Here is a 115,343-nt window from a genome sequence, read left to right as displayed (position 1 = left end):
GTTTTTCCATTTTTCAATGTCCTCTGCTTTTGGTTCTAATCGCCAACGATGTATGTACGTGTTACGGTCTACTTTCTGTTGGTCATCGCCATATTCTAAATAAGAACTAGCAAAATAGCCTACACGAGTATCGTAATAGCGTTTGCGCATTGGTTCTTTAGGCAATAAAACAAATGAGTTGTTTATTTCAAGCGTAACAACCCCAGCTAAAATGGCCGCAGGTAATTCTTTTCTTCTTTTTTTAATTACAGATTTCGCTTTGTATGTTTTTACCGTACGTATTTCTGTGTTCATTGGAAATGTGCTAATCTCTTTTATATAAGATTTATCACTTTCCAAAGAAGATAGTTTATAAGAATCTTTTTGGGCACTGCTTAAAGCTAATAATGGATTTTCACTATTGATGAATTTTGTAACATCAATAACAAAAGATTTTTTCTTTTCATTGTCCGCTTTAATTTCGAACGATTCTAAAATTGGTGTAATATTCGAATTGTTAACAGCTTTAGAAATAGCATCGTCTTCGTCTGCAGAACTGACCAATGTAGAAATACGAAGGAAGATATTGTTGTTAGGGCCCTTTTCAAAAACAATAGTATTTTCACCTATTTTCTCACCACCATAACTTGCTGCGCCTGAAGGTGTTTTTATAAAACGTGTTACGACTAAAATTTCACGATTTAATAAATCTTCTGGGATTTCAAAATAGTACTTCTGCTTTATCTTATGAACATCAAAAAGCCCATCGGTAGAAATTGCGTCACTAGGTATAAGTTGATCATAAGCCTTGGCTTTTGATACCACCTTTATTTTGCCTGTTTCTTTCTTAGCTTCCTTGTTAAATAAATTAACTGATTGGCAAGAAGTTACCAGACAAAAAATTCCAACTATTCCTAACAAAAATCTCATAAATAGCGAACGCTTCAAACTTGGGTTTAGTATTGTAAACAACCTGTGATTATATACGGAGTATATAATTTTACAGATGTTCTACAATTCTACATAAATATAAGGGATCTATGTTTGTAGTTAAAAATCTGAAATGTTAAGCATTTTAGAAATTTTATTTTAATGAGTTTCCTGTGTTAGCACAAATTCACCTTTTAGCATTTGAATAACATTAATAAGCGACCTTATATTATGGTAATTTACTTTCCAAATTTGAGCTTTTGCTTTTTTGTTTGCCTCCGGATTGGTGTCTAAACCTTCATCGTACCAACCTTTGTGTTCATGGTCAATCATGTTTTTCTTAATGTATTGCCATTGTTTTAGAAACAACTTGTAATATTCTGGACTCTTTGGATACAATTTAGACATCAAAAATAGCGAATTGAGTCCTTCGGCTTCGGTCCACCAAACTTTATCTCTTTTTACCACTGTACATGTATCAGCGTCATAATAATAACCGCCGTCATAAAAGCCACCTTCTTCTTTATCCCAGCCTTTTGTAATGCCATGGTCTACCATTTGTTTTGCCTTGACCTCAGTTAGTGTGTCATTTTTTCTACCTAGAATATGAGATGCTTCCAGCATAAGAAATGCCGTTTCTACATCATGGCCAAAAGAAACGTGGTCTAAACTGAAATTTTCTTTTTTATAAGTTTCCGAGGAGTCTTTAAAAGTAACAGGGGTCCAATCACGATGCAGATGTAATGTTAAGTACCCCTTTTCAGTTGTTATTGTATCACGAATTAAAACTAATAGCTCTTCCAAACGTTCTTTTACCAATTTATTTGGCCACACTTCGTAAAGCGCTGTAAGGCATTCTAAAAGGTGAATTGATGAGTTTTGGTCTTTCCAATCTTTTCTATTAAAATTGTCATAATCCTTATTTTCTGAAATGTCTAGCATCCATGAGCCATCTTGCTGCAAAACATCAAAATATCCTTTGTAAATTGAATCATGGGCATGTTCTTCTATCCATGCAAATGTTTTTTTTGCTAATTCGAGGGCTTCTGTATCGTTAGACACTTTGTAATAAGTAGCCAAGCCATAAATGGCAAATGCATTGCCGTAAGTGCTTTTGTTTTTAGAAAGTATTTTTAACGCATCATTTTCAAAACCTACCAATGTGTGAAAACCACCATTAACTGAGTCCCACATTTTGTCCCGTAAAAAATGGTATCCATGTTTTGCAATTTCCTCATAATTGTTGTCTTTATAGAATTGAGCTAGGACTGAAGTGGTCCAGACATGACGTGCCTGACTAACAATCATCTTGTTTTGAGCTCCTTCTTTATCCCATTTGTAATTGTAATCAGACCAAAAACCACCATTTATTGTGTCAATAGTTTTTGGATACCAGACATTAGTTAAATTTTTTAACTCGTTTTCTATTTCAGATAAGATGGAATCTTCATCGGCAGGTAGATTATTTTCTTTTTGTTTGCATGATACAATTACAAGTAAGCCTACAATAATGGATGTTAAATAAACGATTTTGATTTTCATAATAGCTAATGTTGGCATTCTATTAGCTTAAATCTAGTCATTATTTTTGGATGCACATTATCTAAAAAATATTAATAAGGCACCTATGGCAGTTAGAATAAGAATCATTTTTCGGTAAAAGTTTTCTTTGATGATTTTAACCAATTGTATGCCAATAAATAGTCCAATAAAAATTGCTGGGATAAGTTTTAAATCGAGTAAAAAACTTTCCTTAGTAATTGTACCCCAGGCCCAAATATGAAAGGGTAGTTTGAAAATATTGATGATAAAGAATAACCAAGCAGCGGTACCTATAAATTCGTTTTTAGGCAAACGCATGGCTAGGAAAAAGATATTTGCAAAGGCACCAGCTAAATTTCCAATCATAGTTGTTATGCCAGCCATAATTCCCATAAAACCTGCAAATGCCCAGTGAGTTGGTACTTTCTTAGATTTTTTTGTATCCCACCAGTACATCATAATCACACTGCCTAAAATAATAATAGCCATGCCAATTTTAAAGGTGGTTTCGTCTAAATCTTTACCGATAAAGACACCAATAAGTACACCAAGCATCATCCATGGAAGAAATCGAATAATATATTTCCACTGGGTATGTCTGTTGTAATAAATGACTGCGAATATATCACCGACGATAAGCAGCGGTACAATAATGCCTGTTGACTCCTTTGCACCAAAGGCTAAAGCCATTAAAGTGACTGTTATTATTGCAATTCCTTTGATTCCTGATTTAGATATTCCTACTACCATGGCGGCAGTAAAGGCTAGTACCCAAGCTGTTGTGGAAACTTCACTTGTTATTAATGAATACACTAGTTGTGGTTTGGTTAACAAGCTTCAAAAATATGCTAAAAAGTAATATCTTTAGCGAATAGCCAAAACCCGCTTTTATGGAATTAAGTACGCTCGATTACAGTTTTATTATAGTATTCTTTTCTCTTGTCCTAGGAATAGGAATTTATGTTTCGAAAAAATCAGGTAAAGATTCAAATGAATTTTTTCTATCAGGAAGAACAATGCCATGGTGGTTATTAGGTTTGTCTATGGTGGCAACCACTTTTTCAACTGATACCCCGAATTTAGTAACAGACTTTGTTCGAGATAAGGGTGTTTCGGGAAACTGGGGTTGGTGGTGTTTTTTATTAACGGGAATGCTTACTGTTTTTGTTTACGCAAAACTTTGGCGTAAATCTAATGTGAAAACTGATCTGGAGTTTTATGAACTACGTTATGGTGGAAAGCCAGCTAGTTTTTTAAGAAAATTTAGAGCAATTTATTTAGGCGTTGTTTTTAACGTCATCACTATGTCTGCCGTGACACTTGCCGCTATAAAAATTGGTGGTATAATGTTGGGTCTTGAAGATTGGCAAACTGTTATTGGTGCAGGTCTAATCACCGTAGTGTTTAGTGCTTTAGGAGGCTTTAAAGGTGTAGTGTATACAGATTTTTTGTTGTTTTTTGTTGCAATGGCTGGCGCAATTGGCGCAGCATATTATTTAGTGAATATTCCAGAAGTTGGAGGTGTTCAAGCAATGTTAGCAAATGATTTAGTTGCCTCTAAAATGAATATTCTGCCTGATTTTAGTGACACTAAGATGGTAATTACCCTATTGATAATTCCGTTGGCGGTACAATGGTGGAGTTCTTGGTACCCCGGTGGCGAGCCTGGTGGCGGCGGCTATATTGCTCAGCGAATGTTAGCGGCCAAAAATGAAAATCATGCTATAGGTGCTACATTCTTTTTCAACATCATGCATTATGCTTTACGTCCTTGGCCATGGATTTTGGTGGCACTAGCTTCACTGGTAGTTTATCCTGATATTGCTAGTATATCGGAAGCATTTCCAAATGTACCTGCAGATAAATTAGGCCATGATTTGGCTTATTCTGCGATGTTAACTAAGTTGCCAAGTGGGTTATTAGGTTTGGTTTTAGCTTCACTTGTTGCTGCTTACATGAGTACGATTTCTACACAATTGAACTGGGGGTCATCATATATCGTTTTTGATTTCTATAAACAACAAGTAAATCCTGATGCAACAGAAAAACAATTAGTTGCAGTAGGAAGAATTTCTACAGTTGTTTTAATGGTGTTGAGTGCTTTTTTAGCATTAGCTATGCAAAATGCGCAACAAATTTTTGAATTATTATTGCTTTTTGGAGCGGGTACTGGATTAATATTTATTCTACGTTGGTTTTGGTGGCGGATTAACGCATGGACTGAAATTTCTGCGATGTTTGCTTCGGGTATTTTATCCATATTATTAAAAGCTACATCATTTGGGGCTTTTTTGTTTGCTACAGATACTGGTATTTTTCCAGATTGGGGCGAGATTCCTTTTGTTATGATAGTTACCACCACAGTTTGGTTAATTGCTACTTATACAACTAAACCAGAATCAGATGAAGTACTTCGTTCATTTTATAAAAAAATACAACCAGGTGGTCCAGGATGGCAAAAAGTGGTTGATGATGCCAAAGTAGATAATGTGGAAATTGATGAAGGTGAAAAATGGAGTGTGCCATCAGGGATAACAGCAATGTTGTTAGGTGTTGTGCTGGTTTATTCTATGATGTTTGCTACAGGGTATTGGATTTACGGGCGAACTACTGATGCACTAATTTTAACTGCAGTTGCCCTAGTTTCTGGAGCGTTATTGGTATTTACTTGGAATAAAATGAAAGAGCATATTCTATAATTATGGCAAGTTTGAGTAATAGAATACAATCGGTTGACATCTTTCGGGGGATGACCATAGTATTAATGATTTTAGTTAATACTCCTGGTACTTGGACTGCTGTATATCCACCATTTAGGCATGCTGAATGGCATGGGATTACACCGACTGATTTAGTTTTTCCATTTTTTTTATTTATAGTAGGTACATCGATAGCTTTTGCCTATAAGAACAGAGAAATTAATGCTGGCACCTATAAGAAAATTACAATTCGTTCCTTAAAGTTGATTGGTTTAGGACTTTTTCTTGGAGCTTTTTTAATAAGCTTTCCTTTTATTAAAGATTTTGGAAATATTCGTTTTCCTGGAGTGTTACAGCGCATTGGGGTAGTATTCTTTTTTGCTTCAATTTTGTTTATCAATTTTAATTGGAAAACATTAATAGGGATTTGTCTAACACTCTTAATAGGGTATTGGTTAATAATGGTATTTATTCCTGTTAATGGCATAGAATCTACGCTAGAGCGAGCTCCGAATAATTTTGCTAATTGGTTAGATGTTCAAATTTTTGGCTCACATAATTATAAAGCAGATTATGACCCAGAAGGCTTTTTAAGTACAATACCATCTATTTGTAGTTCACTGTTGGGTATTTTTACTGGACTCTTATTAACGTCAAAACAAGAAAAAAAAGCTACGTTATTAATGGGCATTGGAGGGTCTTTTTTAATTATTGGGCACCTTTGGGATATAGTTTTTCCAATAAATAAAGCACTATGGACAAGTAGTTTTGTACTAGTTACAGCAGGTTGGGCTAATTTAATTCTCGCATTAATTTATTATTTAACTGATGTAAAAGGCTATAAGTTTGGTAGTATTTTTAGATATGCTGGTGCTAATGCCATAACACTCTATTTTCTGTCTAGTTTTATTAGTAAAATTTTAGGTCAGATTAAAGTTACAGAAGACACTTCGCTCCATGGTTGGCTTTTTGATACCATTTATGTGCATGACTTTATTTCATTGGAATTATCTTCACTATTATACGGATTAACCGTTGTGTCCTTTTACTGCTTATTAGCATATGTACTTTATCAGAAGAAAATATTTATTAAAGTTTAGCATGTAGAATTTTTGTTATTGACTGAAATGGTATAGATACATCTAGTTATGTTCTAGATAACATCAATTTTGATACGTATTTGCCAATAACATCAAATTCTAAATTAACAACTGTTCCAATTTCATATGCACTGAAACAGGTGTGTTCGAAAGTGTAGGGAATAATTGCTACACTAAAGGTTTTAATACCTGAATCAACTACAGTAAGGCTCACCCCATCTATGGTAATCGAACCTTTTTCAATTGTCACATTATTAAGGGCAGCATTGTATTCCAAAGTAAACTCCCAACTGCCATCTTTTTCTTCTATATTCGTGATAGTTCCTGTTTGATCTACATGCCCTTGAACAATATGACCATCTAATCGTGAACCTAAAACCATAGCACGTTCTAAATTTACTTTTTTGCCAATTTTTAGATGATTTAAATTAGTTTTCTCTAATGTTTCTTCGATAGCGGTTACAGTATAACTGCTATCATCTAAAGAGACCACGGTTAAACAAACACCATTGTGAGCAACACTTTGGTCAATTTTTAAATCTTGAGCAAGAACCGATCCAACAGTAATATGTAGATTTCCACCTTCATTTTTAAGTTCTTTTACTTCCCCTAAAGTTTCAATAATTCCAGTAAACACGTGTCGTTTAAATTAAGTAGTTTTGTGGGGTAAATTTAGTTATTATAATGCACGAAGGCAAAAACATAAAGTTAGGTATTAGCGTAGGTGACCTAAATGGAATAGGTTGTGAAGTTATTTTAAAAACTTTTGAAGATTCGCGAATGCTCGATTTTTGTACGCCTGTAATTTTTGCCTCAAATAAAACTGTTTCTTTTCAAAAGAATAAGCTTGGCATTGAAATCAATTTTAACGGCATACATGAAGCTTCAAAAGCGCTAGATGGAAAAGTTAATGTCGTAAATGTTTGGAAAGAAGTACCCAAAATTGAATTTGGAAAATCGACAGAGAACGCTGGTAAATACGCAATATTATCACTAAAAGCTGCTGTTGCTGCACTTAAAGATGATGAAATTGATGTGCTTGTTACTGCACCAATTAATAAGAATAATATACAAACTGAAGAGTTTAATTTCCCTGGTCACACTGATTATTTAGCACAAGAATTAGAAGGTGATAGTTTAATGTTTATGGTTACCGATGAGTTAAAAATTGGTCTTTTAACAGATCATGTAGCTGTAAAAGATGCTCCTGCAGCAATTAATCCGATTTTAATTCGCACAAAAGTTAGAACTATTGAAAAGTCTTTACAGATGGACTTTGGTATTCGTAGACCAAAAATTGCATTGTTAGGGATTAATCCACATAATGGTGATAATGGTGTAATTGGTAAAGAAGATGATGAGGTTCTTATTCCAGTAATTAAAGAAATGTCAGATGCTGGGCATTTAGTTTATGGTCCATTTGCAGCCGATAGTTTTTTTGGAACTGATAATTATACTAAATACGATGCAATTCTTGCTGCTTATCATGATCAAGGATTAATTCCATTTAAAACGCTTTCTTTTGGTCAAGGTGTTAACTTTACTGCAGGTTTATCCAAAGTAAGAACATCGCCAGACCACGGTACAGCCTACGAAATTGCAGGTAAAGGTGAAGCAGATTTTAGTTCTTTTAAAGAGGCTGTTTTTACCGCGATTAGCATATTTAAAAACAGAAAAGAGTATCAGGAGCTTACCGAGAATCAATTGCAAAAACAAAAAATAAGGCGATAACCTTAGTTTTCTATTTATTTAGCAGTCCTTTGGTTGGCAATTTGTAAAAATATAGTATCTTTGCACCCGCCTGAATGGAAGCATATTATCTTTCGTAAGGTGAATTTTAAATTTTGTGTGGTCATGATGAAGCAAAAGGAGTTTAATGTTCCTTTCTCGGGATTGAAGCAAGGAAAGCACGATTTTGAATTTGAAATTGATAATACGTTCTTTGAATCTTTTGGATACGATGAGTTCAATGCTGCTGATATTAAGTTGCATCTACTGTTAAACAAAACCTCTACAATGTTAGAGCTAGAGTTTGATGGTCATGGCTCGGTAAACGTTAATTGTGATATTACAAGTGAACCTTATAATCAAGAAATAGATTCTCAAATGAATCTTGTGGTTAAATTTGGTGAAACTTTTAATGATGACGACGACGAGATATTAATTATTCCTCATGGCTCCCATCAGGTAAATATTGCGCAATACGTTTATGAAATGTTAGTTTTGGCTGTGCCTCAGAAAAGAGTACATCCCGGTATTGCGGATGGCACTTTAAAATCTGAAGTGTTAGACAAGCTAGAAGAATTACAACCAAAAGAATCAAGAGAGAATAAAGAAGTAAATGATCCCAGATGGGATAAATTAAAGAATTTATTAACTGACAAATAGTCGACAATGGCACATCCTAAGAGAAAAATATCGAAAACCCGTAGGGATAAAAGAAGAACACATTATAAGGCTGTAGCACCTACACTAGCCAAAGATTCTACTACTGGTGAGATACATTTGTTTCATAGAGCTCATTGGCATGAAGGTAAATTATACTATAAAGGCCAAGTTTTAATAGACAAGACAGAAGTAGCAGAGGCTTAATCTTATTATGTTTTATTTTTCGAAATAAAATAAGAAAATAGTGAACCCTATTCATTTATAAATGAGTAGGGTTCTTGTTTTTTATATTTTAAGCATTTGCCTTAGCTATCTATTTTTTTAAAAACTGTTGATTTTAATCTAAAAATGACAAAAATTGAGTATTTTTCACCAATTTCTAGTCGTTTTTGATACAAAAGCATTTATAGTATGAACAAACTCACAGCAGCGATTACCGCTGTAGGATCTTATGTTCCCAAATTTATCATGACCAATAAAATGTTGGAGGACATTGTTGAGACTAATGATGAATGGATAACTAGTAGAACAGGAATTAAAGAAAGAAGAATTTTGAAGCCCGAAGAAGGTGAAGGAACTTCATTTTTAGCTATTAAAGCTGCTCAAAATTTACTGGATAAAAAGAATTTAGATCCAAAAGAGATTGATCTTATAATTGTAGCCACTGCAACACCAGATAGTATGGTAGCTTCAACAGCTGCTTTTGTTGCCTCGGAGATAGGAGCATCAAATGCTTTTGCCTACGATTTGTTGGCAGCTTGTTCTAGTTTTTTGTTCGGAATGTCTAATGCCTCGGGATATATAGCTTCTGGTAAATACAAAAAAGTTTTACTAATTGGGGCTGATAAAATGTCTTCAATTATAGACTATACGGATCGTACCACTTGTATCATATTTGGCGATGGAGCCGGAGCAGTGCTTTTTGAACCTAATACAGAAGGATTAGGACTTCAAGATGAATATTTAAGAGCAGATGGTAGTGGTAGAGCTTATCTAGGAATGGAAGGCGGTGGGTCTATTATGCCTGCAACTATTGAATCTGTTAAGGCTAGAAAACATTTTATTTTTCAGGAGGGCAAAACCGTTTTCAAATTTGCGGTTTCAAATATGGCGGATGTTGCGGAAAAAATAATGGTACGCAATAACTTAAATCACGAAGACGTATCTTGGCTGGTACCACACCAAGCCAATAAGCGAATTATAGATGCGACTGCAAAAAGAATGGGGCTAGACGATAGCAAGGTATTGATGAATATACAGCGCTATGGAAATACGACATCAGCTACTTTACCTTTATTATTGGCTGATTTTGAAAAGAAGTTTAAAAAAGGAGACAATCTAGTTTTTGCTGCTTTTGGCGGCGGGTTCACATGGGGGTCTATATTTTTAAAATGGGCCTACAACTAAATTTTAATAAAACTCAAATTCATGGATATTAAAGAAATTCAAAGCCTAATTAAATTTGTCGCCAAATCTGGTGCCAGTGAAGTGAAGCTAGAAACAGAAGACATTAAGATAACCATTAGAACTGGTGAAGGAATGTCTAGAGGTGAAACAACTGTAGTTCAACAAATACCAATGCCGGCACAACATGTGGTTGGTGCACCTGTACAAGTTGAAACTCAGCAGAGTGCTGCTCCAGTAGCAGAAGCAGTTGCAGAAGATTCTAAATATGTAACAATTAAGTCCCCTATTATAGGTACGTTCTATAGAAAACCTGCTCCAGACAAACCAACTTTTGTTGAAGTAGGTGATACTATCGGACAGGGTGACGTGCTTTGTGTTATAGAAGCTATGAAATTGTTCAATGATATTGAATCTGAAATTTCAGGAAAAATAGTGAAGATTTTAGTTGAAGATTCTTCACCAGTGGAATTTGATCAGCCTTTGTTTTTGGTTGACCCATCTTAAATAAATTTTAAGTGTTGAATGTTAAATGCTATCTATTGTTAGAGGCATTAGCACTTTGTTGAAGGCTTATTACTTAAAATTTAAAACTTTTGAAGATGTTCAAAAAAATATTAATAGCAAATAGAGGAGAGATTGCACTGCGTGTTATAAGAACCTGTAAGGAAATGGGGATTAAAACCGTAGCTGTATATTCTAAAGCAGATGAAGAGAGTTTGCATGTTCGTTTTGCAGATGAAGCTGTATGTATTGGGCCAGCTGCCAGTAGTGAATCGTATTTAAAGATTCCAAATATCATAGCTGCTGCAGAGATTACGAATGCAGATGCAATTCACCCTGGATATGGATTTTTATCTGAAAATTCTAAATTCTCTAAAATTTGTGCTGAGCACGAAATAAAATTTATTGGTGCATCTGGTGAGCATATCGACCGAATGGGAGATAAAGCTTCAGCAAAAGAAACCATGAAAAAAGCCGGTGTACCTTGTGTACCAGGTTCTGATGGTCTTTTAAAAGATGTTAAGGATGCTATGAAAATAGCTAAGAAAATGGGTTACCCTGTAATGATAAAAGCTACCGCCGGTGGCGGTGGTAAGGGTATGCGTGCCGTTTGGAAAGAAGAGGAAATGGAAGACCTTTTCGATAGTGCCGTACAAGAAGCTACAGCTGCTTTTGGTAATGGTGGTATGTACATGGAGAAATTAATTGAAGAACCTCGTCATATCGAGATTCAAGTAGTAGGTGATCAATACGGTAAGGCCTGCCACTTGTCAGAACGTGATTGTTCAGTACAACGTAGACACCAGAAACTGACTGAAGAAACTCCTTCACCTTTTATGACGGATAAGTTGCGTGATGCAATGGGTAAAGCTGCAGTTAAAGCTGCAGAATTTATAAAGTATGAGGGCGCAGGTACGGTTGAGTTTTTGGTTGATAAACACCGCAATTTCTATTTTATGGAAATGAATACACGTATTCAGGTGGAGCACCCAATTACTGAGCAGGTAATTGATTATGATTTAATTAGAGAACAAATACTTGTTGCAGGTGGCGTTCCAATTTCAGGAAAAAATTATATTCCAAAGCTACATTCGATTGAATGTAGAATTAATGCGGAAGACCCTTATAATAATTTTAGACCATCGCCGGGAAGAATTACTACTTTACATATTCCAGGAGGACATGGTGTTCGTATGGACACGCATGTATATAGTGGCTATATTATTCCACCGTATTATGATTCAATGATTGCTAAACTTATAACTACTGCTCAAACTCGTGAAGAAGCAATAAATAAAATGAAAAGAGCTTTAGATGAATTTGTTATTGAAGGAGTAAAAACTACGATTCCTTTTCATCGACAATTAATGGATCACCCTGATTATTTAGCAGGAAATTACACTACTGCCTTCATGGAAAGTTTTGTAATGGATCCAGAACCAGAAGAATAGTCAAAAACTCCGATTTACTTTAATCGGAGTTTTTTTTGCTCATAATTTATAGTAATCGGTTTTTGAAGTACTTTAATTACTGCCTTATAATTGTATTTTAGTACTATGAACTTAAGTTACTGGGAATACAAATCTTGGTTGTCTAATATTGATTATACAATAGTGGGCTGTGGTATTGTGGGTTTAAATTGTGCTCTATTCCTTAAGAAGCGATTTCCCAAAGCAAAAATATTAGTGCTAGAAAAGGGTATTCTGCCACAAGGAGCTAGTACCAAAAATGCTGGTTTTGCATGTTTTGGAAGCCTCTCTGAAGTTTTATCAGATATTAAGAATACATCAGCGGAAGAAGTTTTTCAATTGGTTTTAAAACGTTGGAAGGGGATTCAATTATTACGAGAAAATTTAGGAGATGAAACTATTGACTTTAAGAATTTAGGCGGGCATGAATTGTTTTTGGACAATCAAAAAGAATTATATGCTGAATGTAGTAGTAATTTGAACTTTGTTAATCAACTTTTAAAACCAGTTTTTAAAATAGATGCCTTCGAATTGCAACCGAACAAATTCAAGTTTAAAGGAATATATAACCAGTATATAACGAATGTATTTGAATCTCAAATAGATACTGGTAAAATGATGATGGGATTACTACGTAAAGTACAGCAAAGTGGGGTGTTAATATTAAATAGTATTTCGGTTTTAGATTTTATAGATAATGGCAACCATGTTCGATTAATAACAGACAAATTTGAATTTATTACTAGAAAACTTTTTATCGCAACAAATGGATTTGCATCGCAATTAATTAAGGAAGAGGTAGAACCGGCACGAGCCCAAGTGTTAATAACCAAGCCCATTGATGATTTAAAGATAAGAGGCACTTTTCATTTAGACGAAGGATATTATTATTTCAGAAACATTGACAATAGAATTCTTTTAGGTGGCGGTAGAAAGCTAGATTTTGACAGGGAAAAGACAACTAGTTTTGGTGAAACTGAAATTATTCAACAAAAATTGGAGGACTTACTCTGTGAAGTTATTTTACCAGATACAAAATTTGATATAGACCGCAGATGGAGCGGTATTATGGGAGTTGGAGCAACCAAAAAACCGATAGTGAAATCGATTTCAGATAATGTGCACTGCGGAGTGAAAATGGGTGGTATGGGTATAGCTATTGGAAGTTTAATCGGGAAGGAATTATCTGACATGATTTAGAAATGTTATGGCTTTCGTCGAAAAAAACATTTTTTTTTTCGATAAACGTCGATTCTTCTTATATTGTAGGTCCCCACAAAAAAGGCTCTTTAGAGCCCCTTTTTTCAAATCTTTATTTGAACAGTATTATAAATGCGTTGGTGTTTATATTCTTTGCTAATTTTCTAGTCAAGAAAATAGACTTATACTATTTTATGTACCTGAGAAGTGTTTTAGAACCACACTTCGATGAAAACATTATATGAAAATAAATAAAGTGATAAAGGCTGTTAAACAGTCGATTTTGCTGTTGTTAACAGTGATTTTGGGTAGTTGTGCCGCGACGAAACCTTCCTCAGAAGGAGTTTATGCTGAGGCGTGGCAAAAAGTGCTAAAATCTCAAGCTTGGAAAGATGCACTTGTTAGTGAAGATTCGAATGATAATACTTCGGATCAAGATTTTTATGCAAGTAATGAAGATGATGACGTAATCATCGAAGTTTATACGGCTATAAAGGCAAAGCCAAACTTTGAAGTTAGATACGACGAGTTGGTTAGAACTGCTTATGTTAGAATAATTGCCCAAGCTGAAAAGGCTGATGAAAGATTAGAAAAAGAATATATTCTACGTAATGCAGTGGCGCTTAAAAATGACAAAAAGAAAAGTAAAGAGTTTAATGAAAAGCTTGAAAAAGTAAATCAGCGTTACCATGCACATAGCGAGATGCTTAAAGGCCTAAAATCTTGGAATATTTTCAGTACCTATGGAACCGATGATTTAGAATTCTTTAAAGATGAAAATCAAGGAGTAGTTCAAAATATGTTTCAGCAAGGAAAAGGTGAAGCTGCTGTAATCAACTTTTTGATATATCAATTAGCAGATTTGTATCATTTTTAAGACTCAATGTTTTGTTATAAATCAAATGATTCAGAAAGAAAACTACTATAATTTCTGTCAAACTTTTGTAGAGGAAAGGCTTAGTCGAATTCACATAAACATCGTTTCAATTCAAGATGCATTAACCTCAGAAACCAAAAGTAGTGCAGGCGATAAGCATGAGACTGGTAGGGCTATGCTACAATTAGAACGCGAAAAGTTAGGGCAGCAATTAGCCGAAGCGGAAAAAATGAAGCAAACGCTAGCGAAAGTTACTATTGTTAAATCTACTACGACAGTGCAATTAGGTAGTTGGGTAAAGACTTCAATGGCAAATTATTTTTTAGCGATTTCCGCAGGCGAGTATAAAGACGATGCTACATCTGTGTATTGTATTTCTATTTTAACCCCTATAGCGCAGCTTTTATTAGGAAAGGTAAAAGGTGAGCGTATTCATTTTAATGGAAATGAGATTACAATCGTTGAAGTTGTATAATTTATTGAATAATAGACAAAGGCAATCGAGTCGAATTAATAACCTCTTTCATCACAAAATAGCTCTCCATTTGACTGATGTTTTTTATGGTTGCTAATTTTTTAAAATTGAATTCGTGATAGCTGTCTATATCTTTCGTAATCACTTTTAATTGAAAATCAAAGGCCCCTGTTACATGTAAACATTCTATTACTTCTGGAAATTTCTTTATCTCGTTCATAAACGAAAGGGCACCTACTTCTGAATGTTTTTCAATTTTTATCGAAACTAATACCATAACATTCAATCCTAACTTTTTTCGATTTAATAGAAAGACTTTTTTCTTGAGTAATGAAAGCGCTGTTAGTTTTTTGATTCGTTCATAAACAGGGGTCAATGTTAAATTGGTAGCAAGTGCTATTTGCTTGTTATTAATATTCGCATCCTCTTGTAATAAATCTAAAATTTTAAGGTCTTTGCCGTCCAGTTTCATGAGTAGTATATTTAGCCTAAATAACATTCTTCGTGATGATGTTTTTAGAAGTATATTCCTGTATTTTGTAATTATATGTACATAATTAACTAAAAAAATGAAAAACTAGGTTTTATATTCTAAAAAATTTTAATTTCAGGTATTATTCAACTGTCACGATGTTTGTGATATTGATAAACCAACCGAAATGAGCCAAACCGACCAACCCAAATTAAAAAAAGTACTGAGTCCTTTAATGTTGTGGGGGTTAGGTGTTGGATATGTAATATCGGGAATGTATTTTGGATGGAATTTGGGTCTCGCTGAAGGCGGTACATATGGTCTTGCAATTGCTACCTTTTTCATCATTATAATGTACGTTACGTTTACCTTTAGCTATACCGAAATGGCTTGTGCTATTCCTAAAGCTGGTGGCGCATTTGAATATGCAAATAGGGGTCTCGGTAAACACTTAGGCTTTCTTGCGGGAATTACTCAAAATATAGAATTCGTTTTTGCGCCGCCAGCCATAGCTGCAGCAATTGGCGCTTATTTGAACCTACTCTATCCCTCTGTAGATTTAATGGTTTTCGCCATAGGAGCGTACGTAATTTTTACCTTAATTAATATACTTGGTGTAAAACTCGCGGCTACTTTCGAATTGGTAATTACAGTGTTGGCTATTATCGAACTTTTAGTATTCGCTGGGGTTACTTTGCCCGAATTTGAATGGGCAAATGTTCAATCTAATCCATTGCCAAATGGTTACGCTGGTATTTTTGCTGCCATTCCTTTCGCTATTTGGTTTTTCTTGGCAATAGAGGGAGTTGCAAATGTTGCTGAAGAAGCTATAAATCCACAACGAAGTATATTAATTGGTTTTGGTTCGGCGATTCTAACCTTGGTTATATTATGTATTCTCACTTTTGCCTCAGCAGTTGGGGTGGCAGGTTGGGAGGCTGTGGTATATCCCGCGGGTAGTGACATTGCCTCAGATTCACCATTACCATTAGCTATCTCCTATGTTGTGTCGAGCGACCATATTTTATACAAGCTTTTAGTGGGTATCGGACTTTTAGGTTTGGTAGCTTCTTTTCATGGAATTATCCTCGCTGGTGGCAGATCAACTTTCGAATTTGGTAGAGTTGGTTATGCTCCTAAATTATTGGGCTCAATTCATAAAAAGTTTAGAACTCCTGCGAATTCCCTTATTGTAAATATGCTCGTAGGTATAATCGCCTTATTTACTGGTAAGACAGGTGAGATTATTACCATTGCCTGTTTTGGAGCATTGGGACTTTATATTGTATCAATGTTTTCGTTTTTTGCGCTTCGTAAAAAAGAACCAGAGCTTAAACGCCCGTTTAAAGTGCCTTTATTTCCACTGTTTCCTATTACTGCACTGATAATAGCTATAATTGCTTTTATTTCAATGACGTATTACAATTTTAATATTGCATTAATTTTCATTGGTATAATTGGTGTTTCATATCTGTATTTCTTACTTTTTCTCAATCATAAAATGAAATAAAAGGAGACCATGGATAAAAATGAAATTATTTTAAGAATACAAGAAAGCGGTCATGATAAAATAAAACTGGCCATTGCGGATATCGATGGTGTTTTACGTGGTAAATACATGCACAAAGACAAGTTTATTGCCGCTTTAAAAGATGGATTCGGATTCTGTTCTGTGGTTTTTGGATGGGATATGGATGACCTTTCCTATGAAAGTGCTAAAGTTACTGGTTGGCATACCGGATATGGAGATGAAAACGCTTATATCGATTTGAATACTTTTCGAACAATTCCTTGGGAAAGAAATACACCGTTATTTTTAGCTGATTTTTCGAATGAAAAAAAGAGTCTTTCCGTATGCCCTCGAAGTTTACTAAAAAAGGTAATTGCAGAAAGTGAAGATTTAGGTTTTACTGCAATGTTTTCTCAAGAATTTGAATGGTTTAATTATAAAGAAACATCAACTTCTATAAACGAAAAGAATTTCAAAAATCTACAACCCCTTACTTCTGGAATGTTTGGGTATTCTATGTTGAAATTATCAGAGAACTCTGAATTCTTTCAAGACCTTTTCGATTTGTTAGGAGAATTTAATGTTCCATTAGAAGGATTACATACTGAAACGGGCCCGGGAGTAACAGAAGCAGCAATTCAATATAGTGGTATTCTAGAGGCTGCTGATCGCGCAGTTCTGTTTAAAACTGCAGCTAAGGAGATTGGACATAAACATGGTATAGTACCTAGTTTTATGGCAAAACCTAGCAGTGATTTACCTGGTTGTAGTGGTCATGTACATCAAAGTCTATGGGATTTGAATAAGAAAACCAATTTGTTTTATGATGGGAATGCAAAGGATGGAATGAGCGCCGTAATGCGAAGCTTTCTTGCAGGCCAATTACTTTGTCTTCCAGAAATATTACCCATGTTTGCGCCAACTATAAATAGTTATAAACGTTTAGTTGAAGGAGCTTGGGCACCAACAACCATTACTTGGGGCCACGATAATCGAACCACAGCATTAAGACCTTTAGTAGGCTCCGCGAAATCTACAAGAATAGAACATAGAGTAGTGGGTTCTGATACTAATCCTTATTTGGCAATGGCAGCTTGTTTAGCAAGTGGATTATATGGAATAAAGCATAAGCTAGAACTTACTATTGAGCCGACCGTTGGTAATGGATATCTAGACTCTAAAAATGGAAAGTTGCCTTCAAATTTATTGGAAGCTGCTATAAAAATGAAAAACTCAGTAATTGCAAAAGAGATTTTTGGTGAAGAGTTTGTAGATCACTATACATATACCCGTGAATGGGAATGGAAGCAATTTGCTGCTTCTGTTACCGATTGGGAAACCAAACGATATTTTGAAATTATTTAAATGACGATTGTTAATAAATTTAAATAGATAAAAATTGAATAAAACATATACTTATAATTTTCCAACTCCAATTCGTTTCGGGAGCGGTGTTATTAATGAACTGGCAGATTATTTAAAAAGCCATAATCTTAAAAAGCCTCTTTTTGTAACAGATGGTACAGTAGCTGAATTGTCCTTTTTTAAAAAAATAAAGAATGATGTAGAAAAAGCTGGTTTGAGTGTTGAAGTATTTACTGAAATGCACAAAAACCCACTTAAATCTGACGTTCTTAAAGGTGGTGATGCGTATCATGATGCTAAGTGTGATTGTATTGTTGGTATTGGTGGTGGTGTTGCATTAGATGTTGCTAGAGCCATTGTACTTCGAGTTAATCATAAACGTGACCTTTTTGATTATGACGATTTAATAGGTGGTGACAAATATGTTACTGAAGATGTACCTCATTTTATAACAGTACCAACAACTTCAGGTACAGGTAGTGAAGTCGGTAGAAGTGCAATTATTTCTGAAGATGAAAGCAAAAAGAAAAGAATTTTGTTTAGTCCAAAGTTAATGGCAAAAATTGTATTTGCTGATCCTATGTTGACTATGGAACTTCCTGGTTTTATAACAGCAGCTACAGGTATGGATGCCTTAACACATAATATGGAAGCGTATGTTGCAAAAGGCTTTCACCCAATGTGTGATGGAATTGCCCTTGAAGGAATTGCTTTGATTGCACAATCATTAGAAACTGCTACAAAAAATCCAGATATAGAATCGCGTTCAAAAATGCTCCTAGCATCACTAATGGGTGCTGTTGCGTTTCAAAAAGGTTTAGGAGTAGTGCATAGTTTAGCACACCCATTATCTAGTGTGTTTGATACCCATCACGGTTTAGCAAATGCAATCAATTTGCCGTACGGAATGGATTTCAATTATGAGGGTTTTGAAGATCGTTTTGATAAAATAGCGGTTGCTTTAGGTCTTGGATCTAATGACGGCAGTAATGTAGTGTCTCACTTATTTGAGCTAAATGAAAAATTAGGACTTCCTACTAAGCTTTCCGCTATAGGTGTTAAAGAAAAAGATATCGATGAACTTTCAGTATTAGCTGTTGCAGATTTTTGTCATCCAAATAACCCCAAACCGGTGGCATTAGGAGATTTTAAGACGTTATATAAAACGGCACTTTAATAAAATAGAAATGATAAAAATTGGTATTTCTTCTTGTTTTATGTACCCGGATAAAGAGCGAACGGTGTTTGGGATGAAATCTTTGAGCTATATAGAAAATGATATGGCTCGGTATGTTACACAAGAAGGTATTCTTCCGGTTTTAATACCAGATGTGGATGACTCTTATTTGGAAGCAATTTTATCTGAAGTTAGCGGTATTGTTTTACAAGGTGGTAGTGATTTGGCGCCAGAAACGTATGGTGAAAAGCCAATTGGTAGATGGAAAGGTGATGCGCATCGAGACCAATATGAATTAAAAATCTTGGATTTTGCAATTAAAAATTCTTTACCGGTTTTAGGAATTTGTCGTGGATTTCAATTGATGAATGCCTATTTCGGCGGTACACTTTATCAAGATCTCGGCACGCAATTGCCTACCGTAAATGACCACAGGTCTGCTGAATTGTACGATACTATTAAGCACCCAATTCAGATAGTCAACGCTTCTTTTTTTGAAACGCTTTATACTGATGCTAAAAATCCATATGTAAATACGGTGCATCATCAAGCAGTGAAAGATTTAGGCAACGACCTTACAATTTATGCACATAGTGATGATGGATTAATTGAAGCTTTCGGTTACAATAAAGAACCCGATGGTAAGGTAATGGGAGTGCAATGGCATCCGGAATTTTCGAATACTTTAAAAGGAGAACTCATTGACCATAATATTTTATACAAGGCCTTTTTAAAACACGTAAAATAAATTCAAATTTGAAATGAAAATTAAGAACCCGGCAACAAATCAAATTATAGCCGAACTGCAAGAGAACAATCCACAAGAAGTGAATAATCTATTGGAAGTTCTACGAAGCGGACAAAAAGAATGGTCTCAGCGCTCTGTTGGTGCACGTTTAGAGTGTATTGTTAAGTTTGGTGAACTTATACAAAAAAACAAAAAAGATTTAGCCGCTATACTTACAAATGAAACCGGGAAACCATTGCAGCAATCGTTGAATGAAATTGTTGGCGCACAGAATAGAATAGACCATCTAATTGGCAATGCTGAAAAATGGTTAGCCGATGAGGTTTTAGTCAATTCTGGCGCAACTCATGAGAAAATAGTTTATGAGCCATTAGGAGTTGTTGCTAATATTTCAGCTTGGAATTTCCCTTACAATGTAGGCTATAATGTTTTCCTGTATGCTTTGGTCGCAGGTAATGCTGTGTTATATAAACCTTCAGAATTTGCCAGTCTAACAGGTAAACAATTCGAAAAGTATTTATATGAGGCAGGTGTTCCTGCAAGTGTTTTTAAATGTGCAATTGGTGATGGAAAATTAGGACAAGAAATACTTGAATCAGATTTTGATGGATACTTTTTTACAGGATCTCATGCTACCGGTCAAAAAATAGCAAAAACTGTAGCGCCAAAATTAGTACCCTTACAATTAGAATTAGGTGGTAAAGATCCGCTCTTTGTTGCGGAAGATGTACCCGATATAAAAGTTGCAGCGGTAAATGCGGCAGAAGGTGCTTTTTATAATAATGGGCAAAGTTGTTGTGCGGTAGAACGTATTTATGTTTCTGAAGTAATTTATGATGAATTTGTTGAATGTTTCGTTGAAGAAGTTGCATCGTATGTCATTGGTGACCCCAAGGACTCCAGCACATTTATTGGGCCATTAACTAGGGAGCCACAGCTAGTTGTTTTGCAAAATCAGGTAAGTGATGCCCTTGAAAAAGGTGCTGTCTTAAAAACTGGCGGGAAAGCTATTGATAGTGAAGGTTATTATTTTCAACCAACTGTTTTGGTCGATTGTAATCATGAGATGAAGGTGATGAAAGATGAATCATTTGGACCAATAATCGGCATACAGAAAGTTAAAAATGATGCTGAGGCAATCACTTTAATGAAGGACACAGAATATGGTTTAACATCCTCAATTTTCACTTCGAATGAAAACCGAGCCATGCAAGTTCTACAGGAGATGAATACAGGTACTGTTTATTGGAATTGTTGTGATCGTGTTAGTCCAAATGTACCGTGGTCTGGAAGAAAAAATTCCGGTCTTGGAGCTACATTATCATCACAAGGTATCCGTGCTTTTGTACAACCAAAATCGTATCATTTGAGGGCGTTATAAATTTTTTGAATAAAAATAACATGAGTAATTATAAACGTAAATATTTTCTTTTTAAGAGTATTCTAAAAAGTAAATATTATCATTTGCCAGGTAGTACTTAACTTTTTCATTTTTCAAATGATATAAATTCATGATATGAACTGACTCAACGCTGTATCTATCGAAATTATCTCATTTTCAATTTTTGTTAAACTTCCCTCTTATAGAACCTAGACAGTTTTAGTTACATGAGCATTTCTCAAATGCTTAAAACTGCTGATGACTTAAATCAACTTTACAACCTGTTTCTTTAATAGTTTATTGGTGTTTTAATAACACTAACAAAACCTTTAAGGGTGTATTTCTAGGCATTTTTGTCTGATAAATAATAAACCAAAATCCAGTATTAATGAAAATGAAAAAAATATTGTTAACTCAGATTCTTATACTTTTTATAGGAATCGTTGCGCATGCCCAAACAACATTTTCGGGCCAAATTTTAGACGAGAACAACAACCCATTGCCTGGGGCTTCTGTTGTAATTAAAGGAAGTACAACTGGCGTAGCCGCCGATTTTGACGGTAATTTTCAAATAGAGTTGTCGGACACCGATGAGGTACTTGTTGTAACCTATATCGGATATCTTTCTAAAGAGATTAATGTGGTAGGAAAATCTACTATGACTGTAGCCTTGCTACCAGACTCTCAAGAATTAGAAGAAGTAGTAGTTACTGCACTTGGTATAACACGAGCAGAAAAAAAATTGGGTTATGCCACACAACAAATGGATGTTGAAACCATAGAAGAGATTAAAGCTCCTAATGTAGGTAGTTTATTTACCGGACAAGTAGCAGGTTTATCTGTTACGAATCCAACAGGTCTTTTTCAATCGCCTTCGTTTTCTTTACGTGGTAAAACACCTTTAATAGTTGTTGATGGAATTCCTGTAGATACAAATTTTTTCGATTTGTCTTCTAATGATATCGGTAACGTTAACGTGCTTAAAGGAACAACTGCATCCGCTTTATATGGATCTAGAGGTAGAAATGGAGCAATTTTAATAACCACAAAAAATGCGAAGAAAGATGGACTTGAAGTGTCTGTCTCTCATAATATGATGGTTACGACAGGTTTTACTGTTTTTCCAGAAACACAAACGGAATACGGTAATGGTTCAAATGGAAAATATGAATTCTGGGATGGCCAAGATGGGGGTGTTTCAGATGGAGATATGATTTGGGGGCCTAAATTCGGTACAGGCCAAATGATAGCACAATGGAATAGTCCAATCCTTGATAACGTAACTGGTGAAACCACGCCATGGTGGGGTGATGTTGCTGGAACACAATACGATGATAAATCTCGTTATTCAAGAGTTCCGATTCCATGGGAGTATCACAATAACTTAGATGATTTTATGGAAACAGGAAGTATTTCAAATACTAATTTTTCTATTACCCAACGTGGTGAAAAAGGTTCTTATAGAATTTCAGGAACTTATGCTACTCAAAAAGACAGGGTGCCTAATGCAAGTTTGAAAACTGGTGCTTTAAACTTTAAAGCTACTACGTTACTTACCGATAAGTTGACACTAGATACTAAGTTGGCCTACAATAAGGTGTACTCACCCAACTATCCTAGACATGGTTATGGTCCGAAAAATCATATGTATACTATTTTAATTTGGATGGGAGACGATGTAAACGGACAGGAGCTTAAAGAACATTTATATGTGCCAGGACAAGAAGGATATAGGCAAGCAAACTGGAACTATGCATGGTACAACAGTCCCTATTTTGCAGCGGAAGAATTAAATCAAAAGTATGATGCAAATGTCATTAACGCTCAATTAAAGTTAAACTACAAATTAACAGAAGACTTTAATTTACAAGCTAGAGGGTCTGCAGTGGTAAAGGATATTTTTGAAGATCGCGAAAGTCCAAAAACATATTTAAATTATGGAGACCCAAGAGCGGGTGATTATAAAACATGGAATACTGGTACGCTTACTGTTGATTATGATTTATTAGCAACGTATAAAAAGGAATTTAGCGACAACTTTGGTTTTGATATTAATGCAGGTGCATCTTCGCACTACACTAATTATCAAAATGAATATAATGCAACAGACGGCTTAATTGCTCCATTTGTTTACAGTTTAAATAATACTAGTGGTAATATAAAAGGAACTACATACTATAACGAAAAAGCAATCAATAGTATTTATGCAACCTTAGGAGTTGATTTTTATAATGCGCTGTTTTTAAACTTTTCTGCACGTAACGACTGGTCTTCAACTTTACCAGAAGAAAACCGTTCTTATTTTTACCCATCAGTTTCCGCTAGTTTGGTAGTATCTAATATTGTAGATATGCCGGAAGGTATAGATTATCTAAAAGTTTTTGGTTCATGGGCAGAGGTGTCTAGTGATCTTTCTCCATATCAACTGTCATCTTATTATAGTAATGGAGGGTTTTTTGGATCAAGTCCGAGACTATATTATTCTAATGGCTTAGTTAACCCTCTTATAGAACCTCAAAAATCGGCATCATTCGAATTAGGAACTAGCGCTTCATTTTTGAAAGGAAAGTTTAAACTAGACTTCACTTATTATAATACCATAGATACAAATCAGATTATTGATTTACCAGTGTCTATTGCGTCAGGATTTAGTGAGCGTAAAGTAAATGGTAATGAGTATACCACCAATGGTTTTGAAGTAGCATTAAACTTTTCGCCAATTAGAAATAATAATTTTAATTGGAATGTAAACCTTAATTGGTCAAAATATGTAAAGAAAATTACAGCTATTTACGATAATCAAGATGCGTATGGGAATTTGAAGCTTAATGAACGAGCTGATAGTTACTACGGAACTGTTTGGCAAAAAGCTCCTGATGGACAATTGATTATTAATGATAATGGATTACCAATACGTGATAATTTTCAACAGAATTTAGGTCATTTCAATCCAGATTGGCAATTAGGTTTTTTAAACAATTTCAAGTATAAAAATTGGGGATTAGATGTTGGAATTGATGGCGTTTGGGGAGGTATTTTTAACTCAACCACAGTAGAAAAAATGTGGTGGGGTGGTAAGCATCCAAATTCTACAACTTATAGAGATGAAGAATATGCTGCAGGTGTGCCGGTTTATACACCGGTTGGCGTAAATGTAGTTAGTGGAGAACTTGTTCAAGATATTAATGGTAACACGGTTTCAGATTCACGTGTTTTTCAGCCGAATACAACTAAAGTGAGTTGGCAAACATGGGGGCAAAATTACCCTTATAGAGCACGAGTAACTGAAGATGAAAATGAAGAATTTGCAAATGTCTTTGAACGTACATTTTTTAAGTTGCGAAGTGTTTCTTTGAAATATGATTTTACAGAAGTGCTAAATATAAAAGGAATTTCACATTTAGATGTTTCACTAAATGGATACAATCTTTTTATTTGGAAAAAGGCACCAATAGTTGATCCAGATTTTGGAACTGGTAGATCAGAAGGAGATCCGACTCCGGATGCACAGTATGGAAACGAAAATAATTTGCAAGATCCATCATCCAGGTTTTTAGGCATGGGTGTTAATATGAAATTTTAATTCCAAAAAAATGAAAAATATAAAGATAACATCCGTATTAGTATCACTAATATTATTGACTTTAGGCGCTTGTACTAAAGATTTAAGCGAGATAAATGAGAATCCAAATAACGTAAGTGAAACCCATCCACAGTTATTACTAACCGAAATTGCCTATGATGCTTTTAAAGTAGAAGGAACAGGAGCTATGTATGCCAGCAGAATGTTAGTACAAACTGATGGAGAGAATAACGGCCAGTATTACAATTGGGACCGAGGCAGTTTTGGTGAGTTTGATAATTTACGTGACATCACCAAAATGTACGAAGAAGCTGAACGAATAGAAAGTGACACCTATATAGCAATAGCTAAATTTTTTAGAGCGTATTATTTTTATAGGTTAACGATTACTTTTGGCGATGTGCCTTATAGTGAAGCCTTACAAGGTGAAACAGCAAATATTTATGAGCCGGTTTACGATACGCAGAAACAGGTTTTTCAAGGAGTTTTGAAAGAGCTTGAAGAGGCAAATGCACTGTTGTCTGGTGATACAGAATTAGTAGATGGCGATATAATTTTTAATGGTGATGCGACCAAATGGCAAAAACTAATTAATTCTTTTCGTTTGAAAGTTTTAATTACACTATCTAAAAAAGAATCTGATTCAGATTTAAACATTCCAGCAACATTTGCTTCAATTTACAATAGTCAACCAATTATGACTTCACTTGAAGATAATGCGCAATTGATTTTTGTTGATCAAGATGGTAGCCGTTATACACAATTTAATAGTAGTAGTTATGGCTCAGGTATGTATATGGATTCCACTTTTATACAACGTTTGCAAGACCATAAAGACCCACGATTGTTCTTGTATTGTAGTACAACTAAAAATGCTAAAGAAGCTGGTTTATTAGATAATGATTTTGCTGCTTATGAAGGAGGAAATCCTATAGCACCATATGCAGAAGTAAACGATAAAGCAGCTGCTGGCGATGCATCCAAAGTTAATTCTAGATATACCGATGATCCAGTTGCAGAACCACACAATGTATTAGGATTTTGGGAACTAGAATTTATTATTGCAGAGGCAGCTAATAGAGGCTGGATAACTGCAAATGCCAAGGAACATTATGAGAATGGTATTAAAGCAAATTTTGCTTTTTATCAAGCTTATGCTAAAGATGCAGCAGGAGCAAATGATTACGCATCATTCGTAAATGAAAGCGCTGCTGAGGCATATCTTTTAGAAGATTTGGTTAACTGGGATAATGTTACCTCACCTGAAGAACAATTAGAGTTAATAATTACTCAAAAATATTTCACTTCTTTTCATCAAACAGGTTGGCGTATGTATTTTGATCAGTTACGAACAGGTTATCCTGAATTCTTGATACCAGCTGCCGGTACACCTCCGACGCGTTGGATTTATCCTCAAGATGAATACATTCAGAATACTGCCAATGTTTCAAGTGCAATTGAAAGCCAATTTGGAGCAGATAATGACGGTATCCGACAAGTGCCTTGGTGGTTACAATAAATCTAAATTGGGCAAAAATATATTGGAATTAGGTCAATTTCAATAAATAAGGTTGACCAGAGAATGGTAAATTGTGTAATGAATTAATTATATGATTAGTCATTTTTTTTTCTGGTCAACTTTTATATATCCAGTATTAAATATCCTTATAATTAAAATTTAAATATGAATTGTCGTGTAGTTTTGTTTTTAGTGTTTTTAAGCGTTTGCTTTCAGTCAATAGCCCAAGAAATTCAAATTAAACCCTATATCCAAGATGTAGAACCTAATTCTGCAATTGTGATGTGGCAAACATCGAAAGGAAAAGAGAGTATCGTGGAATGGGGTACTAGTCCTAAATTGGGTAAAAAAGCTATTGGTACTTCTGAAGCAATTAATTTTGACGAAGTACAAGTGCATACCGTTAAGATAGAAGGTTTAGAACGCTTTACAGAATATTATTATCGCGTGCGAACAGGAAAAATTCGTTCCGATATATTTCAGTTTAAAACATCACCTTTTTCAGATGATGGTGAAGATTTTAAGTTGGTGGCAATGAGCGATATGCAATATGATAGTAATCAACCAGACAAATTTAGTGAAGTTGTAAATGAAGGTGTTCTTGGTTATTTGGAAAAAGAATTTGGAGGTGCCCTGCCCGATAATCTTGCTATGGTGTTGATTCCTGGAGATTTAGTGGAACGTGGTTCGAAATTTTTTCAATGGAAAGAACATTTTTTTAATCCTGCTGAAAAATTATTTTCTGAAGTGCCGGTATATCCTGTTCCAGGAAATCATGAACGTAATTCAGTTTATTATTTTAAATATTTTAGTCTACCTGAGAATGGTACACCTGCTTATGCAGAACATTGGTGGTATAAAGATTATGGAAACACAAGAGTTATTGGTTTAGATTCTAATGATGGTTATCGTAGTTTATATGAACAATTAGATTGGCTAAAGAAATTACTTTCTGATACAGAGAAAGATGAAAATATTGATTTTGTTTTTGCACAATTACATCATCCATTTAAATCAGAATTATGGATTCCTGGTGAGGAAGATTTTACTGGAAAAATTGTAAAGGAACTCGAACAGTTTTCAACTAAAACGGGCAAGCCAAGCATTCACTTTTTTGGACATACACATGGGTATTCTCGAGGTCAATCAAAAGATCATAAACATCTTTGGATTAATGTTGCTTCTGCAGGGGGAGCAATAGATAATTGGGGAGAATTTGAGGGAAAAGATTACGATGAGTTTACAGTTACCCAAGATGAATACGGATTTGTAATGGTTTCCATTGATGGTAACCGAAATGATCCAAAATTTACCATAAAACGAATTAGCCGTGGGAATACAAATGTTTATCGCGAAAATGAATTAACCGATAGTATTACGGTTTGGCGAAAAGAACGTAAGCCTAGTTCACCAAATGCTATATCGCCTGTAGGGGTGACTGTTGATGTGACAAATGTGATTTTTAAAGCTGACGAATTTAAGAGTTCTCATTCAGGTACATTTCATGCAGCATCACATTGGCAAATATCAGAATCTGAATCTTTTGAAAAACCTGCTTTTGACAGATGGAAACAATATGAGAATTGGTATTACAAAGAAAATCGTCAAAAAAATGACGACTTATCAGATGAAAAAATTAAACGCCTAAAAGCAAATACAAATTATTTTTGGCGTGTACGTTATCGAGATCAAAATTTAAATTGGAGTGATTGGTCGGAAGTTAAAAACTTTAAAACAAGATAATAATGAAAATTCGCTTAGCATTTTTTGCTCTAATAATGACATCTTCTTTTGTGGTTAAAGCTCAAGAATCTAATAATACAAAGGTTGTATTAATTACTTTGGATGGATTTCGCTGGCAAGAACTTTTTAGTGGAGCTGACCCGCTATTAGTAGCTAACAAAAAATATGTGCACGATACTACCAATTTGAAATCTAATTTTTGGAGAAAAACTGCCGAAGAAAGACGTAAAATACTTTTGCCTTTTATATGGTCGAAAGTAGCGGAAATCGGTCAAATTCATGGCAATCGTAATTTGGGTAGTAAAGTTAATTTGTTGAATAAAATGATGTTCTCTTATCCTGGGTATAATGAGATTCTTACAGGTAAACCAGATGATGAAAGAATTGATAGCAATGATAAATTTAATAATCCGAATAAAACATTTTTAGAAATTGCAAATAATAAAACGAGGTATCGTGGTAAAGTAGCTGCCTTCGGAAGCTGGGATGTTTTTCCTTATATCGTAAATGAAAATCGCTCCGGGGTACCCGTAAATGCGGGATTTGAAATCGCAAGAGGCCCAAATTTAACGGATAGAGAGAAGTTTTTGAACATATTACAACCGAAAATTCCAAGCCCATGGGGTACAGTTCGTTTGGATGCTTTAACCCATTATTATGCGTTGGAAACAATGAAAAAGGATCATCCAGAATTAGTATATATTGCCTATGGTGAAACAGATGATTTTGCACATGACGGAGAATATGATGCCTATTTAAAATCTGCTAATTCCACTGATACCATGATTCAGGAACTTTGGAATTTTACACAACAAGATTCTTTCTATAAAAACAATACTTTGTTTATTATTTCTACTGATCACGGTAGAGGTACAAATCCTTTAGATACATGGCGAAGTCATGGGGACGATATAAAAGGAGCAGAAGGTGTATGGCTTATCTTGTTTGGTAAAGGAGTTTCTAAAAAAGGTGAAGTGGTAACTAAAGAGCAATTAAATAGTAGCATGATTGCACCAACTATAATTAATGCCCTTGGATTAGAAATTGATACCAAATTAATGAAAGAGCACCCGATTAAATTCTAATTATAATAGTTTCATTACATATAGTTAACAGTGAAAATAGTATAAAGCACGAATTTTACAAAAATTATTTGAGTTAAGTAAGTTTGAGTTAGTTTGTAAAACCGGTGTCTGCCTTGATATCGGTTTTATGTTTTATAAAAAATAACCAATGAGAAAATTAGTATTACTAGTATTGTTTATATCGTACTTTTCCTATGGGCAAAAAGTAAATGATTTTAGAGTTCATTCACATAACGATTATTTACAGAAGATTCCTTTTTGGAAGGCAGTATCCGCTGGAGCTACCTCTGTTGAAGTAGACGTGTTTTTAGTAAAAGGAGAACTGCTCGTTGCACATACGTTAAGTGAAATAGATACTAATAGAAATCTTGAAGATTTATATTTAAAACCCTTAGAGAATAGTTTAAAGGTAAGTGACCTAGGTAATAAACCCTTTCAGTTATTGATTGATGTAAAGTCTGAAGCAATTAAAAGTTTGGACGCTATTGTAAAGGTTCTTCATTTGTATCCTACTATAGTAAAGAATAAAAATTTATCAATAGTAATATCTGGTAATAGACCTAAGGTTAACGACTATATAAATTATCCTGAATTTATACATTTTGATTATCAAAGTTTAGATGCAATTAAAGATGCATCAATCTTAAATAAAATTGCACTGGTGAGTTTGAATTTTAAAAATTACTCATTGTGGAATGGAAAAGGAAGATTAACTGCCGAAGATTATAATAAAGTGACAACAGCAATTAAAAAAGCCCATGCTTTGGGAAAGCCTTTTCGTTTTTGGGCTACGCCAGATTCTAAAAGTTCTTGGAAAGCACTAGTAAATTTAGGAGTTGATTTTATTAATACGGACTTGCCTTTTAATTGTGTGGAGTATCTTAAAAAATTAGATAAAAATGTAGTTCAAAATAATGTTTTCTCAGAAGTATATCGGCCTAGTTTTGTGTCGGATCAAAAAGATGTGAAAGTTGAGAATGTAATCTTACTAATTGGTGATGGTAACGGAATTACACAAATATCTGCGACCACTTTGGCGAATAAGGGAAAGGAATTGTCTTTAACTCAATTAAAAAGTATTGGTTTTTTAAAAACACAATCTTCAGATGATTTTACTACAGATTCTGCTGCTGCGGGTACTGCTCTAGCAACCGGTGAAAAAGTAGCTAATCGTGCAATTGGGGTTGATGTAAATGGCAGGAGGGTAGAGAATTTAACGGAAGTACTTTCAGAAAGTAATTTTGCTTCAGGCCTCGTTACAACTGATCAAATTGTTGGTGCTACACCATCATCGTTTTTTGCCCATCAAAAAGACCGAGATATGTCAGAGGAAATTGGAGCAGACCTTTTAAAGAGTAAAATTTCACTTTTTATTAGTAAAGGTTTATGGGCTTCAAAAAAATATGTAGACACTTTTGAAATGATGCCCTCATTAGATAAATTAGGTGTTAGTAAGAAAAAGAAGGTGAGCTATGTAATGTCAGATGGGGCGCAACTTGCTTTAGCTTCAAAAAGTGCATTGCAATATTTGAGTTCAAATAGAAATCCTTTCTTTTTAATGATAGAGGGTGCAAATATTGATTCATACGGACACCGAAATAATATAAATGGTGTAATCAATGAAAGTATTCAATTTGATAAAGCAATAACCGAAGCATTAAAATTTGCTGACTCCAATAAAAACACTTTGGTAATTATTACAGCAGATCACGAAACAGGCGGATTAACAATACCGCAAGGTAATTTGGCCAAACATGAAATTGAAAGTGAATTTAGCACGAATGATCATACTGGTGTTATGGTGCCAATCTTTGCCTATGGCCCTAAATCAAATGAATTTCAAGGTGTTTACGAAAATAATGAGGTTTTTTCTAAAATATTGAAGGTGTTAGATGTAGAAAATAACCAGTAAATTTTAGATAACCATTTGATAACAATTATAAAAAAATAAGTAGTTTTATTAATCTAAGCATAATTTTTAGATAACAATTCTTTTTTCTCTTTCCCCCTACTTTTGCATTTCAAAAAAATGCATTTTTCATTAAAATATCGCTTGCCACTTTTTTGGGTTTAAACGATGATTTTATATCAATTGAGTATTTGTATTAGCGAATATCAACCAACTAAATTTTATTATATGAAAAAACAAAGATTACTAATGTTTCTCAGTTTTATGTGCGTTGTAACCAATATTTGGGCACAAACAACTGTGAATGGAAATGTAAACGATGAATTTGGCTCTCCACTGCCGGGGGCAAGCGTTGTTGAAAAAGGAACTACAAATGGAACAACGACAGATTTTGATGGCAATTTTGTAATCGAAGTAACTAATGATGTTTCAATTTTAGAAATTTCTTATATAGGTTACACTCTAAAAGAAGTTTCTTTAAATGGTCAGAGTAAAGTTACCGTACAACTTTCTGAAGATGCTACACAGTTAGAGGATGTAGTAGTTATAGGTTATGGTACTCAGAAAAGGTCAGATGTTACAGGATCTATTGCATCGGTAAAGAGCGAAGATTTTAATCAAGGAGTAGTTACCAACCCAGGGCAATTGCTACAAGGAAAAGTATCTGGGGTAAATATTACCAATGTCAGCGGTGAGCCAGGTGCATCACAAAACGTTATTATTCGTGGAGTCGGAAGTCTTCGGTCAGGAACATCACCGCTATATGTGATAGATGGTTTTGTTATCAGTAGTAATGATATTGGTATGGGATCAAGTCCCCTAAACTTTATCAATCCTCAGGATATTGCATCAATGGACGTGTTAAAAGATGCCTCAGCAACAGCGATCTATGGTGCTCGGGCGGCAAACGGGGTAATCATGATTACTACTAAAAAAGGAAAGGCTGGTAAGGCCGAAATGGAACTCTCTGTTTCAACTGCTATGTCGTCTATCGCAAAAAAGATGGATGTATTTAGTGCCGATGAGTTTAGGCAACAGGTACCAGCAGCAGGAGGAACCTTGGATGATCAAGGCGGTAACACTGATTGGCAAGATACGCTTACCCGTACTGGAATTACTAAGAACGTTAATCTATCCATGAGTGGTGGGGTGAGTGAAAAGTTTTCTTATTTTCTTTCAGGAGGTGTTTCGGACCAACAAGGTATTTTCTATAATAGTGACCTTAAAAGATATTCTGGTCGTGTTAAGTTGAACCAAAAAGCCTTTGATGGGAAGTTGAATGTTGACTTTAATTTGACTGCTTCAAAAACTATAAATGAAAGACCCGATATTGGATCAACAATTGTGAGTATGCTCCAATTGAATCCTACTTCTTCGGCGTATGATAGCAATGGTAATATTGCTGTATTAGAGGGAGCCAGTGGATTAATCCTAAACCCGTTACAACGAAATGAGATTTATTTAGACGAAGCTAGTAGCAATCGTATTTTAGCAAATATTACTCCTTCCTTAGAAATTGTAAAAGGGTTAACCTATAAGGTGAATCTGGGAGTGGATTATTCAATGACTAATCGAGATATTCAAAATATGCCCTATACCTTAGGCGAAGGGCTCTTCATGGGAACCTTGAATACCATTTCTACTGAGAATAGTAACTACTTAATTGAAAATACCCTAAACTATAAATTGGATTACGAAAAGCATAGTGTAACTCTTTTAGCTGGGCATTCTTACCAAGAAACAAAATTTGAAAGAAAGGATATTGATTTTCAAGGAGGATTTGCAAATAACGGAATAGAACCTCGTTACCAAGACCAATCCAGTACGGATGTTACGGCTACAACAATAGCATCTACGGCCACTACAGATGAACTACAGTCTTATTTTGGAAGGTTAAACTATTCTTATGCGGACAAATATTTAGTAACAGGAACCTTACGTGCCGATGGTTCTTCTAGATTTGGTGCCAATAATAAATACGGTTACTTTCCATCAGTTGCTTTGGGATGGAATATTTACAAAGAAGATTTTTTGGCTGATAGTGACTTAATTAGCAACCTTAAATTACGTGCCTCTTGGGGGCAAACTGGAAACCAGAACGGGATTGCTAGTAAAGCTAGTTATGCCAGTTACAATGATTCTAAGAGTGATAACGACACCTATCCATTGGACGGTACAGAATCTTCTTTAGATGATTACCCTTATGGTACTATTGCTGTTCGAACCGCTAATCCGGACCTAAAGTGGGAAGTGGTAACCCAGGCCAATATAGGACTAGATTTTGCCTTTTTTAATGGCAGTCTAACAGGAACACTAGATTATTTCAACAAAGTTACTAACGATGTTATTCTATTCGCTACCACTCCAGATCCCATTAATCCCACGGAAAAATACTGGACAAATTTTCCGGATATGGAGGTGAAGAATAAGGGGTATGAAGTTGCATTGGATTACAGAGGCAATATTAGTGAAGATTTCACTTATAATCTAGGTGGTAATGTTTCTTTTATAGATAACGTAGTAGAAGGATCTATATATTCAGTAATTACCTCGGGGGCTGCTCAAGGTGCCGGACAAACAGGTGCCACTATCAATGGTTACATCAACAATGAGCCTATTGGTGCCTTTTACATGAAAGATTTTATTGGAATTGGGGAAGATGGTTTGAACCAATTTAATGATGTTGTAGCAGACGGGGTCTCCTTAGACAATGATCGTATTGTGCCCGGTAGTGCACTTCCTAATATGCTTTATGCTTTCTATATGAATTTCAGCTATAATAAATTTGATTTAGGATTAAATTTTAATGGAGTATCAGGCAACAAAATATTTAACCATACAGCTATGTCTCAATTTAACAAAGGACAATTGGTTAATAACTTAAATACTACAGATTTTGCTGTTGCATATCCTAACGAAAGCACTACCAACTCTAATGATGTGTCCACCCGTTATTTAGAAGATGGTAGTTTTCTAAGACTTAACAATGCGAGTTTGGGTTATTCCCTTGACCCGTCTATAATTGGTCTCGATGAATGGATTAACAATATACGTTTTAATATTACAGGACAGAATCTTTTCACTATTACCGATTATTCAGGCTACGATCCTGAAGTAAATACGGGAAGTCAAATAGACCAAATACAAACCTTTGGAATTGATAGGTACAGGTATCCCACTGCCAGAACATTCATGTTTGGCCTAAATGTATCATTCTAACTTATAATTGTTTAAAAGATGAAAAATAGAATTAAAATAGGAGTTTATATGGTACTGTTCGGGCTGTTGGGTCTAAGCTGTACCGATTTAATAGAAGAGCGAATTGATGAAACTGAATTTGGTGCAGAAGCGGATGCCATAAATGGGGCTATTGCTCCTGCCTACGGTTATCTATCATGGACTTGGAGGCATACCAATTACTTTGGTCTTCAAGAGGTTTCCTCGGATGAGGCCATACTTCCTTATAGAGGAGGAACGGACTGGTTTGATGGAGGCAAGTTTATAGCTGCACATCAACACAATTTTACCCCTAGTAACGATTTGATAGGCTCAGGATGGAACCAAGTTGCTATTAATATTTCCAGAACCCTTTCAGCTATTGAAGTACTAACTCCGATTTCTGAAGAAGGTAATGTGGAAGCTACAGGTGCATTATATGAGATGAAGGCACTTAGGGCTTATTTAAACATGTTAATGCTAGATAGTTGGGGCGTGGTCTTTAAGAAGGAATCTTCCGATGCGCTTTCGGAAGTACTCAGAACAGATGAGGCAATTGCATATATTGAAAGTGAATTGTTATCTGTCGTAGATCTAATAAATAATGACAAAGGACCTGGACGTATTACCCAAGATGCCGTAAGAGGATTTTTGGCAAGGTTATATCTTAATGCCGCAATATACAGAGACCCATATGGCACCCCCAATTTTATGGATGAGGATATGGATAAGGTTATAGCTTATACAGATCAAATAATAAATTCGGGCAGTTATGAACTATCTCCGGAATATTTTGAACTTTTTAACGATGAGAATAACACAAATGCTGAGCTTATTTTTGCCTTAGACCAAAGAGGGGTTCTTAATAGAGAACATAGTCGTTGGGCGTATTGGTCCATTGCAGGAGCTATGATTGCTAGACCAGAATTTTATCCAGATAACACCGCAGATGGTACCGATGGACCCGCAGTATCTCCCGACTTTTATCAAACTTGGGTAGATGCTTATAACGATGTAGACCCTGCAGTAGCTGATGCGCGTTTCTATCAAAGAAATACTCTGGTTCCGGAAGTTCAAATTACTGACTTGGAAAATCGGGAACCTTTGTTGGAGACGGAAACCGAAAATAGTTACTATTGTGTGGTAGCAGAAGAATTTGAAATGGATAGGGGTATTCTACGCGGTATTCAATGGGGACCACGTAGAGGGGATGGTGATCTTGAAAAATGTGAAGATGGCTCAGTACGCATCTACCCCTTACAACAGACTAAAGGCAACGGACCTGACAGGGATACCGGATACGTGGATCACACCTTTCAAGTAGATTTTACTAATGTAGGATCTTTGCACCATGCTGGATATCGCTTTTCCAAATACCAGTACAGTCGCACTTCACCCAATGGTAATGGTTATAGTAGTGTTGACTTGGTAATGATGCGTTTGGCCGAAATTTATCTCATGCGTGCAGAAGCCAAACTAAGAAAAGGTGACAATGCTAGTGCCTTAGCTGATGTTAACATGGTTAGAACATCGAGAACGGCCAGACCTGATCAAACACCTGAGGCACTTTCAACATTAGATTTGGATAACTTGTTTAGAGAAAGAGGTTTTGAATTGTATTGGGAAGGGTTTAGAAGAACCGATCAAATCCGTTTTGGAAAGTATGAAGATAGTTGGACGGAGAAAACGGATACTGATGTAAACCATAGATTGTTCCCAATTCCTCAAAGTGCAGTTGATGGGGCGTCTGGTATTGATGGATTCTTAACACAGAATCAAGGATATTAAAAGTTTTAAAATTTGATTTAATAGGAAAAAAACCGGTGTCAGTTTTGATGCCGGTTTTTTTTACTCCAATCCTGGCTTTCCTCTATTTATTTTCTTTAAAGAAGAAATTCGTTTCGATTTTAAACGCTTCTCAATTGATGCTTTAGTAGGTCTACTCTTTTTTCTTTTTTTAGGAACTCTAAGGGCTTCTTTTATTAATTCCAGAAATTTTTTGATTACAAGCTCTTTATTCTTGTGCTGACTGCGTGTTTTATCTTCTTGAATTAGTAGCAAACCGTCCTTCGTTAATTTGGAAGCAATCTTCTTTGAGATTCTTTCTTTTTCTATATCAGAAAGTGCTTGAGAATTTAACATGTCAAAAGTAAGTTCAACCTTGGTGGAGACTTTATTTACATGTTGTCCACCAGCTCCACTACTTCGAAAGGCCTTAAATTGTAATTCTTGAACAATAAGTGAACTGTCCATTATTATTTTTCAAGTCGTTGGTTGATAGTGTCAATTGAAATATTCAAGAAAATTTCTTTGTCAATTTCCATAGGTATATGATGATTGAAATATAATTTTTGACCTTCATATATCCCTTCAATTAAATAATATCCGCCTTTAAAATATGAATTGGTAACCTTTACCTCTAATCCGGACTTTTCGGATACTTTAAATTCATGAGAATATACAATTATTCTCCGTTTCGTATCAGCATAGGTTTTTACAATATTAACTGGAATTTTATTGGCTTCACCAAATAACGAGGCAATATATAGGTCTTTAGGATGCCGGTATAAATTTAGAGGAGAATCTTTAGCTATTATTTTTTGATCCTTCAAGACCACCACGCGATCTGCAAAAGGCAGCATATCATTATGATCATGTGTAGCTGTAATTACTGTGATTTTTTGCTTTTTTAAATATGCAAAAAGATTGCGACGAAGACTGTTTTTTCGAAAATTATCAATATGACTAAATGGCTCGTCCAATAATAATACGAGCGGTTCTTGTGCTAATACTTTTGCTAAGGCCACGCGCTGTTGTTGTCCGCCACTAAGATATTTAACTTTGGTTTTAGCAAAGTCTGTCATCTCAATCATTTCCAGTAATTCAATTGTTTTCTTAGCCATCTCTTCAGGCTCAAAAACCGAAAGATATTCACTTACGTTTTCTTCAACAGTCGTATAGGGCATTAAATCGAAGTCTTGAGATAAGTACTTCATGTACGGCTCACCAGGTACTAAGTTATATAATGGACCTAATACAGGAGTATCTTCCCAGTATACTTCGCCTTGTTCAATATGTAATAAACCATAAATTATTTTCAGCAAAGTACTTTTGCCACAACCACTTTGTCCAATGATTGAAATATGTTCACCTTTGGCAATCTTAAGGTTTATGTCTTTCAATACTGAAAGCTCATCATAAGCAAATGAAACGTGATCTACCTGTAGCATTTATACGAGTACAATTATTAAAATTATTTTCTTCTAGTTTGAAAATATGGTTTTATTCAAATGTAAGCGCTTGGGGAAGCGAGAACCCATTCAATATAAGAACGATTGATTAATTATATTATTCTTTTAGCACTTTTGATATTGATTTATACGGAAGTTCATTAAATCCCATATTGTAGAAAGTGAAAGCAAATATGTCAGCATATTGTTCTATTGTTTTGCTTATTGGAGTTCCTGCACCATGGCCTGCATTGGTTTCAATACGAATTAAGGTTGGTTTGCTTCCTGATTGTTTGTCTTGTAATTCTGCAGCAAACTTAAAACTATGAGCGGGAACTACGCGATCATCATGATCTCCTGTAGTTATTAATGTAGCAGGGTAAGAAATTCCTGTTTTTACATTATGTAATGGGGAATAGTTTTTTAAATATTTAAACATTTCTTCGCTATCCTCCGCTGTTCCATAATCATAGGCCCAGCCAGCACCTGCGGTAAAGGTATGATATCGCAACATATCTAATACGCCAACTGCGGGTAAGGCTACTTGTATTAATTCAGGTCGCTGCGTTAATGTAGCACCAACAAGAAGTCCACCATTGCTTCCACCTCTAATGGCTAAAAACTTGGATGAGGTATAATTTTTACTAATTAAATATTCTGCGGCAGCAATAAAATCGTCAAATACATTTTGTTTTTTTGTCTTAATGCCGGCTTTATGCCATTTTTGACCGTATTCACCCCCACCCCTTAGGTTAGGTACTGCATAAATGCCACCTTGTTCCATCCAAACAACATTAGTAATACTAAAAGACGGCGTCAAACTTATATTAAATCCACCATAACCGTACAAGATAGTTGGGTTTTTACCATTAAGTTCAATTCCTTTTTTATGGGTGATCATCATTGGTATTTTAGTACCGTCTTTCGATTTATAAAAAACTTGATGTGATTCAAAATCTTCAGTATTAAAATCAATTTCAGGTTTCCAATATAGCTCGTAAGTTCCAGTTTCTACATTGTATTTATAAGATGATGCTGGTGTATTGTAATTTGTAAACGAAAAGTAAAATTCTTTGTCTTCCTTTTTTCCGCCAAAACCACTCGCACTTCCAATCCCTGGTAATTTAACTTCTCTAATTAACTTTCCATTAAAATCATATTGTATAATTTTTGAGATTGCGTCAACCATATATTCTGCAAAAATATATCCACCACCTGTATTTGGCGATAGTACATTTTCGGTTTCTGGTATAAAATCAATCCAATTTTCTGGTTTTGGATTTGTAGCATCAACTGTTATAATTTTTTTATTTGGAGCATTTTTATTGGTTACAATATATAGTGTAGTGTCTATGTTATTTAGGACGTAGCTATCTGTTTCAGTATTATTTACTATAGCTTTTAAATTGTCATTTGGATTAGATAAATCCTTAATAAAGAGTTTGTTGCCTGTTGTTGAAATAGCTGCTGAAATAAGTAAATATCGTTCATCATCAGTTAAATACGCGCCTACATAGCGATGTTTTTCTGCTTCAATACCGCCAAAGATTAATAGATCATCTTTTTGTAGGGTTCCTAATTTGTGATAATATACTTTGTGTTGATCAGTTTTTGCAGAAAGTTCACTTCCTTGAGGTTTGTCATAACTAGAATAGTAAAACCCTTCATTTCCTTTCCATGAAATACCACTAAACTTAATGTCGACTAATGTATCTTCAACAATTTCTTTTGTTTCTGTCTTCAATACAACCGCTTTTCGCCAATCGCTTCCACTTTCAGATATTAAGTAGGTTGCTAAAGTTCCGTCTTTTGTAAAACTTAAACCTGCTAAGGAAGTAGTACCATCTTTCGAGAAAGTGTTTGGATCAAGAAATACTTCGGGATTACTATTATCTTTTTGACGATATACAACATGCTGATTTTGAAGTCCATTATTTTTATAGAAATAAGTGTATTCACCTTCTTTAAATGGCGACCCCAATTTCTCGTAATTCCATAGCTTTTCGAGACGTTTTTTTAATGAATTTCGAAAGGGAATTTTTTCTAAATATTCAAACGTCACTTTGTTTTCTTCTTTTACCCAAGACTCAGTTTCTGTGCTAGTGTCATCTTCAAGCCAGCGATAAGGATCATTAACTTCTGTTCCGAAATAGATTTCTTTAAAGTCAGTTTTCTTGGTAACGGGGTATTGCACAATTTTTGTTTTTATTTGAGTGAAAGCATTAGACGGGTAAATTAGAAATGTTAATGTAAAAAACAATAGGGATTTATACATTATGTATTTTGTGAGAATGTGGCAAAGTACCATAAAAAAACCTTCAAAATGAGACCATTTTGAAGGTTTTAACAAAATCATTACTTTTTTAAACTAGCTCATTCGCTACTAAATATTCAGCTATTTGAACAGCGTTTGTTGCTGCTCCTTTTCTTAAATTATCAGCTACAATCCACATATTCAAAGTGTTCTGTTGAGTTTCATCACGTCTAATTCTACCTACAAATACTTCATCTTTATCATGTGCATATATAGGCATCGGATAAGTATTTGTATCTGGGTTATCTTGTACGGTAACACCAGTAGTTCCATTTAAAATTTGACGAACTTCATTTAACTCAAAATCATTGTAAAACTCAACATTTACAGATTCTGAGTGTCCGCCTGCAGTTGGAATTCGTACTGCAGTAGCACTAATTGAAAAAGTACGATCATTCAATATTTTTTGCGGCTCACGTGCTAATTTCATTTCCTCTTTGGTATACCCATTTTCAAGAAAAACATCGCAATGTGGTAATGCGTTTCTTCCAATAGGATAAGGGTATGCCATTTCTCCATCAATACCAGCTATTTCATTTTCTAATTGGCGTACGGCTTTAATACCGGTACCAGAAACTGATTGGTATGTAGAGATAACTACACGTTTCATTTTATATTTATCATGTAAAGGTGCTAAAGCCATTACTAATTGAATAGTTGAGCAATTTGGATTCGCGATAATTTTGTCATCAACTGTAAGTTCATCTGCATTAATCTCAGGAACTACCAATTTTTTAGCTGGATCCATTCGCCAAGCGGAAGAATTATCAATTACCGTTGTACCAGCTTCGGCAAACTTTGGAGCCCATTCTAGTGATGTATCTCCACCAGCAGAAAAAATTGCGATGTCTGGTTTAGCGGTGACTGCATCAGCTAAACCAATTATAGAAAATTCTTCGCCTTTATAGGTTAGTTTTTTACCTACCGAACGTTCGGAGGCTACTAAAAGTAATTCCGTTATAGGAAAATTACGTTCAGCTAAAACTTTTAACATTACTTCGCCAACCATTCCGGTGGCACCAACAACTGCTATTTTCATTCTAATTTAATTTGAAGGGCAAATGTAGTTCAACAGAACAAGGCTGACAAGATTAAATATCGAAATATATATTTATATAACAAAATGTTTTAAATACAACAATACAAATTTTAAATAATCAAAGTGCATAAAAAAACCGCCAATCATAATTAAATGAATGACGGTTGGTTGGTTAATTTGATATAAAAATATTCGCCTTGTTTAAAACAAGATAGTATTTTATTTTTTCAATGAATCTCTTATCTCAGCTAAAAGCTCTTCAGCCGTAGGACCTGCTGGAGCAGCCTCTTCCGGTGGAGTTTTAGTTTTGTTATATGCTTTTACGATTAAGAACATGATGAATCCAACGACAATTAAATTGATTATTGTGTTTATCCATGAACCCCACATAATAGCATTCTCAGGAGATGTTACTACGCCAGCTGCATCTACAACAGCTTCATCAAGTACAATTTTCTTGTCAGCGAAATCTACACCGCCTGCAAAATGGCCTACAAATGGCATAACAATATTGTTAACGAACCCCGTAATTACAGCACCCAATGCGGTTGCCATGATTACTGCAACGGCAAAGTCAATAACGTTGCCGGTCATAATAAAATCTTTAAATTCTTTTAACATTTTTTAGTGTTTAAATGTGTTAATAATTAGTGTATTGCAAGTTAGTGAAAAATAACTCTCATAACAAAATGTTAATTTAATTATTTATTTTACGATAACACGTTTTACTCGTTGCGAAATTCCCGTAATTAATTCATAGGAAATAGTACTGGCCGTAGATGAAAATTCTTCTGCAGATAAGGATTTTCCAAAAATTATTACTTGGTCACCTTCTTTGCATTCAATATCACTAATATCTATCATAATCATGTCCATACAAACATTACCAACTATAATAGCTTTTTTTCCATTTACTAAAACATACGTGTTGCCATTACCATATTGGCGACCAATTCCATCGGCATGCCCTATGGGCAGCGTTGCAATTTTTTGTCTTTTATTAGAAACGTGTTTGCGATTATAACCAACACTTTCATTTGGTTCTATACTATGAATTTGTGAAATAGCTGATTTCAAAGTAACTACAGGTTGAAGTTGACGATCGATTTCAGCAGTATTTCCATAGCCGTATATTCCAATTCCACTTCTAACCATACCTAATTGTGCCTGTGGATAATTAATAATACCCGATGTGTTTAGAATATGTTTAAATGGCTTAAAATCAATTTTTTGGTTAAATTCTTCACTTATTTTTTCAAAAGATTCAATTTGATTTAAGGTGAAATATTTTTCATTCAAATCTTCTGATGCGGCTAAATGAGAAAATATGGAAACTATTTCTAGCTCATCTCTATTTTCTAAAGTCGTTGCAATTAAATCAATATCCTGTTTATTAAAACCAAGCCTGTTTAGTCCCGTATTAAATTTTAGATGAACCGGATAATTCTTAATACTTTTTTCTGATACCGTTTTTAAGAATATTTCGAGAATTCTTTGAGAATATAGATTAGGTTCTAAATTTTTTTGTATTAAAATTTCAAAATTTGATAGTTGGGGGTGTAATACTAAAATAGGAGTTTTTATTCCAGCATCACGCAATTGAACTCCTTCATTAACATAGGCTACAGCAAAATAATCAACGTTTAAGGTCTCTAGCTTTTTAGCAATATGAATAGCATCACTTCCATAAGCATATGCTTTTGCAACAGCTAAAAATTTTGTTGATGGTAGTATTTTAGATTTTAAAAAATTGAAATTGTGTTCAAGCGCTGATAAATCAATTTCTAGAATTGTTTCAGAATTATTTGCCATTGGCAGCCCCTTTTTTAGCATTTACTTCTTCAGTTTCTACTTGTATAGTTTTTACTTTTTCTTTCAACATAGCTTTATAATATGCTCCTCTGCTTAATGGTTCATATTCCCCCGTTTCACCTAAAAGTACAAGATTATCATCTTTAGATGTTCTATAACTATAATTCGCTAAATTGCCTGTACGCGTGCATATAGCATGAACTTTGGTTACATATTCGGCTGTTGCCATAAGCGCAGGCATTGGTCCAAAAGGATTTCCTTTAAAATCCATATCTAGCCCAGCAACTATAACACGCACACCTCTATTGGCTAAATCGTTGCAAACCGAAATAATTTCATCATCAAAAAACTGAGCTTCATCAATGGCGACTACATCGCAGCCATCTGCTAGTATCCTAATATTTGCAGCTGCTGGAACAGGAGTCGACCGAATTTCATTTGCATCATGTGAGACTACCATTTCTTCATGATACCTTGTATCGACCATAGGTTTAAATATCTCAACTTTTTGTTTTGCAAATTGTGCTCTTTTAAGTCTTCTGATGAGTTCTTCAGTCTTGCCCGAGAACATTGAACCACAGATGACCTCTATCCATCCAAATTGTTCTTTATGGTTAACTGTATTTTCGAGAAACATTTTGTAATTTTAGACGAAAATAAGGTGTTTTCCGTTGTAGTTTTAATTGAATCTAAAATTAGTAAAAAAGGTACACCTTTTGCAGTGATATAAAATAAAAGCTATGAAGAAAAAATTGAAGGAAGAGCTAAGAAAATTATCTACTGAAATTATCACATCGAGAGATATGACAGACATAGCTCCGATGTATGATGCAGCAAAAGAGCTCTACGAGAAATTGGCGGTATTAAAATTCATTGATGAGAAGCTTAGCGATATACAAGTTGATGTTTCTAAAAATGTTATTGCTGCTAAATTTGAAGAAATGGCAAATGCTGTTTTAAGAGAAAATACTTCTGTGCCCGAAAGTAATCCACATGAAGATGATATAATCAATCATAAAGGAATGGATACCATTAAGAACATGGTTTCTGAGATGCCTAGCGATGAATCTGTAGATGAAGTTCTGGCTGACTTTTTAGGAAAACCTCAATTAATGAAGAATGATAAAGAAATCTTTGAGCCAGAAGCTAAAAACTTAGAAACTAAAACCAAAACACTTTCATTAAACGACAAATTACAAAAGGATATTAAAGTTGGTTTAAATGATCGACTCGCTTTTGTGAAGCATTTGTTTGATGGAAATACGGAGGATTATCAACGTGTTATGTCCCAATTGGCAACTATTGAAACAGAAGAACGTTCTATTTCTTTTCTAAAAAATATGGTTAAACCTGAATATAATAATTGGTTGGGTAAAGAGGAATACGAAGAGCGATTAATGGCATTAATTGAGCATAAATTTGCTTAAAACGCTTTTTTTGAACTAAATGTAACCGAAAGTTGATGTGTCAGCTTTCGGTTTTTTATTTTTGTTTTATGGGCAAACTATATTTGGTGCCAACACCAATTGGTAATTTAGAAGATATGACCTTAAGGGCGATACGCGTCTTGAAAGAGGTAGATCTAATTTTGGCGGAAGATACCCGAACAAGTGGTAGACTATTGCAACATTTTGAAATTGCAACGCAGATGCAGAGCCATCATATGCATAATGAGCATAAAATGGTTGACCGATTAATTAAAAAACTACTAGCAGGCGAAACCATTGCCTTAATTTCTGATGCTGGTACTCCAGCTATTTCCGATCCAGGTTTTTTGTTAACTAGAGCTTGTGTTGAAAATGATATTGAAGTAGACTGCCTTCCTGGTGCTACTGCCTTTGTTCCGGCTTTAGTTAATAGTGGTTTACCAAACGATAAGTTCGTTTTTGAAGGTTTTTTGCCTGTAAAAAAGGGTAGGCAAACAAGATTAAAATTTCTTACCGAAGAAACTAGAACAATGATTTTCTATGAGTCACCACATAAATTATTAAAAACACTTACAAATTTTGCAGAGTATTTAGGAGAAGATAGAAAGGTTTCTGTATCACGAGAGTTAACTAAATTATACGAAGAAACCATTCGAGGGACTGCTATTGAAGTTTTAAAGCACTATACAGACAACCCTCCTAAAGGGGAAATTGTAATAGTCGTAGCTGGAAAAAAATAAAGGTATGAGCATAACATCTTTCAAAATAAAATTAAAAGAGTCACCAGAGAATGTCGAGTTTTCTGAGACCATTGAGGTAATTGAGAATAATTATATTTTTACGCCAACAGCATTTGTAAATGGTGCTGTAAATAATGAAAGTGGGCAGAATTCAGGGTCCTGTAAATTGTTTGCTTTTGCAAAATTAGAGGGTTTGTCAAAGTCTGAGACATTAGCTTGTTTTGGCCAATATTATCGTGATGTTTTAAGTTCTCCAGAAGGTGATGACCATCAAAACATCCGAAATTTTATGGTTTCAGGTTTTAATGGATTGATTTTTTCGGGAATAGCGCTTCAGAAGAAGTAACTTATAAGAATGGAAAAGCTGCTTTCGGAAATTAAAAAATGTGAAGTGTGTTCTGCACATTTGCCTTTAGGTCCAAGGCCTATTGTTGCTGCGCATAAAGAGGCAAAAATTATAATTATTGGTCAAGCACCCGGGACTAAAGTGCATGCAACGGGAATACCATGGGATGACCCTAGTGGTAAGCAATTGCGAAAATGGATGGGTGTTTCTGACGAAGATTTTTATAATGAAAAAAAAGTAGCGCTCGTTCCTATGGGTTTTTGTTATCCGGGAAAAGGTAAAGGGGGTGATTTACCACCACGAAAAGAATGCGCTCCTTTATGGCATCAACAGCTTTGGGATAGTATGCCAAATATAGAACTCATTATACTTATAGGTTCCTATGCTCAAAAGTATTATTTGAAAAAGGAAATGGAAAAAAACCTAACAGAAACAGTGAAGGCTTATCATAGGTATTTGCCAATATACTTTCCATTACCACATCCTTCTCCTAGAAATCGCTTTTGGTTGAAGAAAAACCCATGGTTTGAGGAAATTGTGGTGCCAGAATTGCAAAAAATGGTGAATTCACTTTTGTAAATTACACACTGCTTTAAATCATAAGCCAAACCTAATATTGAAGCTTGCCAGAATAGTTTATATTACTTTTGTACATTAAACTAAAATTGAAAATTATGGGAGCAACAAATCATATAACTACCAAATGGTTAGGAGAAATGGCTTTTGAAAGCACTAATACTTCTGGCAACACATTAATGATTGATAATGCAGAAGGTAGTGTTGGTTTACGACCAAAATCTTTAATGTTATCTGCTTTGGCAGGTTGCTCTGGTTTGGATGTTGCGTCGTTAATAAAAAAAATGAAGTTAGAGGTTGATGAATTCCAAATAGATACAATCGCTAATCTTACAGATGAAGATCCTAAGCATTATGACGAGGTAATAGTGGAATACCATTTTCACGGAGCAAATCTGAATGAAAAAAAACTACAAAGAGCGGTTGATTTATCAGTAGAAAAATATTGTGGAGTGATGGAGATGTTTCGAAAATTTGCAAAACTAGATATAAAGACTGTTTTTCATCATAAGTAAACATAATCTCTTAGTACTTGAACTTTTATAAACTATGCGTTGGAGTATACAGCCTAAACCAGAACAAGAACAAATTGATTCTTTGGCGAATTCGCTAAATGTTGATGGTTTAGTAGCGCAATTACTATTGCAAAGAGGAATAACAACTTACGAAGAAGCAAAAAACTTTTTTAGACCGCAATTATCAGATTTGCATGACCCTTTTTTAATGAAAGACATGGACATTGCTGTGGAACGCATAGAAAAGGCAATCGCAAATGATGAGAATATACTTGTTTTTGGTGATTATGATGTTGATGGCACTACTGCGGTTGCGCTAGTTTCATCTTATTTATTAAGCTTTTACCCGAATGTAGCCACCTATATTCCAGACCGATATGCTGAAGGATATGGCGTTTCTTTTCAGGGAATTGATTTTGCTGAAGACAACGATTTTTCATTAATAATCGCCTTAGATTGTGGAGTAAAAGCTATCGATAAAGTAGCTTACGCTAAAGAAAAAAATATTGATTTTATAATTTGTGATCACCATAGACCTGGCAATCAATTACCGGATGCAATTGCAGTTTTAGATCCAAAAAGGGAAGATTGCAATTACCCGTACGATGAACTGTGTGGTTGTGGTGTAGGATTTAAGTTGATACAGGCTTTAGGTTCTAAAGACGGAGAAACAATTCATGATTTAATTCCGTATTTAGATTTAGTAGCTACTGCCATTGGAGCTGATATTGTGCCTATGACTGGAGAGAATCGCGTTTTAGCATATCATGGTCTTCAAGTTATAAATTCCAATCCAAGAATTGGTTTTAAGGCAATCATTAATCAAACAAAAAAAACAACGCTCACTATTACAGATGTAGTTTTCATAATTGCACCTCGAATTAATGCAGCTGGGCGAATGAAACATGGGCAACATGCCGTGAATTTATTAAGTGAAACTAATTTGGAACTAGCGACCAAGTTTGCTGCTGAAATAGAGAAGTATAATCATGATCGTAGAGAATTAGATCAAGAAATAACTAAAGAGGCATTATCACAAATTGAAGTCAATGATGAAAAGGAGGGTTTCACCACTGTCGTTTATAATGAGGCTTGGCATAAAGGAGTAATTGGTATTGTGGCATCTCGACTAACTGAAACCTTTTACAGACCAACATTAGTTTTTACCAAAAGTGGTGAAAAACTTGCTGCTTCGGCGAGATCTGTTAAAGGATTCGATGTTTATAACGCATTAATGGGCTGTGCTGATTATATTGAGCAATTTGGAGGTCATAAATATGCAGCTGGTTTAACACTAATGGAATCGGAATATGAGAATTTTAAAAAACAATTTGAAAAAGTGGTTTCTGAAACAATCGATCCCAGTTTGTTGATACCTGAAATTTGGGTGGCTACTAAAATTGAGTTAAAACAGATTACCCCTAAATTGATGCGAATACTCAAACAATTTGCACCATTTGGACCTGGTAATATGACCCCGGTTTTCATGGCTGAAAATTTAAGAGATACCGGTTATGCAAAAGGTGTGGGTCAAGAAGAGAAACATTTAAAACTATCCGCTACTCAAAATGGTAGTATACCAATAGGTGCTATCGGTTTTAATTTAGGTGAGAAGCTTGCAATAGTAAAAAATAAGAATACGTTTGATGCTGTTTTTTCTTTGGATGAAAATGAATGGCAAGGCAATGTGAGTTTGCAATTGAAACTTAGAGATATTCGTTGATGGATCCATACGCGGCATTACGATTTAAAGAGTTTAATATCTTTTTGTTTGCTCGTTTTGCTATGGTATTTGCTTGGTCCATGCAGTTTATAGTTATTGAATGGCAAGTGTATACGATGACTAAAGACCCCTTGTCTTTAGGAATAATTGGCCTTATGGAAGTTATCCCCGCTGTTTCTATGGCCTTATTCGCAGGACATTTTGTAGATCAAAATGAAAAACGAAATCTACTTATTAAATGTGTTATCGGTTTTTCGGTGGTTAGTTTTGGCTTATTTGTTTTGAGTGCACCAAGTATTTTAAAAGAATTTACCACCACGACCCTTTTATATAGTATTTACTTTTTAGTGTTTTTAGGGGGACTTGTTCGTGCTTATGTCGGCCCTACTATATTTTCTTTAACTGCCTTAATTGTTCCTAAAAATATATACCCAAATGCAGTAACATGGAGTAGTACTACTCGGCAAATGGCTGCCGTTTTAGGTCCAGCATTAGCAGGTTTTTCAATTAGTTGGATGGGTGTACATTGGTCTATGTGTGTCATTTTCGGATTTTCTATAGTGGCCTTACTTTGTATTTTAAGAATATCAAAAAAGCCAATCTTAAATCCGAAAATTGGAGAGCCTATATTTCAAAGTTTACGTGAAGGCTTACAATTTGTATTTAGTAACAAAGCAATTTTAGGTGCCTTAACTTTAGATATGGTTGCCGTACTTTTTGGTGGTGCGGTGGCCTTGTTGCCAATTTTTGCGCAAGATATATTGCATGTAGGATCGCAAGGCTTTGGAGTATTGCGGGCTGCACCAGCAGTAGGGGCAGCGATAACAATGATTGGATCTACCCGTTTTCCGATTCATAAGTTCGCTGGAAAAAAATTATTAATATCAATATTTGCCTTCGGAATTTGTATGATAGTCTTTGGACTAAGTACTTTATTTTGGATATCCGTAGCAGCTTTATTTTTAAGCGGTGCTGTTGATGGTATTTCAATGGTTATTCGCCAAACAATTCTTCAATTAAAAACACCAGATCATATGCGTGGGCGAGTCGCCTCGGTAAATTCGATGTTTGTTGGGTCTTCTAATGAGTTAGGGGCTTTTGAAAGTGGATTAACCGCAAAATTAATGGGAACGGTGACAGCGGTTGTTTTTGGTGGTACAATGACATTATTTACTGTTGGCTTAACAGCTATTGTATCACCAACATTTAGAAAGCTCGATTTAACTAAAGATGTGGAAGAGCACGAACAAAACAGCTAGGGTAGTTTTCTTTCTTAAAAATGGAATTAGAATGTCTTTGTTAGGCTTTTGAATGCTAAATAAGGAGTGAAATTAAACATTAGCTTTTTGGACTATCTGCAAGGTCTTTATTTTATACAAACTGAATAGTCAGTTTAATTTTTTTGACTGTTGAAATTCAGCAAGTTGTCGAATTCGTTTTGGATATAACAGACCATTGAGTTGGTAAGTTAAGAATGGTGTTTATTCTTCAAATATTTTCAGAGAGAGTTCTGCACCATCAAAAACTGCGTAAGTGCAGTACGAAATCCAGTCGCCTAGATTGGTATATTTCGATTTTCCATTTAAATCAATTTCCAAAGGAAGGTGGCGATGACCAAAAACAAAGTGGTCGTAATGTTGCGATTCTAATTTACGCTTTGCATAACTCACTAACCATTCTTTGTCTTCCCCAAGAAAATGAACATCTTCATCACCAGAGATTAATTTATTTTTTACAGATAAGTATTGTGCCAAACGAACACCCCAATCTGGATGTAACCACCTGTAAAACCATTTTGATAAGGGATGCGTAAATACTTTCTTCATGCGTTTGTAGCCTTTGTCACCAGGCCCTAATCCATCACCATGGCCAATGAAGAATGAAGTATCATTTAAAAGATATTCTTGTGGCTTATGAAAAACGGGAATATTGAGTTCTTCTTCAAAATAGCCATTCATCCATAAATCATGATTACCAACAAAATAAATAATAGGTATTCCTGAATCTGAAATTTCAGCTAGTTTACCTAGAGTTCGCGTAAAACCTTTAGGTACAACTGTTTTATATTCCATCCAGAAATCGAAAAGATCACCCAAAAGAAATATGGCAGCTGCGTCGTGTTTGATTTCATCGAGCCAAGTAACGAATTTTTTCTCACGAGGGCGACTTTGCTCCATAGTAGGAGCTCCTAAGTGATTATCACTAGCAAAATAGACTTTTTTGCCTGTCGGAACTGAAATTTTTTTCATCTAGGCTATAAAGATAACAAAACCGATGACCTTAATTGTCTTCTGCATACCATTCGGCAAAGGCAGTGCCAGTTTCACGTAATTTTAAAGAGTGGAGTTGAATAGGACTTGCAAGTCTAGCTTTAATTTTTTTTGCAAAATCAATAACCATATTTTCGCTTGTTGGTTGATAATCAGCTAAGATGACATTGTGTCCTCGGTCACTTAATTCCTTAGCTAATTCAATATGCGGTGTGTTTTTATTGAATACAGTGGCATGATCAAATGGGTCAACGATTTCTTCTTTGACGATTTTTTTTAAATCGCCAAAATCAATGACCATACCCAGTTTAACATGTGAAGTGTCTGTTATGGGCTCACCTATTACGGTTACAGAAAGTTGGTAACTATGACCGTGTACATTTTTACATTTGCCATCGTATCCATAGAGAGCATGGCCCGTTTCAAATGTAAATTCTTTTGTTATTCTAATTTTTGACATACTATGACTTGAAAAAAGCAAAGGTAGCAATTCTTCAAGTGCAAATTGCTAGAAGCTTAACGCTTATAGCGTCTACGTGCACGAGTTTTGTTTACAAAAAAGATAACCACTACAAATAGGGCTAAAAGCGGAAAAATTAGGTCGCCGTTGAGAAAATTCAAAATATCCATAAAATCGTTTTAAAACCTTAGAACGAAAAAATAATAGGCTTATTATTTCTAGCACAATTTCATATCTTTTGAAATCAAATTAAGGATTAGTATCACTAATTCGATTTTAGATATTACTTCGACCAATGTATTTAAAATATATTTGAGAATAAAGTATTTAATTATATAGATTATTAACTTATACATATGGGTCAAAATAAAAAATCTTATCGGTATTCATTGGCTATTATTGGATTGTTGTTTTTTGTTTTTGGCTTCCTTACTTGGATAAATGGTATTCTTATTCCGTATTTTAAAATTTGCATGGAACTCAGTAATTTTGAGGCCACTTTGGTAGCTTTCTGCGCTTATTTTGCTTATTTCGTTATGGCACTTCCATCTGCGTATGTGCTGAAACACACGGGTTATAAAAGGGGAATGGTATGGGGAATGTGTGTTATGGCACTAGGAACTTTATTATTTATCCCTGCAGCTTATTCTAGAATATATCCTCTTTTCTTAGCAGGTCTTTTTGTTACTGCTACTGGTTTAGCATTGGTGCAAACTGCGGCAAATCCTTATATCGCAATCATGGGGCCAATAGAAGGGGCTGCCCAGCGTATCGGTTACATGGGTATTGCAAATAAAGTAGCGGGTATATTTTGCTTATTCGTTTTAGGAAGCGTCTTTCTAGCGGATGCAGATAGTCTATCTTCTAGTTTAGAAGGCTTGAACGAACTACAAAAATCTGCAGCCCTAGATGCATATGCATTAAAAATTGTAAATCCATATATCATTATTTCAATTGTACTCTTTGCCGTGGCCGGTTTGGTTTATTTCTCTAAACTACCTGAGGTAGATGAAATGGCGAGTGCAACAGGTGAAGATGGAAAAGTTATAGAAGATAGAAAAAGTGTTTTCGAGTATCCATATTTGGTTATGGGCGTAATAGCACTTTTTGTTGCTGGAGCTTGTGAGACAGTTCCAATTGATGGTATTATTATTTATTGTCAAGCTTTAGACATTCCCATGAGTTCAGCTAGACATTTTAGTACATATACCCTGTTTATTATGCTTTTTGGTTATCTATTAGTTTCGATATTGGTACCTAAATATGTTTCGCAACAAAATGTGCTTTTATTTGCATCGATATGGGGTCTTGTTCTAACGGTTGGCACCTATATCACTACAGGAATATATAGTGCTTATTGCATGCTTTTTTTAGGCTTTAGTGCTTCTATGCTTTGGGGAGCAATTTGGGGACTAGCACTTCGTGGTCTGGGAGGACATACAAAAAAAGCTTCAGCCTTTATGATAATGTCTTTAATTGGTGGTGGTATTGTTACTGTAGTTTTTGGTGATTTATTAGATACATATAGTGCTAATCCACAGATTTCGGTTTTAATCCTAATACCTTGTTATCTCTTTATTCTTTATTATTCCATTAAAGGGTATCGAACCGATTATTGGAAAACTGCAAAGATTGGTTGATTCTTTTAAAAGTAGAAATATGAAAAATACAGTTGTAAATTCATCTATATTTTATGCCGGAGCAGCGAAAACAAACATCACTCCAGTGAAAGGAACAATAATTGGAGTAGATTTTTTCTCTCACTATGCGCGATTTATTCATGACCAATTGTATTCTAAATCTCTAGTTTTTAAAAAAGGACAAATGCTATATGCGCTTGTTATGGTGGATATCTGTATTATGCCAACTGATTTTCTAGATTTAGTTAAAAATCGAATTAAAATTAAAACGGGAATAGAAAAACAAAATATAACTTTGGCTTGCACACATACCCATGGTGCTGGCAATGTGGCCGGATTATTAGGAGGAGCTGTCGATATAAATTACAGGAATTTACTTCCAAATTTAATCGTAAAATCTGTTGTAGATGCCATAAAAAAATTGAAGCCAGCAAAAGTTGCTTCTGGTAAAACTAGTTTGGGTGAATATCAAGTATGTAGAAGATATTTAATGAAGGATGGATTTAATGCGAAGAATCCGGTTACAAAAGATTTAGATAAGATTAAGACTAATCCTTTTGGCGCTGAAGATCAAATTATTTCTTCTGCTGCTCCAGTAGATGCTGAAGTGGGTTTTCTAGCTGTTAAAAGTCTTAATGATGAATGGATTTCTATTTTAGGGAACTATAATTCGCATTATGCTGGTGATTGGGATGTAGATACTATTACCGCGGACTTTTATGGCACTTTTGCAAAACATCTTGAGAAACAAATTGAGGCCGGGGATGACTTTGTACCAATTATGAGTTATGGTACTGGTGCTGATGTAAATACTTGGGATTTTCAACATCCAAACAGGTTCCCAAAAGAAGAGTTCGCAAAGACCGAAATGATTGGAAAAGATCTTGCATCTGTAATTTATGATCAAATTGAATCTTTGGTATGGGATGAATCTCCTGAATTGAAAGTTGAGTACAATGAATTAGAATTATCTATTAGAAAGCCAAATAATGAGCAATTACAATTAGCAGAAAATATATTGGCAAAAAATAAATTTGATGCTCTTGAAATAGATGAACATGGGATAGCTATGGTGTATGCAAGAGAACAAATCCTTTTAAATGATTATCCAAATAAGCATATAGCTGCTTTACAAGCTGTAAAAATTGGAGAACAAATTATTGGTGCTTTAGGTGGAGAAATATTTACTGAAACGGGATTGTGGCTTAAAAAAGAGCTTCAGGGTAAGGATTATTTTACTATTTGTCTGGCAAACACCTATGATGGTTACGTTCCTCCTGCTCACGAAATAGATAAAGGGGGTTATGAAACGTGGAGAGCTAGAAGTAGTTTTTTAGAAGTGAATGCAGAAAGCAAAATTAAGAATGGTCTATTAAAAATAGTTGAAAATATGCTGTAACATAAATATAATTTTCAATTAATAACTATTTTAAGTTTAGTGGCATATAACCAGTAAACCCGACAATTTTCCAAGTACCTTCTATTTTTTGGCAACGGTATAATGTACGCCAATCTGTAGGTATCTCCTCACCGTCATTCTTAATAAAAGAGCCGCTAAATTTTTTATGGAGTAAGGCAACACCTTCTTTTATTTCAATATCGAGCATATCGGTAACTCTATGAAAAGCTTCTTCTTTATCTTCTGTTAGTTCTATTTTCGAAAAGTCATTAGCTTGCGATAACCATTCGTTTTTGTAGGCCTCTAGATTAGGATATTTAAGCTCCCACTTATCTACATTGTAGTTTTTCCCTGCATCAATACCCATAAACCCTTCAGTTACAAAATCATTTTCAACCATTTTCCAATCTTGAAGAACAAAAGCTTTTATATCTCTATTTACAAGCATTTCCCAAAGGTAATTTCTATCGGCGTCGTTTTCGAATGGATTTTTTTTCATGATATTATTTATCTTGGATAAAACTATTTGCATGCAATAAGTTGGTTAAACCAGCATCCACAATTATTGTTTGTCCTGTAATTGAGTTGGCTAAATCTGAAAGTAAGAATACTGCAGTATTTCCACAATCACGTGCATTTATAGCATGTTTAAGGCTTTGATAATCATTTTGTTGTTCTTCGAAAAAACCTTTTGGGTCATCTGTCCAAGATGCAGCTGCATCCCAATTCTGTAGTGAATCAACATAACCTGGTGCTATTGCATTGCAGCGTATTCCAAACTCGCCTAATTCTATCGACATGCCTTTGGTAAGACCTTCAACCGCTGATTTGGCACTAGCATAGATGGCATATTTAGTTAAAGTTTCATGTGCATGAACCGAAGATATATTAACAATATGACCTTTTATATTATTACGTTTTAATTGATTGACGAATGCTTTTGACATCATCCATACACCTTTAACATCGATATTGTAAAGATGGTCGAAATCAGATTTTTCAGCAAGGTGTGCTTCTTTGCGAAGACCAACCCCAGCATTATTAATTAACCCATGAATTGGACCGTATTCTTTTTCTATTAAGGTGAAGATTCCTTCAACTTCTTTTTGATTACTAACATCGCCTGGAATAGGGATAGCATTAGGGTATTTTTCTGCGGCAGTTTTGGCTTTCTCAAAATTTATGTCATTGAGTAATATTTGTCCTCCACAAGCAGCGATGGCTTCACATACTCCAGATCCCACTCCTGTTCCTGCACCACCGGTAACTAAGTATCGTTTATTACTAAAATCTATTTGTAGCATGGTCTAATATAATTCTTAAAATTAAAAATAATAAAACTTAAAATGTGGCACGACCTCCGGAGATGTCAAAAATAAACCCTGTATTAAATGTAGCTTCTTTAGATACTATCCAACAGACCAATGAAGCAACTTCTTCTACGGTACCTAATCGACCCATCGGAATCTTAGAAGTCATATATTTTAACATTTCTGGGTCGGTATCTTTGTTCATTGGTGTGGCAATTACCGCAGGAGCTAAACCATTAACAGTTATCCCCGTATCTGCATATTCTTTACCTACACCTTTTACTAGTCCCATTAAACCGGCCTTACTTGCCGTATAACCTACCATTCCAGGATTTCCTTCTTTACCTCCAATAGAAGCAATATGTAATATTCTTCCATAATTTTGTTGGACCATTTGTGGTAAAACTGCCTTGGTAATATTAAATGCGCCATTAAGATTAATATTCACAATTTTTTGAAAATCATCTGAACTATAATTTTCAATTTTCGTAGCAGTAGGACCTACAATTCCAGCGCTGTTTATTAGTATGTCTAACCTGCCATATGAGTCTACTATGGTTTGTACAGTTTTTTTTAAATGCTCCTCATCTGTAATATCAACTGCATAAACATTTTGAACTACTTTCTGTTCTATTAACATATCTAATTCACTTTGTAAAACGTCTAAAACGCATACAAGGCCACCTTCGCTTATAATACGCTCGGCAATAGCGCGACCAATACCTCGTGCTCCTCCAATAATAACCGCAACTTGGTTTTCAAATCTTTTCAATATTTCATCATTTTAGATGTTCAATAAGTATCTTTTTAAAAATAAATCTTGACTCGATTGTAATTTTTTAAGTCAATTATTTTGATACAAGTTAAAGATATTTTTTTCTATTAAATTCATGTGTTTCTATCGCTCTGAAACTTTATAAATATAATAATAAGGACTCGTTTTTATCAGTAATTGATGGCTTTTTGTAAGATTTGTTTAGAACTTTGTTTTTGATGAAATATAAATTTAATTTGACAGGATATTTAATAGCATCAATGAAAAATTTTAAAGTTTATTTTAGCACAATTATTGTTTTAACCTTAGTGTCACTCCAAAAAATAAATGCACAAGAAGACATTCCAGTGATAAAAAACTGGATTACTTATAAAGATGCTCCAAATGCCCAATATTTTCATATTGCAGAACAAGCTTATGATCAGCTTGCAAAACGGGAAGCGAACATAGCTGGCTTAAGCACATTATCTGAATGGAAGGAAAGACAGAAGTTTGTCAAAAAAACATTAATGGATATTGTAGGACCTTTCCCTAAAAAAACAGCATTGAATGCAAAAATTACAAGAAAGGTGCATAAAACTGATTTCAGTGTAGAGCATATTATTTACGAATCGCAACCTAAATTTTATGTTTCATCTTCATTATTTATTCCAAAAGGACTTAAAAAGGGTGCCAAAGCACCAACAATAATATATACTAGCGGACACACGATAGATGGGTATCATGCCGCTTACCAACAAATTATTCTGAATCTAGTTAAAAAAGGGTTCATAGTATTTGCTTTTGATCCAATCGGCCAGGGAGAACGCCTTGAATATTTTGATCAACCAGAGTCAAAGTCGTATAGTACTACAAAGAGTCATTCTTATTCTGGAGCGCAGACTTTTATTACTGGTAGTTCGCAAGCTAGTTATATGATTTGGGATGGAATTAGAGCAGTAGATTACTTGCTTAGTCGTACGGAAGTAGACCCTGATAGAATTGGAATTACGGGTCGCTCGGGTGGTGGTACACAAGCATCACAAATTGCAGCTTTTGACGAACGTATTTTAGCTGTTGCACCCGAAAATTATATCACAAATTACACACGATTATTTCAATCTATTGGTCCTCAAGATGGTGAACAAAACCTCTTTAATGGTATTGCTCGTGGACTAGATCATGCTGACCTTTTATCTGTAAGGGCTCCAAAACCAGCACTTATTTTGGCTACGACGGGTGATTTTTTTAGTGTACAAGGGTTTCAAGAGACAGCAGAAGAAGTATCCAAAATTTATAATGCTTACGGAGAACCGGACAGTTTTAATTCTACTGTAGATGTTTATCCAGCCCATAAAAGCACAAAAAGTAATAGGGAAACCATGTATGCTTTTTTTCAAAAACATTTGAAAAATCCGGGAAGCCCTGTTGATTTAGAGGTAGAATTTCTGAGTCCTGAAGAAATGAGAGTGACTCCAACTGGTCAGGTATCAACTTCGTTGATGGGGGAGACAGTTTTTAGCCTAAATAGTAGGAATGTTGAGCGATTAATTGATACACTTAATTTAAAACGAAGTAATCTATCGGCTCATCTTCCAGCGGTATTAAATTCAGCAAAAAAACTTTCTGGGTACGTAGCGCCTACCGAAATTGATAAACCTGTGCTAACAGGTCGTATAAACCGGGAAGGCTATACAATTGATATGAATTTTATAAAAGGAGAAGGGGATTATGTAATTCCTTATCTTTTATTTAAACCAGAAGTGTCGAATGGCAAATCTTTATTGTATCTGAACCCTTCGGGAAAGTCTACGGAAGCAAGTGAGGGCAATGAAATTGAATGGTTCGCTAAGCAAGGATTTACCGTTTTGGCTCCCGACTTACTTGGAGTAGGGGAGGTAGGACCAGTTAATTTTAGAATGGATTCCGAACTTGAAGGAATCAATTATAATGTGTGGTTTGGTTCTGTACTTATAGAAAGAAGTATTGTTGGTATTCAAGCAGGTGATGTAAATAGACTTATAATGTTGTTGGAGCGCAACGACCCTACTACTAAGATTTTTGGATTAGCGAAGGAAATATTGTGCCCGACACTACTATACGCAGCTGCATTTAACACTTCTATAGAACGTATCGCACTTATACAACCTTATAATTCATATACTACTATAGCTTCTACACGAATGTACAATCCAAAGTTCGTAAATAGCCTAGTTCCAGGGGCATTATCGGCTTATGATTTGCCTGATTTAAGGGCAACTTTAGCACCGAGAAAACTGTTGATGGTCGGAGTAACTGATGGCACCGGTGAACAAATTCTAACTAAGAAATTAAGCAGAGATATTACACTTTTAAAGAAGGCTTATAAATTGAAAAATGCCAAGGACCAATTTGATGTTAAACCATTATTACCAATTGCAAAATATGATGAGTTATACTCAGAATGGATTAAATAAAGGAATTTATTTTTTTTAATTTGTTAATACTTTTCGTTCCAGTTTCTTTCTGTAGGCTGTTGGTGTACAGTGGTTTATTGACTTGAAGTGTCTATTGAAGTTAGAAAGGTTTTCAAATCCTGATTCGTAAGCAACTTGGGAAACATTGCGCATTGGGTCGGCTAATAGTCTACAAGCATAACCAATACGTAACTTAAGTAAATAACTTTTAAAGGGCATTCGATACGTTTTTTTAAAGGCTAAAAAAAACTGGGTGTTAGACATGTTAGCAATTTCCAGCACATCTTTTAATTTAATGTCTTCTTTGAAATTCTTTAATATAAATTCAACGACGTCATGCAAAGGGTGACTTTTAGATGATTTATCGGTAATGTAAAAAGCAGGACTGCAAATAAACTCGTATTCTTCTGTTGTAGCTAAAATTTCTAATATAGATAATAAAGCATACAGTCGCTCAGTCGGTTTCATACCATGCATTGATACTATAATCCTTACAAGTTTTTTCTTTGTCTCTCCAAAAAACCTACAACCCCTAAAGGTTTTAGAAAAAAAAGTAGAAAGTCCTTGATTTTCTGCCAACTGTAAAAACGGTTTTCCTAAGAATTCCTCCAGAAATTGAATTACGTAGCCCTTGCCTGAAAACGAACCATCGGGATTGTTATACGAATCATCACAGCGCCACACATGCGGTAAATATGGACCTAAAAATACGAGGTCGTTCTTTTCAAATTCGTTAATATTGTCTCCGACTATACGAACTCCTTTCCCATTTTTTATGTAAACTAATTCATATTCTGGATGGTGGTGATAAATACCGAAATCTTTTTCCTCTACATGATATATAAAGGATTGATTGGATTCTTTGAATAAACGGATTTCCGTTGTTTCCATAAGGATAGTCTAACAATATTGATACTCTTCTTCGTATTAGTGGTTAGATATGTCATTAAAATGAATCTAAATATAATTATTTGTATTAGAATATCAGTTTTTGGTATTACTAAAATTGGTTGATTTAAAATAAATTTGAGCTGGAAGTCATTCTTTTATTGAATTATTTAAGAATTAGAACTTCATTGATTTACTCATAAAAGAATTAAACCCTAATGGAAAAAATAAAAATTACTCATCCACAACGTGATTCAGATTTTGTTACTGGAGCTTATTCAGATGGTGTTGCTTATAACGGAATGTTATTTTTAAGTGGACAGGCCTCCGTAGATTTTGCTTCTAGCAAATTTGTACTAGGCAGTGTTGAAGAAGAAACTAAGCGTACATTAGATAATATTAAGCAAATTGTTGAAACTGCTGGTGGCACAATGGATGATGCTCTTAAAAGTACGGTACATTTAAAAGATATCGCTGATTTTGATAAGTTTAATGCTGTATACGCTACTTATTTTAATGGAATAAAGCCGGCTCGAACAACTGTTCAATCGGTATTAGGTGAAAATATAAAAGTAGAAATAGATATCATTTTTAAATTACCGAAAAATTAATGATAACTAATACAGCACCATATTTAATTGAAGATGTTTCTACAATCGATTCACCTGCCCTTTTGGTTTTTGAAGAAGTAGTAGAAAAGAATATTGATAATGCCATTAACATGGTTTCTAACTCTCGATCTACATATCTTAGACCTCATATAAAAACTGTAAAGTGTATCGAAGTTGCTGGTTTGGCTATTTCTAAGGGTGTAAGCCGATTTAAGTGTAGTACCATCGCGGAAGCAGAACTTTTAGGAATGGCAGGTGCAGTAGATGTATTATTAAGCTATCAATTATCAAAAACGAAGGCGAGCCGTTTTTTAGAATTAAGACAAAAATTCCCGGAAACTCAATTTTCTGCTCTTGTAGATAATAATGAATCGGCAAAAATGCTTTCAGATTTTTTTATAGCGGAACCTCTTGCTGTTTTTATTGATATTAATGTGGGTATGGATCGTACCGGAATTAAGACTATTGACGCTTTTGAATTGATTTCTGATATTAATAAATTAAATGGGCTAATTATTAAAGGTCTTCACGCGTATGATGGACACGTTCATGCTTCTGATGAAGCAATTAGAAAACAACAAACGGACACTATTTTTAATGAGGTAAACGAATTAAGGATAAGTGTAGAAGAATTTTTAGATAGAAAAATTACAGTGGTTCTTGGTGGTTCTCCTTCTTTTCCCTTTTATGCAAAACAAAAGGAGTTGGAATGTAGCCCTGGCACTATTTTTTTCTGGGATGCAGGTTATGGGTCTTCATTCTCTGAGATGCCTTTTACTCCAGCGGCAACTATTCTTACACGAGTAATCTCAATTATAGATAAGACTACAATGTGCTTTGATTTGGGTACAAAAGCTACTGCATCAGATCCACCACAACCACGGGTGGATATTTTGGATTTAGAAGATGGAATTATTGTAAATCAATTTGAAGAGCACTTGGTAGTAAATGTTCCAGATACTTCTAAGTATAGTATTGGTGAACCATTTTTAGCTATTCCTTATCATATATGCCCTACTGTTAATTTATACGAAGAACTAACAATTATAAAAGATGGAATTGTTTCTGATTGTTGGCAGGTATTAGCAAGAAACCGAAAAATAACAATTTAACAATGCGGAATGTAAAAATGCAACTAGACCACAGTAAATCAGCCGCTTTATTAGAGCGCTCTAAAAAAGTTTTGGCAGGTGGTGTTTCTTCTGAATTTCGAAAATTTAATCATCCACACGCATTATTCTATGATTATGCAGAAGGGGTGTATACTTATGATGTGGATGGTAATAAATATCTTGATTTTACCTTGAGTCAAGGGCCAATGATTGTTGGTCATTCACATCCACATGTATTAAAACGTGTACAAGAGTATTCTGAAAAAGGGCAATTATTTGCTGGACAACATATTTTAGAAATAGAGTTAGCTGAAAAATTAAATAAACACATTCCTTCAGCTGAATTGATGCGTTTTTGCTTAGATGGGTCAACTGCAATACAGACCGCATTACGTGTAGCTAGGGCCAAAACTGGGCGAAATAAGTTTATTCGTTTCGAAGGTCATTATCACGGTTGGTTAGACAATGTTTCATGGGGATTGACCTTAGACGAAGAAAAAATGGGGAGTAGAGAGTATCCAAATTCGCTACCCTGGACCGCTGGAATTGCTAATGATGTTGAACAAGAATTTATCATACTTCCATGGAACGATATCGAGCTCGTTAAAAAAACCATGAAAGAAAATCATAATGAAATAGCCGCTATAATTACTGAACCTATAATGTGTAATAGCGGATGTATTTTACCAGAAGAAGGTTTTCTGCAGGGCTTAAGAGATATCTGTACAGTATATAATTCCGCTTTAATTTTTGATGAAGTAATTACAGGTTTTAGAACTGGATTAGGAGGTGCGCAAAAGTATTTCAATATAACTCCTGATCTTTCCATTTTCGCTAAAGCATTGGCAAGTGGTTACCCTATTTCGGCTATCGTAGGAAAAATAGAATGGATGCAATTGATAACAGAAGGGAAAGTAATTCATGCAGGAACAATGAATTCTGCTTGTGCTCTAATTGCGGCTGCCTTAGGAACTATAGAAGTACTAGAAGAGGCAGGCACTCATGAACGTATATTTGCTCTTGGTGATCGATTAATGAAAGGCTTACGACAAGTAGCTGAAGAAACCGGACAAAACTTATTAGTTCAGGGTTTAGGACCAATGTTTCACACTGGTTTTGCGAGTGTAAAAAGCATAAAAGATTTTAGAGGACTGACTGCATATGAACAGCCTAAATCTAAAATGTTTATTCACGGAATGCAACAAAGAGGAGTTCGAATTATCGGAAGAGGCCTCTGGTATATAAGCGCCGTACATGAAGAAAAACATATAGATCATGCTATAAAAATGGCAAAGGAAACGCTATTAGAATTGAAATAGAAAACCTATGAAACTAAAAAATAACGCAACTCTTGGAATAGTTGGTCTTGGCTTGATGGGAAGTAGTATTGCAGCGGCATTATTAATAAATGGACAAAAAGTAGTTGCAGTTGCTCCAATAGTCTCCGATATAGATAAATCGGCCCCAGAAAGAATTAGGCGTTCTTTAGTAGAGTGTTACAATGAGGGCATTACCACCAAAAAGCCCGATGAGTTGTTACAGAACATTACTTACACATCTGATTACAAAAGTCTAAAAAATTGTTGGTTAGTAATGGAATGTGTTTTTGAAAACCTTGCAATCAAGCAAGAAGTATTTAAAAAAATTGAGGATAGTGTTTCCGATGAAGTAATTATTACGTCGAACACTTCAGCAATGCCTATAAGTATGTTGCAGAATCATTTTAGAGTACCAGAACGGTTTTTTGGAATGCATTGGGCTGAACCTTCATATACTTCCCCTTTTTTAGAAATCGTTTGTGGAGAAAAAAGTCCAATTGACATTGGAGAACAGTTGCATGCTATCGCTAAAGAATGGGGAAAAGAACCCACTTTGGTTCGAAAAGATATAAGGGGTTTTATTACTAATAGAATTATGTATGCCATGTATAGAGAAGCTTTTCATCTTGTTGAAAATGGTTACGCTTCGGTTGAAGATGTAGACCGTGCTTGTAAAAACGACGGAGGACACTGGATGGCGTTCTGTGGGCTTTTTAGGTATATGGATTTAACGGGGCTTAAAGCATACCATGCTGTTATGAAAGATTTGTTTCCAGAATTAAGTAATCAAAAAACCGTACCTAAGCTTATTGATGATATTGCAAAAGCAGATGGGAATGGAGTTTTTAATGGGAAAGGTTTTTATGATTACACCCCTGAAGAAGCTAAAAAATGGGAAGAAACATTTGAAAAATTCTCATTTGATATTCATCGATTAACCTCAAGTTATAATGCTACTGTAGCTAACATTTCTTCAACAAAAATTACAGAATGAAAGAATCATCTAAAGTGCCATTTATTATCGACGCCCATTTAGATTTGGCTACTAATGCCATGACTATGAACCGTGATTTGACAAAAACGGTACAAGAAATAAGAGATAAGGAAAGTGAATTAGGATGGAAAGATTATCAAGACCGTGGTAATGGAACAGTTTCACTTCCTGAACTACGTGAAGGAAATTTAGGATTAGTTCTAGCTACTATGATTTCCAGATATTCAGAAAATGGCAGCCCCTTGCATACAATGGCTCTTCCGGGGTGGCATTCGCCTCAGCAAGCCTTTGCTCACGCACAATGTCAATTGGCATGGTATCGTGAAATGGAAGCTTTGGGTGAAATGGTCCAAATAACAACGAAAGAAGGTTTGGCATCGCATTTTAAAATGTGGACAGAAAATACTGCTAGTCAGAAAAAAAAGCCTGTAGGATATATTTTAGCATTGGAAGGAGCCGATTCAATAGTTAATCTAGACTACTTACACACCTTTCATGAACAAGGATTGCGATCCATTGGAATTTCTCATTTCGGTCCTGGTAGATATGCAGCTGGGACACATTCTGACGGTAGTGGTTTGACTGTTATTGGTAAAGAATTATTGAAAGAAATGAATCAGTTGCCCATGCAGTTAGATTTAACGCATCTTACTGATAAAGGTTTTTTCGAAGCACTAGATATTTTTCAGGGTACCGTTATAGCGAGTCATCAAAATTGTAGAAGCATTGTTCCTGGTGAACGTCAATTTTCTGATGATCAAATAAAATCTATTATAGAAAGAGATGGAATGCTAGGTGGTGCATTGGACACTTGGATGTTGTACCCGGACTTTAAATTAGGGAAAGATAACCCTAAAGAATGCAATATTAATATGGAACTTTTGGTTGATCATTTCGATCATATTTGTCAGATGGCTGGGAATAGTAATCATATTGGTTTTGGGAGTGATTTAGATGGACTTTTTGGGCTAGAGCAAACTCCGTATGATATTAATACTATAGCTGATTTACAAAAATTCGATACTATTCTCGAAAATAGAGGATATTCTCATCAAGACAGAGATAATATCTTCTATGGAAATTGGTTACGAACATTAAATCGCATTTTATCATGATAATGAATAATTCAAATAAGCATATATGGTATAGCGGGTCGGTACTTGTATTTTTGGTATTTGCTTTTATAATCCAATCTTGTCAGAGAAATAATACAATGATTAATCAATCCAAAACAGGACTCAAAATAGGTTATGCAAAAGTGAATTATACACCGAGAATAGGTCTTGATTTAGTCGGAAACTATAGAGGTGATGATTATGCATCGCGCGGTATTCATGATTCTTTATACGGTAAAGCAATGGTAGCCGAAGGAAGTAATGGAAAAAAAACAGCCATACTTTCTGTTGATATTTGTAATATTCCAGTAGAATCTATTGACATGATGCGGGAATATGTTCAATCAGCTACTGATATTAATGCTGAAGATATATTGATACATGCCACACATACCCACAGTGGACCAAAATCGAATATAGAAGCGCCTGAAGCTAAAGGTTATTTGCAAAAGGCAGCAGATGCAATTATTGCGGCAAATAAAAGTCTTCAACCAGCAGAACTAATGGTGGGGCGCACTACCGAAGATAGAGTTTCGCATAACCGAAGATTAAAAGCAATAGATGGCACTACACATATGGTTTGGGAGAAATTTGAACCTGGTTTTATAGAAAAACCGTTGGGTGGAAAGGACTCTGAATTAATTACAGTAAGTATAGAACAAAACGGAAAAACTACTGGTACTATAGTGAATTTTGGATGTCATCCAACTACCCTTACTGGGAATAATTGGTTGTATACTGCCGATTACCCTGGATACTTAACGGAATCTGTACAAAAAGCTAAAGGTGAAGAATTCGGAGTTCTTTTTTTAAATGCACCTTCTGGGAATGTAACACAGGTAGATCATAAAGTTGGCTTTTTAGACACGTATCAAGAATGTCAACGTGTCGGATATCTATTAGGGGTTGCAACTTTAGAAGCATTGAATAAGTCGAAACCAGCAACAGGTATAGGAAATGTAAAAATTTCTAGAGAAGAAGTTTCTATCAAAAAAATGACGATAACTGATGAACAGTATCAATGGGCAAATACTGTGTTAAAAAGGGTTGAAAAAGAAGGCATGCCTGCGCTACAACCCGATGGGATACCAGAAGAATTGTACGCGAAATGGTGGGTAGATATGCATAAAGTACAAAATGAAGTTGATTTGTTAGAAGTAATGGTAATTCAGATTGGTGATGTAGCTATAGTAGGTTTACCTGGAGAGATTTTTAATGAATTTGGAAAGTACATTAAAGAAAATTCACCTTTTAAAAACACATTGGTATTAGGCCTAGCTAATGGTGATTATGATTATTTTCCGACCGAAATATCTTTTACTCAAGGTCCAAAAGGTTTTAAGCCGATGATTACCGGTTATGAAACAACACCAGGTACAACTAAATATGATATTGGGGCAGGTGAGAAATTAGCTCAATCGGCCGTTAATCAACTGAATTCATTATTTAAAAAATAGTGCTATATAGAAATTAGCCAAGTAAATATTAATGTTGAATTATACGAAAGCTTATTCGGCATTAGTTACTGGTTGCGTCCATGCCATTTCATATAAAATATCTTCAATAGGATTATCTTGCAATTTTGTGGAAGTTATTTTACATCTAACAAATAAGATATCATCAGTTAATTCGAAACTTGCTTGAGAGCCTTCAAAAGTTTTAAATTCTACCGGATTCGTATTTTCTTTTTTGCTTCCTAAGAAAGTTATTTTGTACGAAACTCCTGGTTCTTCTATTATGGTAACTGAATATTTACCTCCTTTTATTGTAATATTTTCGAGTTCTACGCCAGTTGTAGAATAAAAATTTCCAGACTCTAAGGAGTTTATCAAGGCGTTGGTAGCTAAAGTATCGGCTTGTACCATAACCCAACCTCGGCCAGCATTGCTCCATGTTGCTCCTTTTTGGTGGTAACTGTGTGAATCATCAGTGGCGAGACCATACATCATAGGTTTGTTGTTCTCTAGGTAAGATATGTTGATTAAATCCCACATTTCTTCTGTAGATACATTTACTGAATCACCCATGTTGTGTACCATTGGATGGCCATTGTAAACTTCAAAAAAACGTTCACCATTTAATTGAATCATATCATTTAGACTTACTCCATAGAAAAAATTTGGATGATTAACATGCGGCATAATTGGGACTCCAGTTTTCTTTCTTTGCTCAAGAACTTGATTAATATTATGTTGTAAAACATTAACAACACTTGTGCCACCCATAGGTTCAATTTTGTCTTGAATGTTGGTTGCGTTCATATGAATGTCCTTGTCTTCGAATTTATCTGTAATTTCTTCCGAATGAATTACTAAAAACTTACCATATTCCTCCGTTAGATTGCGATACTCTTCATAGGTTTTTAATTTCACTTTGGTTTTACCAGAATCAATCTTATAATTTACCCAGTCTTCACCATATTTTTCTAAATAACTTTTAAAAGCATTTTGATATATCGAATCGCTTTTTATAGTAATCCATTTTTCTCCATCCGCAATTGTATTGTGGTCGGAAAGGGCCATAAAACTATACTCCCTTTCTTTATACCAATTTAAGATTACCTCTGGAAACTCATCTCCATCACTCCAATACGAATGTGTATGCAGGTTTCCTTTATACCATTTTTTTGAAGGTATTTCTACTGCAGTTTTTTCTTCTTCTTCTTTACATCCAATACCTAATAATAATACTGATAGCAATATGATTTTTAATGTTTTCACAATACTGTTTTTAGTTGGTTTGGCTTTTACTTCTTACAAAATAGGCAACTACGGCAGAAGTAACCACTCCCATTGCTAATGCTCCAAAGGCACTTTGTAACATATAGCTTTTGAGATTGAAATACCCTTGTGCATTTTCTCGGGTCATTTTACCATTTTCAACAACAAAATCGATAACATTGTTGAAATAGTCAGGCGTTATGTAAGTGTTGATAATATATTGATTTATCGGACTTAATAAAGCAACGACAGTACTTAATACGATGCCAGAAATAAAACCTTGTTTCCAGTTCATTATGTTATTAAAGAAGTTTTGTTTTTTGTCTTTTAAAGCAAACGCATAAATAATTATGGCAATAATTCCGAATAAATTGGTGTAGATGGCATGTTTAGCAATATGAACATCATGAAGGCCAATTGCTTTTTCAAAAAACATCCATATTAATAAAATAAAAGAGAATCTAACAGCCCACTTAATTTCAATTTTAAAATTCTTCATTTTTTATTTTTTGAATTTTGACAAAGCAGTTCTAGTGAACTCTGACAGCACTAATTTGCCTGTAATTGCTGCTCTTTCGGTAAGTAAAGTGTCCCAGTGTTTTGTATTTTTCCATAAAATTTTACGCCATTCTATTAGAGCTTCTGGGTTGTAATTAGCTAATTTTTGAGTGAAAAAATACAGTGCATTATCCAATTCTTTAGCAGTATCAAAAACCTTCGAATAAAGTCCTTTTTCTTGCGCCCAATACGCATTTTTCCATTCTGTTGGTGCTAAGGATAGTTCTGAAATTGCGGCAATTCCTATTTTCCGTTCAACAGCAGGTTCAATTACTAGGGGAGCAATACCAATAGTTAATTCGGATAAACGAATGGGAGCTTCTACAGTAGCAAATACATAGTCACAAGCAGCTGCTAAACCAACGCCACCACCTACAGCTTTACCATGAACTCTTCCAACAATTACTTTGTTACAACTTCGCATTGCATTAATAACATTTGCAAAACCTGAGAAAAAAACTTGTCCTTCTTCTAATGTTGATACTGCCATTAATTCATCAAAAGAAGCACCTCCACAAAAAGCTCGGTCTCCCTCAGATTTTAAGATGATTAGCGTAATAGATATATCGGTAGCAAGTTTATTAAATTCACCAGTTAAACGGTCAAGCATTTCTGCAACAAAAGAATTACTAGCAGGGTGGCCAAATTCTATTGTGGCTATGTTCTTTTCAATTTTAGTATAAATACTTCCGTTAGTTCGATTAGTTGCCATAAAACTATGTTTTTCTCAAAATTAAGTGTTTTGTAGTAAGGGTAGAAATTTCCGCCGAAACTTAAATACCAATGCTCCTCCTCTTATTATCATCCATACGGTGAAAGCTATCCATATACCATAAAACCCCCAATTCAATACTTTGCCAAGAAATAGTGTAGGAACAAAACCTAAAAAAGTTGCTGCTAGTAAAGTGTTTCGCAAGTATTTCATTTCTCCAAGACCTTTAAATAGTCCATCTAAAACAAAAGCTAATGTATTCATTGGAAGCCCTAGAATAACAATAAAGAATATGGAGTAAAAAGTTTCCAAAACAATGCTTTCATTGGAGAATAGACGACCTAATGGGTGATAAAATAAAAACCCTAAACAGACTAATACGAGACTGACAAGTAATCCGTATAGAACTATTTTTTTAGCTAATAGCCATAAAGAATTATAGTTTTTAGCTCCAAATAATCGTCCACCAAGTATGTTGCCAGCTGCTCCATAACCATCAATAAAAAAAGCAGCAAATAACCAAATGTTTATTGCAATAGTGTGAGCGCCAATATACTTATCACCGAGAGCTGTTGCCTCTCTTACGGCTAATATTAATGCAGTATTCAAAGCAATTGCACGAACAAACAGATTCAGACTCATTATAACCAATCTTCCTAGTTCTTGGTGTAAAGGAAATTTTAACCTTAGACTAATATCAGTTTTCGAAATTAGAAGAATGAATGCCATAATAGCCATTATTCCTTGAGCAACTAGGCTTGCCCAAGCTGCACCTTCTAAATACATTGGAGATATAAAACCATCGATGCCATAAACAAATGCGAAGTCTAAAATTACGTTTAAAATCGCTCCAACTATTGCTATCATCATTGGCCAATATGTGTTTTGAAGCCCTCGAAATATTCCCATTACAGCAAAAACAAAAAGTGTTAATGGAAACCCCCAAACCCGTATGGAATAGTATGAAACGCAATAACTTAAAATTCTCCCAGATGCATTTAATAGTTCAAAAATTTCTTCTATAATAAAAACTGTAGATAGAAGTATAAGTATGCTAAGCCCTATATTTAAATATATAGCTTGGGCGGGTAGTGTTTTTACTTCTTCAATTTTTCCTGCTCCTAAATATTGAGAAATTATTGCTGATATGGCACTTCTAGTTTGACCTAAAACCCAAATTAGCATCGATAAAAACGAACCTACAATACCTGCTGCCGCTAATGATTCTAGTCCATCAACAGGAATGTTTCCAACTATTGCAGTGTCGGTTATTGACAGTAATGGTTCAGCGATTCCGGCAACTGTAGCAGGGATTGCTAACTTATTTATGGTTTTGAAATTGATAGTTGGGCTTTCTATTTTCATAATTAATGCACAAGTTCATAACAATAAAAAGGATGTTTGCTTTGGTTGGGTAAAAAGATATCACCTAATTTTTGATAACCTCTTGTTTCGTAGAACTTTTGATTACGATTATTTCGACTAAAGGTATCTAGTCTAATAGAAATAACATTGTTGTTTTTCGCATAATTTTCAGCAAATGACATCAGTTTTTGTGCATGGCCTTTACCTTGATATTTTGGGTGTATACAAAGCCTATGAATATATATATTGTTGTTGTTTTTGGTGAGCCATTTTACCGTTTCATATTCTTTATCAATGAGGTTTGAAATTGCTATTGCACCGATAATTGTGTTATCCAATAATAGAATATAGAGTTCTTCTCGTTTAATATCGTTTTCAAAGTGTATACGTGAAGGGTAGTCTATATTCCATTGATAGATGCCATTTTGTATCATATGGCTAGCACAAGCCTGAGTAATGTTAAGAATGTCGGGAATATCCGATATCTTTGCACGTCTAATCATTCTTTAATGACCAATTTAATTGTAAATTTAAATTATTAATCTTTATCATACTTCCAATGAAAAATATTCTTGTACCAATTGGCACTAGTTCCAATTCAGGAAACACTTTACAATATGCAGTAGATTTTGCAAGAGCATTTTCATCAAATGTTTTTGTTATGGATGTTTTTTCTGTTACCGCGAAGACAGGAAGCTTGGCTAACATTACTGAAAAAGTAGCGCAAAGTAGTAAAGAGCGATTGAAAGAAGTTATTGAAAAAGTTGATGCAAATGGGGTGTCAATAAAAATTGCAACTTATAATGGAGAAATTACAGATGGGTTAAAAGAAATTGACCGTGAATTAGGAATTGATTTAATTATTCTTGCTCCAAGAAGTAATGATATTAAAGAGGAGGTTTACTTAGGTAAAACTACTGGAAGTATCATAAAAAAGACAAATATTCCTGCGCTTATTGTTCCTAAAGGTTCGGAATTCAAACCTTACAGCACTGCTCTAACGGCGTTTAAATCAGGAATCTTAAAGAAAAAACGCATTTTAGATCCGTTGGTTACTATTCAACAAAAATTTAATACAACTATTAATTTGTTAATGGTGAAAACTCCTGGATATACGGAAGACGACTTAAAAGTGAATACAGCTTTAATGGATCTTTGTTCAAATCTAACAATAACAGAAAACCCAACTACATATTTGGGGGTACTTGAACATTTTCAATCTCATCAACCAGACCTATTGGTAGTTTTTAGAAGAAAAAGAGGTTTCTTTAAAAAGTTATGGGAGAAAAGTACCATATTGAAATCGGAATTTTTTGCACCTGTACCTGTTTTGGTATTACGTGTTAAGAAAGATTAAAGTGCTGTATTAACTTTAACTACTATTTTGTTAGGTTACTGAAAAGCATTTTCTTTGCTTCCGTTAAAAGGGGGATTAGCTCAGCTGGCTAGAGCGCTTGCCTGGCAGGCAAGAGGTCACCGGTTCGACTCCGGTATTCTCCACTAAAAAAGTAAAGCCTTTACATTTGTGAAGGCTTTTTGTTTTTTTATAATTTAAAGTTGGTTCGTATTGTTCAAAAGAATCAAAAATTGTCCTAGATAAAATTGACTTCACTTCTCAAAATCAAAAAGAGAATTAATGATTGATTCAATCATTAATTTGAAGAAATAAAGAAAAAAGCTAAATCATTCCACCGAAAAATACATGACAAGCAATAAAGGCTATAACTGACAGTATGATTCCAATGAGGAAAACATCAAAAGATTTGCGCAAAAGCCTGTGTTTCTTACTAATGGATTTTCCGAGATAAAAAGTATCCGTGGCTATTGATTTGTATAGATCATCCCCTTTGTAAATTAAATCAGTCAATTGGTTCGTATATTCCTTTTCCTCCATATCTTGAAAATTTCCAAAATACAATAAATTGTCACTTTCGATATTACCATGTTTGACTTCAGGTCGTGTTGCTAATACTGCAAATGTTATGGCGATTAAGTTGGTAAAAAGCATCATAACTGCTGGAAAAATTAAATGGGGCTCTTTGTCTAATTGGCTTAATACAGTACCAAGAATTATAGAAAGAATTAAGGCGTTAATCGATATTAAAATATTTGATTTTCTATCGATCATTACATTTAGAGTATAGTGATTTTTCGAAACTAAACGGAAGAGCGTTTCGGTTCCACGTTCTGAACGCGGTTCTATTTTTGCTAACTTTTTCTTTAAGGATTTTAATTTTTCTTTATCAATATTCAATTCGCTTAACAGGTATTCATCAATACGTTTTTCTGCTTTTTTATCACTCATTACGTTAAATTAAATGAATTTCAATTGTTATATTACAAAGCGCTATATTTTTCAATACTTTCATTAAAAAAGCTTTTGGCCTTTGCTTCGTCTGCATTCTTCATATGTAGAACAGCACCTTTAAATCCGTCATTCAGCCATTTGCCATCAGAAAGGGTTTCGAATTCGGAAGTATCGATACCATCGTGACCTATATACCCTGAGGTGTACAAATAATAATCAGCTATAATGGTATCTGGAATGGCCAGACCAAAACCTACAGCAATATTCTTGTTGGAATCTAGGACTTCGTAACCTCCCGAATCAAAATGATGTGGCCAGATGCGAATAGCTGTATCAAATTTCATCTTGTCCACAACATTTTCCAAGGCATGATGTGCGATTCTTCGATAACTCAACATTTTGTTCAGCTCCTCTTCAGAGGGTTTTGTAAAAACAAAATCATTGGTCATTTCGCCATATGGGAGCTTATAATGTAGTTTGTATGAGTAGGTTTTAATTCTGCCCGGGGCTGTCGTGACTTCATCCATCCATTTAACGATTTCCGCATGGGTTTTTCCATCCAGAGTTAAGGTCATTCGCGTGGTATTATTGGTTATCCAATGTAAAGAAAACTGCTTGTAATCCAGCGCTATTTTGCATCCACTATCATTCAATTGCCAGGTCTCTAAAAATCCCTTTTGGTAATCGAATCCTAAATTGGTATGACTGTCGTCATCTTTTTTATCCAAAAAACTTTTACCTGCGGTAGCCAAATATTGAGCAGCTAAGTGAATCATTTTAGTCATTATGTAATTTTATTTTGAGTTAATTCCTGCATAGTTAATTCCAGTAAGTCTATACATATCATGGTCAAAGGTTGACAGGTCGTCAAAATTAAACTTAGATATATTGTCATGACCACAAGCTCTTGCAATTACTTTGATAAGGTTGTTAGTTGCGTCAAAAAAGTTATGTAGTTGTTTAGCGGAAGAATCAATTATCAATCTACTTCGAAGTGATTCTTTTTGAGTTGCTATCCCAACAGGACAATTGTTACTTCCACAAGCGCGCATACCAAGACAACCAATAGCCTGTAATGCGGAATTTGAAACCGCGATTGCATCAGCACCCATCATCAAGGCCTTGCTAAAATCTTCAGCAATTCGTAGTCCACCTGTAATAATCAGGGTTACATCTTTTGCATTAACTTGATCTAAATATTTTCTGGCACGGGCCAATGCTGGAATGGTAGGTACATTAATGTTATCTCTTAAAATAGTTGGTGCCGAACCTGTGCCTCCACCACGACCATCCAATATAATATAGTCTACCCCAACGTCGAGTGCGAACTGAATATCTTTCTCAATATGGCTGGCAGCAATTTTAAAACCTATAGGAATTCCTCCGGTACGCTCTCTCACTTTTGCAGCAAAATCTTTAAAGTCATTTACCCCATGAAAATCGGGAAAAGTAGCTGGAGAAATTGCGGTTTCACCTTGCTTTAAGCCTCTAACATCAGCAATTTCCTTACTTACTTTGTTTCCTGGCAAATGACCCCCTGTGCCTGTTTTTGCACCCTGACCTCCCTTAAAATGAAAGGCTTGTACATTATCTAATTTGTCCCATGAAAAACCGAATTGGGCTGAAGCAAGTTCATAAAAATAGCGACTATTGTTTTCTTGTTCTTGAGGTAACATGCCACCCTCGCCAGAACAGATTCCTGTTCCCGCTAGTTCTGCTCCTTTAGAGAGTGCAATTTTCGCCTCTCGCGATAAAGCACCGAAACTCATATCACTCACAAAAAGAGGAATATCTAAGGATAACGGTTTTTTTGCTTTAGGCCCAATAACGACATTAGTGGCTACATCTTCGTTGTCTAATAATGGTCGACTTGCCAATTGAGCAGGTAAAAATTGTATGTCGCTCCATTTCGGAAGTGTATTTCTATCTACCCCCATTGATGCAGAAAATCCATGATGTCCTAAATTCTTAAGTCCATTTTTGGAAAGTTCTTTAATATAACCAGTATAGGGTTCTGTTTCTTCTGGATGTGTATCAGCATAAGCTCCCAGATATTCGTCTCGATTAAAAGGTTGTGCGTTTTTTTCTAAAGATGCTTCAATTTCAAACTCATCTACATAAAGTTTTTCGTTTTCAATTTTAGCTGTAAATTTTTGAAGCACTTCAGCATTGTTGTATTCTGAAACTCCTGTATCGTATCTATAATCCCAACCATGTACTCCACAGATAAGATTGTGCCCGTCTATGTGTCCGTCAGACATTAATGCACCACGATGCAAACATCTACCATACAATACGGAGATATCATCATCAAATTTGACAATGACCAAATCAAGACCATTGACCAGTGCATGTATTGGTTTTTTATTTTCTAGCGATGCAATTTCTGCTATTACTATTGGTTTTTTCATGTAAACTTATTTGGTTGATATTGAGTTATTAGAGTATCTTTTTAAGATAAGAAAATTCTTTATTTTAACATAGGCTATTTAAAAACGAGGACTTGAAATATCATAATTGTTTGTTTTATACAACTCAAATTCTCTTGGTCAATACAAGCGCACGATATCAGAATATCTAAAAATATTATCTGGATTTAATCCGAGGCTTTTTTCTCGATACAGTTCAGTTGGTACGCTTATATCACCCACATATAATTCTCCGACTATGTTTTTGACATTCTTAACAAAAAGTCCCTTTTTTGGCATCGCCAAAGTTAGAGTTGCATTTGCTTTTATTATTGTACTATAGCGCGTTCCACTTGTTAAATCTAATCCCGATGGAGTGTCTAGAGCTATTATTGGAGCTTTTTGTGCGTTTGCCCATCGAATCATGTCAGCGGCAATACCTCTAGGGCCTCCCTTTAAACTGTATCCGATAATCCCGTCCAGTATAGCATCCGGAGGATTCAGTGTTATAATTTTATCGGCCACCTGAACGGATACACCCATCCGTTTTAGAATTTTATATTGATGAAATGGAATAGGAGTGAAATTTTTGTCTTCGGCTGTAACAAACACGGTTACTATTGCCCCCCAATTGTGTAATCTTCTTGCTGCCACTAAGGCCCCACCACCGTTACCTCCAGTACCGGCCAATACTACGATGCTTTTTCCTTCAACATCTCCATTGAAAAATCGCTCCTTTGCTAGGATTGCCAAACAGCGACCTGCATTTTCCATCATTTGAATTAATTCAATGTTGTACTCTTCTATCATCAACCGGTCCACTTCAATCATTTGAGAGGTGCTTATATTTAAATAATCACTGTGGCTATTTTTGATATAGGTGCTCATTGTAAATGGTTTATGGTGGTGTTATTTAAATAACACGAGTTTAGTCGTAAAAAAAGAGATTCCTTAATTAGAAACGAATTCTAATTAAGTGATTCTGGTAGTAAGTTCTAAATTTCGAAGAGTAAAAGAGAGTAACTACCCATTGTAATTTAGATAATTAGATAAAACTAAAATTCCATAAATAAAGGGAACTAAGAATGGTAGTTTCCTAACTAAAAAGTAGCATCGTATTTAGAACTTTAATTAGATTAGCCAAAATATTTTTTTAACTATATGAAAGCATTTATATTCAGCGCCAAATTTTTAATATTAGTCTTTACTGTTCTTCCTCTCTCACTTTGCTCAAAAGATGATGACACAGAATTGGAATCACCTTTGAATATCGAAGAAACTGCTCAATTGGTGGAGTTAAATACAATACGCTCGATGTCGCCTCATAACTCTTGTAAGGGTTTTCAATGGAATGATGAAGCATATCCCAATGTTAATCTTGCCCTTGGAATATCTGGTGACTCGCAATTATTTGGAGAACTAGGAGCGAGCGATGCTGACGCTGAAATGAATATTCTGAGGATGGAAATTGCACGAAAAAAATCGATAGATGAAAATTTGAAAAAATATTCTTCTATTAATTATAAAAAGGGCTGGCAATATGATGTCTTGGATGCCGTATTGGTAAATACTGATTACAATATCACTAAAAAAGGAGGAGGAACTTTATTTATATCCCAAGATGGAAAATATAAAATAGAGAGTTATCCATTCGGCAATAGGTATATTTCAGGTTTTGCTTTTTCATCGGCAGGATTATTCAGAACTGGCGATAACGGACTGGATTTGAATTCATCTTTAACAGGTAATATTTACTATACAGAAGATGATGTATTCTCATATGATGAAGAAACTAATATACCTATGTACAAGTTTGTTGATTATCGAATGCTCTTACATTTAAGGTACTTAATCCGAAATGGAGCAAGAAATGTTAGTTTAAATGGAATAAAAGAAGATGGTAGTAAGGTGTCTTTTACTATTGATGTTGACTCTGACTTATTAGCACTTTCTGAGGAGTTTGAATCAAAAGAAATAGAAACCATATTTTTCAATGCTGATACAGATATTAGAATAGATTATTTTAATGGGATAATTTATTCTAGTGAAGTAGAAGATGGTATTCATAGAATTAAATATAAATTTGGAGAGTCAATTCCCGAATAGGTTATTTTTTTGGAGAATATTCCAATTTTTTATTCCTTATCCTTTTATAATAAACTAAATAAACTGCTATTTGTAGTTACAGAACATTTGGTAATTAATTTATGTTTATTAAATTGTTGCTATGAAGAAAACCACTTTTGTATTAGCAGCAATTTTAAGTTTAGTTGCCTTTGTGAATTCTTGCAAAGAAAATAAGAATCAGCAGAAAGAGGCGGTTACTGAAGGAAATAACCATACTAAGCCTAATATCATTTACATTCTAGCTGATGACCTTGGTTATGGTGATTTGGGTGTATATGGGCAGCAAAAGTTTAGTACTCCTAACATAGATAAATTAGCCAATAATGGTATGTTGTTTACGCAACATTATTCAGGTAGCACTGTTTGTGCTCCGTCTAGATCTGCACTTTTAACTGGCATGCATACTGGGCATACTGTAGTTAGAGGTAATAAAGAGATTAAACCAGAAGGGCAGTACCCAATTCCAGATAACACGTATACTATAGCAGAGGCTATGAAAAAATCAGGTTATACGACAGGTGCGTTTGGTAAATGGGGTTTGGGATTTCCTGGGTCAGAAGGCGACCCCATGAAGCAAGGTTTTGATACTTTTTACGGTTATAATTGCCAACGACTAGGTCATAATTACTACCCTTACCATTTATGGTCTAACAACGATTCAATTGTTCTTTCCGAGAACGCCGGTAAAAACGATGGCCAATATGCTCCAGAACTTATTCATAAGGAAGTGTTGAAATTTATAGATGTAAACAAAGACAAGCCTTTCTTTTTATATGTACCATCGATTATTCCACATGCAGAATTAGCAGCACCTGAAAAATATATGAATAAGTACCGAGCTAAATTTTCACCTGATAAAAGTTATGAAGGGGAGGATGAAGGACCTGAATTTAATTTAGGACCCTATCGTTCCCAAAAAGAAACGCATGCCGCATTTGCCGCAATGATTGATTTGTTAGATGAGCAAGTAGGAGATATTATAGCTAAAGTTGAAGAATTAGGTTTAGCAGAGAATACAATAATCATTTTTACCTCAGATAACGGTCCACATGAAGAAGGTGGGGCAGACCCTCAATTCTTTAATAGTAATGGACCCTTAAAAGGAGTGAAAAGAGATTTATATGAAGGTGGTATTCGAGTACCTATGATTGTAAGTTGGCCAGGAAAAATAAAACCTAATTCGCAAACGGAACATCCTTCAGCTTTTTGGGATGTTTTTCCAACACTTTCAGAAATAGCCGGATTCCAGGTACCTGATGATTTAGATGGAATTTCCTTTTTACCTTCTTTGTTGGGCCAAAATGAAAATCAGATAACTCATGAATACTTGTATTGGGAATTTCATGAAAGAGGAGGTAGGCAAGCCGTTAGAAAAGATAATTGGAAAGCTGTAAAGTATAATGTCTTTAATAAGGATAAGTCTGAATTAGAACTTTATAATCTCACAAATGATATTGGCGAGACAAATAATATAGCTAGTGAACATCCTAAATTGGTTTCAGAAATGGAAGCTATACTTGAGCAAGCAAGAACACCATCGGATGTGTTTACTTTTGATCAAGGCACGTATTTAGCAAAGTAAATTAACTTAATGAGAACATTTAGCTTACAAATTGTATTCTTTCTATTATCGGTCACTACTTTTTTTGCTCAAGAATTAAAACTTGGGTCCCCTTTTCAAGAACACATGGTTCTGCAAAGGGATATGCCTTTGAATATTTGGGGTGAAGCTAAACCTGATGTAACGATTTCTGTTTTTATAGATGGTGTTTCAGTAAAAAATGAATCTAATTCTAATGGAGAATGGCAAGTTGTATTTCCGTCACAAAAGGCGGGTGGACCTTATTCTTTTAAAGTCGAATCCGAAACTGAATCTATAGTTTTTGATGATGTGATGGTTGGCGAAGTTTGGATATGTTCTGGACAATCTAATATGCAAATGGGATATAATAATATTCCAGATATCAAAGCATTGGAAGGAGTGATTAAGAATATTCGAACTTTAGAAATACAAAGAACGGTATCATTCGAAGAACAGAAATATGTAAAAGGGGAGTGGAAAATTGAAAACCCCTCTAGTGCAGTTGCCTTTTCGTTTGCTCATTTTTTACAGAAGTCTACTGATGTTCCTGTCGGTATTATTTTAACCTCTTGGGGTAGTTCGTCTATTGAAGGTTGGATGCCAAGGGCAATGACAAAACAATTGCCGCACTTCAATTCAATAATGAACGATTTTGATGCAGACACTGCAAAGCAAAAAAGAATTGTAGAAATATTAGCTAAAGGAAAAGAAAGGACAACTAAAGAAGATATTTTTTTACGTACGCAACCTAATATTATTTTTAATAGTATGCTAAACCCTTTAATTCCTATTTCTTGTCGCGGTTTAGTTTGGTACCAGGGTGAAGCTAATACTAAATCGATTGAAGCAATGTTGCAATATGGAGAATCACTTCCACTTTGGGTTAAGCATCTTCGAAAATTATGGAACAATAAAGAATTACAAATTATGGGAATTACATTGCCTGGATTTGTAGGGAATAAGAAGAATAAAAATAACCCAAGTGCTGAGAGACCGGATGACCTTTCTTGGGCCTGGTTTCGAGAATCACAGTATAAAGTTCTGGAGTTGCCGAATGCTGAAATGATAACTACTATAGATTTGGGTGAAGTTCATGATATTCATCCTAAAGATAAATTGCCTATCGGAAAACGATTAGCACTTTTGGCTGAAAAGAACGTTAGTACTAAAAATATTGTTGCTGAGGGACCAATATTTAGCAGCATAGATATTGCTAGGAAGTTTATTACTATCACCTATGAAAATAGTACAGGTTTAAAAACTAAAGATGGTAATGCACCTTTAGCTTTTTGGTTGGCTAACGATTCGGAAGAGTGGTATTTAGCGGATGCTAAAATTAAAGGAGAAAAGGTGATTTTAACTTCTACTAAAGTAAAACAACCACTATATGTGAGATATGCCTTTTCTGCGAAGCCTGAAGTTAATTTGGTGAATGATGCAGGCTTACCGGCTCGACCTTTTAGAACGGATAGTTTTAAGCCAATACCTTAGGGTTTATAAACTAATGTAGAACAATGAATTTTATGCTTTTATATTTGAAAAGCAGTTAACGATATCTAAATGAAACAAAATTTTATTTACCACATTACTTTTGGACTAATGTTGTTGGCCAATATTGCATTTGTGTATAGTCAAGAACAGGAGAAAACTAGATTATTTGTTTTAACTGATATTGAAAATGAACCTGATGACGCTCAATCTTTGGTTCGATTATTATTGTATGCTAATCATTTTGAAATTGAAGGACTAGTTGCAACTACTTCAAATTGGATGCGAAATGAAGTTGCAGATTGGCGTATTCATGAAATAGTTGATGCATATGGTAAAGTAAGAGATAACTTAGAAATTCATGAAAAAGGATACCCTACCGCTAATGCACTCAAAAGCATTATCAAAAAAGGGCGATCTGAATTCGGTATGGATGGAGTTGGTAAAAATAAGGATACCGAAGGTTCCGATTGGCTAATAGCGGCTATAGAAAAAGTAGATACAAGACCTTTGTGGATTACTGCTTGGGGTGGAACTAATGTTTTGGCACAAGCGCTGTATAAATTGGAGCGTACTAAATCACCAGAAGAATTAGAAAAATTAATTTCAAAAATTCGAGTGTATGCAATATCCGATCAGGATAATACGGGCCCATGGATACGTAATAATTTTAAAAATGTATTTTATATCGTAAGTCCGGGTTATGAAGAAAACGGAGGTGGTCAATACCATTATGCTACTTGGCCAGGAATTTCGGGTGATAAGTTTCATGGTAGATTTGATGGCCCGGATTTTACTTTAGTTGATAATCCTTGGTTAGATGAAAATATTAGAAAAAATCATGGTCCTTTAGGAGCGGAACATCCGCATACCGAGTATTTAATGGAAGGTGATACGCCATCCTTTTTAGGATTAGTCCACAATGGTCTTAATGATTTTGAACATCCCGATTATGGAAGTTGGGGTGGTAGATATGAATTATACATTCCGCAATATAAAAAGTACATGTATGAACCTGAACTTAGACCAATTTGGACGAATGCAGAAGATGAAGTTTATAGTGGCATAACAAAACGACACCATACGAGTCAGCATGCAACTATTTGGCGCTGGCGATCAGCTTACCAAAATGATTTTGCTGCGAGAATTGATTGGAGTAATACAGAAGATTATAAAAAAGCAAATCACCCTCCAAAAGTGAAACTTACACATGATAATGTTTTAGGGGTAAAATCTGGTGACCAAGTGATTTTAAATGGCTCTGCCACTATAGATCCTGATGGCGATAAGCTTCAATTTAATTGGATTGCTTACGGTGAACCCGGCACTTTAAAAGGTCATCTTATAGAATTAGAAGTTGCTAAAAATGGAAAATCGGTTTCTTTTATAGCACCAAAAGTTGAAAAAAGTAAATCCACCCATTTCATTCTTGAAGTTACGGATAATGGTGTGCCTGCCTTAACTAGATATCAAAGAGTTATTGTAAATATAGTTGCTGAATAAATAATTATTGTCTCTCAAAATTATGAATTAGTAAAATTTCACCTGCTTTTTGCACCTAAAATCATTCAAATTCTCACCTGATGCAAAAATAGTATCACATTTGGTTTATTAATAGGTGGCTTTCATCTTTTCGATAATATAGATTTGTTTGATGTAGCATTGATGTGATTTATAAATCATTAGCAGTTTAAATAAATACTTGTTTGGTACCTCTAAATTTAAACTTAGTATTCGCCTCCAATTGCCGAAATGGTGAAGGTGAAAAGTGGTAAGGAAACTGCACATAGAAATTGTTGAATCAATACACCATATATTGAAAATGAGAATGTTAAAAAAGATACTCGTATTTACATTTATAATGCTTGTTGGTTTTCTAAAGGCGCAAGATGATGAGCCTAAAGGCATGGATGAAATGTGGGGAAATCAAAAAAAGCAAGGAATAAAGGCTCCTGAATCTCGGACAGCACTATTTGATAATGGTAATTATGCCATGTTTATTCATTGGGGTCTGTATTCTAATATTGGAAATAAGTGGAAGGATTCTACTTATTATGGTATTAGTGAATGGATAATGAACCCCAGAAGAGCTGGAATTCCAGTTGAAGAATATAAGGCAGAAGCTAAAAATTTTAATCCTGTAAATTTTGACGCTCAAGCAATTGCACAATTAGCGAAGGATGCAGGTATGAAATATATTGTAATTACAAGTAAACATCATGACGGTTTTGCTATGTACAACTCAAAAAGCAATGATTTTAATATTGTAAAAGCAACCCCATTTGCAAGAGACCCGATGAAAGAATTGGCAAAAGCGTGTAAGAGTCTGGGATTGGGATTTGGGTTCTATTATTCTCATAATCAAGATTGGACATACCCCGGAGGTAATGGAGGGCCTAAATTAAATGAAAAAGGAAAAGAAGTAGGGTTTGATTATTACTTCAAAAAGAAATGTCTACCTCAGGTGAAAGAAATTGTTACGGAATACGGAGATATTGCCATGGTATGGTTTGATACGCCCGGAGACATGGAAAAAAAGTATGTCGAAGAATTGGTACAGGTGGTTCGTAAACATCAACCAAATGCTATGATTTCTGGTCGTGCAGGTCATGGTTTGGGTGATTATCAGTCATTAGGCGATATGAATATTCCTCTTAAAAATATTGATGGATTATGGGAAACCGTAGATGTTACTAACGACTCTTGGGGTTATGCTTGGTATGATCAAAATTGGAAAAGCCCAAAACGGATATTGAAAAGTGTAATTTCTACAGTAGCTCGTGGCGGTACATATATGTTAAATGTAGGTCCTGCACCAGATGGTACTATACCTAATGAAGCAGTAAAATCTCTTAAAGCTTCTGGAGAATGGATTAGTAGATATCCTCAGGTAATTTATAATGCTAACGCTTCACCTTGGAGGCATGCCTTGCCTTGGGGTGATGTAACAATATCTAAAGACGGCAAATTAAATTTATGTGTTTATAAATGGCCATTGGATGGTAAGTTATGGCTGCCAGGATTAAAAAATAATATCAATACCGCTAAATTATTGGTTAATGGGGAGAAGTTGAGTCTGGAGCTAGAAAAAAGCGGTAATTGGGTGAGTATTAATTTGCCAGTTAGAAGACCAGAGCAATCGGTTTCTGTAATTGAGGTTGCTGTTGATGGTGCATTGGCAGTTATACCTGCAAATTATATAGATCCAGTATTTTCTACCGCATTACCAGTAGATTTTGCAAGTGCAAAAGAATGCACCATTGCAGAAAAAAAATGGATGGAAAAATTTGGAGAATGGAAACATATAGAGCAAGCTGAAAATTGGACAAACAAAAGCGAAGTCACTTGGGATATAGAAATTAAAGATTCAGGTAGTTATCAAATAGATTTAAATTATACTGGTGAAGGTCGACTAGTATGGAAAATTAAATCAGATGAAGGTGAAGTAGTGCAAAATGAACAAAATTCATCAAGTGTTTACCAATATTACGAAATGGGCCTACTTAAATTTAAGAAACCAGGAAATCACTCTTTAACGATAACTCTTGTAAATGGAAATAGTAATAGTGCAAGTCTTAAGGAAATAAGACTTACCCCTGCAATTAGTATGGAGTAGGTTCAATTTCATTATAGTTTATTAATACCATTATGAAAATTAGTAATTTAAAAAAGAGATTCTTAAATCCATTAGCGATTCTTTTGCTGTTAGTTTCTTGCGGTGAAAAACAAGCGAAGATAGCACCGAAAAATGATGAGGTAGTTGAAAAAGTTTTACCTAATATCATATTTATTTTCGCTGATGATTGGGGTTATACAGATTTGGGAATACATGGGAGCACCTTTTGCAAAACTCCTAGCCTTGATCAAATGGCCGCTGAGGGCATAGATTTTCAAAATTTTTCTGTAGTTAATCCAGTATGTTCTCCCAGTAGGGTAGCAGTTATGACGGGTCAGTTTCCTGCGCGCCATAGTGTGCATGGTCATTTTGCTTCTGTTGAGTCGCATGTAAAAAGAAATATGCCAGACTGGTTAAACCCGAGAGCTCCTATGCTGCCAAGAATGTTGAAAGAAGCAGGTTATACTACAGCACATTATGGTAAATGGCATTTATCAAATACGCATGTCGAAGACGGACCTTCTCCTATAGCATATGGATATGACGATTATGGAGCATTTAATCTGCCAAGTAGTTTACACCAAATGCAAGCCGATTCTACCTTGTATAAAACTATTGAGTTTGTAAAGAAAAATAAAGAAAAACCATTTTTTGTAAATGCATGGATTCATGCCACTCACACACCACATTATCCTAAAGAAAAATATTTAAAGCAATTTGCGTATTTAAGTGAGCAACAACAAGTTTATGCCGCGGTTATAGCGGAATACGACGCACGTATTGGTGAACTGTTTAAAACTTTAAAAGATTTGGGTATTGATGAAAATACCTTAGTTATTTTTTCATCTGATAATGGGCCAGAAATAACAGGAGAAAGTAAAACAATAGATGATAATTCTACAGGCCCTGGCATGGGAACGTACTATTCTGTTGGTGAAGCAAATGGGTTAAAAGGTCGTAAACGTTCACTCTTTGCAGGAGGTGTGCGCATCCCTTTTTTAGTGAGATGGCCAGGTAAAACGCCAGCGGGGGTAGTAAATAAAACTACGGCGCTTGCTACTGTAGATTTACTGCCTACATTTTTAGAACTAGCTCAGACTAATTTACCAAAAGACTATGTGTCGGATGGAATTAGTATTGTACCAGCCATTTTTGGTGATGAACTCAATAGAAATAAACCTATTTTTTGGGACTGGCGTTTTTCTAGTAGCCGACCAAATTTTTGGCCTAGCGCCTCGATTCAAGAAAACAATTGGAAACTTCTAACCAATAGTGAAATGGGTAGAACAGAATTATATAATCTCACTATCGATTGGGCTGAAGAAGAAGATGTAGCAGGGGGGAATCCAGAAAAAGTAAAAGAACTTTTAGGTAAAATAAAAGGATTTCAAAAAACATTACCTGACAACCCGCTAGAGAATAGTTTTTCAAGAACTAGACAAAATCTTTAGTTAAAATAGCGTCCAGTACTGGAAAGATTTAATCAAACCAAAAGGAAAATAGAACATTATGAAAATGCATTTTAGACCTTACCTATATTTAATTTTAGTTTTGATGATTGTGTCATCCTGTAAAGACAAGGAAGAAAAGGTTGTAACCAAAAAACGACCAAATTTTTTGTTTGTTTTGGTTGATGACCAGTCACCATTCGATTTGAAAACGTATGACCCGGAATCAATTTTAGAAACACCTAATATTACTAAGCTTGCAAACGAAGGAATTGTCTTTGAAAGTGCACGACATATGGGTTCCTGGTCTGGTGCGGTTTGTACACCATCAAGACATATGATAATGACAGGTCGTACAGTATGGCATTTGCCCTCTAGAGGAGATTTTGTAAATCAGAATAATCCTGTGGGCTTAGAAAAGCAATCTATGGGCGCAGTATTTAATAATGCTGGCTATAGTACTATGCGTACTTGCAAAAAGGGTAATTCATATCCTGCCGCTAATGAACAATTCACCATTGTACACGATGCTACCAAAAGAGGCGGTACGGAAGAAACTGGTAGTGCTTGGCACGGAAAACAAGTATTGACTTACCTAGATGAACGCGAAAATAAGGCAGATGAAAATCCCTTTTTAATCTATTTTGGTTTTTCACATCCTCATGACACAAGAGATGGTACGCCAGAGCTTTTAGCTAAATATGGGGCAACAAATCATATCGATACATTAAGCCTTCCTCCTGCAAATGATAAACAACCTCCTTTACAAGATAATTATTTAGAGGCACATCCTTTTTTTCATGGTCATCCTAAACTACGTGATGAAGAAAGGGTAAGCGGTGTATGGAAAAATAGAGATGAACAAACAGTAAGAAATGAGTTAGGTAGAGAATATGCTTGTTCAGAAAATATAGATATTCAGTTGGGCAAGGTTCTAAAAAAATTAGAAGCTATGGGTGAGTTAGACAATACCTATATTATTTATACTTCTGATCATGGAATGTCTATTGGTAGACACGGTTTAATGGGAAAACAAAACTTGTACGAACATACTTGGCGCGTTCCATTTATTGTTAATGGCCCAGGAATCGAAGCAGGAAAAAGAGTAGAGGGTAATATTTACTTGTTAGACATTTTGCCAACGCTTGTTGATTTGGCTGGTATAGAAATGCCAAATACTGTGGAAGGCAAAAGTTTTAAACCTATTATAAATGGGGAAAAGGATAAAATTCGCGATGTAATGTATGGTGTTTATGCTGGTGGTACAAAACCTGGAATGCGGACGGTTAAAAAAGGAGATTGGAAACTTATTAAATATGATATGATGGATGGCGCTGTTCGTGAAACACAACTTTTTAACTTGGCAGAAAATCCTCATGAGTATGTAAAAGAACATAAAAAGGATTCGGAGTTGCAAACTAATTTAGCGGATAATCCCGATTATAGCGAAAAACTAGCCGAAATGGAAGCGCTATTATTAGCGGAAATGGAATCGCATGATGATCCTTATCGCCTTTGGAATCAATCGAAATAGAACCTTTGTTAATAGTATATGAAACTAGTATTTAAAATAGTTTTACTTTTTGTTTTCATCTTTTCTACATCAATATATAGTGCAGAAGAAATTTATATTTCAGTAGAAGGTAATGATGAAAATGCGGGTACAAAAGATTCTCCCTTTGCTTCATTCAGTAGAGCTGTCGAAGTTTTGAAAGAATTTGCTGGAAAAGAAACAATAACGGTTTGGTTTGCTGAAGGAACCTATTATTTAGAGGAAACAATTGTATTGGATGCTAAATGCTCGGGCACAGCAGAATATCCAATACTTTTTTCTAGTCTGCCTGGTGCTGAGGTTGTCGTAAAAGGATCTCAACTTTTAGATGATTTAAAATGGAAATTACATAAAGAAGGGATATATGTTACAAAGGTGCCGTCAAGTACAAGTTTTGATCAGTTATTTGTAAATGGAGTTAAACAAGTGCGTTCACGTTTTCCAGATTTTGATTACGAAAACCCATTGCGTGGTGGAAAAGGTTATTTGCAAGTATCCGGTGGTACAGATCGTAGATATGATGAATGGATAACATTTAAACCGGAAGATTTTAAGAATAAAAATTGGAAGAAGCCTGAAACCGGGATTCTTCATGCTTTTCAAAGTCATAATTGGGGTAACATGCAATACCGAATTAAAGATTTTGATAAAAAAGAAAGCAAGATACATTTGGGCGAAGGTGGCTGGCAATTACAACGTGCGTATGGTGTTGGTGGTAAAGACCAACATGCTTCTTGGTTTTTTATAGATAATATCTTTGAGGAACTTACAGCAACCGGAGAATGGTTTTTAGATGAAGAAAAACAACTACTTTATTATTATCCTGAAGAAACACTTGATTTAAATACTGTAATAGTAGAAGTTCCAGTGCTTAAAGATTTAATTCAAATAAAAGGAGATCGAGAAAATTCTGTAAAATATATTTCTATAAGAGGAATTGATTTTACTCATAGTACCACCACTTTTATGGAAGTTTATGAGCCAGTAGCTCGTGGTGATTGGGCTATACATCGTGGAGGAGCGATTTTTTTGGAAGGAGCAGAAAATTGTACTATTACCGATGCGAATTTTCAATATTTAGGAGGAAATGGTGTTTTTATGAGTTCGTATAATCGTAATAATACAGTTTCAGATTGTCGCTTTTATCATATTGGGGAAAGTGCAGTTGCCTTAGTTGGGTCACCAGATGCAGTACGCTTTTATCAAACCTGGGATGATAAAGAAATTCACGGAAAAGATTGGGCAGAAATGCGAAAAAATATGGATTTGAAACCAGGTCCGAAATCACCAGACTATCCTAAAGACTGTATAGTGGAAAATAATATTATGCATGATTTTGGAGATTATGGTAAACAAGTAGCAGGTGTGTATATCTCTATGAGCCACAAAATTACAGCGACATATAATACAATTTATAATTGTCCAAGAGCGGGAATATGTATTAATGATGGAACATGGGGCGGACACATTATAGAACATAATGATATTTGGGAAACGGTACGAGAAACCGGTGAACATGGTCCTTTTAATTCTTGGGGTCGCGAACGTCAATGGCTAGGAGCGGGAGGTAATGCTGATACGGATTTTATCAAAGAATATGTGAAGTTAGATGCCATAGATCCCGTAATCATTAGAAATAATAGAATTGCTAATTATAGAAAATCGATTAGTGCAGGAAATTGGACAATTGATTTGGACGATGGGTCCAGTTTCTACGAAATATATAATAATTTAAACCTAGGCTCTACCATAAAACTTAGGGATGGTATGTTTCGAAAAGTGTTCAATAATATAACAGTAAGTGCTGTTCCGTTAGGTTGGCACGTATGGCCCAGAGCATCGGAAGATGAAGTGTATGAAAATATATTTGTTATTGCTGGCAAAGTGCCAGGTAAAGAGGCGCCAACCGATATCTTTATAAGGCCTATTCGAATGACAGATCAATCAAAATGGAGTAATAATTATGATAATAATTTATACTGGAATGTAAATTTCCCGGAGAATAATCAGATTAGCCAAGAGAATAATTTTGAGCAATGGAAAGCAGAAGGATATGATCAAAATTCTAAAATTGATAAACCTTTATTTGTTGACCCAAAAAATGGAGATTATAGTGTGACCGAAAATTCACCTGCATTGCAGTTGGGGTTTAAAAATTTTCCAATGAACAATTTTGGTCATCAAATGACTAGAGCAATTCCTTTTGGGAGTGAATTTGAAGATGAAATTGAAATTAAACTTATTTCAGATAGTAGATTAAGTAAAACTGGAAGTATTCGTTATACCACCGATGGATCGGAACCAACAATTAATTCAATGACATATTCACAACCTTTAAGATTTGAAAAATCGGTTATTTTGAAATTTCGTAATTTCAATACAGATGGGAACGCAATAGGGTTTGTTAATACTCAAGAATATAAAAAAGTGAATGAGAAAACCTATCCTAGTTGGTTAGGGACCTTGATTACTGGTAGCTACGAGGGCTCAAAGGAAATAATTGATAAGAAACCGGTTGATGTAGTTGAAATTTATGGTGCTTCTATAATTAATATTGCGGAAGACCCTGATTTAATTGATGCATCAGGAGGATATAATACAGGATGTTTTATTAAATCTATTGATTCTAAATTAGGTAGCAATTGGGTAAATGCTGGATTGGTAAACGGATGGGTTATTCAAGCGGTAAACAATCAAAAAGTCACCGACATAAATGCTTTAATTAGTCAGTTAAATAAATATAAGGGGAGTACAGTGAAATTACGAGCTGTTCGTAATTATAAGGAAAAGGTTTTTAGCCTTCCAATCAATGTGCAGTAGAATAGGAATACGAATTTAAATATTTGTGTATGAAACTTCATTTATTAAATAGATCCAGTGTTGTTAATGAATCGTATCGTGTTTCTCATAATCGGTATGCAAATTTTCTAAGAGTATGGCACTATCATCCAGAATTTGAACTTGTTCTTATTCTTCAGAGTACTGGTACTCGGTTTGTTGGAGATAGCATTACAAAGTTTAAAGAAGGAGAATTAGTTCTTATTGGTAAAGATGTACCACATATGTGGCTTAACGATGAAGTTTATTTTGAAGAGAATAGTGAGATGCAAGCTGAAGCTATAGCTATTCACTTTAAAGAAGATTTCTTGGGGAAAGATTTTTTTAATATTCCTGAGATGAAAATAATCTCGACTTTTTTAAATCAGGCAAGTCGTGGAATTAAGTTTACAAACATCGATGCTTCTATATTTAATGAGATTATTAACCTAGAGGGCCATAACTCAACAACTAGAATTTTCAAATTAATTGAAATTCTATTTCTCTTGTCAAAGCATTCTGATTATGAATTTTTGTCGAGCAGTAGTTTTGTAAATTCTTTTCATAAAACTGAAAATAGGAGATTAGATAAGATTTATGAATTTGTATTTGAAAATTTCAACAACCCAATAAGTTCTTGCGATGTTGCTGATATTGCTGATATGAATAAATCTGCATTTAGTCGGTTTTTTAAGAAAACACATAAAAAATCTTTCACTACTTATTTAAATGAAATTAGAGTGGGTTACGCATGTAAATTACTTTTAGAGAATAAAGAAAGTATTACATCCATTGCATACATGTCGGGCTTTAATAATATTTCAAATTTTAATAGACAGTTTAAAACAGTTCATGGAGCATCTCCTTCTTCTTATTTAAAAAACCATAAATCAAAATAATATATTTTAATTAGCAAAAACCTTCAAAAATGTCAATCAATAATATTTTCAAAAAGTATTTTTTCTTCTTCTTTCTATCTGTTTTTATTACTGTTGGGTATGCGCAAACAGCGTCAAAAACCAAACCAAATATTATTGTTGTAATAACAGACGATCAAGGAATGGGCGATTTGGGTTGCTATGGTAACCCACACATAAAAACACCCAATATAGACGAATTTTATAAAGATGCTGTGCGCTTTACTAATTACCATGTCTCAACTACTTGTGCGCCTAGTAGGGGTGCGATAATGACTGGTAGGCATACCAATAGATTAAACGTTTTTCATACCATCGCGGGGCGTTCTCTTCTTTTAGAGGATGAAGTATTGTTGCCTCAGATATTTGCGCAAAATGGTTATACCAATGGCATGTTTGGGAAATGGCATTTAGGTGATAATTATCCTTTTAGACCAGAAGATAGAGGTTTTCATGAAGTAGTTCGACATGGTGGAGGTGGGATTACTCAAGGTCCAGATTTTTGGGGGAATGATTATTTCGATGATACGTATTGGCATAATGGAAAAACAGAAAATTATAAAGGATACTGTACGGATGTATTCTTTTCTGAAGCCTTGAATTTTATCGAAACAAATAAGGATAATCCATTTTTCTGCTATATCGCCACCAATGCACCGCATGGCCCACTAAATGTCCCTGAGGAATACATGAATATGTATAAAGGAGTAAAAGGACTTGAAGAGCGCTTCCAGAGGTTCTATGGAATGATTACTAATATTGATGATAACTTTAAGCTTTTAGAAGATAAATTGAACGCTTTAAATATTGCCGATAATACCATTTTGATATTTACAACTGATAACGGAACAGCAGGAGGTAATGTTGTTTTTGATGCAGGTTTAAGGGGAGCAAAAGGAAGTGAATATGAAGGAGGACATCGTGTGCCATTATTTATTCGTTGGCCCGATGGTAAACTTACAGGTGGTAAGGATATTGATAAGTTGGTTGCACATTATGATTTGTTACCCACATTTGTAGATTTGCTAGGATTAGATTTTAACCCTGTAAAACCTTTAGATGGAAAAAGTTTAAAACCACTACTCGATGAAGAAGTTGTTGATTGGCCAAATCGTGTTTTGTATATGGATACCCAACGCTTACAAAATTTAGTGAAATACAGAAAGTATTCTGTTATGGATAATGACTGGAGATTAGTAAATGGAAATGAATTATATAATATGAACTTGGATCGTAGTCAAACAACTAACGTTTTTGATAAACACCCAGGAGTTGTAGAAAAACTTGCATTAGGTTACGAAAAATGGTGGCAATCTATAATTGACGAAGGTGCTGATGAACGTTTTGCATTTATTAAAGTTGGTTCTCCACAAGAGAACCCGAGTAGAATATCTTCGCATGATTTAATGACTGGTAAATTTAATGGAGTCTGGCACCAACATGGTGCAACGAGATCATTGCAGGCTACCGGAAGATGGAAAATTGAAGTGGTAGAAGATGGAGATTATAAAATAAGTTTATGTCGATTTCCAAGAGAGAGTGGATTTGCAATAAATGAGACTTTTCCAGCGCAGAAAAAAAGAGTTGAGTTAGATCAAATTATGCCAGCTAGTATAAAATCTGATTTTGAAACAGCCTATCTCTATATTGCAGATTTAGAAAAAACTGCTAAAATTGAGAAAGGTCAAAAAGAAGTGTCTTTTACTGCAAAAATTTCAGCAGGCAAATATGATATGGAAGCACAGTTAATTGATGCTGCTAATAAAGTACATCCGGCTTATTATGTATACATAGAAAAGTTATAGCATATATTTTAGTCTTAGTTCCACATAAAATTAATACTTTTTACTGGGTATGAAATGATACAATAGGCTCAAAAACGAATGTCGTTTTTGAGTTAAAAAAATCTAAATTTTCTATTTACGTGCACAAATAGTATCACTATTGGTTTATTTTTTGGTGGTTATGATTGTTATATTCATATAATTTCGTCCCTTATATTGATAATGTTATTGTTTTTTAATGATTTTTTCGAGAATACATAAAATCTAAAAACCTTAACTGTATTAACAACCTAACTAACTTAAATCAATTAAAAATGAAAAAATTACATTCTGCGTTCTCTGGAATGAACACATTTCAAAGGCCGAAGCAGAAAAAGTGGTTTGCAATATTTGCAATGATTACTTTTTTGGCTCAAAGTAATGCGTGGGCGTTTTCTGAAAAGAATTCTGATTTGTTAACTGCCAAGATTATTCAGCAGCAAATCTCCGGAACAGTTTTAGACGATACAGGTGAGCCTTTGCCTGGTGTTAATGTTGTAGTAGACGGCACAACGAGAGGTACTCAAACAGATTTTGATGGTAATTACTCCATTAGTGCTAATGCTGGCGATGTACTTATGTTTTCATATATAGGCATGAAATCACAATCAATTACAGTTGCTAGCGCTACGACTATAAATGTTGATATGGTTGTTGATGCTGCAAGTCTAGAAGAAGTTGTGGTTATTGGTTATGGTACTCAAAAAGAAGCTTTATTAACTGGTTCAGTAGGTATAATAAAGAGTGAAGAGGTTAAAAAAGTTTCTTATGCTAATAGTGCTGGTGTTCTACAAGGTCGTGTGCCAGGTGTAAAAGTAGAAGCTAATGGTGGTGCTCCTGGTGCTGGTGTTAACGTAGTAATTAGAGGGACAGGTTCTTTTGGTAATGATCAGCCTCTATATGTGGTTGATGGAAACATTGTTGAATCTATGTCCTTTATAAATCCAAATGATATTGAATCAATTAGTGTTTTAAAAGATGCATCTTCAGCAGCTATTTATGGTAGTCGTGCTTCTAATGGTGTTGTTTTAATTACCACCAAAAAAGGTACTATCGGTGATGTTAAGATTAATTTTGAAACAAAAATTGGTTATCAATCACCAACAAAGTACATGGATTTATTAAACGCTCGTGAATATGCAGATTGGCATAACATGGCAAGAGATAATGACGGTGATGCACGTGCAATACCAAACGACACCGGTTTTGATCCAAGTATCGATACAGATTGGCAAGATTTGTCATTAAATCCTGCAATGTATAAGGAGTACAATTTAAATGTATCAGGAGGGTCTGAAAATGCACGTTTTTATGTTTCTGGTCAAGTATTGGATCAAGATGGGGTAGTACATGACTCAGGCTTTAAGAGATATAATGTAACTGCCAATACAAGTTTTAAAAAGGGTATATTTTCATTGTCTCAAAGTCTATTATTGTCTAGAGCAGAACAAAATGCTAATAATTTCTTTAATAGAGAAGGAGCTGTACCTCCAACAATAGCTGTTTATGATGAAAATAATGAAGGGGGTTTTGCTGGTCTAGATCCAAACTTACATGGTCTCGCTAGAGGAATTAACTGGTATGGTAGAGCAATTTTACATGATAATTTAGTTACTACAGATCGTCTTGTGGGTTCTGTACAACCTCAACTTCAACTAACAAAGAACCTGAAATATAAAATGAATTTAGGAATTGATTATTCTTTGACTCATAATTACGCTTTTCAGCCTACCTTTTTTCAAAGTACATCGCAAGAAGCATCAGAAACTATTGCGAGATTAACCGAAAATTATATTCGTTCTTTAAGTTCTTTAATGGAAAATACCTTAGAGTATAGTAATACTTTTGGGAAACACGGTTTAACACTTTTAGCTGGTTATACAACACAATCTATTACTGCGCGGTCCGCTGGAGGAATTGGAACAAACTTTACATTTAACGAATTCCGTGTTTTAGATGCCGCTGATGATAATACAGATAATACAACAGGTAACTTACAAGAAAATGCACTAACTTCTTATTTAGGTCGTCTTGATTATGATTATGATGGAAAATATATAGTTAGCGCTACTATTCGTCGCGATGGTTCTTCTCGATTTAAAGAAGACAATAGATGGGGTGTTTTTCCTTCTGGTTCTTTAGGGTGGAGAATTAGTAAAGAAAATTTCTTTCCACAAGATGGCTTTGTAAGTAATTTGAAACTACGAGGAAGTTATGGTTTGCTAGGATCGCAAAATGTTGGAAATTACGTAACTTCAAGTGCATTAAATACGAGTAACTTCTATAATCTAGGAGGAACTGTTTATGGCGGTTCTATTGTAACGCAACTTGCCAACCCCGATTTAAAATGGGAAACCACTACTATTCAAAACTACGGAATCGATGCCGAGTTTTTAGATGGTAAGATTAGTTTTTCAGCAGAGTACTTTAATAAGAGATCGGAAGATATTCTAGTAAATGTTCCTATTCCACTTAGTGGTGGTACAGGTACTTCATTACCTAGTAATGCTGCTACAATTGATAATAAAGGTTTCGAATTTGGTGGTACTTATCGTCACTTTTCAGTGGACGATGGTGTGAACTTTGATGTAACGTTAAATTTTAACACAATTGATAATGAGGTAATTGCTTTGGGTGATGGAGTTAATGCAATTACAGGCGGAGGCTATACCCAAGGAGGGTATCAAGCAACAAGAACTGATATAGGTGAACCAGTTGCTAGTTTTTATGGTTTGAAAACAGAAGGTGTTTATCAAACTCAAGCTGAAATTGATGCAGATGGTAGAGCAAATGCAGTGTTGGGAGATATGAACTTCGTCGATTTAGATGGCAATGGAGTTATTGATGATGATGATCAAACATATTTAGGGAGTGCAATTCCGGATTTTGAATACAGTCTAGCATTTAATATAGACTATAGAAATTTTGATTTATCATTATTTATTCAAGGAGTTGAAGGAAATGAATTATGGAATGGTAAAAGATATCATTATGTATTAGATGGTACTAGAGGTATTAAATCTACAGAGGCCTTAAACGCTTGGACACCTACAAATACAAATACAACTGTACCACGTGCTACTATTAGAGATTTAGCACTGAACAAAAGACCATCTGATTATTTGGTTGAAGACGGTTCGTATTTGAGATTAAAAACGTTTCAGTTTGGGTATACTTTGCCTACAGATTTTACAGAACAGTTTCATGTTACAAATTTAAGGTTTTATGTTACGGGTCAAAACTTACTAACTTTTACAGACTATAAGGGTTACGATCCTGAATTGGGTAGACCTTTAGATGGCGATGGTGGTTTATTTGGTGGTGGAGTTGATAGACGAGCTTATCCTAATAACAAAAACTTCCTATTTGGAGTTCAGGTTGGTTTTTAGAAAAATAAAAAAAAGTATAAAATGAAAAATAATATAAAAATATATCTTGCATTAGCGATTGTTGGTTTGTTTTCCTTCAATAGTTGCTCAAATGAATTAGATATTACAAATCCGAATAGCCCAACTCCCGAGAGTTTTTGGCAAAATGAAGAACATGCAGAAGGAGGTTTAACAGCCGTCTATGCTCCACTACCTACAATACCAATGTTTGGTAGAATATTAACTGGTATTCATCTTATTCATAGATCTGATATAGCCAATCCCTTTCCACAGTCAAATGTGAATGATGCAGGAGCATTATCTATTCGACCAGAAAACCCTAGAAATAGAGAGATTTATACGGAGTTTTATAATATGGTATCGAGAGCTAACCAAGTTATAAATAGAGTACCCGAAATTGAAATGGATGAGGCACGGAAAAGCGAAATCATAGGAGAAGCTCACTTCTTAAGGGGTATGGCTTATTTCTATATCGTTAATTTATGGGGAACCTCTCCATTAAGTCTAGAAGAGCCAACCGGTTTGGATGATCTTTTCTTACCTAATTCAACTGTAGAAGCAACGTATGCCTCAGTTATTAGTGATTTTACTATCGCACAAGCTAATTTGCCACAAGATGGACTGCCTCCAAAAGGAGAAGTCGGAAGAGCTACTTGGGGGGCTGCAACAGCATTTTTAGGACGTTCTTATTTATCAATTCATGATCATGCGAAAGCAGTGGTTGAGTTAAAAAAAGTGATTGATTCTGATATCTATGAGCTTAATGAAAATTATAATGACAACTTTACTGAAGAAATAAAAAATACCAAGGAATCAATATTTGAAATTCAATACGATGGTAACGAAACAGGTGCTTGGGGAGGTGCTGGTGGCAACGTGTATAGAGCACAAGCCTGGGAAGCTGATGTTGCGCCTCGTAATTATAGTAGTCAGCAAAGTTTTAGTGTAAATCAATGGGTTTTAGATTTATTTCTAAGTGAACAAACAGTAGATGCTCAAGAAGATCCAAGAGCAAAAGCAACTTTGCTATGGAATTATCCAGATGCTATGATTTATCAAGATGTTTTTGCGGAGACTATGCTTGGGGATGACTTGAATAGAGTATGGAACCGAAAATATTTAAACTTCAGAAGAGAAAATGCCCTTACACCAGGTGCTTGGGCAGGAGCAACCAATAACTGGAAAATTTTTAGATATGCAGATTTGTTATTAATGTATGCAGAGGCAGAAAATGAAGTTAACGGTGGTTCGCAAGCAGCACTCGATGCTTTGAACGAAGTACGTGATCGTGTGAATATGCCTAATGCTTCTGGATTGGACCAAGCAACATTACGTCAAACGATTAGAGATGAACGCGTTAAAGAATTGGCTATCGAAGGAAATAGAATGTTCGATTTAAATAGATGGGGAATTGCTGCTGATAGATTTGAGCAAAATCCAGAATTTAGATCTAATAGTCTAGGAACTTTTATTAGAGGAAGACATGAATATTTACCAATCCCGGCACAAGATGTTGAATCAAATCCCAACCTAAACCAAAATCCGGGATGGTAATATTCTTATTAGTTTTTTGAATTAGTTTTGAGTTGAAGATAATCCTCGGTTAACGCTGAGGATTATCTTATTTTTCAACTTCCTAACTATTAAATTTGATTGATTTGTTTTAAATAATTTTAGAATTGTATTACATTGTAGGAATTAAATTTGAGCTATTCAGATTGGTCTTAATTCTTATATCATATAATTATTTTTACCGCACTAGTCTGTTATGAGTCCTATGAAGTACAAGCTAAAAATTATCAAAATAGTATTGCTTTTTCTTTTTAGTCTTACAATAAGTTGTGTGAGTGAAAACGAAAAAAAGGAATTAGATTCTAAAGGTTTCAAAGTTATTTCTTCGAATAAATCCGGCATAGATTTTAGTAATACAATTAGCGTAACCGATACTTTAAATTACAATACTTTTCCTTATATCTACATGGGTGGTGGTGTCGCTATGGGTGATATTAATAATGATGGTCTTACCGATGTTTATCTAACAGGTAATATGGCCACTAATAAATTATACCTTAATAAAGGCGAACTAAAGTTCGAGGATATCAGTTTAGATAATCCTGTAGCCGGAGACTCTAGATGGTATACTGGAGTTACAATGGTTGATATAAATGCTGATGGTTGGTTGGATATTTATTTGAGTGTTTCAGGTTTAGGTGAGCATACGCAAAATCAACTTTACATAAATAATGGTGATTTAACTTTTAGTGAAAAAGCTGGTGAATATGGTATTGCTGATGCAAGTAATTCTATACAAGCTACTTTTTTTGATTATGATAATGATGACGATCTAGATCTCTATGTTGTCAATTATCCAATAATTCCTTTAACAATGCCCAATGAATATTATTATGATAAGATGCAAAGGAAAAACCCAGAAGAATCGGGGCATTTGTATCGGAATAATGGAGATGGAAAATATGAAGATGTAACCAAAGAGTCAAACTTGTTGAATTTTGGACTCTCACTTGGTGTTGTTGCATCCGATTTTAATAATGATGGATGGCAAGATTTATATGTTTCAAATGATTTTAATGTGCCCGACTATTTCTACATAAATAATGGAGATGGCACATTTACAGAAAACCTAAAACAGACAACCAGACAAACTTCTATGTTTGGTATGGGCGTAGATGCTGCAGATTTTAATAATGATGGTTTTATGGATTTAATTCAGGTGGATATGACACCTAATGACCACTTTCGTTCAAAAACCAATATGGCGAGTATGAACCCTACATCTTTTTACTCGATGGTTAATTTAGGTTTTCATTATCAATATATGCAAAATAGTCTCCAAGTAAATAATGGGGTTGATAAAGATGGATTGCCAATTTTAAGCAATGTAGCAAGGCTTACAGGAATTGCAACGACAGATTGGAGCTGGGCTCCGCTTTTTGCTGATTTTGATAATGATGGTTTAAAAGATATTATCATTACTAATGGTATGCGCTTAGATGTAAATAATAATGACTTACAGAATAGAGAAAAGCAAACAAAATTGGTAGCGGATAAAATAGATATGCAAAAAGCACCATCTACCCCTATTGAGAATTATATATACCAAAATAAAGGAAATTATAAATTTGAAGACGTGTCAAAAGAATGGCATGGTAATGTCAAAGGTTTTTCTAATGGAGTTGCTTATGGTGATTTAGATAATGACGGTGATCTTGATTTGGTTTTAAATAATATAGATGATCAAGCAAGTTTATTAGAGAACAAAAGTGAAGGTGCAAATTTTTTAAGATTTGGTTTAAAAGGACCAAAGCAAAACCCAATGGGTGTTGGTGCTAAAATAAAAGTTGTAACAGACAAAACTACGCAATGGATGGAGCAAAGCCCAACTAGAGGTTTTCAATCTAGTGTGGAGCCAATGCTACATTTTGGTTTAGGTCAATCTGAGACTGTTACTGAAGTTGAAGTGCTATGGCCTAATAATAAAGTACAAATACTTAAAAATGTACAAGTTAATCAGACGTTAAATCTCGAATACGAAAACGCTATTTTAAGCGATAATCAAAATTCTATTATAGAAAAACATTTCGCTAATATAACTAAGGAGTCAGGATTAGAATTTGCACATAAAGAAGATTATTATGATGATTTTTTGGCAGAGCCTTTACTTCCACATCAAAACTCACAATTAGGACCAGCCTTAGCAGTTGGTGATGTAAATAGTGATGGGCGTGATGACTTTTTTATTGGAAATGCTAAAAACGAAAAAGGAGCACTCTTTACGCAAAATGAAAATGGAAAGTTTAATGAACTAAATGGACCATGGATAATCGATAGTAGTTTTGAAGATGTTGGCGCCGTTTTTTCTGATTTTGATAACGACGGTGATCAAGATTTGTATGTAGTAAGTGGTGGTAATAATGTGGCTTTAGATAAAAAGGAATATCAAGATCGACTTTATATAAATACTAAAAATGGATTTGTTAGAACAGAAGGTGCTTTGCCTAACATAAGTTCTAGTGGCCTTAAAGTATTACCACTTGACTTCGATAACGATGGAGATCTAGATATTTTTGTGGGTGGAAGAATTGTTCCAGGTTATTATCTACAACCTCCAGTTAGTTATTTGTTAGAGAATAAAGGAGGAAAAGATGGTGCAATACGTTTTGAAGATGTAATCGAAAAAGTAGCTCCTGAATTGCAAAACCTAGGAATGATTACAGATGCTTTATGGTTTGACTATAATGACGATGGAAAAAATGACCTTGTTGTAACTGGAGAGTGGATGCCAATCACCTTTTTTAAAAACGATGGTAAACAATTTAAGAATGTTACCGAAGAATTAAATTTTCAGAATACTGTGGGTTGGTGGAATACATTAGAAACGGCTGACTTAGATAATGATGGTGATTTAGATATTATAGCTGGTAATCTAGGCTTAAACAGTAAATACAAAAGTTCAGAGAAATCTCCTTTTGAGATTTACGTGAATGATTTTGATGAAAATAATAGACAAGATATTGTATTAAGTGTTACTAAAAAAGGAGTAAAACTTCCATTGAGAGGTAGAGAATGTTCTTCACAACAAATACCAATGATAAAAAAGAATTTTGAAACTTATGCTTCTTTTGCATCGGCTAAATTGGATGATATTTATGGTAAAAATATGTTAGAAAATTCTATGCATAAAACTATAAACACTTTTGAGCATCAATGGTTTGAAAATAAAGGCAAGGGTGAATTTGAAGCGCATGAACTTCCTATCGAAGCACAAATTTCATCAATAAACGATATCACTATTTTCGATTATAATCAAGACGATTATCCAGATCTTCTTATTGCAGGCAATCTTTATGATGCTGAAGTGGAAACCCCTAGAGCAGATGCAAGTATTGGTTTGGTGCTTGAAAATGATGGCAATAAGGGTTTTAATGCTATTTCTATGAATGATAGTGGACTATTAATAGATAAAGAAGTTAAAAGTATTAGGGCTATCAAGGATGTAAAAACAGAAAAAAAAGTTTTTCTAATTGCTGTAAATAACGACAGTATTCAATTAATTAAGTTTAAACAAGAATCGCTTATGAACTAAGTATTGAAAGAACTTATTAATGGTGAAATGTAAAAAAATAATTATTTCTAATAATATACGGCAAAAATAATATCAAAAACTGCAACTTATATGGTGGTTAGCACTAGATTGAAATTATAGATTTGCTTTAAAAATAAATTCATGTCAAAACCAATTACAATAACAAAAGTGGTAATAGAAGATGTTCGTTTTCCGACCAGTAAATCTTTAGATGGTTCGGATGCGATGAACCCAGATCCAGATTATTCTGCAGCTTATGTTATTCTTAAAACAGACTCTGAAGAAGGTTTAGAAGGTCATGGGCTTACATTTACAATTGGTAGAGGAAATGAATTGTGCGCTGCCGCAATAAATTCTTTAGCCCCATTATTGGTCGGAAAGACGCTTGAAAGTTTTACGGCGAATATGGGTGCATTTTGGAAAATGATAACTGGCGATAGTCAATTGCGTTGGTTGGGTCCAGAGAAAGGTGTAATACATTTAGCAACAGGTGCTGTGGTTAATGCAGTATGGGATTTGTTTGCTAAAGCTGAAGGTAAACCATTATGGAAATTATTGGCAGATATGTCTCCAGAAGAATTAGTTAAGTGTGTAGATTTCACATATATAACTGACGCTATTACACCAGAGGAAGCGCTAAAAATGCTTAAAGAAAAAGCAAGTTCTAAACAGGAAAGAGTTAATCGTTTAATTGAAAATGGTTATCCGGCTTACACTACTTCTGCAGGTTGGTTAGGCTATTCTGATGATAAAATGAGAAGGTTATGTCAAGAAGCAAAAGCCGCTGGTTTTGATCATATGAAAATAAAAGTAGGCTCAGATTTAAAAGATGATATGCGTAGAGCTGCAATCATCCGTGAAGAAATTGGTCCAGATTTAAGACTTATGATGGACGCTAACCAAAAATGGGATGTTGACGAAGCAATTGATAACATGGCTGAACTCAAAAAATTTAACCCATATTGGATAGAAGAACCAACTAGTCCGGACGATATATTAGGTCATGCGAAAATAGCTAAAGCAGTAGCTCCAATTAAAGTGGCAACTGGCGAGCATTGTCAGAATAGAGTAATGTTCAAGCAATTGTTACAAGCAGAAGCTATAGGAATTTGTCAAATAGATAGTTGTCGAGTGGGTGGTGTAAATGAAATCTTAGCTATTTTACTTATGGCGGCTAAATTTAAAATTCCAGTTTGTCCGCATGCCGGTGGAGTAGGACTTTGTGAATATGTGCAACATCTCTCTATGATTGATTATATTGCAATAAGTGGTTCACTGGAGAATAGAATTATTGAATTTGTGGATCATTTGCATGAACATTTTTATGATCCAGTAGTAATTGAAAATGGCGCCTATATGCCACCAAGTATGGCAGGGTATAGTATTACGATGAAACCCGAATCCATAGCAGAATTTAGGTTTCCTGACGGAAGTTTTTGGAAAGAAGAGTTAAATTTAAAGAATACAGTTGCAAATGAAATTTAGTTTAGAAAATAAAAGTGCCGTTGTAACAGGTGGAGGTAGTGGAATTGGTCAAGCAATTTGTATAGCGCTTGCAGAACAAGGTGCTACTGTACATATTCTCGAGTTGCAAGCTTCTAGTGCAGCAGAGACTGCAAAAACTATCGAAAGTAATGGAGGTAAAGTTAACATCTACGGATGTAATGTCGCTAAGGGTAGTGAGGTGCAAAATGCTTTTGATTCAATATTGGCTCATGGCCCAATTGATATTCTTATAAACAATGCAGGTATAGCGCATATTGGAAACTTGGAAAACACTAAGGAAGAAGATTTGGATCGTCTGTACGAGGTGAATATTAAAGGTATTTACAATTGTATGTATGCTGGTATTGCTAGTTTAAAGGAAAATGGTGGTGTTATTATAAATATGGCTTCTATTGCTTCATCTGTAGGTATCAACGACCGATTCGCTTATTCTATGACGAAAGGTGCTGTACTAACAATGACATACTCTGTGGCAAAAGATTATCTTGATTTCGGAATACGGTGCAATTGTATTTCTCCAGGTAGAGTTCATACACCTTTTGTGGATGGCTTTATTAAAAAGAATTACCCTGGTAAAGAAGAAGAGATGTTCGAAAAGCTTTCGAAAACTCAGCCTATAGGTCGTATGGGAAAACCAGAAGAGATTGCAAATATGGCCCTATATTTATGTTCAGATGAAGCTTCTTTTATTACGGGGTCTAATTTTTCTATTGATGGAGGGTTTACCACGCTCAATGGGTCATAGTTTTAGAGTTGATTAAATAAATTTTTAATGTATTAAGTAAGATTAAATGAAATTAATAAGATTTGGTAATGTAGGTAGTGAGAAACCTGGAGTTCAATTAGAAAACGGAACTCGTATTGATGTTTCTGCTTTTGGACAAGATTTTGATGAAAATTTCTTTGGAACAGATGGTGTTGAACAATTGGGAAATTGGTTAAAAAGTAATCAAGATAGCTGCCCTGTAATCTCTGATAGTGAACGATTAGGTTCGCCATTAGTAAGACCATCTAAAATTGTATGTGTTGGATTAAATTACGCGAAGCATGCTGCAGAAAGTGGTATGACTATTCCGAAAGAACCTGTACTTTTCTTTAAAGCTACTTCTGCCATTGTTGGTCCAAATGATGATGTAATTATACCAAAGAATAGTGAAAAAACAGATTGGGAAGTTGAACTAGCTATTGTAATTGGTAAAAAAGCTTCTTATGTGTCAGAAGCTGATGCTTATAACCATATTGCAGGATATGTTTTACATAACGACTATAGCGAACGTGCTTTTCAAATTGAAAAAGAAGGTCAATGGTGTAAGGGAAAAGGGTGTGATACCTTCGCTCCTTTAGGCCCTTTTATCGCTACAACTGATGAAATAAAAGATCCAAATAATTTGGATCTATGGTTGAAATTAAATGGTGAAATGTTACAAGACAGTAATACATCAGATTTTATTTTTAATATCGAACAAGTGGTAAGTTATATTAGTCAGTATATGACTTTATTGCCAGGAGATATTATTTCTACTGGAACACCTTCAGGGGTAGGTTTTGGTTTTAGTCCAAATAAATATTTAAAGGCTGGAGATGTTGTAGAATTGGGTATCGAAGGTTTAGGAAGTTCTAAGCAAGATATTAAAGCTTATAAATAAGGAAGGGATAGATGGATTTAAAGTTAAAGGATAAAGTCATTGTTGTTACCGGAGGATCTAAGGGCATAGGTTACGGTATTTGTGAAGTACTTGCCGCTGAAGGAGCAATTATATTCATTATAGGTAGAAACCAACCAACTATTATTAAAGCCGCCAAAGACCTAGAAGACTCTGGTGCAACAGTGGCTTATGCTTTTGCTGAACTTACGGACCCTAAGCAGTGCGAAAAAGCTATTGAAAATGTTATGGCACGTTATGGAAAAATAGACGGACTTGTCAACAACGCCGGTGTCAATGATGGGGTAAGTTTAGAAAATGGTAATTATGAAGATTTTATGTCTTCGCTTCAAAAAAATCTGGTTCATTATTATTTAATGGCTCATCATGCTCTGCCAGCTCTTAAAAAAAGTAAAGGTGCCATTGTAAATATAGGTTCTAAAACTTCTGTAACGGGCCAAGGAGGAACATCTGGGTATGCTGCTGCTAATGGTGGGCGTAATGCACTTACTAGAGAATGGGCAGTAGAATTATTGCCATATGGCATTCGTGTAAATGCTGTTATGGTTGCGGAATGTTTTACTCCCTTATACGAAAGATGGATTAAAACATTTGATGAACCTGAGAAGAAGTTGAAAGGTATAACGGAGAAAATTCCATTAGAAAATCGCATGACTACTGCAGTTGAAATAGGAAATTCTGTTGCCTTTTTATTGTCTGAAGCTTCAAGTCACACTACCGGTCAACTAGTATATGTTGATGGTGGTTATACACATTTAGATAGAGCACTTTAAAAAATAAGAATGAAAGACGCTGAAAGAATTCCAATAGTTTCTAAAAAATTATTGGTGCCATTTATACTGATAACATCATTATTTGCACTTTGGGGTTTTGCCAATGATATTACAAACCCGATGGTATCGGCTTTTAAAAAAATATTGGAATTAAACAATACTCAAGCGTCATGGGTACAAGCAGCATTTTATGGTGGATATTTTACAATGGCACTTCCAGCGGCCTTTGTTGTAAAAAAGTATTCATATAAAGTGGGTATTCTTGTTGGGCTTGTTTTGTACGCAGTTGGTGCCTTGTTATTTTATCCTGCGGCTGCAATGGAAAATTATCTATTCTTTTTACTAGCACTTTATATTCTAACATTTGGCTTGGCTTTCTTAGAAACAACTGCTAACCCTTTTATTTTGTCAATGGGAGCTAAAGAAACAGCGACCCAAAGATTGAATTTAGCTCAAGCTTTTAACCCATTGGGTGCATTGTCTGGCTTGTTTGTAGCTCAAGTTTTTATTCTCGGAGCGCTGCAATCAGACGATTTAGATGCTAGTGGTAATAGTGTTTATGATACGTTATCTGTTTCTGCAAAAGCCGCAATTAAGACCTCTGACCTTTTGGTGATCAGAAATCCGTATGTTGCTTTAGGCTTGTTTGTTATTTTCATGTTCATTGTAATTGCATTTGTAAAAATGCCAGAAGTAAACAAAGAAGATCAAGATGAACCGAATTCTAGTATGTGGGATTCAATTCAGCGAATCTTTAAAAAAGAACGTTTTGTTGGAGGGGTTATCGCTCAACTATTCTATGTAGGCGCACAAATAATGTGTTGGACCTATATCTATCAATACGCAGAAAATTTAGGCATAAATAACCAAGAAGCAGTAAATTATGCTTATGCAGCGCTAGTCATTTTTCTAATTAGTAGATTTCTTTTTACCTACTTAATGAAGTTTATTCAATCGGGTAAATTGTTAATGCTCTTAGCCATTTTAGCTGTAATCTTTTGTTTAGGCACCATTTTTATTCAAGGAATAGGTGGACTGTATTCATTGGTAATGGTTTCATTTTGTATGTCTTTAATGTTTCCCACGATATACGGAATTGCATTAACAGGCTTAGGTGATGATGCAAAACCTGCATCGGCATTTTTAGTGATGGCAATTGTTGGTGGGGCTTTTATGCCAGTACTTCAAGGATTAATTATGGATATTGGAGGTAGTGCTTACAATGATGTACAAATTATGGGTGTACCGGAAGTCAATTTCTCATTTATACTTCCACTAGTTTGTTTTCTAGTTGTTGCTTTATACGGGTATAGAGCATACAAGGTTTATAAAATTGAGTAGTCAAATTTTATCTTTTTAAATATTCGTATTAATAAAAGTCAACATTAGTTTTTAATTGTAGTACCATGCAAGAAGGAATAAAAATAAATAACAGCTACCCATCGGTAATCGATTTACGAAATAAAGCTAAACGAAAAATTCCAAAATTTGCTTTTGAATATTTGGATGGTGGTTGTAATGAAGATGTAAATCTACATAAGAATACTTCCGAAATCCGTGATGTAGAATTATTACCTTATTACCTAAGTAAGCATACCGGATCAGAACTTAAAACCGAATTATTCGGTCATACGTATGATGCTCCTTTTGGTATTGCACCCGTTGGTTTACAGGGATTAATGTGGCCTAATGCACCAGAAATTTTAGCAAAGGCTGCTTTTAAACACAATATTCCTTTTGTGTTAAGTACGGTTTCTACAAGTAGTATAGAGCGAATTTCCGAACTTACGGAAGGGCAGGCTTGGTTTCAATTATATCATCCTACAGAGAATAGATTAAGAGACGATATTATTAAACGAGCAGAAGCGGCTGAATGCCCTGTTTTGGTTATTTTATGCGATGTGCCCACATTTGGATTCAGACCAAGGGATATACGAAACGGTTTGGCAATGCCTCCGAAAATGTCTGTCAAAAATATTCTTCAGATTTTAGGAAAACCAGAATGGGCAATGAAAACGCTTATTCATGGGCAACCAAATTTTGAAACCTTAAAACCATATATGCCAAAAGGTTTAGACCTTAAACAATTAGGTAAATTTATGGATGCTACCTTTTCCGGAAGATTGAATGAAGAAAAAATAAAACCTATTCGTGATATGTGGAAAGGCAAGTTGGTCTTAAAAGGTGTTGCCAATGAAGCTGATGCAGAAAAAGCCTTAAATTTAGGTATTGATGGAGTAATTGTTTCTAACCATGGTGGTAGACAACTAGATGCAGGGGAGTCAACCATAAAACCATTGACTAGAATTGCCGAGAAGTATGGTGATAAAATGACAGTAATGATGGATAGTGGATTACGATCTGGTCCGGATGTTGCGCGAACTTTAGCTAGTGGAGCAAAATTTACATTCATGGGTAGATCATTTATGTATGGTGTTGCGGCATTAGGAAACGAAGGTGGAAACCATACTATTTCATTATTAAAAACAGAACTTCAACAAGTCATGGAACAAATATGTTGCGAGGAGACAAAAGATTTCCCGCATCATTTGATTAAATAAAACAACATCTAAATAAATATATAGGTATGGAAATTAAAAAAGTTCTTGTAGCCAATAGAGGAGAAATTGCCATACGTATTTTTAGAGCATGTGTTGAAATCGGAGTTAGAACAGTAGGTATTTATACCTATGAAGATCGCTATTCTTTACATAGATACAAAGCAGATGAATGTTATCAAATAGGTGCAGATAACGAACCGCTAAAACCATATTTAGACATTGATGCTATTATTAAAGTAGCAAAAGAAAATAATGTAGATGCCATACACCCAGGTTATGGTTTTCTATCTGAAAATTCAAAATTTGCAGCACAGTGTGAAGCAAATGGGATAATTTTTGTAGGACCCAAAGTGTCTGTTCTTAAGGCTTTGGGTGATAAGATTACTGCTAAAGAAGTGGCAGTAGCGAACAATATTCCAGTAATCTTGAGCAGTGATAAAGATCTTACAAATATTAAGGTTGCTGTTTCTGAGGCCAAAAAAATTGGATATCCTGTAATGTTAAAAGCTGCTTCGGGTGGTGGTGGACGTGGTATGCGTGTTATCAGAACGGAAGAAGAATTGCGAAAAGGATTCCCTGAGGCTAGAAGAGAATCATTAAACGCTTTTGGTGATGACACGGTATTTCTTGAAAAATTTGTAGAGAACCCGAAACATATAGAGATTCAAATTATGGCAGATACACATGGCAACATTGTGCATTTGTATGAAAGAGATTGTTCGGTACAACGCCGGTATCAAAAGGTAATCGAATTCGCACCGTCTATAGGTCTGCCGCAAGAAACTAAAGATAAGTTGTATCAATATGCAGTAGCTATTTGTAAAGCTGTTAACTATAATAATATTGGCACCGTTGAGTTCTTAGTTGATGATGATGGTAGTATTTATTTTATAGAGGTGAATCCTCGTGTTCAAGTTGAACATACAGTTACTGAAATGATTACTAATATTGATTTAATAAAAGCACAGTTGTTTATTGCTGGTGGCTATAAATTATCGGATCAGCAAATTAAAATTGAAAGTCAAGAATCTATAAAAATTACCGGTTTAGCATTGCAATGTAGAATTACTACTGAGGATCCTGCTAACGATTTTAAACCTGATTTTGGAGTGGTAACTACGTATAGAAGCGCATCTGGGTTTGGTATTCGATTAGATGCCGGTAGTATTTATCAAGGTGTGTCTATTTCTCCATTTTTCGATTCTATGTTGGTTAAAGTTTCTGCACAAAGTCGGACACTTGATGGTTGTTGTAGAAAGATGCGCAGAGCATTAGCAGAGTTTCGTATTCGTGGTGTAAATACGAACATGGCTTTTTTAGATAACATTCTAAAACATCCTACCTTTAGAGAGGGTAAGGTTACCGTGAATTTTATTAAAAATGAACCTAAACTTTTTGAGTTTGTTGAGCCAAGAAATAGAGCGAATAAACTTATTCAATTTTTAGGAGACACCATTGTAAACGGAAATGCGGATGTAAAAAAGTTGGATCCAACGCTAGTCTTTTCTAAACCAATAGTGCCGTCGGTTCCTAAAATGGATGATTATCCAAAAGGTACAAAGGACATATTGACAGAACTCGGTCCTGATAAGTTTTCTAAATGGTTGAAGAAAGAAAAAAAGATACATTTTACTGATACCACAATGCGTGATGCACACCAGAGTTTATTAGCAACACGAATGCGTACTAGTGATATGATGAAAGTTGCTGAAGGTTATAGTAAGAATCATCCAGAGATTTTTTCAATGGAAGTTTGGGGTGGTGCTACTTTTGATGTTTGTCTACGATTTTTACAAGAAAACCCATGGGAGCGATTGGCACTGTTGCGTAAGGCTATGCCTAATGTATTATTGCAGATGTTAATTAGAGGCTCTAATGGTGTTGGTTATACCGCATACCCTGACAATCTTATTGAAAAATTTGTTGAAGAATCATGGAATACTGGTGTTGATATTTTTCGAATTTTTGATTCGCTAAACTGGATGAAGTCTATTGCACCTTGTATCGAACATGTTCGCAAGAGAACAGGAGGATTGGCCGAAGGTTCTATATGTTATACTGGCGATATTTTAAACCCTTCTAAAACTAAATATGATTTAAAGTATTATGTGCAGTTAGCTAAAGATATTGAAAATGCAGGAGCACATATTCTGGGTGTAAAAGATATGGCTGGTCTTCTGAAACCAGAAGCTGCATATACTTTGATAAAGGAATTGAAATCTGAAATTGATATTCCAATTCATTTGCATACCCATGATACTTCATCCATACAAACAGCAACTTACCTAAGAGCGATTGAAGCTGGTGTAGATGTAGTTGATGTTGCTTTAGGTGGCTTGTCTGGACTAACGTCACAACCTAATTTTAATTCAGTATTAGAAATGCTACGTTTTCATAAGCGTGAAAATGAAATGAATACTGAAAAATTAGCAGAATATTCTAACTATTGGGAAACAGTACGTAAATACTATTACACATTTGAATCTGGCCTAAAATCAGGAACAGGTGATGTGTATAACCATGAAATACCAGGCGGACAATATTCTAATTTAAAGGGTCAAGCTATTGCACTTGGATTGGAAGATAAGTTTAACCAAGTGACTAAAATGTATGGCGAAGTAAATAAAATGTTTGGCGATATTGTAAAAGTAACACCTAGCTCAAAAGTGATTGGTGATATGGCACAATATATGATCAGCAATGACCTTACGATAGAAGAAGTTATGGAACGTGGTGATGAAATTTCGTTTCCAGAATCGGTTAAAAGCTTTTTTAGAGGGGAATTAGGGCAGCCTGTTGGCGGTTTCCCAAAAAAGATACAGAAACTAGTTTTAAAAGGAGAGAAGCCATTTACAAATAGACCAAATGCACACCTCGAACCTATAGATTTTGATAAGGAGTTTAAAGCATTTAAAAGGAAGTTTAAGAAGGGGATGGGTCGCGAACTTGAAATGACTGATTTCTTATCGTACAAGCTGTATCCGAAAGTTTTCACTAATGCTTACAACAACCATGTTAAATATGGTAACGTAATGAATATTCCTACTAAGAATTTCTTTTATGGAATGGAAGTGGGTGAAGAAATAATGGTGGAATTAGACCGTGGAAAGAACGTTTTAATTTCATTAATGCAAAGAGGTGAGCCAGATCTTGATGGAAACGTTAGTATTTTCTTTAAAATTAATGGTCAGATTAGAAACGTTCTTATTAAAGACACAAATGTGAAGGTCAGTAAAATAGAAAACCAGAAAGCTGATAGTTCTAATGCAAAACATGTTGGTTCTCCGTTACAGGGTTTGTTATCCACTGTACTTGTGAAAAAGGGGCAAGAAGTAAAAAAGAATCAACCCTTATTTGTAATTGAAGCAATGAAAATGGAAAGTACTGTAGTGGCTATTACCGATGGTACGGTTGATAAAGTATTGTTAGAAGGTGGTTCTTTGGTTAATTCAGAAGATTTGATAGTTGTGTTGCGGTAGATTTATTTTAATCCTATTTAACTTAATTCAGGACCGGCTATTAAAAATTGATTTCCTATAGTCTTGTCACAAGAATTCTCTTTTAAATACATTCTTGTGAAGTCTCGTTGAACAGCAAACCCAATAGAAATAAGCCAACCTATAAGTTCAGATTGATGTTTCGGCACATCAACTACAATTGGCTTTCCTATAAAGCTTAAAAGTATATTTGTTAATAGGATTTTGGCGTCCGATGTTGAGTATGAAATAAGTGGTCCGATTTGAAAAAAATGACTGCCATATCGACCTAAAACATATCCTATAATTTTATTATCTTTTTTTAGAAACCAGTTGCTTGCGTTCTCTTGTTTTATTGCAAATTGAAATAATGCTAATCGATTTACACCGTAGATTTTTTCATCGAATTTGGAAATTTCAGTTATATTATTTTTGGTCATTTTTGTAATGGAAGAATTCATAGGACCAATCTTATTTAGATTATTTATTTCTATTGCTGATGTTGTCATCCTAGAAATTTCATATTCAGTTTTAAAACCTAATTTTTTGTATACTGGGCTACCAGCAGATGTAGCATCAAGTTTAATAGATTTAATTTGTTGTAAATTTTCAATAACCGTTTTCATCAATAATTTACTTATTCCTAAACCACGATAGTTTTTAGCAACTAGCATCATCCCAATCCATGCAAGTTTATCACCATAAAGCATGGCTGTTACGGTACCCACAACTTCTGTATTGTCACATGCCACAAAGCAATTTTTAGGATTTTGATTAATCAGAAATCCCCAATCTAGATTAGTTTGATTCCAATTCTCCGCATTTTTTAATTGCATTATGCTAGACAGGTCATCTATGACCATCGGTCTAATTTTAAGTTGAATATTTTGTAAAGAATCTGACATATGTAGGACTAAAATACTGTTTATTGTAGATTATTATGTTAGGGTTATTATATAGCTTTTAAGAAAATAATAACGAAGGCGATTTTAGCATGTGTAATTGTAGTAGTAATTTGTAAAAAAAATAAAATGCAAGATTTAAAAAATAAAGTAGCTTATATCACAGGGGGTTCAAAAGGGATAGGATTTGGAGTGGCACAAAAATTAATTGCTGCTGGAATGAAAGTTGCAATTAGTGGGCGAACTTTAAAAACTGTTCAGCAAGCTGCTGATTACTTAGGTGATTCGAATAATGTTTTAGCCTTAGCTTCTGATGTAAGTAAGCTTGATGATGAAAAAGCTGCAATTGCTGCTATTTTAGAAAAGTGGGGTCAAGTTGATGTAGTACTCGCAAATGCGGGTGTAGGTCATTTTATGCCGGTAGACGAAATGTCTACTGAGTTTTGGAATAGTATGATTGACACCAATTTAACAGGCGTATTCTATACTTTAAAAGCGTCTGTGGAGGCCTTAAAGAAGTCTAAAGGTTACTATATGACCTTGGCTAGTTTAGCAGGGACCAATTTTTTTGCAGCAGGTGCTGGTTATAATGCTACAAAATTTGGTGTTGTAGGTTTCACACAAGCGGTAATGTTAGATCTTAGAAAGTATGATATAAAAGTTTCTACGATTATGCCTGGTTCTGTTGCATCTAATTTTAATAATAATGAACCCGATGAGAAAGATGCTTGGAAAATTCAACCTGAAGATATTGGTGAGCTTGTTTTAGATCTATTAAAGATGCATCCGAGAACATTGCCAAGTAAGATTGAAGTTCGTCCTACTAGGCCAGATAAGAAGTAAGAGTAGTGAAGTGCTAAACTTCTTTCTCCGTTAATGCTATTTCTGAATTGCAGATTTCTAAAATCAGATTTTTTAATTGTGCTTTAAAATCGATAATAGTTCCCTCTGTGATTGCAGTAATTTTCTTTGCTCCACGAGCACGTTTGTCTTTAAGTGCAAATTTTAAAACACCTGCAGGTAAATTCTTAAAGGAGATAATCCCAGATTCAAAGGAATCAATGGATTTGTTCTTATTAAACATTAATGCATAACATAAAAGTTGGAAAGCTTTACTGTACTCATAATCAGAAATGATTTCTTGCCAGTCTACTATTTCAACATTTTTTGATTCTACTTTACCTGTTTTGTAATCGATGATTCTGATGTTTCCATCTTTTTCATCAATGCGGTCTAATTTGCCCTTCAAGACAACTGGAAAGTCAAGTTCTGGAATATCTAAAGTGATTTTAAATTGTTCTTCAAGACCAATTATTTTAATACGATGTCTACTAACTTCATCAATTTCATTATCAATAAAATTTTCTATGTATCGCACAATTACGTTAAAAGCAATAAGATTTTTGCCCGTACTAAAATCACCACCTGCATAGGTTTTTTCGAATTGAATTTTCACTTGAGCAGGAATCTCTGACTTTAAGGCCTTCAATTTTTTTACTTCTAATTCTTTACCTAAAAACGGAGTATATATAAGTTCAAGGGTGTCGTGAACAATAGTGCCAAAGGTATTGGCAGCTACAGTTTCTTCAACTTCTGTAAGGTCATCAATTTTAAGCAGGTTGCGTTTGTAAAAGTCTATTGGGTTTCGAATGTAATTACTTAATGATGTTGGCGAGAACCCAGAGGCTGCGTGTTCTTTTATTATTTTTATTAAACTTAAATCTTTAGTGATAGAAACAAGTTCATTTTTAATAGGCGTAATACTTGGTGAAATAATGGATTCCGTAATGTCTCTAATTTTATTCTTATCTGTTAGTAGTTGTAAGAGTAATCTACTCTTTTCACCACCTTCTAATACGTCTGAATCTGTATTGTAAAGAAGATATATGTTCTTGGCCCTTTGCATAATTCGGTAGAAATGATAGGTGTAGACTGCATCTTTCTCTTTATAAGAGGGTAGCCCAAAACTTTGTTTTAAATCCATTGGAATAAAAGAATTATTCGTTTTTCCAGATGGAAGAATACCTTCATTTACCGAAGTAATAATAATAGTTTCGAAATCTAAATTTCTACTTTCAAGCATTCCCATAATTTGTAATCCTTCAAGAGGTTCTCCTTGAAAATCAAGTGTTTCTTTAGAAAGTAATTCCTTATAGAGGCTATGTAGTGATTTTAAATCATTAACGAAGGGATATTGTTTTATAAGCTCATGGAGTTGATTAAATAGCGTGTGGAATCTGTATAAATATTCTAATTCCAGGTTATTCGTTCCTTGCTCAAGTTTTAATCGAATTGAATCAATAATCATTAAACAATTTTCAATAAATTTTTTCGTGCTAGGTATCTCACTAGTAAAAAGTAATTCTAGTATGTGTGTTTGTTCTGGACAGGTTTTAAATAGTTGGCTATTTTGAATGAATGACCAATTTTGTTCCGCTATTTTTTTGGATATTGATTGGGCATAATTATCACCTTTCTCGCTTAATAGTATTTGAAGATACGGATGGGATAAGAAATCTTGTATTGTTCGGTGGTACCAACCTTTTGTTTCTTTGTTAATATTTAACTGCATTAATTGTTCAAAAAGACTTGCTAATGGTGTCCCATTTAATGGGTAACCCATGGTAATGTTAATGCGATTAATTTCTTCTGGAATTGAATTCAGAACCGGATTTAAAATAGTTTCATCACCTAGTATTACAGCAGTGCTTTTAAGATTTTCATTTTCTTTATTGCTTAGTAGATTGCCTACAAATTTTGCTTGTGATACGTTTTTAGGCAACCCTATGATTTCAATATTTTTTGTTGATTCATAATAATTGCTAACTCCAACCATTTTTGAATTTTCAAAATAGTCCCATGTTTTTAGGTAATCTCTTAAGAAAAAACTTGCATCATGAATCGGGTCATCTAAAAAGTATTGGTCAATGTCCCAGAAAATTTTGTTTTGCGGATTTGCAATTAGCTTTTGAATAATTAAAGTTTCGGATTTATTCAGTGCATTAAATCCGATGAATACATGGGTTTTATCTTTTGTTTGATTGGTATAATCATTTAAGTTTTCACATGCTTGTCTATAAATAAGACCTTGATGGCCTAGCCCTTGGTTTTTTAAATTATTGTTGAATAATTGATATATAGGTTCTAATTGATTCCAAAATTCAAGATAATCTTCCATCATTTTTGTTTTCTCGCTGTCAGGTGACCAATGCGAAATTTCCTGAATGTCTGTTAGATTGGAAAATAATTTAGTGGCATCAACTAAATAGCGGTCTATTTCATTGAAGTCTTGTAACAAAGTACTAGCCCATTTCGAAAATGAATAAAAGTCTGATTTCTCATCGGTATTATGGGATAAATGAACCTTATATAGTTCAAATAATTGTTGTGTATGTGTGGCCGTAGTAAGACCTGAAATTGTCTCAACAAAGTTCTCAATACTTAGTATTTGAGGAGCAAATAGTGTTTTCTGTGTGGTTTTTGCGAGAGCTTTTCTTAAAAAAGTACCACTACGTTTACTTGGCAAGACGAAAATAATGTTCTCTAGTTTGTCGTATTCTTGACATATTTGTTCAGCGACCTCTTCTAGAAAACTTTGCATATGCTAAAATAAAAAAGCCCTGACAATTATGTCAGGGCTTTTAAATAAATATTTACTTAAACGGAAATCTAAATTCTTATTTTACTAAGTTGATTTCTGTTCTTCTGTTTTCTTTTCTTCCGCTTCTTGTGTTGTTAGAAGCGATAGGCTTAGCTTCACCATAACCGATAGCAGTTAATCTATCTGCTGCTATACCTTCTGCAATTAAGAAATCTCTTACTGCATTAGCACGCTTTTCAGATAAAGCCTGGTTAGTTTTTTCACCACCTACACTATCAGTATGACCTTCTACTGTAAATTTAGCATTTGGATATTCACCTAAGATTCTAATGATATCAACAAATACAGAAGTAGTTTCTGGACTTAAGCTAGATTTGCCTGTAGCAAATAAGATTGTTTTAGCATAGTCATTTAATTGTTTCTGAACTTCTTCAGTAACTTCAGGACAACCAGCGTTAGCTACTGTACCAGCAACATCTGGACATTGGTCATCTTTATCTAATACACTATCACCATCTTTATCAGCCCAAGGACATCCTTTGTTTTCAGCAGGACCTGCTTCATTAGGACACTCATCATCCTTATCAGCAACACCATCGCC

At 34.7% G+C, this 115,343-nt stretch carries 91 protein-coding genes and 1 tRNA gene (2 of these 92 only partly in view); 62 read left to right on the top strand and 30 right to left on the bottom strand.

Going from position 1 to position 115,343, the window contains the following annotated elements:
* The 3 genes from UH7x_RS06930 to UH7x_RS06920 form a co-directional block, all read right to left on the bottom strand.
* Positions 1 to 909: the beginning of a zinc-dependent metalloprotease gene (locus tag UH7x_RS06930; RefSeq protein WP_482362992.1), read on the bottom strand. The gene continues 1,668 nt to the left of window position 1, outside the view; only the first 909 of its 2,577 coding nucleotides appear in the window; its start codon is at positions 907 to 909; the stop codon falls past the left edge of the window.
* A 159-nt stretch (positions 910 to 1,068) separates the two neighbouring features.
* Complete coding sequence (locus tag UH7x_RS06925) at positions 1,069 to 2,451, bottom strand: AGE family epimerase/isomerase (RefSeq protein ID WP_482362991.1); 1,383 nt, start codon at positions 2,449 to 2,451, stop codon at positions 1,069 to 1,071.
* 57 nt (positions 2,452 to 2,508) lie between these two features.
* Complete coding sequence (locus UH7x_RS06920) at positions 2,509 to 3,201, bottom strand: sulfite exporter TauE/SafE family protein (protein ID WP_482363588.1); 693 nt, start codon at positions 3,199 to 3,201, stop codon at positions 2,509 to 2,511.
* Between the two features lie 140 nt (positions 3,202 to 3,341).
* On the opposite strand from UH7x_RS06920, the gene UH7x_RS06915 reads away from it, so the two are divergent.
* Both UH7x_RS06915 and UH7x_RS06910 read left to right on the top strand, forming a co-directional pair.
* Positions 3,342 to 5,150: a sodium:solute symporter family protein gene (locus UH7x_RS06915; protein ID WP_482362990.1), complete on the top strand. Its 1,809-nt coding sequence runs from the start codon at positions 3,342 to 3,344 to the stop codon at positions 5,148 to 5,150.
* A gap of 2 nt (positions 5,151 to 5,152) precedes the next feature.
* A complete protein-coding gene (locus UH7x_RS06910) occupies positions 5,153 to 6,250 on the top strand; it encodes an acyltransferase family protein (RefSeq protein ID WP_482362989.1) in 1,098 nt (365 codons plus the stop codon).
* 46 nt (positions 6,251 to 6,296) lie between these two features.
* Here the strand turns inward: UH7x_RS06910 and UH7x_RS06905 are convergent, their stop codons facing one another.
* On the bottom strand, positions 6,297 to 6,887 hold the full coding sequence (locus UH7x_RS06905) for a riboflavin synthase (RefSeq protein ID WP_482362988.1): 591 nt from the start codon (positions 6,885 to 6,887) through the stop codon (positions 6,297 to 6,299).
* Positions 6,888 to 6,934: 47 nt separating this feature from the next.
* Here UH7x_RS06905 and pdxA point away from each other — a divergent pair, with 47 nt between their 5' ends.
* The 9 genes from pdxA to UH7x_RS06860 all read left to right on the top strand — a co-directional run bounded on the left by pdxA (position 6,935) and on the right by UH7x_RS06860 (position 14,567).
* A complete protein-coding gene (pdxA, locus tag UH7x_RS06900; RefSeq protein ID WP_482362987.1) occupies positions 6,935 to 7,981 on the top strand; it encodes a 4-hydroxythreonine-4-phosphate dehydrogenase PdxA in 1,047 nt (348 codons plus the stop codon).
* A 123-nt stretch (positions 7,982 to 8,104) separates the two neighbouring features.
* Positions 8,105 to 8,638 carry a YceD family protein gene (locus UH7x_RS06895; protein ID WP_482362986.1) on the top strand — a complete coding sequence of 178 codons (534 nt, stop codon included), beginning with the start codon at positions 8,105 to 8,107 and terminating at the stop codon, positions 8,636 to 8,638.
* A 6-nt stretch (positions 8,639 to 8,644) separates the two neighbouring features.
* Positions 8,645 to 8,842, top strand: a complete 198-nt coding sequence (rpmF, locus tag UH7x_RS06890; RefSeq protein ID WP_482362985.1) for a 50S ribosomal protein L32 — start codon at positions 8,645 to 8,647, stop codon at positions 8,840 to 8,842.
* 207 nt (positions 8,843 to 9,049) lie between these two features.
* The gene (locus UH7x_RS06885) at positions 9,050 to 10,045 is read left to right on the top strand and encodes a beta-ketoacyl-ACP synthase III (protein WP_482362984.1); all 996 of its coding nucleotides are present in this window, start codon (positions 9,050 to 9,052) and stop codon (positions 10,043 to 10,045) included.
* Positions 10,046 to 10,066: 21 nt separating this feature from the next.
* Positions 10,067 to 10,549 carry an acetyl-CoA carboxylase biotin carboxyl carrier protein gene (gene accB, locus UH7x_RS06880; protein ID WP_482362983.1) on the top strand — a complete coding sequence of 161 codons (483 nt, stop codon included), beginning with the start codon at positions 10,067 to 10,069 and terminating at the stop codon, positions 10,547 to 10,549.
* A gap of 95 nt (positions 10,550 to 10,644) precedes the next feature.
* On the top strand, positions 10,645 to 11,997 hold the full coding sequence (gene accC, locus UH7x_RS06875) for an acetyl-CoA carboxylase biotin carboxylase subunit (protein ID WP_482362982.1): 1,353 nt from the start codon (positions 10,645 to 10,647) through the stop codon (positions 11,995 to 11,997).
* 105 nt (positions 11,998 to 12,102) lie between these two features.
* Positions 12,103 to 13,215 (top strand): NAD(P)/FAD-dependent oxidoreductase, encoded by a 1,113-nt coding sequence (locus UH7x_RS06870; protein ID WP_482362981.1) that lies wholly within the window; start codon positions 12,103 to 12,105, stop codon positions 13,213 to 13,215.
* A gap of 241 nt (positions 13,216 to 13,456) precedes the next feature.
* On the top strand, positions 13,457 to 14,092 hold the full coding sequence (locus tag UH7x_RS06865) for a hypothetical protein (RefSeq protein WP_482362980.1): 636 nt from the start codon (positions 13,457 to 13,459) through the stop codon (positions 14,090 to 14,092).
* A gap of 25 nt (positions 14,093 to 14,117) precedes the next feature.
* Positions 14,118 to 14,567, top strand: a complete 450-nt coding sequence (locus tag UH7x_RS06860) for a 3-oxoacyl-ACP synthase (protein ID WP_482362979.1) — start codon at positions 14,118 to 14,120, stop codon at positions 14,565 to 14,567.
* Position 14,568: 1 nt separating this feature from the next.
* Here UH7x_RS06860 and UH7x_RS06855 read toward each other — a convergent pair whose 3' ends face one another.
* Positions 14,569 to 15,039 (bottom strand): Lrp/AsnC family transcriptional regulator, encoded by a 471-nt coding sequence (locus UH7x_RS06855; RefSeq protein ID WP_482362978.1) that lies wholly within the window; start codon positions 15,037 to 15,039, stop codon positions 14,569 to 14,571.
* 187 nt (positions 15,040 to 15,226) lie between these two features.
* Between UH7x_RS06855 and eat the strand changes: the two genes are divergently transcribed.
* The 12 genes from eat (at position 15,227) to UH7x_RS06795 (ending at position 36,063) form a co-directional block, all read left to right on the top strand.
* A complete protein-coding gene (gene eat, locus UH7x_RS06850; protein ID WP_482362977.1) occupies positions 15,227 to 16,549 on the top strand; it encodes an ethanolamine permease in 1,323 nt (440 codons plus the stop codon).
* Between the two features lie 9 nt (positions 16,550 to 16,558).
* Entirely contained in the window at positions 16,559 to 17,914 is a 1,356-nt protein-coding gene (locus UH7x_RS06845; protein ID WP_482362976.1) for a glutamine synthetase family protein, read from the top strand.
* A 34-nt stretch (positions 17,915 to 17,948) separates the two neighbouring features.
* On the top strand, positions 17,949 to 19,091 hold the full coding sequence (locus UH7x_RS06840) for an iron-containing alcohol dehydrogenase (RefSeq protein WP_482362975.1): 1,143 nt from the start codon (positions 17,949 to 17,951) through the stop codon (positions 19,089 to 19,091).
* A gap of 10 nt (positions 19,092 to 19,101) precedes the next feature.
* Positions 19,102 to 19,839, top strand: coding sequence for a gamma-glutamyl-gamma-aminobutyrate hydrolase family protein (locus UH7x_RS06835; RefSeq protein WP_482362974.1), 738 nt, complete (start codon positions 19,102 to 19,104; stop codon positions 19,837 to 19,839).
* A gap of 13 nt (positions 19,840 to 19,852) precedes the next feature.
* Positions 19,853 to 21,220: an aldehyde dehydrogenase family protein gene (locus UH7x_RS06830; RefSeq protein WP_482362973.1), complete on the top strand. Its 1,368-nt coding sequence runs from the start codon at positions 19,853 to 19,855 to the stop codon at positions 21,218 to 21,220.
* A 394-nt stretch (positions 21,221 to 21,614) separates the two neighbouring features.
* Positions 21,615 to 24,803, top strand: a complete 3,189-nt coding sequence (locus UH7x_RS06825) for a SusC/RagA family TonB-linked outer membrane protein (protein WP_482363587.1) — start codon at positions 21,615 to 21,617, stop codon at positions 24,801 to 24,803.
* Between the two features lie 10 nt (positions 24,804 to 24,813).
* Positions 24,814 to 26,322, top strand: a complete 1,509-nt coding sequence (locus UH7x_RS06820) for a SusD/RagB family nutrient-binding outer membrane lipoprotein (protein ID WP_482362972.1) — start codon at positions 24,814 to 24,816, stop codon at positions 26,320 to 26,322.
* Positions 26,323 to 26,487: 165 nt separating this feature from the next.
* Positions 26,488 to 28,065 carry a purple acid phosphatase family protein gene (locus UH7x_RS06815; RefSeq protein WP_482362971.1) on the top strand — a complete coding sequence of 526 codons (1,578 nt, stop codon included), beginning with the start codon at positions 26,488 to 26,490 and terminating at the stop codon, positions 28,063 to 28,065.
* Positions 28,066 to 28,067: 2 nt separating this feature from the next.
* The gene (locus tag UH7x_RS06810; RefSeq protein WP_482362970.1) at positions 28,068 to 29,150 is read left to right on the top strand and encodes an alkaline phosphatase family protein; all 1,083 of its coding nucleotides are present in this window, start codon (positions 28,068 to 28,070) and stop codon (positions 29,148 to 29,150) included.
* 148 nt (positions 29,151 to 29,298) lie between these two features.
* A complete protein-coding gene (locus UH7x_RS06805) occupies positions 29,299 to 31,062 on the top strand; it encodes an alkaline phosphatase (protein WP_482362969.1) in 1,764 nt (587 codons plus the stop codon).
* Between the two features lie 225 nt (positions 31,063 to 31,287).
* Entirely contained in the window at positions 31,288 to 34,278 is a 2,991-nt protein-coding gene (locus UH7x_RS06800) for a SusC/RagA family TonB-linked outer membrane protein (RefSeq protein ID WP_482362968.1), read from the top strand.
* 18 nt (positions 34,279 to 34,296) lie between these two features.
* Positions 34,297 to 36,063 carry a RagB/SusD family nutrient uptake outer membrane protein gene (locus tag UH7x_RS06795; RefSeq protein WP_482362967.1) on the top strand — a complete coding sequence of 589 codons (1,767 nt, stop codon included), beginning with the start codon at positions 34,297 to 34,299 and terminating at the stop codon, positions 36,061 to 36,063.
* Positions 36,064 to 36,123: 60 nt separating this feature from the next.
* Here UH7x_RS06795 and arfB read toward each other — a convergent pair whose 3' ends face one another.
* The 7 genes from arfB to UH7x_RS06760 form a co-directional block, all read right to left on the bottom strand.
* The gene (arfB, locus tag UH7x_RS06790; RefSeq protein WP_482362966.1) at positions 36,124 to 36,528 is read right to left on the bottom strand and encodes an alternative ribosome rescue aminoacyl-tRNA hydrolase ArfB; all 405 of its coding nucleotides are present in this window, start codon (positions 36,526 to 36,528) and stop codon (positions 36,124 to 36,126) included.
* A 2-nt stretch (positions 36,529 to 36,530) separates the two neighbouring features.
* Positions 36,531 to 37,505, bottom strand: coding sequence for an ABC transporter ATP-binding protein (locus tag UH7x_RS06785; RefSeq protein ID WP_482362965.1), 975 nt, complete (start codon positions 37,503 to 37,505; stop codon positions 36,531 to 36,533).
* Between the two features lie 118 nt (positions 37,506 to 37,623).
* On the bottom strand, positions 37,624 to 39,780 hold the full coding sequence (locus tag UH7x_RS06780; RefSeq protein ID WP_482362964.1) for a prolyl oligopeptidase family serine peptidase: 2,157 nt from the start codon (positions 39,778 to 39,780) through the stop codon (positions 37,624 to 37,626).
* 88 nt (positions 39,781 to 39,868) lie between these two features.
* Positions 39,869 to 40,858, bottom strand: coding sequence for an aspartate-semialdehyde dehydrogenase (locus tag UH7x_RS06775; protein ID WP_482362963.1), 990 nt, complete (start codon positions 40,856 to 40,858; stop codon positions 39,869 to 39,871).
* 219 nt (positions 40,859 to 41,077) lie between these two features.
* On the bottom strand, positions 41,078 to 41,479 hold the full coding sequence (gene mscL / locus UH7x_RS06770; protein ID WP_482362962.1) for a large conductance mechanosensitive channel protein MscL: 402 nt from the start codon (positions 41,477 to 41,479) through the stop codon (positions 41,078 to 41,080).
* An 84-nt stretch (positions 41,480 to 41,563) separates the two neighbouring features.
* Positions 41,564 to 42,670 carry an alanine racemase gene (gene alr / locus UH7x_RS06765; RefSeq protein ID WP_482362961.1) on the bottom strand — a complete coding sequence of 369 codons (1,107 nt, stop codon included), beginning with the start codon at positions 42,668 to 42,670 and terminating at the stop codon, positions 41,564 to 41,566.
* On the bottom strand, positions 42,660 to 43,307 hold the full coding sequence (locus UH7x_RS06760; RefSeq protein ID WP_482362960.1) for a thymidine kinase: 648 nt from the start codon (positions 43,305 to 43,307) through the stop codon (positions 42,660 to 42,662). The genes alr and UH7x_RS06760 overlap by 11 nt, the downstream gene beginning before the upstream one ends.
* 103 nt (positions 43,308 to 43,410) lie before the next feature.
* Between UH7x_RS06760 and UH7x_RS06755 the strand changes: the two genes are divergently transcribed.
* The 7 genes from UH7x_RS06755 (at position 43,411) to UH7x_RS06725 (ending at position 49,256) form a co-directional block, all read left to right on the top strand.
* A complete protein-coding gene (locus UH7x_RS06755; protein WP_482362959.1) occupies positions 43,411 to 44,097 on the top strand; it encodes a hypothetical protein in 687 nt (228 codons plus the stop codon).
* A 68-nt stretch (positions 44,098 to 44,165) separates the two neighbouring features.
* Positions 44,166 to 44,837 (top strand): 16S rRNA (cytidine(1402)-2'-O)-methyltransferase, encoded by a 672-nt coding sequence (gene rsmI, locus UH7x_RS06750; RefSeq protein WP_482362958.1) that lies wholly within the window; start codon positions 44,166 to 44,168, stop codon positions 44,835 to 44,837.
* A 4-nt stretch (positions 44,838 to 44,841) separates the two neighbouring features.
* Positions 44,842 to 45,183 carry a HopJ type III effector protein gene (locus UH7x_RS06745; protein WP_482362957.1) on the top strand — a complete coding sequence of 114 codons (342 nt, stop codon included), beginning with the start codon at positions 44,842 to 44,844 and terminating at the stop codon, positions 45,181 to 45,183.
* A gap of 9 nt (positions 45,184 to 45,192) precedes the next feature.
* Positions 45,193 to 45,762 (top strand): uracil-DNA glycosylase family protein, encoded by a 570-nt coding sequence (locus UH7x_RS06740; RefSeq protein ID WP_482362956.1) that lies wholly within the window; start codon positions 45,193 to 45,195, stop codon positions 45,760 to 45,762.
* Positions 45,763 to 45,857: 95 nt separating this feature from the next.
* A complete protein-coding gene (locus UH7x_RS06735) occupies positions 45,858 to 46,274 on the top strand; it encodes an OsmC family protein (protein WP_482362955.1) in 417 nt (138 codons plus the stop codon).
* Positions 46,275 to 46,308: 34 nt separating this feature from the next.
* A complete protein-coding gene (recJ, locus tag UH7x_RS06730; protein ID WP_482362954.1) occupies positions 46,309 to 47,997 on the top strand; it encodes a single-stranded-DNA-specific exonuclease RecJ in 1,689 nt (562 codons plus the stop codon).
* Positions 47,997 to 49,256 (top strand): MFS transporter, encoded by a 1,260-nt coding sequence (locus tag UH7x_RS06725; protein ID WP_482362953.1) that lies wholly within the window; start codon positions 47,997 to 47,999, stop codon positions 49,254 to 49,256. Before recJ ends, UH7x_RS06725 begins: the two co-directional genes overlap by 1 nt.
* Positions 49,257 to 49,478: 222 nt before the next feature.
* Here the strand turns inward: UH7x_RS06725 and UH7x_RS06720 are convergent, their stop codons facing one another.
* Together UH7x_RS06720 and UH7x_RS06715 are read right to left on the bottom strand one after the other, a co-directional pair.
* A complete protein-coding gene (locus tag UH7x_RS06720; RefSeq protein WP_482362952.1) occupies positions 49,479 to 50,246 on the bottom strand; it encodes a UDP-2,3-diacylglucosamine diphosphatase in 768 nt (255 codons plus the stop codon).
* Between the two features lie 31 nt (positions 50,247 to 50,277).
* The gene (locus UH7x_RS06715; protein ID WP_482362951.1) at positions 50,278 to 50,727 is read right to left on the bottom strand and encodes a 6-pyruvoyl trahydropterin synthase family protein; all 450 of its coding nucleotides are present in this window, start codon (positions 50,725 to 50,727) and stop codon (positions 50,278 to 50,280) included.
* Positions 50,728 to 51,083: 356 nt separating this feature from the next.
* On the opposite strand from UH7x_RS06715, the gene UH7x_RS06710 reads away from it, so the two are divergent.
* Both UH7x_RS06710 and UH7x_RS06705 read left to right on the top strand, forming a co-directional pair.
* A complete protein-coding gene (locus UH7x_RS06710) occupies positions 51,084 to 52,367 on the top strand; it encodes a sugar MFS transporter (protein WP_482362950.1) in 1,284 nt (427 codons plus the stop codon).
* 19 nt (positions 52,368 to 52,386) lie between these two features.
* A complete protein-coding gene (locus UH7x_RS06705; protein ID WP_482362949.1) occupies positions 52,387 to 53,766 on the top strand; it encodes a hypothetical protein in 1,380 nt (459 codons plus the stop codon).
* A gap of 25 nt (positions 53,767 to 53,791) precedes the next feature.
* Here the strand turns inward: UH7x_RS06705 and UH7x_RS06700 are convergent, their stop codons facing one another.
* The 3 genes from UH7x_RS06700 to UH7x_RS06690 are packed head-to-tail and all read right to left on the bottom strand — an operon-like array spanning position 53,792 to position 55,848.
* Positions 53,792 to 54,265 (bottom strand): hypothetical protein, encoded by a 474-nt coding sequence (locus tag UH7x_RS06700; RefSeq protein ID WP_482362948.1) that lies wholly within the window; start codon positions 54,263 to 54,265, stop codon positions 53,792 to 53,794.
* A gap of 4 nt (positions 54,266 to 54,269) precedes the next feature.
* Entirely contained in the window at positions 54,270 to 55,070 is an 801-nt protein-coding gene (locus tag UH7x_RS06695; protein WP_482362947.1) for an SDR family NAD(P)-dependent oxidoreductase, read from the bottom strand.
* Positions 55,071 to 55,107: 37 nt separating this feature from the next.
* Positions 55,108 to 55,848, bottom strand: a complete 741-nt coding sequence (locus UH7x_RS06690; protein WP_482362946.1) for an SDR family NAD(P)-dependent oxidoreductase — start codon at positions 55,846 to 55,848, stop codon at positions 55,108 to 55,110.
* 263 nt (positions 55,849 to 56,111) lie between these two features.
* On the opposite strand from UH7x_RS06690, the gene UH7x_RS06685 reads away from it, so the two are divergent.
* Positions 56,112 to 58,286 carry an alpha/beta hydrolase family protein gene (locus UH7x_RS06685; protein WP_482362945.1) on the top strand — a complete coding sequence of 725 codons (2,175 nt, stop codon included), beginning with the start codon at positions 56,112 to 56,114 and terminating at the stop codon, positions 58,284 to 58,286.
* Positions 58,287 to 58,301: 15 nt separating this feature from the next.
* On the opposite strand, the gene UH7x_RS06680 is transcribed toward UH7x_RS06685, so the two are convergent.
* Positions 58,302 to 59,177 carry an AraC family transcriptional regulator gene (locus UH7x_RS06680; protein WP_482362944.1) on the bottom strand — a complete coding sequence of 292 codons (876 nt, stop codon included), beginning with the start codon at positions 59,175 to 59,177 and terminating at the stop codon, positions 58,302 to 58,304.
* Between the two features lie 215 nt (positions 59,178 to 59,392).
* On the opposite strand from UH7x_RS06680, the gene UH7x_RS06675 reads away from it, so the two are divergent.
* The 6 genes from UH7x_RS06675 to UH7x_RS06650 all read left to right on the top strand — a co-directional run bounded on the left by UH7x_RS06675 (position 59,393) and on the right by UH7x_RS06650 (position 65,782).
* On the top strand, positions 59,393 to 59,785 hold the full coding sequence (locus tag UH7x_RS06675) for a RidA family protein (RefSeq protein WP_482362943.1): 393 nt from the start codon (positions 59,393 to 59,395) through the stop codon (positions 59,783 to 59,785).
* The gene (locus UH7x_RS06670; RefSeq protein WP_482362942.1) at positions 59,785 to 60,897 is read left to right on the top strand and encodes a D-TA family PLP-dependent enzyme; all 1,113 of its coding nucleotides are present in this window, start codon (positions 59,785 to 59,787) and stop codon (positions 60,895 to 60,897) included. The genes UH7x_RS06675 and UH7x_RS06670 overlap by 1 nt, the downstream gene beginning before the upstream one ends.
* Positions 60,898 to 60,899: 2 nt before the next feature.
* On the top strand, positions 60,900 to 62,216 hold the full coding sequence (locus UH7x_RS06665) for an aspartate aminotransferase family protein (protein ID WP_482362941.1): 1,317 nt from the start codon (positions 60,900 to 60,902) through the stop codon (positions 62,214 to 62,216).
* Positions 62,217 to 62,223: 7 nt separating this feature from the next.
* Complete coding sequence (locus UH7x_RS06660; protein ID WP_482362940.1) at positions 62,224 to 63,210, top strand: 3-hydroxyacyl-CoA dehydrogenase family protein; 987 nt, start codon at positions 62,224 to 62,226, stop codon at positions 63,208 to 63,210.
* The gene (locus UH7x_RS06655) at positions 63,207 to 64,325 is read left to right on the top strand and encodes a dipeptidase (RefSeq protein WP_482362939.1); all 1,119 of its coding nucleotides are present in this window, start codon (positions 63,207 to 63,209) and stop codon (positions 64,323 to 64,325) included. The genes UH7x_RS06660 and UH7x_RS06655 overlap by 4 nt, the downstream gene beginning before the upstream one ends.
* 98 nt (positions 64,326 to 64,423) lie before the next feature.
* On the top strand, positions 64,424 to 65,782 hold the full coding sequence (locus UH7x_RS06650) for a neutral/alkaline non-lysosomal ceramidase N-terminal domain-containing protein (RefSeq protein ID WP_482362938.1): 1,359 nt from the start codon (positions 64,424 to 64,426) through the stop codon (positions 65,780 to 65,782).
* A 51-nt stretch (positions 65,783 to 65,833) separates the two neighbouring features.
* Here the strand turns inward: UH7x_RS06650 and UH7x_RS06645 are convergent, their stop codons facing one another.
* The 5 genes from UH7x_RS06645 to UH7x_RS06625 are packed head-to-tail and all read right to left on the bottom strand — an operon-like array spanning position 65,834 to position 70,183.
* Complete coding sequence (locus UH7x_RS06645; RefSeq protein WP_482362937.1) at positions 65,834 to 67,045, bottom strand: histidinol-phosphatase; 1,212 nt, start codon at positions 67,043 to 67,045, stop codon at positions 65,834 to 65,836.
* Positions 67,046 to 67,055: 10 nt separating this feature from the next.
* Positions 67,056 to 67,544 (bottom strand): DUF4199 domain-containing protein, encoded by a 489-nt coding sequence (locus tag UH7x_RS06640; RefSeq protein WP_482362936.1) that lies wholly within the window; start codon positions 67,542 to 67,544, stop codon positions 67,056 to 67,058.
* 3 nt (positions 67,545 to 67,547) lie between these two features.
* Entirely contained in the window at positions 67,548 to 68,315 is a 768-nt protein-coding gene (locus UH7x_RS06635; protein WP_482362935.1) for an enoyl-CoA hydratase/isomerase family protein, read from the bottom strand.
* A 21-nt stretch (positions 68,316 to 68,336) separates the two neighbouring features.
* A complete protein-coding gene (locus UH7x_RS06630) occupies positions 68,337 to 69,680 on the bottom strand; it encodes an MATE family efflux transporter (RefSeq protein ID WP_482362934.1) in 1,344 nt (447 codons plus the stop codon).
* A gap of 2 nt (positions 69,681 to 69,682) precedes the next feature.
* Positions 69,683 to 70,183 carry a GNAT family N-acetyltransferase gene (locus tag UH7x_RS06625; protein WP_482362933.1) on the bottom strand — a complete coding sequence of 167 codons (501 nt, stop codon included), beginning with the start codon at positions 70,181 to 70,183 and terminating at the stop codon, positions 69,683 to 69,685.
* A gap of 56 nt (positions 70,184 to 70,239) precedes the next feature.
* Here UH7x_RS06625 and UH7x_RS06620 point away from each other — a divergent pair, with 56 nt between their 5' ends.
* Positions 70,240 to 71,037 (top strand): universal stress protein, encoded by a 798-nt coding sequence (locus tag UH7x_RS06620; RefSeq protein ID WP_482362932.1) that lies wholly within the window; start codon positions 70,240 to 70,242, stop codon positions 71,035 to 71,037.
* Positions 71,038 to 71,106: 69 nt separating this feature from the next.
* Positions 71,107 to 71,180: transfer RNA gene (locus UH7x_RS06615), tRNA-Ala, on the top strand.
* Positions 71,181 to 71,358: 178 nt separating this feature from the next.
* On the opposite strand, the gene UH7x_RS06610 is transcribed toward UH7x_RS06615, so the two are convergent.
* From UH7x_RS06610 to UH7x_RS06595, 4 genes are all read right to left on the bottom strand, one after another.
* On the bottom strand, positions 71,359 to 71,985 hold the full coding sequence (locus tag UH7x_RS06610) for a Pycsar system effector family protein (RefSeq protein WP_482362931.1): 627 nt from the start codon (positions 71,983 to 71,985) through the stop codon (positions 71,359 to 71,361).
* A gap of 32 nt (positions 71,986 to 72,017) precedes the next feature.
* Positions 72,018 to 72,773: a hypothetical protein gene (locus tag UH7x_RS06605; RefSeq protein ID WP_482362930.1), complete on the bottom strand. Its 756-nt coding sequence runs from the start codon at positions 72,771 to 72,773 to the stop codon at positions 72,018 to 72,020.
* 9 nt (positions 72,774 to 72,782) lie between these two features.
* On the bottom strand, positions 72,783 to 74,399 hold the full coding sequence (locus UH7x_RS06600) for a glutamate synthase-related protein (protein ID WP_482362929.1): 1,617 nt from the start codon (positions 74,397 to 74,399) through the stop codon (positions 72,783 to 72,785).
* Positions 74,400 to 74,537: 138 nt separating this feature from the next.
* Positions 74,538 to 75,284 (bottom strand): NAD(P)H-hydrate epimerase, encoded by a 747-nt coding sequence (locus UH7x_RS06595; protein WP_482362928.1) that lies wholly within the window; start codon positions 75,282 to 75,284, stop codon positions 74,538 to 74,540.
* A gap of 273 nt (positions 75,285 to 75,557) precedes the next feature.
* Between UH7x_RS06595 and UH7x_RS06590 the strand changes: the two genes are divergently transcribed.
* The 20 genes from UH7x_RS06590 (at position 75,558) to UH7x_RS06495 (ending at position 110,242) form a co-directional block, all read left to right on the top strand.
* On the top strand, positions 75,558 to 76,502 hold the full coding sequence (locus UH7x_RS06590) for a hypothetical protein (RefSeq protein ID WP_482362927.1): 945 nt from the start codon (positions 75,558 to 75,560) through the stop codon (positions 76,500 to 76,502).
* 121 nt (positions 76,503 to 76,623) lie between these two features.
* Entirely contained in the window at positions 76,624 to 78,105 is a 1,482-nt protein-coding gene (locus UH7x_RS06585; protein WP_482362926.1) for an arylsulfatase, read from the top strand.
* A 9-nt stretch (positions 78,106 to 78,114) separates the two neighbouring features.
* Positions 78,115 to 79,596 carry a sialate O-acetylesterase gene (locus UH7x_RS06580; protein ID WP_482362925.1) on the top strand — a complete coding sequence of 494 codons (1,482 nt, stop codon included), beginning with the start codon at positions 78,115 to 78,117 and terminating at the stop codon, positions 79,594 to 79,596.
* A gap of 69 nt (positions 79,597 to 79,665) precedes the next feature.
* A complete protein-coding gene (locus tag UH7x_RS06575; protein ID WP_482362924.1) occupies positions 79,666 to 81,096 on the top strand; it encodes a DUF1593 domain-containing protein in 1,431 nt (476 codons plus the stop codon).
* 319 nt (positions 81,097 to 81,415) lie between these two features.
* Complete coding sequence (locus UH7x_RS06570; RefSeq protein ID WP_482362923.1) at positions 81,416 to 83,209, top strand: alpha-L-fucosidase; 1,794 nt, start codon at positions 81,416 to 81,418, stop codon at positions 83,207 to 83,209.
* A 32-nt stretch (positions 83,210 to 83,241) separates the two neighbouring features.
* Positions 83,242 to 84,660 carry a sulfatase-like hydrolase/transferase gene (locus UH7x_RS06565; RefSeq protein WP_482362922.1) on the top strand — a complete coding sequence of 473 codons (1,419 nt, stop codon included), beginning with the start codon at positions 83,242 to 83,244 and terminating at the stop codon, positions 84,658 to 84,660.
* A 103-nt stretch (positions 84,661 to 84,763) separates the two neighbouring features.
* Positions 84,764 to 86,191 carry a sulfatase family protein gene (locus tag UH7x_RS06560; protein WP_482362921.1) on the top strand — a complete coding sequence of 476 codons (1,428 nt, stop codon included), beginning with the start codon at positions 84,764 to 84,766 and terminating at the stop codon, positions 86,189 to 86,191.
* An 18-nt stretch (positions 86,192 to 86,209) separates the two neighbouring features.
* Complete coding sequence (locus UH7x_RS06555) at positions 86,210 to 89,029, top strand: right-handed parallel beta-helix repeat-containing protein (RefSeq protein WP_482362920.1); 2,820 nt, start codon at positions 86,210 to 86,212, stop codon at positions 89,027 to 89,029.
* 29 nt (positions 89,030 to 89,058) lie between these two features.
* Positions 89,059 to 89,925 carry an AraC family transcriptional regulator gene (locus UH7x_RS06550; protein WP_482362919.1) on the top strand — a complete coding sequence of 289 codons (867 nt, stop codon included), beginning with the start codon at positions 89,059 to 89,061 and terminating at the stop codon, positions 89,923 to 89,925.
* 29 nt (positions 89,926 to 89,954) lie between these two features.
* A complete protein-coding gene (locus tag UH7x_RS06545) occupies positions 89,955 to 91,748 on the top strand; it encodes an arylsulfatase (protein ID WP_482362918.1) in 1,794 nt (597 codons plus the stop codon).
* 293 nt (positions 91,749 to 92,041) lie between these two features.
* Positions 92,042 to 95,155 (top strand): SusC/RagA family TonB-linked outer membrane protein, encoded by a 3,114-nt coding sequence (locus UH7x_RS06540; protein WP_482362917.1) that lies wholly within the window; start codon positions 92,042 to 92,044, stop codon positions 95,153 to 95,155.
* Between the two features lie 21 nt (positions 95,156 to 95,176).
* On the top strand, positions 95,177 to 96,709 hold the full coding sequence (locus UH7x_RS06535) for a RagB/SusD family nutrient uptake outer membrane protein (protein ID WP_482362916.1): 1,533 nt from the start codon (positions 95,177 to 95,179) through the stop codon (positions 96,707 to 96,709).
* Positions 96,710 to 96,998: 289 nt separating this feature from the next.
* Positions 96,999 to 100,259 (top strand): VCBS repeat-containing protein, encoded by a 3,261-nt coding sequence (locus UH7x_RS06530; RefSeq protein WP_482362915.1) that lies wholly within the window; start codon positions 96,999 to 97,001, stop codon positions 100,257 to 100,259.
* A 141-nt stretch (positions 100,260 to 100,400) separates the two neighbouring features.
* Positions 100,401 to 101,744 (top strand): L-fuconate dehydratase, encoded by a 1,344-nt coding sequence (locus UH7x_RS06525; protein ID WP_482362914.1) that lies wholly within the window; start codon positions 100,401 to 100,403, stop codon positions 101,742 to 101,744.
* Positions 101,734 to 102,510 (top strand): SDR family NAD(P)-dependent oxidoreductase, encoded by a 777-nt coding sequence (locus UH7x_RS06520; RefSeq protein ID WP_482362913.1) that lies wholly within the window; start codon positions 101,734 to 101,736, stop codon positions 102,508 to 102,510. Before UH7x_RS06525 ends, UH7x_RS06520 begins: the two co-directional genes overlap by 11 nt.
* 46 nt (positions 102,511 to 102,556) lie before the next feature.
* Positions 102,557 to 103,411, top strand: coding sequence for a fumarylacetoacetate hydrolase family protein (locus UH7x_RS06515; protein ID WP_482362912.1), 855 nt, complete (start codon positions 102,557 to 102,559; stop codon positions 103,409 to 103,411).
* An 11-nt stretch (positions 103,412 to 103,422) separates the two neighbouring features.
* Positions 103,423 to 104,202, top strand: a complete 780-nt coding sequence (locus UH7x_RS06510; protein WP_482362911.1) for an SDR family oxidoreductase — start codon at positions 103,423 to 103,425, stop codon at positions 104,200 to 104,202.
* Positions 104,203 to 104,211: 9 nt separating this feature from the next.
* Positions 104,212 to 105,543, top strand: a complete 1,332-nt coding sequence (gene fucP / locus UH7x_RS06505) for an L-fucose:H+ symporter permease (RefSeq protein WP_482362910.1) — start codon at positions 104,212 to 104,214, stop codon at positions 105,541 to 105,543.
* Between the two features lie 65 nt (positions 105,544 to 105,608).
* The gene (locus tag UH7x_RS06500; protein ID WP_482362909.1) at positions 105,609 to 106,763 is read left to right on the top strand and encodes an alpha-hydroxy acid oxidase; all 1,155 of its coding nucleotides are present in this window, start codon (positions 105,609 to 105,611) and stop codon (positions 106,761 to 106,763) included.
* A 26-nt stretch (positions 106,764 to 106,789) separates the two neighbouring features.
* Positions 106,790 to 110,242: a pyruvate carboxylase gene (locus UH7x_RS06495; RefSeq protein WP_482362908.1), complete on the top strand. Its 3,453-nt coding sequence runs from the start codon at positions 106,790 to 106,792 to the stop codon at positions 110,240 to 110,242.
* Positions 110,243 to 110,259: 17 nt separating this feature from the next.
* Here UH7x_RS06495 and UH7x_RS06490 read toward each other — a convergent pair whose 3' ends face one another.
* Positions 110,260 to 111,144 carry a GNAT family N-acetyltransferase gene (locus tag UH7x_RS06490; RefSeq protein ID WP_482362907.1) on the bottom strand — a complete coding sequence of 295 codons (885 nt, stop codon included), beginning with the start codon at positions 111,142 to 111,144 and terminating at the stop codon, positions 110,260 to 110,262.
* Between the two features lie 126 nt (positions 111,145 to 111,270).
* On the opposite strand from UH7x_RS06490, the gene UH7x_RS06485 reads away from it, so the two are divergent.
* Entirely contained in the window at positions 111,271 to 111,984 is a 714-nt protein-coding gene (locus tag UH7x_RS06485; RefSeq protein WP_482362906.1) for an SDR family oxidoreductase, read from the top strand.
* A 13-nt stretch (positions 111,985 to 111,997) separates the two neighbouring features.
* On the opposite strand, the gene UH7x_RS06480 is transcribed toward UH7x_RS06485, so the two are convergent.
* Positions 111,998 to 114,742 (bottom strand): PD-(D/E)XK nuclease family protein, encoded by a 2,745-nt coding sequence (locus UH7x_RS06480; protein WP_482362905.1) that lies wholly within the window; start codon positions 114,740 to 114,742, stop codon positions 111,998 to 112,000.
* A 76-nt stretch (positions 114,743 to 114,818) separates the two neighbouring features.
* A protein-coding gene (locus UH7x_RS06475) for an OmpA family protein (protein WP_482362904.1) crosses the window boundary here: on the bottom strand, positions 114,819 to 115,343 show its final stretch. 816 nt of this gene lie beyond the right edge of the window; 525 of the gene's 1,341 nt are visible here — the last part of the coding sequence; the start codon falls outside the window, past its right edge — the gene reads right to left on this strand; the stop codon is at positions 114,819 to 114,821.

The sequence above is a fragment of the Aurantibacter sp. UH7 genome (assembly GCF_056839165.1).
This window is presented reverse-complemented; position numbering and strand designations above follow the sequence as displayed.

Excerpts from the sequence above, each read along its gene's own strand:
- UH7x_RS06925 (WP_482362991.1), bottom strand. The coding sequence starts at position 2,451 with ATGAAAATCAAAATCGTTTATTTAACATCCATTATTGTAGGCTTACTT.
- UH7x_RS06920 (WP_482363588.1), bottom strand. The coding sequence starts at position 3,201 with ATGGTAGTAGGAATATCTAAATCAGGAATCAAAGGAATTGCAATAATA.
- UH7x_RS06915 (WP_482362990.1), top strand. The coding sequence starts at position 3,342 with ATGGAATTAAGTACGCTCGATTACAGTTTTATTATAGTATTCTTTTCT.
- UH7x_RS06910 (WP_482362989.1), top strand. The coding sequence starts at position 5,153 with ATGGCAAGTTTGAGTAATAGAATACAATCGGTTGACATCTTTCGGGGG.
- pdxA (WP_482362987.1), top strand. The coding sequence starts at position 6,935 with ATGCACGAAGGCAAAAACATAAAGTTAGGTATTAGCGTAGGTGACCTA.
- UH7x_RS06895 (WP_482362986.1), top strand. The coding sequence starts at position 8,105 with ATGATGAAGCAAAAGGAGTTTAATGTTCCTTTCTCGGGATTGAAGCAA.
- rpmF (WP_482362985.1), top strand. The coding sequence starts at position 8,645 with ATGGCACATCCTAAGAGAAAAATATCGAAAACCCGTAGGGATAAAAGA.
- UH7x_RS06885 (WP_482362984.1), top strand. The coding sequence starts at position 9,050 with ATGAACAAACTCACAGCAGCGATTACCGCTGTAGGATCTTATGTTCCC.
- accB (WP_482362983.1), top strand. The coding sequence starts at position 10,067 with ATGGATATTAAAGAAATTCAAAGCCTAATTAAATTTGTCGCCAAATCT.
- accC (WP_482362982.1), top strand. The coding sequence starts at position 10,645 with ATGTTCAAAAAAATATTAATAGCAAATAGAGGAGAGATTGCACTGCGT.
- UH7x_RS06870 (WP_482362981.1), top strand. The coding sequence starts at position 12,103 with ATGAACTTAAGTTACTGGGAATACAAATCTTGGTTGTCTAATATTGAT.
- UH7x_RS06865 (WP_482362980.1), top strand. The coding sequence starts at position 13,457 with ATGAAAATAAATAAAGTGATAAAGGCTGTTAAACAGTCGATTTTGCTG.
- UH7x_RS06860 (WP_482362979.1), top strand. The coding sequence starts at position 14,118 with ATGATTCAGAAAGAAAACTACTATAATTTCTGTCAAACTTTTGTAGAG.
- UH7x_RS06855 (WP_482362978.1), bottom strand. The coding sequence starts at position 15,039 with ATGAAACTGGACGGCAAAGACCTTAAAATTTTAGATTTATTACAAGAG.
- eat (WP_482362977.1), top strand. The coding sequence starts at position 15,227 with ATGAGCCAAACCGACCAACCCAAATTAAAAAAAGTACTGAGTCCTTTA.
- UH7x_RS06845 (WP_482362976.1), top strand. The coding sequence starts at position 16,559 with ATGGATAAAAATGAAATTATTTTAAGAATACAAGAAAGCGGTCATGAT.
- UH7x_RS06835 (WP_482362974.1), top strand. The coding sequence starts at position 19,102 with ATGATAAAAATTGGTATTTCTTCTTGTTTTATGTACCCGGATAAAGAG.
- UH7x_RS06830 (WP_482362973.1), top strand. The coding sequence starts at position 19,853 with ATGAAAATTAAGAACCCGGCAACAAATCAAATTATAGCCGAACTGCAA.
- UH7x_RS06825 (WP_482363587.1), top strand. The coding sequence starts at position 21,615 with ATGAAAAAAATATTGTTAACTCAGATTCTTATACTTTTTATAGGAATC.
- UH7x_RS06820 (WP_482362972.1), top strand. The coding sequence starts at position 24,814 with ATGAAAAATATAAAGATAACATCCGTATTAGTATCACTAATATTATTG.
- UH7x_RS06815 (WP_482362971.1), top strand. The coding sequence starts at position 26,488 with ATGAATTGTCGTGTAGTTTTGTTTTTAGTGTTTTTAAGCGTTTGCTTT.
- UH7x_RS06810 (WP_482362970.1), top strand. The coding sequence starts at position 28,068 with ATGAAAATTCGCTTAGCATTTTTTGCTCTAATAATGACATCTTCTTTT.
- UH7x_RS06805 (WP_482362969.1), top strand. The coding sequence starts at position 29,299 with ATGAGAAAATTAGTATTACTAGTATTGTTTATATCGTACTTTTCCTAT.
- UH7x_RS06800 (WP_482362968.1), top strand. The coding sequence starts at position 31,288 with ATGAAAAAACAAAGATTACTAATGTTTCTCAGTTTTATGTGCGTTGTA.
- UH7x_RS06795 (WP_482362967.1), top strand. The coding sequence starts at position 34,297 with ATGAAAAATAGAATTAAAATAGGAGTTTATATGGTACTGTTCGGGCTG.
- arfB (WP_482362966.1), bottom strand. The coding sequence starts at position 36,528 with ATGGACAGTTCACTTATTGTTCAAGAATTACAATTTAAGGCCTTTCGA.
- UH7x_RS06785 (WP_482362965.1), bottom strand. The coding sequence starts at position 37,505 with ATGCTACAGGTAGATCACGTTTCATTTGCTTATGATGAGCTTTCAGTA.
- UH7x_RS06780 (WP_482362964.1), bottom strand. The coding sequence starts at position 39,780 with ATGTATAAATCCCTATTGTTTTTTACATTAACATTTCTAATTTACCCG.
- UH7x_RS06775 (WP_482362963.1), bottom strand. The coding sequence starts at position 40,858 with ATGAAAATAGCAGTTGTTGGTGCCACCGGAATGGTTGGCGAAGTAATG.
- mscL (WP_482362962.1), bottom strand. The coding sequence starts at position 41,479 with ATGTTAAAAGAATTTAAAGATTTTATTATGACCGGCAACGTTATTGAC.
- alr (WP_482362961.1), bottom strand. The coding sequence starts at position 42,670 with ATGGCAAATAATTCTGAAACAATTCTAGAAATTGATTTATCAGCGCTT.
- UH7x_RS06760 (WP_482362960.1), bottom strand. The coding sequence starts at position 43,307 with ATGTTTCTCGAAAATACAGTTAACCATAAAGAACAATTTGGATGGATA.
- UH7x_RS06755 (WP_482362959.1), top strand. The coding sequence starts at position 43,411 with ATGAAGAAAAAATTGAAGGAAGAGCTAAGAAAATTATCTACTGAAATT.
- rsmI (WP_482362958.1), top strand. The coding sequence starts at position 44,166 with ATGGGCAAACTATATTTGGTGCCAACACCAATTGGTAATTTAGAAGAT.
- UH7x_RS06745 (WP_482362957.1), top strand. The coding sequence starts at position 44,842 with ATGAGCATAACATCTTTCAAAATAAAATTAAAAGAGTCACCAGAGAAT.
- UH7x_RS06740 (WP_482362956.1), top strand. The coding sequence starts at position 45,193 with ATGGAAAAGCTGCTTTCGGAAATTAAAAAATGTGAAGTGTGTTCTGCA.
- UH7x_RS06735 (WP_482362955.1), top strand. The coding sequence starts at position 45,858 with ATGGGAGCAACAAATCATATAACTACCAAATGGTTAGGAGAAATGGCT.
- recJ (WP_482362954.1), top strand. The coding sequence starts at position 46,309 with ATGCGTTGGAGTATACAGCCTAAACCAGAACAAGAACAAATTGATTCT.
- UH7x_RS06725 (WP_482362953.1), top strand. The coding sequence starts at position 47,997 with ATGGATCCATACGCGGCATTACGATTTAAAGAGTTTAATATCTTTTTG.
- UH7x_RS06720 (WP_482362952.1), bottom strand. The coding sequence starts at position 50,246 with ATGAAAAAAATTTCAGTTCCGACAGGCAAAAAAGTCTATTTTGCTAGT.
- UH7x_RS06715 (WP_482362951.1), bottom strand. The coding sequence starts at position 50,727 with ATGTCAAAAATTAGAATAACAAAAGAATTTACATTTGAAACGGGCCAT.
- UH7x_RS06710 (WP_482362950.1), top strand. The coding sequence starts at position 51,084 with ATGGGTCAAAATAAAAAATCTTATCGGTATTCATTGGCTATTATTGGA.
- UH7x_RS06705 (WP_482362949.1), top strand. The coding sequence starts at position 52,387 with ATGAAAAATACAGTTGTAAATTCATCTATATTTTATGCCGGAGCAGCG.
- UH7x_RS06700 (WP_482362948.1), bottom strand. The coding sequence starts at position 54,265 with ATGAAAAAAAATCCATTCGAAAACGACGCCGATAGAAATTACCTTTGG.
- UH7x_RS06695 (WP_482362947.1), bottom strand. The coding sequence starts at position 55,070 with ATGCTACAAATAGATTTTAGTAATAAACGATACTTAGTTACCGGTGGT.
- UH7x_RS06685 (WP_482362945.1), top strand. The coding sequence starts at position 56,112 with ATGAAAAATTTTAAAGTTTATTTTAGCACAATTATTGTTTTAACCTTA.
- UH7x_RS06680 (WP_482362944.1), bottom strand. The coding sequence starts at position 59,177 with ATGGAAACAACGGAAATCCGTTTATTCAAAGAATCCAATCAATCCTTT.
- UH7x_RS06675 (WP_482362943.1), top strand. The coding sequence starts at position 59,393 with ATGGAAAAAATAAAAATTACTCATCCACAACGTGATTCAGATTTTGTT.
- UH7x_RS06670 (WP_482362942.1), top strand. The coding sequence starts at position 59,785 with ATGATAACTAATACAGCACCATATTTAATTGAAGATGTTTCTACAATC.
- UH7x_RS06665 (WP_482362941.1), top strand. The coding sequence starts at position 60,900 with ATGCGGAATGTAAAAATGCAACTAGACCACAGTAAATCAGCCGCTTTA.
- UH7x_RS06660 (WP_482362940.1), top strand. The coding sequence starts at position 62,224 with ATGAAACTAAAAAATAACGCAACTCTTGGAATAGTTGGTCTTGGCTTG.
- UH7x_RS06655 (WP_482362939.1), top strand. The coding sequence starts at position 63,207 with ATGAAAGAATCATCTAAAGTGCCATTTATTATCGACGCCCATTTAGAT.
- UH7x_RS06650 (WP_482362938.1), top strand. The coding sequence starts at position 64,424 with ATGATTAATCAATCCAAAACAGGACTCAAAATAGGTTATGCAAAAGTG.
- UH7x_RS06640 (WP_482362936.1), bottom strand. The coding sequence starts at position 67,544 with ATGAAGAATTTTAAAATTGAAATTAAGTGGGCTGTTAGATTCTCTTTT.
- UH7x_RS06635 (WP_482362935.1), bottom strand. The coding sequence starts at position 68,315 with ATGGCAACTAATCGAACTAACGGAAGTATTTATACTAAAATTGAAAAG.
- UH7x_RS06630 (WP_482362934.1), bottom strand. The coding sequence starts at position 69,680 with ATGAAAATAGAAAGCCCAACTATCAATTTCAAAACCATAAATAAGTTA.
- UH7x_RS06625 (WP_482362933.1), bottom strand. The coding sequence starts at position 70,183 with ATGATTAGACGTGCAAAGATATCGGATATTCCCGACATTCTTAACATT.
- UH7x_RS06620 (WP_482362932.1), top strand. The coding sequence starts at position 70,240 with ATGAAAAATATTCTTGTACCAATTGGCACTAGTTCCAATTCAGGAAAC.
- UH7x_RS06610 (WP_482362931.1), bottom strand. The coding sequence starts at position 71,985 with ATGAGTGATAAAAAAGCAGAAAAACGTATTGATGAATACCTGTTAAGC.
- UH7x_RS06605 (WP_482362930.1), bottom strand. The coding sequence starts at position 72,773 with ATGACTAAAATGATTCACTTAGCTGCTCAATATTTGGCTACCGCAGGT.
- UH7x_RS06600 (WP_482362929.1), bottom strand. The coding sequence starts at position 74,399 with ATGAAAAAACCAATAGTAATAGCAGAAATTGCATCGCTAGAAAATAAA.
- UH7x_RS06595 (WP_482362928.1), bottom strand. The coding sequence starts at position 75,284 with ATGAGCACCTATATCAAAAATAGCCACAGTGATTATTTAAATATAAGC.
- UH7x_RS06590 (WP_482362927.1), top strand. The coding sequence starts at position 75,558 with ATGAAAGCATTTATATTCAGCGCCAAATTTTTAATATTAGTCTTTACT.
- UH7x_RS06585 (WP_482362926.1), top strand. The coding sequence starts at position 76,624 with ATGAAGAAAACCACTTTTGTATTAGCAGCAATTTTAAGTTTAGTTGCC.
- UH7x_RS06580 (WP_482362925.1), top strand. The coding sequence starts at position 78,115 with ATGAGAACATTTAGCTTACAAATTGTATTCTTTCTATTATCGGTCACT.
- UH7x_RS06575 (WP_482362924.1), top strand. The coding sequence starts at position 79,666 with ATGAAACAAAATTTTATTTACCACATTACTTTTGGACTAATGTTGTTG.
- UH7x_RS06570 (WP_482362923.1), top strand. The coding sequence starts at position 81,416 with ATGAGAATGTTAAAAAAGATACTCGTATTTACATTTATAATGCTTGTT.
- UH7x_RS06565 (WP_482362922.1), top strand. The coding sequence starts at position 83,242 with ATGAAAATTAGTAATTTAAAAAAGAGATTCTTAAATCCATTAGCGATT.
- UH7x_RS06560 (WP_482362921.1), top strand. The coding sequence starts at position 84,764 with ATGATTGTGTCATCCTGTAAAGACAAGGAAGAAAAGGTTGTAACCAAA.
- UH7x_RS06555 (WP_482362920.1), top strand. The coding sequence starts at position 86,210 with ATGAAACTAGTATTTAAAATAGTTTTACTTTTTGTTTTCATCTTTTCT.
- UH7x_RS06550 (WP_482362919.1), top strand. The coding sequence starts at position 89,059 with ATGAAACTTCATTTATTAAATAGATCCAGTGTTGTTAATGAATCGTAT.
- UH7x_RS06545 (WP_482362918.1), top strand. The coding sequence starts at position 89,955 with ATGTCAATCAATAATATTTTCAAAAAGTATTTTTTCTTCTTCTTTCTA.
- UH7x_RS06540 (WP_482362917.1), top strand. The coding sequence starts at position 92,042 with ATGAAAAAATTACATTCTGCGTTCTCTGGAATGAACACATTTCAAAGG.
- UH7x_RS06535 (WP_482362916.1), top strand. The coding sequence starts at position 95,177 with ATGAAAAATAATATAAAAATATATCTTGCATTAGCGATTGTTGGTTTG.
- UH7x_RS06525 (WP_482362914.1), top strand. The coding sequence starts at position 100,401 with ATGTCAAAACCAATTACAATAACAAAAGTGGTAATAGAAGATGTTCGT.
- UH7x_RS06520 (WP_482362913.1), top strand. The coding sequence starts at position 101,734 with ATGAAATTTAGTTTAGAAAATAAAAGTGCCGTTGTAACAGGTGGAGGT.
- UH7x_RS06515 (WP_482362912.1), top strand. The coding sequence starts at position 102,557 with ATGAAATTAATAAGATTTGGTAATGTAGGTAGTGAGAAACCTGGAGTT.
- UH7x_RS06510 (WP_482362911.1), top strand. The coding sequence starts at position 103,423 with ATGGATTTAAAGTTAAAGGATAAAGTCATTGTTGTTACCGGAGGATCT.
- fucP (WP_482362910.1), top strand. The coding sequence starts at position 104,212 with ATGAAAGACGCTGAAAGAATTCCAATAGTTTCTAAAAAATTATTGGTG.
- UH7x_RS06500 (WP_482362909.1), top strand. The coding sequence starts at position 105,609 with ATGCAAGAAGGAATAAAAATAAATAACAGCTACCCATCGGTAATCGAT.
- UH7x_RS06495 (WP_482362908.1), top strand. The coding sequence starts at position 106,790 with ATGGAAATTAAAAAAGTTCTTGTAGCCAATAGAGGAGAAATTGCCATA.
- UH7x_RS06490 (WP_482362907.1), bottom strand. The coding sequence starts at position 111,144 with ATGTCAGATTCTTTACAAAATATTCAACTTAAAATTAGACCGATGGTC.
- UH7x_RS06485 (WP_482362906.1), top strand. The coding sequence starts at position 111,271 with ATGCAAGATTTAAAAAATAAAGTAGCTTATATCACAGGGGGTTCAAAA.
- UH7x_RS06480 (WP_482362905.1), bottom strand. The coding sequence starts at position 114,742 with ATGCAAAGTTTTCTAGAAGAGGTCGCTGAACAAATATGTCAAGAATAC.